Origin of the sequence: Anabaena sp. 90, assembly GCF_000312705.1 — a bacterium.
GTDB classification, from domain to species: Bacteria; Cyanobacteriota; Cyanobacteriia; order Cyanobacteriales; family Nostocaceae; genus Dolichospermum; species Dolichospermum lemmermannii.
Genome location: NC_019427.1, coordinates 3,797,371 through 3,912,713 on the forward strand (window position 1 = coordinate 3,797,371; position 115,343 = coordinate 3,912,713).

Below are 115,343 nucleotides of genomic sequence, written 5' to 3' on the forward strand. Positions count from 1 at the left end.
TTTTACAGACAGGGAAATGCAAAGAGCATGGCGTGAAAATTCTTCTGCCTCTCATAATCATAATGGAGTCCGAACTAATGCCCACCGCTTATTATTATTTTATGCTGTTGAATGTGGTTTAAAAGCAGTGTTGATGAAGAAAAAGGAAGTAAATCGTACTGATTTATGTCCAGAAATATTAGAAGAGGGGCATGATATAAATGGGTTGTTAGAATGTTTATACCCTGGTAATAATTCATTGCAAATGTGGAAACTACCAGAACAGTTATTTATTCAAGATATTCAGGATAATTCTCATGTTAAGATAAAACAAGAACGACAATTAACGCCTGGTAAAATTAACCAGATTTGGCGCTATGGAGGAAAGTTTATCTTAAAAAAAGATGAGGATGAGAATAAACGGGAAAAAATAACAGACGAAGACATAGAAAAAAAATTGTTAAACATTGTTGAATTGATTAAAAAAGAACTTCAAGGACTATGAAAGATTTTAAATTACTGACTTGGCTTGATATTAGAAGAATTTTTCGCCGCAAAACTAACTATGGGACTAATTTACCAGAGAACATAGTAAGTATTAGGTGTTTTTCTGATGCTGTAGAAATAAATATTTCCGATGAAAATTTTATAAATAAAGTCAAGGACGTATTAAAAGAAAAAGAATGGTTTGGAGATTGGTACGATGAAGAGGAATCTGTTATTCGATTTGATATTGGTGATGCTACATTACCCGTGGAATTTATCTCAGAAGAAGAACCTTATATAACAGATATTGAGATACGTCCTTTTTGGGAAGAAATTGCTTATTTAGAAAGTAATTCAGAAAATGATTCAGAAACAGAACCTGCTGTCAAAAAAATAGTTAAGCTTCCAGAAGCATATACGGAAAAACCTAGTTTAATAGCGTTTTATTCTTTTAAAGGTGGTGTAGGAAGAACATTAAATTTAACAGCCCATCTTTTTGCTTTGTTAGATAGAGCTAAAGAGTTAAATGAGTCTATAAATGTGTTAGTTATTGATGCTGATTTGGAAGCACCAGGTCTTACCTATTGGAATGCGTTAGCAAAACAACAACCATCCGTTTCTTTTATTAATTTTTTAGAAGTTTACCATTATTCACCAATTGATAGAGAAGAAGCACTTGCTTTATTTGCTAACGAAGTAAAAAAATCAGTGAAACATGAAGGAAATTCACAAGTTTATTTTTTACCTGCATTTCTAAAAGATAATGAATTATTAGATATACCCATTTTACCTGAACATTTAGTCAGAGGTATAGATGGAACATGGGAATATGGTAATGCTATTCATCATTTAGGTGAAATTTTAGGTGTAGATTATGTTTTTATTGATTTGAGAGCAGGTTTAAGTGAAATATCTAGTCCTATAATTTTTGATCCCAGAATCCAGCGTTTTCTTGTCACAACAATCAATGATCAATCTATTCAGGGTACAAGTTTAGTTTTAAAACAAATTGGCAAAGTTGCACCATTAGAAGCAGAAGTTAAAGATAAAGAATACTATGATCCATCAATAGTAATTAGTATGTTAAAAGAAGAATTTAAAAAATTACCAGCATTTAATAATGCCTTGTTTGAATTAATATCTGCTTATGTACAATCAGAAGAAGATAAGTTAGATGAGCCAAGATTGGAAATAAAAGAAGCTTATTTTGTAGAGGAATTACTTTATGTAAATGACTGGGAAGATGCACGCTCTAAATTAAATAGAACTTCAATTTCAGTCATGGGAATTGCTATAGACTGGGCAAAACAACAGTTACCAAATCCAAAAAATCAGGAATCAATCTCAGATGATACACCGGAAAACAATTTACAGCAATCCGTCCAAAGACTTAGAGATTTGTGCCGGAGATATGAGTACGCTGAACAAGGACAAGGAGAAGATTTACTAATAACAGAACCTTTGCGGAACTTAGCTACTAACTTTAGAGATAAATTACCTCATATAGTATCAATTGGAGCTAAAGGGGCTGGAAAAACTTTTAATTATATACAGTTATCACGTTTTAAATATTGGGAGAATTTCCTGAATTATATTGATCATAGAAATAATGAAACTGAGTCAAAAACCCATATATTTCCTGTACTTGAGTCCATTAATGTTCAGGATAATGCAAAAATTGTTATCAACCAAGCTAGAAATGAGGTTAGAGAAGCTTTAGGTAATAATATTCCTGAATTTGTGCATTCAGAGTATACAACTAGGGTTAAAAATGCAGTTAAATACCAAGATTGGAATGAACCTAAATGGACAGACTTCTGGGTTGGTGAAATTGCCAGATCTATAGGTATTAATCCAAATATAGATACTCCTAATACACTTGGTACAATAAATCAATATTTAAAAAATAAGGGATTAAAGATTATCTTTTTGTTTGATGGATTAGAAGATATATTTCAGGAAATCGGTTCTAGTAATCAAGAGAAGATTGCTTTAAGAGCTTTAATTGATGATTTACCAAAGAAATTATCAGAAATTAGGCAATCTCATCTTGGTGTAATAATTTTCTTACGTCGTGATTTTATCAGATATACAATTACTCAAAATTCAAGTCAGTTTGAAAGCCTTTACCGTGCTTATGATTTATATTGGAATCCAGATTCTTTCTTGAGATTAGTTTATTGGATTTGTAGTGAATCTAATGTGATAGGTGCAGAAAAAGATAGTATTTACAGTCTAACTCAAGAGAATATCATAGATGAATTAGAGCAACTATGGGGCAAAAGACTAGGGACAAGAGAAGCCTACACAGCTTCTTGGGTATTTGCAGCTTTAACAGATTTTAAGGGCAGGCTTCAAGCCAGAGATATTGTCCGTTTTTTGTATAATGCAGCTGATATTACAGTAAATAGTAAAGAATTACAATTTGCAAAATGGTCTACAAGCCGACTTTTACCTCCTCCAGCAATTCGTCGCGCTCTGAAACCATGTAGTGAAGAAAAAGTGACAGAAGCTAAAGAAGAATATCCAGCTTTCAAAACATGGGTAGAAGATACACTTCCTAAATATCCTGCGACTCAACGGATCATCCCTTTTGCTGTAGAAGAGTTTGACATGGATCAAAAAACAGTAACATTATTAGAAGAAATGGGAGTGATTTATGAAGATAAAGAAAAAGATGAAATAAAGCGATTTTATATGCCTGAGATTTTCCGAGAAGGTTTAGGTTTTTCAGGTAAAGGTGCGCGACCTAAAATAGTAGCTTTGAAGCGTCGGGTGCTAGGAAAAGGGATTTTGTAATTATCTTTTTTTGAATTTCGCCAATCTTCAGTGAATAGTCGAATAAATAACAACGGACAACTGACTAATGACTAATTTGCATTTTGCTTAAAATTCGTCGTGAGACATTAAAAAATATCAAACCTAAAATTATATCATGGTCAGCGTTACATCGCCGCCACCATGAATTGAGCGATAAACATGGTGATCCTCACTCACCAAATCTTCACGGTGGTAATTGGCGTGATCGGATTCGAGGCTTAATTCATTCCCATCTAACTTGGATGTATAAGCACGAATATCCCAGTGTTGTCCACTATGTACCCGATTTAATCAAAAACAAAAACATCGTTAGAGTAGATCGCTACTACTACCTGTGGGCTTCCCTGGGGTTCGTGTTGCCCACCCTCTTAGGCGGATTGTACCACTGGAGTCTAGCGGGAGCGTTAGCAGGATTTATTTGGGGAGGTGTGTTCAGAATTATTTGGGGAGGACATACCATTTGGTCAATTAACTCCTTCTTGCACTGCTTCGGGATGAGCCGCTTTGAGACCGAAGAACACAGTCATAATTTTGGGCCGATTGCCTTACTGACCTTCGGTGAATCATGGCACAACAATCACCATGCGTTTCCCGGCTCTGCTTCCTTTGGCTTGGAGTGGTATCGCCTAGCCCGGATTTCTCACAAAGAAAAGAAAAAAAGGGGTCAAAAACTGCGAAAATGTATATCTAAAAAGCATTTCAGCAATTATAAAATATGACCCCAATAAGAACAGATAGTACACCAAAACAGTTCACTTTTAAACAAGAAAAACTCCCTCCAGTAGTAGTGAATTTCCAGGGTGGTAAAGTAACATCGGATGCAGGTCTAAGTTTAATTGCGGAAATAGACCGAAAATTGCAAATAACATCACGTTTAGCTTTGGGTTTCCAAGACTACAGAAAGCCAAATAAGACGTTACATCCCATAGAAAGCTTATTAACACAACGGATATATGGCTTAATCATGGGATATGAAGACTTAAATGACCATGAAGAATTACGTCATGATCCCATGTTCGCACTGGCATTAGGAAAAAGCATTAGTCAAGAGAAGGAACAACAATTAGAATTATTTAGTGATAGAACCAGTACCCATACATTTGCAGGTAATCAATTACGTTTGTGGTTCTCTTCCATTGCTTATGTTTTGATGAATGCTTTGCGAAATAAATGTTTAGTTAAAACTGAATTACAGAATGCTCAAGTTGGGACTATCCGTACCAAGTTGTTGAAGTTAGGAGCTTTGATTACAATAACAACTAGACGAGTTTTAATTGCGATTAATAGTTCTTGTCCCTATCAGCATATTTATGCTACTGCTTACCGTTGTTTGCAGTTGTTACCCAATCCTGGTTAATTCTTTTGGGACGATTATTACGCTCATTTTTAGCTTTAATTTAGGGTGGGGATAAAAGTTTTTTCTTCACTCTGTTTTCAGATGCCTAATTTTACTATTAAATTATTTATATCAGTATATATTGCCTGAATAGCTCTTGATATTTAACTGAGTTTCTCAAATATATACTTAGAAGATTTCCTTTTTTCATCTTTGCTATTTATGTATCAAATAAACTTCCTTTTTTTCGCTTTTTATGAATATTTTTTTTCGCTTGTGAGAAATCCGGGCTATGTAGCTCAAATTCTAGAGCAGTCTTCAGTCACAGAAGTAACTGAAGTATTCCAAACCGCAGAAATAGATAATAGCCATCCTGAATATAAACCACTTTCTGGGATGAGGAAATGGATTAGATACGGGTGGTATCCGTCCATCGATATCATCAGTTTAATTGGTGGAATTGCCGCGATCGCTTCTTTGCGGAATCAAGGCATTAGTCTGGTTGACTTGGGAATTTTGCTTTTCATGTTTAACTTCGTTGGTTTGGGCGGAGAAGCAGGAATGCACAGACTGTTTGCCCATAAAAGCTATAAAGTAGCTAAACCCCTACGCATTCTGCTGGCACTAGCTGGCTCAATGGCAGGTGAAGCGCCCATCATTGAGTATGTAGCTTATCATCGTTGCCATCACATCTATGCCGATAATGAGGGCGATCTCCATTCCCCACATTACATTCAGGCTAACAAACCTTGGGCTAGGCTCAGAAATGTCTGGCACGCTTTTTTCTGGTTCTGCTCTGCTGAATATTGATTGGTGGCAAATTGATCCGAGTGGTTCATTTATTAGCTTACTTGAGAAGCTTGGCTGGGCTTGGAATATCAAGCGGCCAACTCCTGATCAAGTAAAAGCAAAAAGATTTAATCCCGGAATCGGTAGCTGAGTTGTTTCTAGAAAGTGATTGGAAGATATGAGGATTTTATTGATTTATGGATGTTACCAGCAAAATTGAAAAACTAAATAAACCTATTGCCAAAATCAGAACTCCCGCTGATCTGGTTTCTTTACAAGAAAAAATTCAGACATCTCCCTTTACGGTTTGGATGAACGTAGAAATCACTGCTTGTGAAGATGGCTTTGTGGAATTAATTGTCTCGATGCGAGAGGAATTAAAACAGCATAATGGTTTTACCCACGGAGCTGTAATTGGTTTTTTAATTGATAGTGCCTGTTGTTGGGCCGCAGCTTCTAAGGTAGGAGATGTAGTTACTGCCGAATACAAGCTGAACTTTATTGCCCCTGCCGTTGGCGAAAAATTAATTGCTCGAGGTTATGTCATTAAATCGACTTTTAGCCAAGTCATCACCCGGGCTGATGTGTTTTCTGTTAACGGGACTAAAGAAACCCTTGTTTCTACTGGTTTAGCCACTGTAACTCCCTATGGTTGAATCCCAGAAAACAATAATCTCCGGTTAAGTTGAGGCAAAATCCTTCAAATTTCCCACACTGATTTAATCTGGCAAATCATTAGTAGGACTTTCCGAAATATAATCTGCTTACAGAAAAAATGGTAGAACGTAAATTTTAACGCCTACCATTTGTCTACCATCTTTAATGGACAAAAGAGAATATGTCAAACTTAAATTCTTCTGAAATAGATTACGATTTATTCGCTCCAGAGTTTCTGTTCAATTCCTATCCATTATACAAACTAATCCGCTCGAAAGACCCTGTTTATTATTACAAAAAAGGGGGGTTTTGGTATTTAACTAGATATAAAGATGTAGAAGCTAGCTATCAAGATACCCGATTGAGTTCTGATCGAAGTTCTTTATTCGTCCAACAGTTAGAAGGTGTAGATTTGAACACTATTCAGAACTTTAGATTTCTGATGGGGAATATGATGGTAGAAAAAGATCCACCCCACCATACCCAATTACGTAAAATCTCTCTTCCGGGATTTCTACCACGAGCTTTAGAAAATTGGCGTTCGATAATTCAAGAAACAACTGATAATTTACTGGATATTCCCAATGGTATAAATGCGCTTCTAAATCACCCACATGAATTACGGCGACTCAAAGAAAATCCCGAACTAATTGATTCTGCCATAGAAGAAATGATTCGTTTTGATGCCGCTGCCACACATTCCTTGCGAGTTGCCAAAGAAAATCTGACTATTGGTGGCAAGGAAATCTCAGCAGGTAGTGTTGTTGCATTAGGAATTGCGGCGGCTAATCACGATCCAGAAAAATTTGAGAATCCAGAAGTTTTCAACATCACACGCTCACCCAATGAACATTTGGGTTTCGGTAAGGGTATTCACTTTTGTTTAGGGTCAGTTTTAGCTCGTATGGAATTAAAAATTTGCTTTTCTACATTGCTTAAAAGAATGCCAAATTTAATGTTTGACCCTAATTACACCCCTGTTGTCAAACGTAATAGTTTAGCGTTTAAGGGTTTTGAATCATTACGAGTAAAATTCTGAAAATCATATTTTTCCCAAGACTTTTAGTAAATTTAGCCTTTGTAAATTTGTCAATTTGAGTCCTCAAAAGTAATACTTTTTCATCAAGTAGAAGTGCTGTATATCTAATGCTGTGCAGTGGTTTTAACCTGGGATTCAGGTGAGATCCTTTGCTAAAACCTAAGTTTAATTCAGAGGTTATTATGCCCGCAAACAAAATTATCAAACAGACTGTTGCTGAGTTTTATGGAACATTTGATTCAGTTAATTTACCGCTTGGCGGTAGACAACTCACCACTGGGGTTATTTCCGTAATTCAGAACCCCGATGTACCAAGTGTAATCACGTTCAATACGAACACCAATCAAACTATTTTTGATCTCAACTTTTTACTTGATTTTCCACTCTTGAGTGTTTTGGGACTACAACCCATCCCAACTTCTATCTATGAAACAGGTTCATATCAAGTGAATGGACAAGATTTAATAGCTAATGTAACAGGTGTAGGTACATCCGCAGGTTCTTCTCCTTTTGCAGGAACAAAGACTTTCCCCGTAGTCCAATGGAAAGTCACTAGTCCATTAGATACCTCTGTTTTCCTTGGAGAGATTGAATCAGAAGTTGTAACAATTGTTCCCCCTTCTGGTGAGCAGGTTCAAACTAAAGGCACTGGTAAAGCCATAGTTACCATCAAGCTTTCAAAAATTGCGGATGATGTCTTTAAAATCTCGAATAGCAGTGGCAAATCAAAAATTAAGGTTACTCTAACAGAAAGAAGTTCTAATCTTGTCAATGAACTGGGAGTATTCACCGTTGATGATGCTCAAGGTAAAATTAATGGTATCGCTCCAGGAACAGCAGGTTACGCCCAAGCGGCTTTAGAGCGATTTAAGGTAATTTTCTCTACTATTGCTAATCTCCCCAATGGGTTTAATACCGATAATTTGACACATTTGTTGGAATTTAATTCCGGTGATAACTTGAGATTTTATTTGGTGAAAAATAGTACAACTGATGCTGTAAAGGCTGGAGTAACTCCATTTACAGACATACTATTTTCAGATTCTTTAACCCAAAAGATTACAGATTTGGGGAATGATGACTTTTCCCTAGCTTGGAAAGATGGTTCTGGAAATAATGCGACTGACTTTAATAATCTAGTAGTGAAATTTAGTCCCACAAATGATTCCTTACCTTTAGGTACAAATCTCCAAGGAAAACCCCAAGGAGAAGTGATTGATTTACGGGGTATTACAAGTCAGGTAAAAGCTGATTTTGTGGTCAACAGAGAAGCAGCTTTCAATAATTTTATCGGCTTCTATCAAGTAACTGATGAAAATGGTGGTATTGACTCCAATGGAGATGGTAAAGCCGATATTTTCGCTGGACAACCTGGTTATGTTGAAGCGGCAGTTCGTGGGCGTGTTGCAGGTATTGACTTAACAGTTAATAACCAAGGTACAGCGACTTACACAGGAACTTTCCAACCAGGTTCTATCTTTGTCCCATTTATTATTGTTAATGATAGACCTGATGCTTTACTTGATAGCAATCCCAATAATAATCCAGCAGTTTACTTCCCCTTCTTGGGAGCTAATGCTGATAAAGTAGATCACATTCGCTTGTTAGGGAATAACGTCTTTGGCTTTGAGGATTTACCAAACGGTGGTGACAAAGATTTCAATGACGTGATTCTTCGAGTCAATATGAATATTGTTTAGTGATGTAGAAAGCAGGTAGGGGTTTAGCAATGCTAAACCCCTACATTTATACTCAGAATTGGGATATTTTTTGAGTTGGAAGTCCCTTATTTACTGGCTGAGTACCGTGATGCACTCATAACAAATCCCATCTATTCTCTACCCGTAGGTAAACCTAACTTGTGATTGGTAGGAGTAGAAGAGGGTTCATTGTAGGCTATTTTTAACTTTGGTTTAGCACTACCGCCACTGCCACCGCTGCTACGTCTTTCATCGTTACCTCTACCTTCTTTTGACCAAGAGGAACGGCCACCGCGACCACCACCAGAACTACGTTCCCGTTCTCCACCATCACCACGTTTGTTAATTCTGGGTTTGGGAGTTGGGCTTTCGTCTACGGGCAGGTCTACTCCTGATATTAACCAAGCAGGACGGGTTTGATCGTAAGCGATTTGTAAAGCAGCCGCAGCGATCGCATGAGCATCATATTCCTCAATCATTTCGCTGATAATTGGCAAGAAGGAAGCTAACCGTTCCCCAGTTAAAGCTTCTGCCACTTGTCCTCTTAACTTCTGGATATGTTGGGCTTCAATCTGCGCCTTGGTAGGAATAGAGAGAATTTGCCAAGTTTGACGGTTATGGCGTTCAAATGCCTGTTGTTTGCGGCGTTCAAAAGATTGTACTAAAGAAATTGCCGTTCCTTCTTTTCCAGCCCGACCAGTCCGACCAATGCGGTGAACATAGGTTTCGACGCTATCAGGTAAATCAAAGTTGATTACATGAGAAAGTTGGTCAACGTCCAACCCACGCGCTGCAATATCAGTAGCGACAACCCAACGAACTTGACGGTTACGGAAACGGATTAATAGGCGTTCCCGTGCTTGTTGAGACAAGTCACCATGATATTCATCCACACTATGACCAGCAGATTGCAATTGACTGGTTAATTCTGCCGCTGTACGCCGGGTGCGAACAAAGATTAAAGCTGTTTCTGGATCTTCCATTTCCAGAATTGGTTGTAAAGCTTTAGCTTTTGTCCAATGACGGGGAATCATGTAAGCCACTTGATTGATTTTATTCGGTGCGGCTTTGGGTTGTTCAACGGTGACAGTCACCGGTGAGTTCAAAAATTTATTTACCAACATCCGAATTGATGGTGGCATTGTCGCGGAAAATAATGCTGTTTGGCGTTCATTAGGCGCTTGGGAAAGAATTCTTTCCACATCGTCAATGAAGCCCATGCTTAACATTTCATCAGCTTCATCTAAGACAAACCATTTGACTTGATCTAGCTTCAAGTTACCACGATCTAGTAAGTCTATGACCCGTCCTGGTGTCCCGACAACGATTTGCGCCCCACGTCTGAGTTGCATAATTTGACGGTCAATTGATTGACCACCATAAATAGCCGCTGCTTTCAAGTAACTGTTACCAATAAATTGGGAAACAGCCGCATGAACTTGAATTGCTAATTCACGAGTTGGGGTTAAAACTATTGCTTGTACAGCTTTGAGGTTCTCATCTAACCGCTCTAAAATTGGTAGAGAAAAAGCTGCGGTTTTACCTGTTCCTGTTTGCGATTGACCAACTACATCCCGACCATTTAATAGTTGAGGAATTGCTTGGGTTTGAATATTTGTAGGTTCAGTAAAACCCATGCCTTCTAACAATGTAGCCCGTTCTGGGGAAATGCCTAATTCTTGAAATGATAAATTCATTAACGCTCCTAGATTTGATTGTAAATTTGGGACTGGTAAACCGATACTTATTTGTAAATTAAGTCTTATACAACAGCAGATAGCAGATGGGAAGATAATCTATCACTATTGATAACTTGACCATAGAGGTCATAGGCATCGGCACTTTGAATTGCTACTTTGACGATGGTTCCTAGCCTAGCCTCTCCTTTAACATAGACTTGACCATCAACTTCGGGAGAAAATCTGCCGGAACGACCGATTAATTCTCCACCTTGGGGATTTTCCTGTTCAATCAGGACATCAACTATCTTGCCGACTTCCTGTTGATTTTTCTGGAAAGAAATTGGCTGTTGTAATTCCATTAGGCGATTACGGCGTTCCGTCATCACTGCCGCTGGAATTTGATTGGGTAGATTGTAGGCAGGAGTTCCTTCTTCTGGTGAGAAAGTAAAAACACCAACATGATCAAATTTATGTCGTTGGGTAAACTCTAATAAATGTTGAAAATGCTCTTGAGTTTCTCCAGGAAAACCAACTATAAATGTGGTTCTGAACACTGCTGATGGTAGGGCAATTTTCAGCCGTTCCATAATCCCATCATTGATCTGTCCTTGCCAGGGACGATTCATAGCCCGGAGAATTTCTGGATGGGAATGTTGCAGTGGCAAGTCCAAATATGGCAAAACGTTGGCAGTTTCTTGAATAGCTGCAATCACATCCGCTGTTAATCCGGTGGGATAGGCGTAGTGCATCCTAATCCAAGGTATATCTACTTTGCCTAATGCCCGCAGCAATTCGGCTAATTTGGGTTTGCCGTAAATATCTAAGCCGTAATTGGTGGTGATTTGGGAAATGAGAATTATTTCTTTGACACCTTGACTTGCCAGTTGTTGGGCTTCGGCAACTATTGATTCAATGGTACGCGATCGCTGATTTCCTCGCAAATGGGGAATAATGCAAAATGCACACCGATAATCACAGCCTTCTGCCACTCGCAGGTAAGCTACTCCTTCAGTGGTTGTCCGATAACGGGGTGTGGTTTCGTCGGCTATATAAGTGGGTTCAGCAGTAATTTCTTTAACTCGCTCTCCCTGTTCTACTCGCTCGATGACATCAACGATTTTGTGATAATCGCCTGTCCCTACTACCGCTACTGCTTCCGGCAATTCTTCCAATAATTGCTCTTGAAAGTGTTGCGCCATGCAGCCAGTAATCACGATTTTTTTCTTGGCTTCCGCTAGTTCTACTAGGGTTTTTACTGATTCTTGTCGAGCGGCTTCGATAAAACTACAGGTATTGACAATTACGTAATCTGCTAATTCTTCGTTACTATCTACACCATAGCCTGCATTCACTAGCAGCCCTAGCATATGTTCTGTATCAATCCGATTTTTCTCGCAGCCCAGGTGAGAAATGGCAATCGTTGGCTTTTCACCCATATTTTCAATAAGTCTTCCGTTTTTCCTTGTTAATTAACATTTAAGCATTGGGTCGGGAATAAATACAGCAGATCACAAGTAAACTAATCAATACGGGTTTAGCAGTGCTAAAGCTCTACCTAATAACTCACTCGGTGAATTTTGCTATAATTTCCACCCAACTACCCGCCACTAATTACCAGATTTAACCTATATAACTAGCAACTTTAACTAGTAAAAGCCAAATTACAGCCTTCATCTATCATGTTGATAGAGGCTAGTCCATGATACTTCTACTAATTTGTTTCCCAGGGTAATCTTAAGTGTCTTTGGGTAAGTTTGACACTCATAATATTTTTAACAATTCGCTTAAGTTGTTAATTTACCCGTTGGGAAGCCGACCAAGAGGTCTGTTGTGAGAAGCCGCTACCCAACTGGGGAAATCGCACTGGCGACTACGCCTATCAAGCAGTAATGCTACTCGGACATTTGGAATTAAATGCCGGGAAGCTGCCTTACATCTTGTGAGTGGCAAACTCCTCTTGTTATCAGATTCTATCTTAACATATCTTATGGAAGGTTGAAATTTAATTTCCATCTTGAGGAGGAGGCAACAACCTGACCATAAAAAAACTGGTGAGGATCTACGCTCCAAATTCGTGAAATTTTTACTGCCACCTGCTATATCTAGTTTAGACAAGGAAATAGATAATTGGTGAAATTACTATTTCTGATCTGTTTCGGTGTTCCCGAAAGCAATTTATATTAGTACAAGAAGACATCCGGCGGCAATGCCCAGGGAATCTACATTTTTTTGTTTGATTCTCACTGTCTATTTTTTATTGCTGCCATTTTGTTACCCCCTCGTCTGGAGAGTGGGGATAGGCAACGACTCCAGACTGTGACCGAAAAGACGGGACACAAGCCCCGTCCTTCCAGGACGGCTTTATGTTAAAATTTGGTCATAGTCGCCATAGGGCATTGGGAGACTTTAAACGGACATGGAGGGACGATAAGACCACTTGTGGCGGGTTCTGGCGAAGTGTCAAGAATCACCGCACCTTCAGGTCGGTGAGTATGTCAAAAATAAATTAAAGCCGTGGATTTACATCAGTTATTTAAAACCCGAACACCAATTATTGGCGTAGTACATCTGCTACCTCTTCCGACTTCAGCCCGTTGGGGAGGTAGTCTCAAAGCAGTGATTGACCGTGCCGAACAAGAAGCCACAGCCCTTGCTAGTGGAGGGGTAAATGGGATAATCGTTGAGAATTTTTTCGATGCCCCTTTTACCAAAAATCAAGTTGATCCAGCCGTTGTCAGTGCGATGACTGTGGTTGTTCAACGCATCCAAAATTTAGTCACTGTGCCTATAGGGTTAAATGTGTTACGTAATGATGGCAGGAGTGCGATCGCTATTGCTAGTTGCGTTAATGCCCAGTTTGTCAGAATTAATGTTCTCACGGGTGTGATGGCAACTGACCAAGGATTAATTGAGGGGGAAGCTCATCAATTACTGCGATATCGGCGAGAATTAGGATCTGATGTGAAAATTTTTGCTGATGTTTTGGTAAAACACGCTCGTCCTTTAAGTTCTCCTCATCTCACTGTTGCTGTTAAGGATACTATTGAACGAGGTTTGGCTGATGCGGTAATTTTATCTGGTTGGGCTACGGGTAGTCCTCCTGACCAAGAGGATTTGGAACTGGCTAGTAATGCTGCCGCTGGGACTCCTGTTTTTATTGGTAGTGGTGCAAGTTGGGAAAATGTGGGGACGCTACTACAAGCAGCAGACGGGGTGATTGTTTCTAGTTCTCTGAAACGTTATGGTCAAATTCAGCAACCGATAGATCCGATTCGCGTCAGTCAATTTGTCGAAGCTGCCCGCAGACCTCTATTGTCTAAACTATGATTCTTTTGATTTGCTTGATTAGAAATTGTCTAAACTATGATTCTTTTGATTTGCTTGATTAGAAATTGTCTAAACTATGATTCTTTTGATTTCAGTGATTAGAAATTGTCTAAACTATGATTCTTTTGATTTCAGTGATTAGAAATTGTCTAAACTATGATTCTTTTGATTTCAGTGATTAGAAATTGTCTAAACTATGATTCTTTTGATTTCAGTGATTTAGATGATTATGAGGATCTTTAGACTCTCTTCCCCAGTTCCCAGTTCCCAGTCCCCAATCACCAATATTATGATTCGTCGTCGTTCTACTCCTTGGATTCATAAATGGTCACGTCCGGCGATCGCAACCATCGCTGGATTTGGTATCCTGAATACAGGTTATCTCACTTTTGAAAAGCTGACCGGCAGCACTCCGGTTTGTACTACAGCAGAAAATGTTAAGGGTTGTGTGGATGTCCTTTCTAGTCCTTGGGCTACGGTTTTAGGTCAACCATTACCTTTATTTGGTTTGTTGGCATACATTGGGATGTTGATATTCGCTTTAGCTCCCTTAGCCTTGAACACAGGGGAAAATCACAAAGGTCAGAAACAACTGGAAAATTTGACTTGGTGGTTGCTGTTTGTAGGAGCGATCGCTATGTCAGTTTTTAGTGGATACTTAATGTATGTCCTAGCATTTCAACTCAAAGCTATTTGTCCTTACTGTATTGCCTCTGCCTTATTTGCATTAACTATGTTAGTGCTAACTGTTATAGGTAAGGATTGGGAAGATATTGGACAACTTTTATTTACGGCTTTGATTGTGGCAATGGTAACGCTAATTGGGACTTTAGGCGTTTATTCTCAAGTCAGCCCATCAGGTAATATTACTGAATCAACTGATGGTAAACCCACAGCAATTACCTTTACTCCTAAAGAACAACCAAATCCTCAATTTGGCTGGGAAATTACCACTAAATCTGGTGAAGCGGAGATCGCTTTAGCTCAACATCTTGTTAAAGTTGGTGCTAAGGAATATGTAGCTTATTGGTGTCCACACTGTCACGAACAGAAGCTACTTTTTGGCAAAGAAGCTTATACAATAATTAGTGAAAGTTCTACAGTAGAATGTGCTGGTGATAGTCCCAAAGGTAAACCAGAATTATGTAAAGCTGCAAAAATCGAAGGTTTCCCAAGTTGGGTTATTAATGGTAAAATCTATAGCGGAGTGCAGACTCTAGAGGAATTAGGAAAGATCACTGGTTATACAGGTCCGAAAAACTTTAAATATTTCCGCTAGAGATCAGACTACATCCAAAAAATCAATAATTAAGCATCGAGTGTGGGAGTTTAGCACAATGCTAAACCCCTACTAAGTATTTACGTAAAATTTAGATTAGATATTAATTATTGTATTTAAATAAATATACGGTTTTGGCTACTTATTCATGTTTGACATTAATTTTAAATTAAAGCCTGTCGCCCAGATGTAAGTCACAGTAAGTTTTATAGAACGGAATACAGCAACAGTTATCTGAGATTGGGCAATAATACTACATATTAAAGACGTGAAGACCGATCTAGCTATTAGCCCAGATATTTTTACAATGATCGTATTAGACAGTAGTTTGTTATTCTAAAAGTTTATGCAGCCGACCAACCCTGATCAATTTACAGAAAAAGCCTGGGAAGCGATCGCTCATACACCCGATGTCGCTAAACAGTATCAGCAACAGCAGCTAGAAAGTGAACATCTGATGAAAGGGTTGCTGGAACAGGAAGGACTGGCCAGCGCGATTTTCACTAAGGCTGGCACAAATTTGCAAAAAGTTCGAGATCGCACCGAGCAATTTATCCAACGTCAACCCAAAGTATCGGGGACTAGTGCTTCTGTTTATTTAGGACGCAGCTTAGATACATTATTAGATCGGGCAGAAAAATATCGTCAAGAATTTAAAGACGAATTTATTTCTATTGAACATTTGCTGTTAGCTTACGCCAAAGATGATCGGTTTGGCAAGAGTTTACTGCAAGAATTTGGTTTAGATGAAAGCAAACTCAAAAATATTATTAAAGAAATTCGGGGGAAACAAAAAGTGACTGACCAAAATCCAGAAGGTAAATATCAATCACTGGAGAAGTATGGACGTGATCTCACAGAAGCCGCCCGCAAAGGTCAATTAGACCCCGTAATCGGTCGTGATGATGAAATTAGACGGACAGTACAAATTCTCTCCCGCAGAACCAAAAATAACCCGGTTTTAATTGGTGAACCTGGTGTGGGGAAAACGGCAATTGCGGAAGGTTTGGCACAGCGCATTGTAGCGGGTGATGTTCCCCAATCTCTCAAAGATCGTAAACTCATCAGTTTAGATATGGGGGCTTTAATTGCGGGAGCAAAATTCCGAGGTGAATTTGAAGAACGTCTCAAAGCCGTATTAAAAGAAGTCACCGAATCTGGTGGGAATATTGTATTGTTTATTGATGAAATTCATACTGTTGTCGGTGCAGGTGCAAGTCAAGGAGCTATGGATGCGGGAAATTTATTAAAACCAATGTTAGCACGAGGTGAATTACGCTGTATTGGGGCGACAACTTTGGATGAATACCGCAAATATTTGGAAAAAGATGCCGCTTTAGAAAGACGCTTTCAACAAGTTTATGTAGATCAGCCCAACGTTCAAGATACAATTTCCATTTTACGCGGTTTGAAAGAACGTTATGAAGTCCATCATGGGGTGAGAATTTCTGATAGTTCCCTCGTCGCTGCGGCCACTCTCTCTAATCGTTATATTAGCGATCGCTTTCTCCCTGACAAAGCTATTGATTTAGTAGACGAAGCCGCTGCTAGACTCAAGATGGAGATTACCTCCAAACCCGAAGAACTAGACGAAATAGACAGAAAAATCCTCCAATTGGAAATGGAAAAACTTTCCTTACAAAAAGAAAGTGATCTCGCTTCCCGTGAACGGTTAGAAAGATTAGAAAAAGAACTCGCTGACCTCAAAGAAGATCAAAGAACCCTTAGCACACAATGGCAATCCGAAAAAGGGATTATCACCAAAATTCAATCAATTAAAGAAGAAATTGACCGAGTTAATTTAGAAATTCAACAAACCGAAAGAGACTACGATCTTAACCGGGCTGCGGAATTAAAATATGGCAAATTAACAGACTTACATCGGCAATTACAAGCCGTAGAAACTGAACTTTCCCAAACTCAAAAAACCGGAAAATCACTATTACGCGAAGAAGTTACAGAAGCCGATATTGCCGAAATCATTTCTAAATGGACAGGCATTCCCCTGAATAAATTAGTCGAATCAGAAAAAGAAAAACTCCTGCATTTAGAAGATGAATTACATCACCGGGTTGTCGGTCAACATGAAGCCGTTACTGCTGTCGCAGATGCCATTCAACGTTCTCGCGCTGGACTTTCTGACCCAAACCGTCCCATTGCGAGTTTTGTCTTTCTCGGTCCAACTGGTGTCGGTAAAACCGAACTAGCGAAAGCCCTAGCTGCTTATATGTTTGATACAGAGGAAGCTTTGGTGCGGATTGATATGTCCGAATATATGGACAAACATAATGTTTCCCGTTTAATTGGTGCGCCTCCCGGCTATGTCGGTTATGAAGAAGGAGGACAATTAACCGAAGCCATTCGTCGTCGTCCCTACGCGGTGATTTTATTTGACGAAATCGAAAAAGCCCACCCCGACGTATTTAATATTTTCCTGCAAATCCTTGATGATGGTAGGGTGACAGATGCCCAAGGTCGCACAGTAGACTTTAAAAATAGTATTATCATCATGACCAGTAACATCGGTTCTCAATATATCCTAGATATATCTGGAGATGATACTCGTTACGATGAAATGCGTAATCGTGTGATGGAAGCAATGCGAAGTAGTTTCCGTCCAGAGTTCTTAAACCGTCTGGATGAATTGATTATTTTCCACAGTTTACAAAAATCGGAATTGCGGAATATTGTTCAGTTACAAGTAGATAGATTAAAACAAAGATTAATTGACCGGAAAATATCTTTGAAATTATCCAGTTCTGCCCTTGACTTTTTAGCAGAAGTAGGGTATGATCCCGTTTTTGGGGCAAGACCATTAAAACGAGCAATTCAAAGAGAATTAGAAACCCAAATAGCCAAAGCCATTTTACGCGGTGATTTTAGCGACGGTGACACGATTTTTGTAGATGTCCAAAATGAGCGTCTTGCCTTTAATCGCTTACCCGCAGAGGTGTTTACGGGTTAGATTTGAGAGTCCCTTCAAGCCTTCAAGCCAGGGAATAAATTCCCTGTCTAAAAGCTAAAGTCGGTTAAAACCGACTACTTCTACTTTGGCATAAATAGTTAAACGGGCGGTTAGAAACCGCGTCTACACAAACGAAGTCCACCTACGTGGATTAATGAAAAATCAAGGCTTTTGAACCCACGCAGGCGGTCACTGAGGTTGCCGAAGTGTGGGTTTTGTCTGTGTAGCTGCGTATCCCTAACGGGAGCCGGAGGCATCTTTCTAATCGCTTTTCAAATAACCTCTGAGAAAACTAAACAACACTCAAGTTTACTTTGACAATAATATCATTGTAATCGTTATCTCCCCCACCTGCTAAATCTTCAAAACCAAAGACGTTATTTCCTAACAAACGAATGTGATCTACCTTATCACTATTAGCTCCTAAATAAGCAAAGTAAGCTTGGTCAACTTGTCCATTCAGAACTTGATCTACTGTCCGACCATTAGTAAGAATAAACGGCGCAAAAATACTCCCTCCTGTTAATGTCTTATCTGTAAAACTGGCAGTTCCTTGGTTATTAACTGTGAGGTCAATTCCCGCTACACGGCTCTTTATAGCCGCTTGAGCATAACCTGAGTCACCAGGACGGAAATCAACTGTACCATTGCCATCAACATCAATGCCACCATTTTCATCTGCTACTTTATAAAAGCCAACGAAGTTGTTAAAAGCAGCTTCTCTATTAACAGTAAAATCAGCCTTTACATCTTGGGTTATACCTCTTAAATCAAGAACTTCTCCTTGTTGCTTTCCTTGTAGATTTGTACCCAAGGGTAATGAGTCGTCGGTGGACTTAATATTAACTACCAAATCTTTGAAGTCAGTATTATTATTAGATCCATCTTTCCAAGCTAAGGAGAAACCATCAGTACCTAAGTCGGTAATTTTTTGGCGAGAGAGGTCAGAGAAAAGTATATCTGAAGTTGGGGTAATTCCATTTTGGACGCTATCAACTGTACCATTTTTCACTAATAAGAATCTCAGGTTATTGCCAGATTCAAATTCTATTAGGCTGGTAAGGTTGTTGATATCAAATCCATTGGGGACATTAGCAATGGTAGAGAAAATCACTTTTGATTTATTCAAAGCTGCTTGGGTATAACCTGTTTCCCCTGGAGCAATACCATTAATTTTGCCTTGGGCATCGTCAACTGTAAATACACCCAGTTCATTGACTAGATTAGAATTACGTCCCGCAGGAGTGACTTGAAGTTTTGGTTTGTTTCCAGAAATTGTAAAGATGTCATCAGTAATTTTTGTGAGTGTGGGTGTTGCTAAAGCTGCATTTAAGGTGACTGAGGCTTGATCATCTTCATTGGGATTATTGTTATTAGGTGTGGAATCAGGATCAGTTTCAGCCACTGCAATGATTTCTGCTGTGTTAGTAATGGAAACGTCCTTATTTGCCTTAGCAGTTAGTTTCAGTGTGCGGGTGAGATTGTCTCTCATGTTCCCTACATCCCAAAGACCAGTTTGACTGTCATAGGTTCCTTGTTCGGGAAGGGCAGAAACAAAGTCTAGGTCAGAGGATAGAATATCTTTGACTTTGATGCTACTAGCAATACCAACACCTTTATTTGTGAGTGTGAGGGTGAAATTAACTTCGTCGCCAATTTTGGGGTTGGGATTGTCTATAGTCTGGGTTAACTCTAGGTCAGCAGATGTGGGAGTGATTGCATTGACAGCCTGACTTTGAATTAAAAAATTATTAGTTGTATTGAAGTCATCTTCATTGCTAGTGATAAATGCTGTATTGATCAGAGTATCAGCAACAATAGAAGTAGCGGTAATAGTAACTGTTGCTTTTTCTCCCTTATTGAGTTTGCCTAATTGAGCGGTTACATTACCGTTAGAATCAATCGAAGCAGTTCCTTGACTAGAGGTAGTCAAAACATCTTTTACTCCTAATGAGCCAATGTTATCGGTTAGTTTGATACCTGTAGCTTGACCATCACCATTATTAGTAACTGTGAGGATATAGTTAATTTTATCTCCCAAATTTACTGGTGCATCACTAGCATTTGTAGTTAGTACCAAATCAGGAGAAAATGGTATTGCTGTTGTGACAGTAGTATCTAGAATTGTCGTATCGTTAGTCGCATCAGGATCGTAGGTTTTAGCTGTTACGGTGGTTGTATTAGTCAGAGTTCCAGTTACTAGAGGTGTAATAGTGACGTTAACTGTAGTGCTTTTGCCTTTCTCTAAATTACCTAAATCAAAAATGAGGCTACTATCTGATTGAGCAGTGGGAGAGATGCTGGCAGAAACAAAAGTTACTCCATCAGGTAAAGTATCTGTGAGAGTTATTCCTTTAGCATTATTGATTCCATTGTTAGTAACTGCGATTGTGTAAGTGAGGTTATCTCCCACATTGACTGAATCGGTATTAGCAGTTGTGGTAACAGATAAGTCTGCTGCTTCTGTTACTTTTACTCTTCCAGTTCCATAACTTAAAGCAATTGGATTATTCTCATCCATTGCCATGCCATAAATGTAATAGTCTCCAGTCGTGATACCTTCTGTATTCCAAATAAAACTACCAGCACCATCGGTTTCAGTAAGACTATCTTTAATTAAAATGCCATCGAAGCCTTGATTATCAGTATCGTAAAATAGGCTAACTTTGGCATTTGAATCGGAATCAAAGGCATTGTAACTAATGGTAACGTTCTGATCCGTAATGTCTGTAACTGGTGCAGTGATTTCAATAGTAGGAGCTTGAGAGTTTGTAACAGCATTGTATGTTATGCTCCCTAATCCTGTTTTATCAGGAACTTCAATATCCCAAATACCCTCAGTGGGATTAAAAATGATGACTGTTTTGGTTTTTAAATTAGTTAGTTCATCAACAAAGGCAATATTATTTGCACTAAATTCAGACTCGTTGAGAAGACGACCATCAGGAGTTTCAATTTGAACTGGTACGTTAGCTCCAATTTCATTTTCCCATGCAGCACTTAAAAGAATCCAAGGAGTATTGGCAGCTACAGCCCAACTACCGACAGGAGGTAAGTCTTTAGCTCCCATGTGTTCAAAATGTCCATCAAAGTAAAGTTTTGCTCCAACAGGCATATTTACTTCAAATCCAAATTTTTGAATGTTTAAAGTACCCCACGCTGCTGCAAAGTCATTAGATAAATTTCCATCATTACTGAAGTCAAGTAAATAGTTTCCTGATGCAAGCTGTGAACCACCAAATAAGGGAACAAAGTTGGGTATACCTACACTTGCACTCCCATTCATCTTAATATTAAGACTCGAATCAGTTCTAAAGCCACTGTTTGTCTTAATGAAGCCATCAAAAAGCGAGAAATTGCCTTTTTCTTCGTAAAATCTCTTATTCCAATTAAGAGTAACTGTTCCATCTTTTGATACTATTTTATCATTGATAAAAGTGGTGTTTCCATTGGCACTGAGTTGTTCTGAACTGATTTTTGCATCTACATCAAGACGAATTAAAGAATATTTATCGCCACTGATGGTAAATTGAGGTCCAAGTGTTGCACCAAGTCCACCACTCCATTCAACAGGATCTGGATCAGATTTAGCCCAATTGTCTACGCTCGCTGCTACTCTTTGAAAGTAAACAAAAGGAAAACTTGGGATTGGTATTCTAACATTTAGATTGTCTAATTTTATGGATACTTTATTAAGTTCAACAGGAGGCAATTTAAAACCAAGTCCTAGAGTTAAGTCCCCACTATTATTAGGTGGAAATTTTGCTCCAAAAGGGAACACTATCTTTGCACTACCACCAATATCTTTATTTTGGGTGTCTATATCCAGTTTAACTTCACTTAAACCCCATTTGCCTGGTTTAATCTGATCCTTAACGGCAAGAGAACCCTTTACATCTGCTTTTCCACCTTGAATTTGAATAAAGTTATCACCAGCAAAATCTGCCGTAATTGTTTTTTCATCTGGTTTAGCAAAAGGATCAATTACTAATTTTCCTTGAATCTTGATTTTGTCTTCTGGGGCAACATACTCGATGGAAAAATCAGAAAATTCGTTAACAGGCAAAAACTTAAAAAGCTGAAAATCTTTAAAATTTGGTAGAGATAACTTAACACTAGAACCAAATTTGACATCATTTTGACTAATTAAAAGTGCATCTGAACCACTAAAGAAATAGTCAGGTAAACCCAAATCATCAATTAATTTGAACTTTGCTCCCAGAGCTAATCCATTAGGATTGATACTCAAACTGCTAAAATCAACATCCATTCCACCCAATGTATACTGATTGGTAAAACTAGCATCTTCCGTTAATGAACCAGTAGCAGTTTTAACATCAATATCAAATTGACTTTTAAATAATGGCATTGTTTTTACAAGACCAGCGCCAATCAATGAAGAGACTATTCCATTAATACTAATTGTTGTAGCATCGTACTCGACAGTACCTTCAACTTTGAGGATTGGTGATGATCCTTCTCGTCCAATGTTGATAGTTCCTTTTAGGATACATTTACCATCTTTTTCTTCTTCTGTACCACTTACAAGTACGACCTCTAATGGTGATGGAACAGGACAGGTTGTAGTATCAATCTTATACTGCCACCGAGTGGTATTGATACTTGGATTAGCAGTTAGTACCACATCTAATTTATCTGAATTTCCTTTGGGAATATTAAATCTCGTAGTCTTACTGCCTGACGTGAACCCTGAATCGAAAATAACTTTGCCCTCATAACGAAGTTGAAGTCGATCAGGAACGCTATACATTTCATAGAAAATCTGTGCTGATCCAAGTCCTTTTCCATCCAATGTAATTGTTTCAGTTCTTCCTTCTTGACCACCTTCTCTGAGGGGAATACTGGCTTGCTCAACCTGCAATACTTGAGAATCTAAAGTAATAGTTGTATGATCATTCTCAACCTTTAACTGTTGTAACTGCTCAGGCTCAAATGTCTTTCCTTGAACAACGGCTGAAAAAATCGCTCCTTCATCTCCAGGAGTATCAAATATATTTATTTTAGCATCTACAGCATGACCAATCTCTTCCAATAAGACTGAAGTGATAGATTCAATATCGGCTGCATTTTGGTTGAGATAATCTTGAGATAAATAGATCGTATTAGTGGCTTGAGCATAAGCTCCAATTGCTCCACCAAGTTCAGATCCGGTACGAACTTCAATATTGGGAATTACACTGAAATCTTGATTTTTCCAAGCAATTTGAAAACTATTTGAATCAACTGCAACACCAAAAGCCAATTGCATTTTGGTTTGAAAATCTGGACTATTGGCAAAACTATATAGTTGATTTTTTGCTAATTCTAATGCTGATGTTATAATTGATTGATCTTTATCATCGTTTAATAACAAACCGTAATTTTCAGACATTGTTATGGCCTCACTGGTTTTAAATACATTTATTGGTGGTGAAAATACCACAAAAATAGGGTTATTTGTCAATTTTTGATACAAAAATACAAAAAATGGTAGCTAGAATAACTAGACTACAATCCAGTGTATTCAATAACACAAAACCCAAGTGATTTTAAAAGTTTATCAAAACCATGTCATCCATCTAAAGACGTAGATTAAAAGATTTTTAGTAAAATTAAGCACGATTTATAGAAAGCAGCGCACTAAAAAAGGGAGTTGTGGAAATAACCCCCTGACTTAATGCTTTGTGACTGGACAAATTAAAACGTTTACTGGCAGATATGTAAAGAAAAATTTCCTAGGAGGCTACTGTATGCTACGGAAACACATACTCACAGAGAATTAACAGTTTCAAACCCACATAGAGTGCGGGGGAAAATAACCCAATCCCCAACTTAAAATGAAGAACCAGGTTCTTCCAAAAATTCTTCTTCCTCTGGAGTAGAAATACGTCCTAAAATGGCGTTACGATGGGGAAAACGACCAAATCGGGCAATTATTTCCTTGTGTCGAAAAGCTGATTCAATCGCTTTTGCACTGTAGGGATCATGACTAAGTTGTTGAAATAGCTTAATGCACTTGCGTTGATCAATTGGGTCTTCACTGTGTTCAAAGGGTAAATATATGAACCAGCGTTGCACAGCCAATAATTTTCTATCATAGCCTTTGTTTGTGGCGTGTTGCGCTAATGACAGTGCTTCCCAGTCCGTTGCAAAGGCTTGTGGGGTATCACGAAACATATTTCGGGGAAATTGATCTAGTAACAGAATTAAAGCTAGACAGGTTTCTGGTGAATTCATCCAATCATGTAAATATCCGGCTACCGCTTGTTGGTAATCTTCCAGAAAAAGGTCGCGGACTTTAGCATCGAAATCCGGTTGTTTTTCAAACCAAAATGGTTGAATTTTCCCGTAGTTTGGGTCATTAGGATGACCAAACCAAAAATCCAAAATAGTTGTTACCTCTGACATTGCTATTATTGATGATTACAAAGCACCTGTCGCATTTTACATAGATTTGCTGGTAACTCCAAATTCATTGCCTGTTCAATAAAAATTGAGGGAATGGGAATATTGGGAGTGGCTTGTACCGTATAAGCTAAGAGAGTACCATTACCCATATCTTTAAGTTCTAACTTGGCGTGAAAATCTGTAAATGAGCCTTTTTCCATCTGAAAGTGGATTTGCTGTCCTAATACTTCCACCACAGTCAGATAAATTTCTACTTGGGCTGTAAAAAATAAAAAAGCTTTTTGTGCTGCTTGATACAGACGCTTAACATCACCTCTGGATATAACTTCGCTTTTAGTAACATCGGGAAAATATTGTACCCAACGGGGGTAATCTGTAATTTGTTGCCAGACATGGGATCTAACTAGTGGTACATACATACAAGCGGTAACAGCACCGCCCCAGTTAGTATGAGAGCGAATTTCTGTGAAGACTTCTCCCTGAATGAGTAATCTTTGCTGATCTTGATTCCAAAGGGTATCTAATAGAGGTAGCTTGGCGTAAGCGACATTTTTAAGATTTGAGGTTGACATAATATAATGCAGATATAGTGATTTTGGTAACTTTTTAAGTGATTAACCTTGATGATTTCATTGAGTTTAACTCACTTAATTCTAATTACAGTTCAATTTATGGAGTTTTCGCAGATAATTAGTCTCAAGTTCATTTTCAAGAGAGTAAATTGGAGTTAAGAGAAAAACACCGTGAGTCAATCTTCTTTAAATGGCAAATTCATCCAGGGTTTTGGGATTCTTTTGGGGATGAGTGTCTCCTTATTTGTACTGAGAGGTTTGGGTATTATCACCTTCCTTCCTGGTGGTTTAATTACTCTACTGTTCTTTGGGGCTATAGCTTTAGCAATCTTCAGTTATTGCTCAAGGAGATGGTGGCGTTTTTAGTTTCATAATCAATAATTATTACATCAAAAAAACTGACAAGTCATTGATCAGAGGTAAAAAAGATGCAAAACTATATATGTACCGTTTGTGATTATGTCTATGACCCAGAAATAGGTGATCCTGATGGTGGTATAGAACCAGGAACGGCTTTTGAGGATATTCCAGATAATTGGGTATGCCCAGTGTGCGGTGCTGAAAAAACTGAATTTGAGTTATATGAAGAGTAATATGGAGATAGGATAGATCCGATAGATACCCGACTTCTTGAAGAAGTCGGGGATCTGAAATCTGAAATATTAAAAAATTTTTGAAGTTGTTACCCTTGCAAATTGTAGTTATTGGTGGTGGGGCGGCGGGATTCTTTGGTGCGATCGCTTGTGCTGAAGCTAATCCTCAAGCCCAGGTTACTTTAATCGAAGCTAGTCGTCAACCTTTGGCGAAAGTTCTCATTTCCGGTGGAGGACGTTGTAACGTTACTCATGCTTGTTTTGAACCCAAAATTTTAGTTCAGAATTATCCTAGAGGTGGTAAAGCCCTGTTGGGTGCATTTACCCGGTTTCAACCTCTAGACACCATAGCTTGGTTTACGGAACATGGGGTGAATATAAAAACGGAAGCTGACGGCCGGATGTTCCCAATTACAGATCGTGCAGAAACCATTGCTGAATGTTTAATTAAGGCGACTTTTGATGCCAAAATAGAACTTTGTATTGGCACACCTGTTACCGCTGTCACTCGTAAAAATGCCGGGTTTGAAATTCTGCTCAAATCGGGAGAAACGAAAGAATGCGATTGCTTACTTTTGGCTACAGGTAGCAGTTTAGCAGGTTATAAAATCGCTAGAGAATTAGGTCATGACATCCAACCCCCTGTACCTTCTTTGTTCACCTTTAATATTGCAGATCCTCAACTGCGGGAATTAGCAGGAATTAGTGTTAATTCTGTAAATCTGCGCTTACCTGGGACTGGAAAAACCCCATTCCAACAAACAGGCCCATTGTTAATTACCCATTGGGGTGTGAGTGGTCCAGCAGTATTGAAACTTTCGGCTTGGGGGGCGAGAATTCTCCATGAAAACCGCTATCAACATAAATTATTGATTAATTGGTTGCCAGATTTATCCCAAGAGGAAGTGAGACAAAAACTTTTAACAGTCAAAGCTGAATGGGGACAAAAAGCGATCGCCCTCCATCGTGGTGTAGACTTACCTCATCGGCTTTGGCAATATATTATCAATCGTACCCATATTCCCACAGAAGAACGTTGGGCAACCATCTCCAACAAAACCCTAAATCAACTAGTCCTAGAAATCTCCCAAGGAGAACACCTAATTACAGGTAAAGGCGCATTTAAAGAAGAATTTGTCACCTGTGGAGGAGTCAACCTCAAAGAAGTCAACTTCAAAACAATGGAAAGTAAAATAGTCCCCGGCTTGCATTTTGCAGGTGAGATATTAGATATTGATGGTGTCACCGGTGGCTTTAACTTCCAAAGTGCTTGGACAACAGCCTACTTAGCCGGTCAATCCATGACAAAATCAACAGAAGATAACTAATTTCTTCCTTTGCGCCTTTGCTCCTTTGCGTCTGGGCGCGAAACAAAAATCTATAAATCGTGTTAGCAAATCAATATGAAATTTAGTGAAATTCTCAACCAGCTTAGTGATTATATTACCCAAAGTAGCCTTGAAACTGATGTAGAAATTACTGGAGTTGCAGCCATAGACGAAGCGACATCTGGAACTCTCAGCTATATAGAAGGCTCTAAATTTGCTTCATTGCTCAATTCTACCAATGCGAGCGCTGTAATTTTACCCCCAGATGAAAAATTGCAGAATCAAGCCACAGAAAAGGGGATTGCTTGGTTAACAACGAAAGAACCAAAACTGTTGTTTGCCAAAGCGATCGCTCTATTTTATCAACCCTACCATCCTACTCCCGAAATTCACCCCAGCGCGGTCATTCACCCCACCGCCAAAATTGGTGATGATGTTTATATTGGCGCTCATGTTGTCATTTCTGAAGCTGTGGAAATTGGCAATTATGCCATTATTCATCCCAATGTTGTCATTTATCCAGAAGTCAAAATAGGCGATCGCACTACCCTACACGCTAATTGTACCATCCACGAACGCAGCCAAATCGGTGCAGATTGCGTTATTCATAGCGGTGCTGTCATTGGTGCAGAGGGATTTGGCTTTGTGCCTACCCGCACCGGTTGGTTTAAAATGGAACAATCAGGCTATACAGTTTTAGAAGATAGGGTAGAAGTAGGTTGTCATACAGCCATAGACCGTCCCGCTGTGGGGGAAACCAGGGTGGGCAAAGATACTAAAATTGATAATTTAGTCCAGATAGGACATGGTAGTCAAATTGGGGCTGGTTGTGCCATAGCAGGTCAAGCAGGCATGGCTGGAGGGGTAAGACTAGGAAATCGGGTAATTTTAGCTGGACAAGTGGGAATTGCCAATCAAGCTAAAATCGGGGATGGGGCGATCGCCTCTGCTCAAACTGGTATTCACGGCAATGTCGCACCGGGGGAAATTGTCTCAGGTACTCCAGCAATGCCGCACAAAGTGTACATCAAGGCGGCAGTAATTTATAATCGCTTGCCAGAAATATATCAATTCTTTAAACAATTAAAACGCAAATCAGGTGATGAATAATTGTCATTAAAGAATGAGATTCCGTTCTATAAAACTTACCCAAAATTACCAAAGTCTAGACACATCTGGAAAGCGATAATCTTAGTGTTTATTTCCTGCTTCATCGCGGTCTTAGAATGACTTCCAATCTTGTTTGCCCGCTCCACAGACAATCTCGGTAGAACTTACCGTTTCTGACCGTAGTTCCTAAAAAGAACCCCACGCAGTTGCTACTCTGATCACTAACCTGTTAAGGTGCTTGTGTGGCAATTGCTAATCTTGCTCCTTTTACCTGCCGCACCCGATCCATCACTACCACGACTTGACCATGAGTGGCACTTTGATCAGCATTAATAATCACTACTACTTCCGTATTTTTGCCCATTGATTCCTGTACCTTTACTGGTAAAGTTTCCAAAGTTACTGGCTGGCGATTTAAACTCACATTCCCTGCTGAATCTACAGTAACGGTAATTGGTGCGGCTGATGATTGGGCTTTGGCTGTTGCTGCTTTAGGTAAATTAACTGGCAACCCTTCAGAACGATGTAAAAATAAAGTGGACATAATAAAAAATGTCAAAATAGCAAAGATGACATCAATCATCGGCACAATATTAATCTGGGCTGGAATATCCGGTTCATCTGGTAGACGCATTATGATTTATCCCCTCTTTCATACTGGTGACGATAAACTAATTCTAATTGCCCACCATATTCTTGAATCCAGGCAATTTGTCGTAAATACATTCCCCGAAAGCTATTCGCAAAAAACAAGGTAATAATAGCTACAACTAATCCCGATGCTGTGGATACTAAGGCTTCACTAATCCCAGAAGTGACACCAGCGGTTTTTGTACTACCGACATCACCAATATTTAATGATGCAAAAGAGCCAATTAAACCCAAAACGGTCCCTAATAATCCCAGCAAGGGAGCTAAACCAATAATTGTATCAAAAATATTTTGAAACCTTTTTAATAACGGGATTTCTGCCTGGGCCTCACTTTCTAAAGCCAAGCGGAATTCCTCTGGGTTGGGTTCTTCCAATTCTAAAGCCGCCAGAAAAATTCGCGCAATCGGTAAATCAGCATTTTTGTGTAGTATATCTAGAGAGGTAACTACATTACCTTGACGATAAAAACTTAACACCTGCTTGACTACGCGATTCTGACGGCCACTAATTCCTATCCAAAACGTAATCCGTTCCAGAATGAGAGTGATTCCTAAAACCGAAAAAAATAGCAGTGGCCACATAACTACGCCACCGGCTTTGAATAAGTTACTAATTTCCATTGACTCTTTTACTAATTCTTGATACAGCTAGATTAACAGATTTTCAAGAAGAGCAAGTCTAGGCGATTGCTATGGCAGAGTGTATTTGTGGTATGATTTTTTCAACTGAATATTGGTACTGATGTTCTCAATGTTCAAAAAAATAAAAAAAATTTCTTTTTTTGGGGTCAAAACCTATTGACTTTATTTTCTCGGCGTGATATTTTTATAATGGGAATGCGTGCCTAAATAAAAATTTTGCTTACATTCCATTGTAATAATATAACTATATTAGCACATTTAGCCCGCCCCACACCCTCAAAATAAAAAATTTTTTTGAAAAAACTTATTTAAAAATAGCAAATCAATAATTTAAACTTATGAATTAGCACAAGAAACTCAAATCATCTTCCTGCCCTGAATCACCTGTAAACTTCCACCAGCATATAAACTAGGTTTTCCCACATCAAAACCATAATCTCTTAACAAACCAGGTAAATCCGTTTTCAACAATTCCCAAGCCGTCTGGGTTTCAAACAACCAGAAAAATACCGCCAATCCCGGCCAAAATATCGGATTTGTGGGAGAGTGAAAATCTACCAAAGTGAAAACTCCTCCCGGTTTTAACACCCGATAAACCTCTTTAATGATTTTTTGCAGTTGTTCAGATTGCATTTCGTGTAAAGCCGCGCTAGTATGTACCACATCAAATAAACTATCAGCAAAAGGCATATTTTCAGCAAATGCTTTTATGTAAGTGGCATTTGGGACATTTTTCTGCGCTCGCTGGATAGATAATGGGGAAGCATCCAAGCCAGTGACATTTTCCGAAAAATTTACCAAAAATCTGGTTACTTGACCACTACCACAGCATAAATCTAAAATCTGAGTATCCGATTGCAGTTTTAAATTTTGTAAAGCCAGTTGACGAAACCGGGGTTCACCACCCACAGTCATAGCCGCTAACCGGGAGATGCCATCATATAGCCATTGGTATCTGTAACTTAAATCTCTAAAAATTGTGGCCATTGTTTTTTTTCCTGCCGATAAAGCTTTATATTTAATAAAGATATATTGTTAACATTAGTAAAAAATCTGTAAGGATTGGGGGAAAGTAACTGCTATGGGTCGTATAGGGGTATTATTACTTAATCTCGGCGGTCCCGACAAACCAGAAGATGTCGGACCGTTTTTGTATAATCTGTTTTCTGATCCAGAAATTATCCGCTTACCGTTTCGCTGGATGCAAAAACCTCTAGCTTGGTTTATTGCTACCCGTAGAGAAAAAACATCTCAAATAAATTATCAGCAAATCGGCGGCGGTTCTCCATTGCGACGGATTACAGAAGAGCAAGGAGCAGCCATTAAAGCTCAGTTAGGTGAATTAGGACAAGAAGTTAATATCTACGTGGGAATGCGTTATTGGCATCCTTACACAGAAGAAGCGATCGCCCAAATTACTCAAGATAACCTTGATAAATTGGTAATTCTCCCGCTTTACCCCCAATTTTCCATCAGCACCAGCGGTTCTAGTTTCCGGTTATTAGAACAACTATGGAAGGAAAACTCCAAACTCCAAAGTCTTGAGTATACCGTTATTGACTCTTGGTACAAAGAACCAGGTTATCTGCAAGCAATGGCAGAACTTATAGTTGGCGAACTGGAGAAATTTCCCCGTCCTCAGGACGTGCATATCTTCTTTAGCGCCCATGGTGTACCTAAAAGCTATGTAGAGGAAGCCGGCGACCCCTACCAGCAAGAAATTGAGGAATGCACCGACTTAATTATGCAAACCCTCAACCGTCCCAATCCCCACACCCTAGCTTATCAAAGTCGTGTTGGTCCTGTTGAATGGCTAAAACCTTATACAGAAGATGCACTGAACGAACTCGGTGTAAAAGGCGTGAAAGATTTAATAGTTGTCCCCATTAGTTTTGTTTCCGAACACATCGAAACCCTACAAGAAATTGACATTGAATATCGAGAAATAGCGGAAGAAGCAGGAATACACAACTTCGGACGTGTCCCTGCGCCCAACACCAATCCGGTATTTATTAAAGCCCTATCCGACTTGATCATTGATGCTCTCAAACAACCTGACCTGAAACTCTCTCAAGTCACCCAAATGAAAAAAAGGGTAAAAATGTATCCTCAAGAACGTTGGGCATGGGGAATAACCACCAGTGCCGAAGTCTGGAATGGTCGGATAGCCATGCTAGGATTTATCGGGCTAATTATTGAGTTAGTTACTGGTAAAGGGTTACTGCACGTGGTCGGGCTTTTACATTAATCTTCATAATTGTTCAGAGGGAACAGGGAACGGGCAACTTTCTAACAGGAAAAACTCATGTTTGAGTTAAACATGAGATTGAAATAATGACACTGTTTTTTTGGTGCTTACGCATCTTTTAAAAACATCTTTTTTTTGACAGAAGCTCTAAACTGGTGCAAATGAGTGTTTCTTATCTGTTCCCTGTTCCCTGTTCCCTTTTTTGGTAATTGTCAATTATCAATTTTTACCTTTAGACCAGTCATACCAGTATTTTCCACTAAGAACAGCCAGCCAGAGGAGGATTAAAGCAATTAATCCTCCTTGAAGAGGAGCATCCACAGCAAAAAATATAAGTGTAACACACAGGACATCTTGCGTAAACACTGCCCATATTGGCAATCCACGCAAGCGATAAAACCAACCTAATAAAACTAGCTGCAATACCAAAGCTAATAAACCACCAATCAAAGCAACTAACCAACTTGGCGTGGTTATCGCTGAAGCAACGGACAAGCCCATTAAAGCTCCTACCAAGGGAGACAAAAATAAATGAACTTGCTGGACTATTCTCTGGCCAATGAGTTTTTTGGAAGCGAATAGTTCAAATAAAGACCAACTGGTGAGTAGTCCGATTAAAACATGGGGAGAAATGCGTGATAGGACTGGCATCTGCGACCAGAGTTCCTCCCCTTGGAGGATACCAATAATTAGTAAAGGTACACCTATTCTCATCCCAGCAGCAGCACCAGCAGATAATATAGCGAGAATTTCAATCATGGGTATATCCCCGACTTTACCAAATTAGCAAAGGTGCTTTATAAAGAAAATGCCGAAAACCCTTGAAGATGTGGCTGACTCAGGAAGCCACATCTGTGCTTCAGACAAGGGATGAAGGCTAGTTGCAGGATTTATCCTGCATTGACACTGGATCTGGCAGACTGTCTATCCAATCTTCTATTAGTCTAGTTACAGAATATTCTTTTTGTTCGGCTAATAACTTTAGTTTATGGAATCTGCGCGGTGTCGTTCTAATTCTTATATATTCAGTCTTCATCTTGTCTCCTATTTGTTTCCTATCTATGTTACTATATTAATAGGTCGTAAACAAATAAAGCAATGATAGTTCTAGAGTATAAAGTCAAGGGTAAACAGCATCAATATAACGCGATAGATGATGCAATTCGGACTACTCAATTCGTTCGCAATAAAGCGATTAGGTATTGGATGGATGCACCACGTGAACTAAAAGTTGATAAGTTTGCCCTGAATAAATACTCTACTGAACAACGGATAGAATTTCCTTTTACTGCTGAGTTAAACTCAATGGCTGTGCAATCAGCCGCAGAAAGAGGATGGTTTGCTATATCAAGGTTTTACGACAACTGTAAATCTAAAAAGTCTGGTAAAAAGGGATTCCCCCGTTTTCAAAAAGATTGCCGTTCCGTTGAATATAAAACATCAGGGTGGAAGCTACATAAAACAAAGCGACGCATCACTTTTACCGACAAGAAAGAGATTGGTGAACTCAAATTATTAGGCAAATGGGATATTCAATCCTACGAACTTAAAGACATTAAACGAGTGCGCTTAATCCGTCGTGCAGATGGATATTATGCTCAGGTTTGTATCGGCATTGATGTTGTAGATATTCAACCGAAAACGGGTAATGAAATCGGATTAGATGTTGGTATTGAGTCGTTTTACACTGACTCTAACGGACATCATGAACCTAACCCTAAGTTTTTGAGAAAGGCTGAAAAATCAATCAAACATTCTCAAAGACGGATTTACAAAAAGCATAAAGGTTCTAGTTGCAGAAAAAAAGCTAGAAAACTTTATGCCAAAAAGCACTTAAAAGTAAGTAGGCAACGTATAGAACACGCTAAGAGAATAGCGCGTTGCGTAGTCAAATCTAACGATTTAGTCGCCTACGAAGATTTAAGGGTTTCAAATATGGTAAAAAATCATTGTTTAGCAAAATCAATTAGTGATGCTAGTTGGTATTTGTTCCGACAATGGATTGAATATTTTGCTGTTAAATTTGACAAGATTGCTATAGCTGTTACTCCACACTATACTTCTCAAAAGTGTTCTAGTTGTGGCGTAATTGTCAAAAAATCTCTATCAACTCGCACTCATAATTGTAGTTGTGGATCGTATCTTCACAGAGATACAAATGCAGCAATTAATATTTTAAATCTTGCAAAAGCTAGGGGAGGGCATCCCCAAAGTAACGCTACAGGAGTTGAAGCCACTACTCTACTTGGTGCAAGCCTGGAAAAGCCAAGTTTTGACGATGAATGTAGAATCCCCTCGGCTTTAGCCAGGGGAGTGTCAAATTTTGAGTATAGTAATCAGCCATATATTTATTCTTCACTTTGCGACACGGAAGGAGTCAGTGGTCAGAGGGAATTGACAATTGATACCAATTACCAATTGACAATTACCAATCCTAGTTCTAAATACCCAGTCGTTGATAAACTTGTTCTAAATGCTTGAGATGATGTTGTGGATCAAAACAGGCTTCTATCTCTGCGGGTGACAAGTTTTGAGTGACGCGAGGATCTTTGCTGATTAAATCACGGAAGTTGCCTTCTGGTTTATTCCAAGCAGTGTGGGCGCTTTCTTGGACTATGGAGTATGCTTCTTCGCGGTTAAGTCCTTTGTCTATTAAGGTTAGTAATACCCTTTGACTAAAGACTACTCCCCCATAACAGTTGAGATTTCGGGCCATGTTTTCAGGATAAACCAACAAGTTATTTACCAAGTTGGTGATTTCATGCAGCATGAAATGAGTCAGAATACAAGCATCTGGTAAAATTACTCGTTCTACAGAACTGTGGGAAATATCCCGTTCGTGCCACAAAGCGACGTTTTCTAATACTGCCCCTGCATGACTTCTCACCAGTCGCGCCATCCCTGTTAACCGTTCGGAACGGATGGGATTACGCTTGTGAGGCATAGCACTAGAGCCTTTTTGCCCTTTAGCAAAAAATTCTTCAACTTCTAAAACGTCTGTTTTTTGCAAGTTGCGAATTTCTACAGCAAAGCGTTCTATGGATGCAGCGAGTAATGCTAACTGTTGCACAAAGTCTGCATGAATATCGCGGGAAATTACCTGAGTGGAAGCAGTATCGGGTTTCAGTCCGAGTTTTGCACAGGCAATCGCTTCTACACGTGGTTCAATGTTAGCGTAAGTTCCTACCGCACCGGATATTTTGCCAACAGCGATGGTTTTCTTGAGAATTTGTAGCCGTTCTTGGTGTCGTAATACTTCCGCTAACCAACCAGCTAACTTAAAGCCAAAGGTAATCGGTTCAGCGTGAATACCATGCGATCGCCCAATCATTAACGTATGCCGATGTGTTGTGGCTTTCTTACGAATGGCATCAATTACATCTTCTAGGCGTTTTAACAACAAATCCAGACTAGCAACTAATTGTAGTGATAAAGCAGTATCCAAGACATCAGAACTAGTTAAACCTAAGTGAATATAGCGTCCTGCATCACCTACATATTCATTAACATTTGTCAAAAAAGCAATGACATCATGATGGACTTCTGCCTCAATTTCTAACACCCGCTGCGGGTCAAAATTCGCCTTAGCCTTAATTTCTTCTACTGCTGCTGCTGGAATATAACCCAGTTCTGCCTGTGCTTCGCAAACCGCGATCTCTACATCTAGCCAGGTTTTCAGCTTATAGGTTTCACTCCACAAATTGCCCATTTCGGGCAGGGTATAACGCTCAATCACATTCACAGCATCTAATACAACTGTCATATTTTACATTGAAAATTACCCACTCTTAATGCTTATCCCCACCAGATAACCGTCATATTGCAATTGAAAATTACCCCAATTCCCAATTAAACTGAGAAAATTAAGCCTAAAAAAAGTAACATTTGCCGGAGTCTTAGCAATAATGCCAGAGACACGAACCAATATTAACTTGAGGTTAAGGACAAAAAAATGCTGGCTATGCATAGTATTCAGAATGTGGATCAGCTAAATCTCAAATTAGAATCAACTTTACAGGAATTACCAGTTTGGACAATTCAAATTGAAACAAATCATCCAGGTAATGAATTAGCAATGCTTTTTGAAGAAGATCCTTTGCTGCCAGGGATTATCTTGACTAAAGAAAAAAAATATGTAGGCATGATTTCTCGACGGCTATTTTTTGAACAAATGAGTCGTCCCTATGGTTTAGGACTATTTGCCGGTCGCCCTGTCGAATATCTTTATAATTTTTTACAACCTAAAACATTTATCTATCCAGAGGATACCCCAATTGTCGAAGCAACTCAAATAGCTTTAGGGCGATCGCACAAACAGGTATATGAACCACTGGTGATTACAGATCAATCTTATCAATATGGATTGCTAGATTTTCATCAGTTACTTTTAGCCAATTCCCAAATTCATGTTTTAACATTAAATCGCCTGCAAAAAGAAACAGAAAAAGCCAGAATAGCTAAGGCTGACTTTCGTGATCTTCAGCATAACTATAGCCGATTATTACAAAACGACAAAATGATTGCCTTGGGACAATTAGTAGCTGGGATTGCCCATGAAATCAATAATCCCATGAATTTTATTTATGGCAACCTCAATTATGCTATCGAATATTTTCAAAATATACTCTACATCCTGGAAAATTATAAACAAGAATTATCCTATGCTGACGCAATATCTGAAGCTAAAGAGAAGGGAATTGAAATAGAATTTATTCTGGAAGACTTACCAAAATTACTATCTTCCATGAAAGTTGGTGCTACAAGAGTAAATGAAATTGTCTTATCTTTACGTAATTTTTCCCGATTAGATCAAGCAGAAATTAAATTTGTTGATATCCATGAAGGTATAGAGAATACATTAATAATTCTCAAACATAGTTTAAAAGCTAGACCTGAGCGGTTAGAAATTGAATTAATTAAAGAATATGACAAATTACCATTAATAAAGTGCTATGCAGGGCAACTGAATCAGGTATTTATGAATATTCTTGCCAATGCTATTGATGCTCTTTCTGAAAGTGATAATTTAATTCTAAAAACCCGTAAAAATTTGCAAATTCGGATTCGCACAGAAATAACTAATGATAATTATGTTATTGTTCGCATTGCCGATAATGGTTCAGGCATTTCAGAAGAAGTCCAAAAACGATTATTTGACCCATTTTTTACTACCAAAGCTGTAGGCAAAGGAACAGGATTAGGATTAGGATTATCAATTAGCTACCAAATCGTAGTTGAAAAACATGGTGGTGAACTTTATTGTATATCTACTCCCGGAGAAGGTTCTGAGTTTATTATCAAAATCCCAGTTGTCTCGAATCACTCAGACAAAATACAGCAAACTTCAAAGTTTATGGATGAATTTGACTCAAAATAAACCGCAACCGATCATAATCATCTTTGAGTAACATACTCAGATGTCTTCCAGCTTTAATCAACCATTCTCGGTCAGTTTTTCGTAACTGATATATTCCCCGAATAGCGGCTGCGGCCAAAGAATCTACAGGCGCACCACTAATAAAAAGTAATGTTCGTAAAAAATCTAGTTCTTCTGTAAACTGAATAATTTCTTCTGCTTGACAATGATTAACAGCTTGGTGAATTTGTGGCGGACGAGGTGGCAAATATTGATACATTTTGCTGTTATTACTATTTAGAGATTTTTCTTTAAATCCCACAATCGCTGCTCGAAATTCAGTTTTGAGCATGGAAAATATTTGGGGTTGTTCCTCACGCAAAGCTTCTAAAGATAATCCTAGTGCAACTGCCCGATGTACAGAATCAATAGGCATCGTTGTGGCATGATAAACTACGGCATAAACTTGATTACCTGATTCTTCATCTACAGCACAAACCCAACTTCCAAAAGGTGGCATTGGTGGAAAACTCAAGTCTTCTGGTTCTAAACATTGAGCCAAAAATTCTGTAGTTGTGGTTTCAATTATCTCTGCAAAGTGATGGGAATGGCGATTGTCAATAGCAAACTGTGGTAAAGGTAGACGCATAAGCAATTAAAAATTATCAATTAAAAATTAAAAATGAATAAACATATTTTCTGAAGGTGCGATTAGTCAATAGTCTTAGTGAAAAACTAATAACCACTGACTAATAACTAAATTACTATTTCCCTTTTTTCTGGATTGTAGTTTCCACGGGTTCTAATTCTGTAAGACGGAAAGTAATTATTTTATCCCAATTACCACCTTCAAACAGTACAGCTACTTTACCATCACTAACTCGTTGGACAAGTCCTTCTGACCGATAATATGTATCAGCAGGATTTTTGACGCGAACAGTTGCTCCAGGTAGGATCATCATATTTACCCTTATTGGTTTCTTATTTCTAGCTTAATTGGTAATTGGTAATTGGTGATTGGTAATTCTATTCTTTCTCCTGCTTCTTGAACTCCTGACTCGGTGACTCCTCTTTAATAATACTTTTGGCGTTGACGATAATTAGCTACAGATTCTACTATACCGATGGCAATAAAGTTAGTCAGCATTGCCGAACGTCCATAACTCATCCACGGTAAGGGAATTCCCGCCACAGGTGCTAAACCAACTGTCATACCAACATTCACAATTAGTTGAAACACAATCATAGACAAAACACCAATAGCCAAAAGTGAACCAAAGTTATCTTTGGCGGTTTGAGCTACATGAAGCAAGCGGAAGCAAATCAAGAAAAAGACGGATAATAAAAGTAAACAACCCACAAGACCAAATTCTTCAGCAACAGCCGAGAAAATAAAATCTGTGTGCTGTTCCGGAACAAAATTCAGTTGAGTCATGGGACCTTTAAACAAACCCCAGCCCCAAACTTCACCAGCGCCAATAGCAATGCGAGATTGAATCAGGTGATAACCAGCACCAAGAGGATCATGCTCAGGGTTGATAAATACACTAAGTCGGTTTTTTTGGTACTCCTTTAATACATGATTCCAGGCAAAAAGGCCTAATTCGCCACCGAGCATATTTAGACAGAATGAAGCAATAGCAGCAATACCAAACCGCTTCCAAGGCAGACTAAACCAACCAACTAGTGCCATCACTACTGCCCATACTAAACCTAATATGCTTAATGATATGTCTTTAGATAACATTATGGGCGTTGATAATGGCCAAGATATACTAAATAATATTGCTGCCATTACCGGGGAAACCATGAGTATTAACCAGCCGGGGTTGGCATTTGCCCAGTACAACATTCCTAAAAATATTGCCCCAAATACCAGCGATGTTGCCAAGTCTGGTTGTAAAAATACCAATGCCCAAGGTACAACCGTAATTGCCAAGACACGGAAAACACTCTCTAGAGTAGAAGCAGTTCGCCTATGTAACAAAGCTGCTAAGGTAATAATTAATCCTAATTTGGCAAATTCTGAGGGTTGAACATTAAAACCCGCAATACTAATCCAACGCTGTGCGCCTTTGGCACTAGTACCAGCGAGCATGACAGCGATTAAACTAAAGTTGGTCAGCCCATAGATAAACCAATGCCACTCCATGAGGGTTTCATAGCGGCAACGAGCTAAAAATAAGGCGATTATTGTCCCAATAGCGGCTGTCAACCAGTGCCACCACCAGTCAGTTACAGGTTGCTTCAGTTCTGTACTCAGAATCATTAGCCCCCCGAACATACTAACAGCAACGGGGAGAAAAAATAGTAGCCCATCTATTTGTTGCCAGGGCTGAAGCCAAGATTGCCAACGCATTTTAGGGAACGAAGGTTTTAATAACATTGTGTGAGGAGGATGTTGGGCAGAAGGCAGGGGGCAGAGGGAGTTAGGGGGAGTAGGGGGAGTAGAGGAAGTAGGGGGAGTAGAGGAAGTAGGGGGAGTAGGGGGAGTTAGGGGGAGTAGGGGAAGTAGGGGGAGTAGGGGGAGTAGGGGGAGTAGGGGAAGTAGAGGAAGTAGGGGAAAATTTTCTTCCTTCTTCCTTCTTCCTTCTTCCTTCTTCCTTCTTCCTTCTTCCTTCTTCTAAACTCCTGACTCCTGACTCCTGACTCGGTGACTCCTGACTCGGTGACTCCTGACTCCTGATCTTATGTCAAAGCATTAACTGATACTTTACCTGCTACAGTGAGAGCGATCGCTGTTAGGGCTTTGGCTGCGGCTGAGTTGGGTTCACCAATTACTATCGGCACACCAGTATCACCGCCAATCCGGGTAGAAATTTCTAATGGTACACATCCTAACAGAGGAACTCCCAATTCTGCGGCTGTTTTGGAACCACCACCAGAACCAAAAATGTCATATTGCTTATCTGGTTGATCTGGGGGAATAAAATAGCTCATATTTTCCACAATTCCCAAAACTGGGACATTTAACTGCTGGAACATCCGCAACCCCTTTCGGGAGTCCAACAAAGCTACAGTTTGTGGTGTGGTGACAATGACTACTCCTGCCATGGGGACAGCTTGGGTTAAAGTTAATTGAGCATCTCCAGTCCCAGGGGGCATATCCACAATTAAATAGTCCAGTTCTCCCCATTCGACTTGATAGAGGAACTGACGAATCACACCATTCAGCATGGGACCGCGCCAAATTACTGGCTGATCTCGATCAATCAAAAAGCCCATTGAAACCAGCTTGACACCATGATTAAAAGCCGGTTCGAGGATGTCTCCTGCTTCTGTAGAACGGACATTAATTTCGGAATCACTCAAACCCAACATTGTGGGATCATTTGGTCCATAAATATCTGCATCTAATAAACCGACCTTTGCCCCAGTTTGCGCTAAAGCCACGGCAATATTTACAGCCACTGTACTCTTACCAACGCCACCTTTACCGCTAGAAACAGCAATAATATTTTTCACCCCAGGTACGCCATTCCGGTCTGGTAAGCTTTTTTGCTGGGGTGTTTCTGCTGTTACTTCTATAATTACATCTGTGACATCAGGGAGTTTTTTAACAGCTTTTTTACAGTCTTCAACAATAAATTCCCGTAAAGGACAAGCGGGAGTGGTTAACACCAAAGTGAAACTAACCTTGCCACCGTCAATCTTGACGTTGCGAATCATATTCAGTTCTACCAGACTTTTGCGAAGTTCTGGATCTTCTACTGGTCGCAATACTTCCAGGACTGCGTGGGAATCTAGGACATCATACATAATGTGTTTACCGTTGCCGCTTACTATATAGCTTAAAAAATTTTCATTGACAGATACTAGAATCTTAACTTTATTGGGGCAGTTGTTGACACTCTGCGGTCTAAAGACACGCAGATTCTTTAAAACCTGCTTAAAAAGGATAGTCAATTATCCTCCTAGACGCTCAAGGCAACTACCAGTACAACAGGTATTGCAATTGCGCTTACTTTTGATTTTTTTGCTGCTTTTGTGAGTCCATCAGTTTTTAATGTTAAACGCTCCATGATTTACCATTGCTTGTTTACCCAGGCTACGGCTATGCCGAGACGAGATAAATCAGGGGTTTCTCCTTAATAAAACACTTCTTGGCGTTGATGGTTATTCCTACTTGCTAATTAATTCTATCATGTCACGGCGAATAAATTCGCCGTTGGCACTTCCTCCACGCATCTATTGCCAAGTGGCTTCCGTGCCTTTCGTTCTATTTGGTGATTAGTCATTGGTCATTGGTTTCCTAATTTTGCCTATTGCTAAAAGCTCGACAATCCTTAAAAATCAAAGCAGCTATCATGTAGAGATTTTTTATGGGATTGACTCGTTTGACAAAAATCTGGGGAGGAATTGGCTGCTACCAGCCATATCTAAAGTTTTTGGATTTTCCATAAATAGCTAGATAGCCAATTTGTCACAATATGAGCAACTATTGGTAATAACAAGTTGCCACTTAATAAGGCACTATAACTAAGGATTATACCAATAATAGTTGCCCAAATTACATAAGGCCATTGTTGGTGACCGCTAAGGTGCAAAACTCCAAAACAAAGACTTGATACGATCACAGCGGTATGATCTCCACCTAAAGCGGGTAGCATGACACCCCGAAATAATAATTCTTCACTTAAACCGGGAAGTAATCCTAACCAGATTAAATCTGGTAAAGCTAGAGGTTTAAGAACCATTTCTAGATAATAATCGGCGCTTTTGCGATAGGGAGGGGAAAGGCGATAAGCTAAACCACTTAATATGGTAATAATTACACCTAAACTAATTCCTAATAATAAATCTTGTTCGCGCCAGTACCATTTAAAAAGGATGATATCGCCCCAACGTAACCATAATTTAGCAACTATCCAGAGAATAATTGCGGTTACACCCATTGCTACTAAGACTTGGGTGCGTGTTAAGTAGGGGATTTCTGGTTCTTGATTTTTTTGTTCAATCACAGGATTTTAGAAAAATAATTGGTAATTGGTCATTGGTGGTTAGTAATTGTTAATTGTTAATTGTTAATGAGGAAGGATTGATACCTGCTTTATGAGCGACTAATACGCCTACTGCTTCCAAATATGAGTTTACCTGTAAGGTTTGAATTTTTAACATAGAAGCAGGAACTTGGATCAAAGTTTTATTTTCTGCGACTGTAATTATTTGACATTGTTTATGACTTACACTCAATAAAGCACTATTTCCACAAGCGGTGGCGGGAATAATTAAAGCATCAACTTGATTTGCCCAGATATCAGTGGACAAAGAATTGTAATTTTTTGTATTAATGATAAATTGCGGGGCGTTACTCAAACCAACTAAAACACAAGGTAAGAAAGTATAGCCTAGTTCTTCAGCCGCTGCACGAGGGGATAAATTGGGGGACGCAGGGGCGGGAGAAAGGGCGGGAGCATGGGCGCAAGGAATTTTAAAGGTACGAACTAATAAATGACTAATGACGGCTTCTGCACCGGCTAGAGGGTCTACTCCTTGACCTTGACGATAGTTTTGGACTGCGGTTTCGTCCATATCTTCCGGGAACCGGGCAACAACTGCGATCGCTTCGGCTTTTTCTGCTATAATTAATTTCTCGGCAGCCCGTAATAAACTATCAGGATTCCCAATTGTTCCCCAACTTGCACCTGATGAAGAAGTTCGTAATTCTACGTTGAGCGGTGCGTCAGTAATCACATGATTTGTAATATTTAATCCTAAGGTTGCTCTGGCTGCGTCGGCTACCTGCAAGTGTCGCAGCATTAATTCCGGTTCAATAGCCTGGTCTAAAAGTAACCCGACTCTGTTACTACGGACAGGACGTAAGCCCCATTCTCCAGCCGCAAATTTATCTAAACCATATCCTTCGACATAGAAAGCGTTGGGAATATTCCAGTATAAACTTGCACCGTTCATGACATTGGGGTGAGTAATCAAGCGATCGCATACCTGTGATATAACTCTAGCTACTGGTAAGGCATCACCAGCATAACCGCCAATCGCTGCCCCAATGCCGGTGGGTATAATTAAAATTACGGTGTATGGTTTTTGAATGGGTATCACAGGTTTTTGTTTCGCGCAAAGACGCTAAGGAGCAAAGACGCAAAGAAGAAATTTAAGCGGTAACTACGGCTTCTACTGTTGCGATTTGTTGTTCTTCGTTAACAGCGGTAATAGACCAACGCAGGGGTTCACCTTGTTTTTGTAATTCGGCTGTAATGGCTTTTTCCAATTCTGTGGGGGTTTCTTGTAATTCGATTTCGGCGGTAATAAAGTGAGTTGTCATGATTCTAAATCCTTTGTATTTGTGATTTTGAGAATACAGAAACTTTTTAGGGATTGGTAATTATCAATTATTTACCTAGTACACAACGGCGTAAGTCAACTAACCATTAAAAATTCATGAAAAGCTTATACAATCTGCTTTTTTAATTTTTAATTGTTAATTTTTAATTCCGCCCTGCGGTACTACCCTTTCCCAAATTGTGCTTGATAAACGATGTCTTCTTTTTCTGTTTCAATTTTTAAATCAGAAAGAGGTTTAGCAACACAAAGTAGTGCATAGCCTTGTTTTTGCAAATCTGGACTTACACCCATACCATCTGCTTGCTCTACAGTTCCTTCTGTAACCAAAGCCGCACAAGTTGTACAAACACCAGCGCCGCAAGAAGTTGGTAGGTCTAAACCAGTAGCTGAGGCGGCGTTGAGAATAGTTTCATCTTCAGGAACTTGCAGAGTATATGTTGTACCTTGGTGGTTAATTTCTACGGTGTAAGTTTTGGACATATATAGCAGCAATTTTTGACAACAGACAAACATCTTATTCTACTTGATCATATATAGCAATCTTGTCTGATCTGAGAAAGTTTATCTTTTTTAATGACAGATAACTGATAAACGCGAACTTTCAGAACAGGATATTTGTACAAAATATATTTTACCTGCTTTGGTGCGTTCAGGGTGGGATATCACCAAGCAAGTCCGAGAACAGGTATATTTTACTGATGGTTGGATTTATGTTCAAGGGAATCAAACACGCCGGGGAAAGGCGAAAAAAGCCGATTATATTCTTTTGGACTAGATAACGCCAGGATTCTGGTTTAAGTGGCCTCGTTGAACCAGGAATCCCAGTGTCTTTAGACCGGGGAGTGTCAATTCACTCTCTCAATAAAAAGAGTGAAAATGTCAGAATCAGGATTTTTGATTGTTGTTGGGTTGATAAAATTTGGGAATTTTTTCTATCATCCTGTAAATCCTTAAATCTTGTAAATCATGATTCTGACAGATTAATCCTATTGAAAACGATAATTGCGATAGCCACGTTCACCATTCGCATCTCTTATGGATAAACCCGTAGGAATAGCATTACCTTGAGGATCTACTTTTACCCTCACTAAAATTGGTTGTTGTCTACCATTTCTGTTTTCCTGAACTTGTGAAATATCTTCATTAATCTGTTGTCTTTGTTCTTCAGGAATGAAATAGTTTTCCAACCCATAATTAATTAAACCGTTTTGATAATTACCTTTTAAAGCTACCTGATTATTAGATAAATCAACAGGGCGATTACTACTTACTCGGATAGGTTTCCAAGATTGGAGTTCATTCCTATCAAAAGATTGTCGTTCTTGCAAAATTAGATATAAGGTACTTCCTTGGGAAATTTGTCTACCTCTGCGGGAATTTCTTCGCAACCAATTATTCCAACCTGGTAATCTTCTCAAAGTTTCGGGACGAGAAATATTATAATCCAAGTTCAATGAAGAACCTCGGACAACATCATTAGGATTTATAGCTACAGTTTGCAAAATTACCGTCTTACCAGTCATGTCTGTATACATGGCTTGAGAAGGTACAGCCAAAATTAAACCTACTTGAACCAATAAAGGGGCAATTAATCGCCAAATCGGTAAAGGTTTATTAGCTTTCTGTTCTGTAGCAATAAGATAATCCCGAAAAGTTAACTTTTCAGAAAATTGCATTTCTGGGGTTGAGGTTTTTTTTGATTCAGGGAAGTCATTTTTCATGGGATTAATTTAGTAATTGGTAATAGATAATCGGAAAAAATACTTTTCCCATTACTGCTAATTTTTAGATAGGAATTTATCCGCAGAGATTTATATAGGGCTTGCTGAAAAAGTCTTTTCGTGAGGGCTAGGAGTCAGGAGTCAGGAGTCAGGAGTCAGGAGTCAGGAGTCAGGAGTCAGGAGGAAGAATTAGAAGGAGAGAAGAATAGTCTCAAATTTCAGAAAATGATAGGTTTTTAATGGTTTCAATCCTTATTCCTTGCACCTAATTCACTTTTTTAACCGGGAAACTCTTAATCTATCTAGGTTTTCGGTTTATTCAGCAAGCCCTATATAGCAAGACTTCAGGAGTCACCGAGTCAGGAGAAAGAAAGTAAGAGTCAAAATCTAATTTTGTGCGAGTAATGTAGCAATATCCGGCAGAATATCCCCTATTAATTTGTTTTAACTGCTGAATTATTCTTGATGAATATGTCTTCATTCTGATTGAAAATTATCCCATTAATCACCTCTGTTATCACGTCTGTTGTCATCTCTATTATCTCCTCTACTACTTCTATAATCACTCCCACTATTGCTTCTTTTGTCACCTCTATTATCGCTATTGTCTCCTCTACTACTTCTATAATCACTCCAATCACTCCCACTATTGCTTCTTTTGTCACCTCTATTATCGTTATTGCCTCCACTACTACTTCTATAATCACTCCCACTATTGCTTCTTTTGTCACCTCTATTATCGTTATTGTCTCCACTACTACTTCTGTAATCACTCCCACTATTGCTTCTTTTATCACCTCTGTTATCGCTATTGTCTCCATTACTACTTTTATTCCCGCTATTTCCGCTATTCCCGCTATTCCCGCTACCACCGCTATTCCCACTACCACCGCTATTTCCGCTACCACCGCTATTTCCGCTACCACCGCTATTTCCGCTACCACCGCTATTTCCACTACCACCGCTATTTCCACTATTACCACTACCACCGCTACCACCACTATTACCACTATTACCGCTATTTCCGCTATTCCCGCTACCACCACTATTACTAGTTTTAGAAGTAGTAAAACGACTTTCAAACCAAAGTCCGGCTGCAATGAGAGAATAACCGCAAATACCAAATACTAAAGCCCGGAAAAGAACCTCAGTATTATATTCTAAAACCCGGCTGATAATTTGCAAGGTAAATAATAATATACCACACCAAAAGGCGGTTCTTTTCCGTAATTTTAACCCTTCTTGAACTAATCCCCAGGCTAATATTGCCAACAAAATGTTGAAGATAAAAATGCCTAGTTCAGTAATTCTGGTGATAGCTTGATGCCAAAAGGGAGTAATCAGAATGAAACCCAAAAAAGTAGTAATAATGCCAATTCTGAAAAATACTTCCCGACGAAGTGGACTGTTGCTTTGACGAATTAGAAATAACCATTGCAACACTGCCAAACCACTGAGAATTCCTAAATCAATAATGGGCAAAGATGGCAATACATTCGATAAATTACTAGTTTGATCGAAGGGATTTAAAAATAATAAACTGCTACTAGAGTCTACAGATTCCCATTGAGAACGAAAAGATAAAAGATAAAAAACTACCCCAAAACAAATCAAGCCTAAATTACGTGCCAGGGGTTGAAACAATCTATAATTAACTGTGGGAAAAAGTAAATCGTCATAACTCCAAAGTAAGGCAGGTGGTAAAGCCAACGCAAAGGAAGCTATCCAAGAAACTAGATCAGAAAATGTTAAGAGTGGTAAAGGTCTGAGGTTATATTGCAAAGATATAATAAATGCCAGAACTCCCATGCCAAAAATCCACCGGGATCTGCAAATATAAGCTAAGGGAACAAACAGTAACCATGATAGTAAGGGCATATGGCGCACAGCTAACCGCGCCCAAGTCAGTTCCCCAGATTCAGATCCTAAATTACCAATTCCTATCCAATAACCGATTTGAATGAGGACAATGGCCATAATTCCCAAGGAATTGAGGGAAAGACTATAAGCCATGACTAACACTCCAAACCCCCAAGCTAAAAATAACTCAGAAGCTGAACCGCTAATATTGAATATTTGCCCCATTAACATGAGGGTTGTCCCTAAAATAAAAGCACTGAGAATTAACAATGCTTCTCCGAGTACCCGTTTACCCTCTTGAGATTTTTTACCCTGATTTGTGGTAAGTGTAGGTTCTCGCCAAGTCAAAAACCCAGTAATGGCTGTGGAGAGAAATAAACTCATTAACAAGATAAACTTAACATCCCGTGACCAACCCTGCCAATTTGCGCCCACAAGGGTCATTAAACCTAAGCCTAATAGTAAACCGCCAATGACAATGGCAATGACACCAAAACTATCACGGGTAGATTCTTCTATCTTATTAAATTGATGCCGCTTGGCTATTTGGTCATACTGGGAAGAATTAATAATTCCTTCGTCTCGCCAACGTTGTGATTCTTGGCGGAGTTTTTGCTGAAAATTGTTAAATATCATGACCTCTCCGGTACATAAGTGGAATACCAAATCTAAGATCTTAATTTGGTATGAGTTTGACAAGCATTAAAACAAGGTTAGCTTCTAGCCAAAAGCCAGAAGCCATACCGGACGAACTTTGCAAACGCCATTTGAATATCGGTCAATGTCTTTTTAGTATGCAGCCAAATATATTGATTGCATTGTTCTCATGTAACAGTTTCTCTTCTGATTTAATTTGGTAGAAATTAATATGCAAAAACCTTCTAATTTATTGCTTAAAGTTACGCGACAGTTATTTGCAAATGTAGATGAACAAACAAAGTTTATTGATGCTTTAGTTCATCCTCAACCTTTTGCACCTTGTATTCTGTGGTGTCAAGATAAACCCGATATTTCGCCTTTTAATGTGCAAACACCAACACATTGGCAACCGCATTTTGTAGACCGGTTATCTTTAGGAGAAAAACCAGGTAAGCATTCTCTTCATGAACAAGGACATTTTTATTGTTTAGATTTTTCTTCGGTATTTTCTGCTTCGGTTTTGTTGGCAATTCCCGAATCAATATCTGTAGTTTTTGATATGTGTGCTGCCCCTGGTGGTAAAAGTGTGTTTGCTTGGAGGGCTTTAAAACCTGATTTATTAATTACTAATGAGGTGATTGGTAAGCGGTTAGGAATGCTAATTTCTAATTTAAAACGTTGTCAAATTAAACCTAGTGGGGTAGTAAATAGAGATTCGAGTATTTTTGCAGAATTGTTGCCGGCTTCGAGTAATTTGGTGATGGTTGATGCACCTTGTACTGGGCAATCTTTACTAGCTAAAAATGAGAAAGCACCGGGATGTTTTCACTCGACTTCAATTAATAAAAGTGCCAATCGCCAAAAACGCATTATTGCTAATTCTGCCCAAGTTGTCGCCCCTCAAGGTTATTTGGCTTATATGACTTGTACTTATTCTGCTGAAGAAAATGAGCAGGTTTGTGAATGGTTTTTAGAACGCTTTCCGCATTTTCAAGCGGTGGAAGTTGAGCATTTATCTACTTTTCAATCTCGTTTAACTAGTATTCCTTGTTATCGGATGTTTCCTCAATATCGGTTGGGTGCTGGTGCTTTTACGGCGTTGTTTAAAAATACGGCGGCAGGTGATATGAACGGGATTGATTTAGACACTATGTCTGCTATGTGGAGATATCAAAATATGTAATATTCTTGGATGCTATCCGAATAAAGCCCACCTGCGTGTGATTGACATTTTATTTCTCACGCAGAAGCACGAATAAGTATTAAGATTTACAAATTAAAATCAGTCGTCATCAGGTAAATCAAGGCTTTTACGTCATTTTTGCGTAATTATCGCACAATTTAGTATAATTTTTTTAGTAAAATAGTATTTTGTACCGTAGTCAAGTTAACATAAATCATTTTATATTTATGTAATGAAAGTGACAGTTTAGTCAAAATATCCTCCACAAAAGCAGTAGTTTATCCTAGATTCTCAGTGATACTAATATTTCACTCTTGAAGTACACCCAAGATGAGCATTGCCCACTAGAATCTGGATACAGTCTGCATTGCCCACCCTACGTAATCAAGATTTTCATAAATTATTTAGGAGCGCATTATGTTTGATGGTTCTGAAAAGTCTTTTGATTCCTCTTTATCAGGATTGGGCAATTCCTCAACTTACCTGGATAAAGATCCTTTAAGTTCTAGTCTAACAGAGTATAGTTCACAGCAACTTCCATCGTTAAATGCACCTCTTGATTATGCTGGAAATACCCGATCTAAAGCCCGTAATGTTGGTACATTAACAGGAAGTCAACTTTTTACTGATTGGGTAGGAAGTGCTGATACTAACGATTACTATAAATTCAATGTAGGCACACAAAGTAACTTTAGTCTGAACTTAACAGGCTTGAGTGCCGATGCGGATGTTAAGTTACTCAATAGTTCAGGTGGTGTAATTTCCACTTCTGAGAATGGTGGTACTACTTCTGAATCCATTAACAGTCAGTTGAGTGCAGGTACTTATTATGTACGGGTATACCGATACAGTGGTGACACTAACTACAGTTTGTCGTTAACTGCTACTGCTCTTCCTGTTGATAATGCGGGAAATACCCTAGCTACAGCCCGTGCTGTTGGGACATTAACAGCAACTCAAAGTTTTAGTGACTGGGTAGGAAGTGCTGATACTAACGATTACTATAGTTTCAATGTGGGAACACAAAGTAACTTTAGTCTGAACTTAACAGGCTTGAGTGCCGATGCGGATGTTCAATTACTCAATAGTTCTGGTGGGTATATTTCCAGTTCTGAGAATGGTGGTGCTACTTCTGAATCCATTACTAGTCAGTTGAGTGCAGGTACTTATTATGTGCAGGTATATCAATATAGTGGTGACACTAACTACAGTTTGTCGTTAACTGCTACTGCTCTTCCTGTTGATAATGCGGGAAATACCCTAGCTACAGCCCGTGATGTTGGTGCATTAACAGCAACTCAAAGTTTTAGTGATTGGGTAGGAAGTGTTGATATTGACGATTACTATAGTTTCAATGTCACAACACCCTCTAATGTGAATTTGAATTTAACAGGCTTGAGTGCTGATGTAGATCTTTACTTACTCGATGGTTCTGGTACTGTAATTTCCAGTTCTATATATGGTACTACTTCTGAATCCATTACTAGTCAGTTGAGTGCAGGTACTTATTATGCGCGGGTAAATCGCTATAGTGGTGATACTACTTACAGCTTGTCGTTAAATGCCACTGAGGTTACACCAACTCCAACTCCCACTCCAACTCCCACTCCAACTCCCACTCCAACTCCCACTCCGACAGATTGGTATACTCAAAATCTAGTAGATGCTCAAATTACCACTTTAACCCGTTCCTTAGCTGCTGATGGTAATTTGAGTCGCAATGACATGATTGCTATTTTCCGTGATGCTAAAGATGGTAGTGTAATTGATGCCAGTGAGTTAACTGACTTACGGACTCTTGTTAGTAACTCTACCCTCTTCACTATGGCTGATTCCGTGAAAGTCCTGTCTAATAAGATTGCCAATAGTGATGCAGCTAACACTCGTTCCGGTTTTGGTAACTTGTTTGCCGATAGTAGTGATACCCAAATGGAAAATCTGATTGGTAAGTGGTTCTTAGGTACTGATCGCCCCGATACAGGTTATATCTATAGTTATGCTAGTGGTTCTCTGTTCCAAAATGGTGCTAGTGCTGATGATATTTACCAAGGAGCGGTGGGAGATTGCTATTATGTAGCAACTTTGGCTTCTATTGCCCAGGAAAAACCTGAGTACATTCAGAATATGTTTACGGACAATGGTGATAATACATTCACTGTGCGTTTTTATAACAACGGTGTAGCTGATTATGTCACAGTAGATCGCTACTTACCAACCTATGGAAACTATGCCGCTTATGCTGGTTGGGGTGGAGGCTCTGTTACTTCCACTAGCAATGAACTTTGGGTAGCCTTAGCAGAAAAAGCCTATGCCCAATTAGCTGAATCTGGTTGGAGTCGTACTTACAGTGGTACTCAAAATAACTCCTATGCAGCTATAGAAGGTGGTTGGATGGATACAGTAATTCGCCAGGTAACGGGATTAAGTGCTACTTCCCAATCTGTCGGCAATATGACTCAAACTCAACTGATTAATTTGGTTAATTCTAATCAGGTGTTAACAGCGGGTTTTGTCTATGGCGCTGGTTATGGTGTTGTTGATGGTCATGCTTACACCATTACATCTTATAATGCCACTAATCAAACTTTCCACTTACGGAATCCTTGGGGTTCTACCCATGCTGATGTCACATGGAGTCAATTAGTCTCTTTGAGAGGTATTATTGAGTGGTCTAATACCTAGACATTATTGGCAGCAGTACGAATATTAATTATTTGTACTGCTGTTTATTGATGTAATCATGATTTCAATAATATCAGGTGATAGGGATGAAACCATTATTATTGTTGTTTAGTTTATTAAGTTTTGATAGTATGGTGGATTGTTGTCATTATTTACCTAGAGATTTTCACAGTCAACCATCGTCACACTTACAGTCAAAGGCTGTTAATAAGAAAGTTATGATTAAGGTTTCTTTACTGTCTCAGGAGAATAAATTACCACCTTTAGGTATTCCTCCCCAACCTAACCGCGATATTGGTTTTGCGACTGTATTTGTCAGCTTAGAAAATCATCAGATGAACAATCAAACGGTGATCATTAAAAATATTGAAGTTCGTAATGTTTCTGATCATAAATTACAATCTTTTAGTTTTCAGCCAAAACGGATTGAATTAAAACCTTTAGAAAATTCGGTAATTGATATTCATCTAACTAATAAAATCGGCTATGCTGGAAAAGATCAAGTAAAGGCAATAATTACCTATCAAATCGGAGAAGAGGTTAATAAAATTGAATCTGAAGCTGTTGATGTAGATAGACATTAGCTACTTAGGGCTTGCTTAATAAAGCTAAAACTTAGATATATCAAGAGTTTCAAGGTGAAAAAGGTGAATCAGGTGCAAGGAATAAGGGTTGAAATTAGCAAAAACCTATCACTTGACCAGATTCAAAACTATTCTTCTCTTCTTCTAATTGTTCCTCCTGACCCTTCGACAAGCTCAGGGCATCGCTCCTGACTCCTGACTCCTAGCCGTCACAGATAACTTTTTCAGCAAACCCTACTTAATAAGCTAATTGTAATTATCCCAAAGTCAAAATACCAACTTGAAAATTCACCACCAAAGGCAAAAATTCCAACCACCTTTTTACGAAGAAATTGCCAATATAGTCCTTCTAAATCTTGTTTATTAATTGCTAGAAAACCTGTAAAGCCAGTATCTAACATCGTCCTTTTATTATTAGCGGGCAAGACTTGTACTGAGCTTGTCGATAGCGCAGCGTGGCGTTAGCCATAGTATGCCCGCACTACAAGAAATTTTGGGATATTTTTTTAATTGAAAGTCTTTAAAGAAATTAGGGTTGAATTTGCTGCTGATTCCAACTTAGGTATTTCCTGGGGTATTTCCACCGGGTTGATTGTAGAAATATTGCTGAGGTTATAACCAAAAATCTGATCATAGTTAGAGGCAACAGCTAAAAATGCCCCCCCTAAAATATATATTGGTAATGGGACAGAAAAACCTTGTAACCACTTAAAAAACTCTGCGAATGCAAACAGAACAAAAAAGCATACAAACCAAACTCTCATGATTTCATCTGTTCCTGACTAAGTTATCTTTTCACTTATTTTAGTAGGCACGGGGTAGGCACGGGGGCGCTACCCCTACATTAAATCCAAATCTTTTATATAATTAATTTTGCCTGCCACCTATAACTATTTATTTTCATTTTTCAAAGCTTCTGTAGCTTGTTCAACTGACAGTGGACGATATAATAGGTATCCTTGGACTTCATCACAGTTAATCGAGCGTAAAAACTCTAATTCTGCGGGATGTTCTACACCTTCAGCGATTAATCTCAATCCTAAAGATTGTCCTAGGGTAACTATCGCTTGGATAATATGAGCAACTTTTGGATCTGTAGTTAGTTCTCTGATAAAAGATTGATCAATTTTTAAGTTATGGAATGGTAAGACTTTTAAGCGATTTAGGGAAGAATAGCCTGTACCAAAGTCATCAATGGACAAAAGTAACCCCATTTCTGCTAAATTTTGGAGTGCAGTTGTCGTGAAATTGATATCGGCTATCGCTGTAGTTTCCGTAATTTCTAATTCTAAAAATTCTGGTTTTAGTTGAGTTTCTGTTAAAATATCAGTTAATATTTCTACTAACTTAGGTTGGCGAAATTGCCCAGGAGAAAGATTAACGGCAATTGTAATTGGTTGATATCCTGCATCTTGCCAAGCTTTATTTTGTATACAAGCCTGACGTAATGCCCATTCACCAATAGAGATAATTAAACCGCTTTTTTCCGCTAGAGGAATAAAAACAGCGGGAGAAATTACACCCATTTCTGAGTGATTCCAACGCAATAAAGCCTCCATGCCTGTAATTTTACCCGTGGTAATATTAACACGAGGCTGATAGTAAACCATCAATTCTTCGCGTTTTATGGCATGGCGTAAATTTTTTTCTAACTTCAATAATTCGGGATTTTTTTGACTGAGAGATTCTTTATAAAATTGGTAATTATTTCTGCCTTGATTCTTAGCATAATATAACGCCGCGTCTGCGTGTTGAATGAGAGTTTCGGCATCAGGACTATCTTTACCCAATAGGGCTATGCCAATACTAGAACTAATATAAAGTTCATGTCCGTTAATATAAAAAGCATCTTCTAAAGTCTGGAGAATATTTTTAGCTATTTGGATAATGGGTGGAATTTCAGTTACTCGTGGTAAGAAAATAGTGAATTCATCACCACCCCAACGAGCCACAACATCTTCAATTCTAATTGTGTCTCTGATTCTTTGGGCGACAATTTTTAATAAATCATCTCCGACTGTATGCCCCAAAGTATCATTGATAATTTTAAAGCGATCCAGATCCAGGAACATCACGGCAATACTTTCCTCTGGCTGAATTATTTTTTGGATGCCTTGGTTGAGGATATCGTTGAATCGTAACCGATTGGGCAGTCCAGTCAGTAAGTCGTGCATGGCCTGATAGCGGATCTTTTCCTCTACTTGCTGACGTTGACGAGCGCCACTAATACTTGCGGCCATTGTGATCAGGCTAGATTCTTCATGTTTTGACCAATAACGCTCTGATTTGCATTCAACTAAACCCAAACAGCCCCAGAACTGTGTTTCTAATCTTAGCGGTACAAATAGAAGGGATTTAATATTATCTCCCATGAGCAGTTTTTGTTCCTCCGAGGAAAATATTTGGGTAAAGTCGCTAATAGTCTCACCTTGAAAAAGTTTGCTATACCACCGTTCTAATCCAGGGGTTTGATAAGACTGATTTTGCCAATGGGAGTGGGGAGTTTCTGCACCAGATTTAATCCATTCACACTGCATACTAATGGACATTTCTCCGCTCACTGGATGGGGATGATTTTGGAATAGATAAACTCGTTCTACATTGGTAGCTTCTCCTAATGCTGCCAGTGCTTTTTCGATAGCTAGATCATAGTTCATTTCTGCTAATAAATAATTTGCCGCTTCCGCTACTGCTTGTAATAGGCGATCGCGTTGTTTTAGTTCTAGTTCAGCTTGTTTTTGCTCAGTAATTTCTCTAATAATAAAAGTTCTAATTAAATTACTTTCAGGTAAGTAATGAACAGATTGTTCAAAAATTTGGTTACCAACTGTTACTTCCCGGACAAAGGAATTTTGCGCTTGATTCTTAACTGCTGTTAATAATTGGGTCAAAATTGGGTGTTCCTGAGCTATCTGCCTCAAGTTCGGAAATTGGGCCACTGCTGCCGGATTTAGATATGTTACTCTTCCTGCTAAATCCATTTCAATAATAGCATTAGGAATAAGTTCAGGAAAAGAAGCTAGGCGGGCTAAAGCTGTCTCACTAGCAGCTTCAAAATTAATATTTTCCATAATAGCTTTACTAACGTGAGAAAGAGAATTTACCTTGCCAGAAAGGAAATTAGACAAGTCACCAGTTCCACAAGACTCAGAAAATATTTGCTTTGAAAGATTAGTAATTACATAGTATTTAGCTTGAGTGTGACTATCAAATGCAATAACATCTCCATTTTGAAGATTATGATGAAGACATTTATGGCCATTTACAGATAAACCGTTAGTGCTTTTTTTCCCTTGGAAGTTACCATCAATAATCCTAAACCCATATTGATCAGTATTGGGGATTGTTACCCTTAATAAAATCGCGTGTTGTCTGGATACAGACGGAGAATAAAGAACAATAGCATTTCTTAAATCCCTTCCTAGAGAGTATGTTGCTTCTAGCAAGGGAAGAGTGCGCTGCCCTTTTGGATCTTGGACAACTAATAAATGGCGAATTTTTTCTGTCTCATTCCCTTCCATACCTTTTCCTTAAAGTCTTATGTATTTGAATAATCTACGTAAAAATTTTTCTATATTCTGAATTATTGCAAAAAAAGGGAACAGGGAACAGGGAGCAGAAGCTAAGATTATGTGGGTATTCTCATGATTGGTGATTGGGCAAATGATTGAAGTTGAGCATCTGAGTAAAATTTACGGTTCGACAACGGCAATTACGGATGTTACCTTTAGCGTAGAACCGGGGGAAATTTTGGGGTTTTTGGGTCCTAATGGGGCTGGTAAAACCACAACTATGCGAATTTTAGCCGGTTATTTACCTGCCACCAGTGGGACAGTGAAGATTGCGGGTTATGATGTCCATGATCATTCTCTGTTGGTGCGGCAGCGAATTGGTTATTTACCGGAAACGCCGCCATTATATCCAGAGATGACGGTGGAAGGGTTTTTACACTTTGTTGCTCGGATTAAGGGAGTTTCTTCAGGCGATCGCCCAACAAAAGTAACAGCAGCCATTAAGCGCTGTAACTTAGAAGACAAGCGCAAAGTCATTATTCGCAAACTCTCTAAAGGCTATCGGCAAAGAGTGGGGATTGCCCAAGCGATCGTTCATGATCCCCCAGCAATTATTCTTGATGAACCTACTGTTGGTCTTGATCCCCGGCAAATTATCGAAGTGCGGAACTTAATTAAAAGTTTAGCAGGAACACACACTATAATTTTGTCTACTCATATTCTCCCAGAAGTGAGTATGACCTGTAACCGAGTTGCCATTATTAATCGGGGGGAAATAGTTGCAACTAATACCCCAGAAAATTTAATGACACAGTTAACAGTTGGGGCAGGATATGAGTTAGAAATCGGTGGAGAAGCAGCTTTAGCTAAACAAATGCTGCAAAATATATCCGGTGTAAGTTTAGTAGAATTAATGCCTAACCATCAGCAATTATCAGAAAATCATACTTGCTTACGGGTCATATTACAGCCAGGAATAGAACCAGGAAAAGAAATTACGGCGGCTTTAATTCGGGCTGGATTTGATTTATATGAAATGCGGCGAATAAATGCCACACTAGAAGATGTTTTCTTAGAATTAACTACAGCAGAAAAGCATTTACCACCAGAGATAACTTCAGAAATTGAAGAAGGAGAAACTGCATAAATGGGTATAGTCATCGCCAATATTATTGCCATTTATCGTCGAGAACTACAGAGTTATTTTGTTTCCCCATTAGCCTATGGAATAGCTAGTGCATTTTGGTTTTTAGCTGGTTTATTTTTCGTGATGATTTTGTTAGGACCAGAAGGAATTTTAGTCACAGTTTCTAGCTATGATTTACAAGGGCAACAAATGGGAGTTCCCGTCCCAACAATAGATGTTCCCTATGAATTTGTGCGGGCATTTTTAGATAGAATGGGATGGTTAATGTTATTTGTATTGCCTATTCTCTCAATGGGACTCTATGCTGAAGAACGCAAACGAGGAACTTTGGAACTATTAGCCACATCACCAATTACCAATTGGGCTGTGGCTGTGGGTAAATTATTAGGGGTATTAACATTTTTCTTGACAATGATTTTACCCTTAATAGGATTGGAAGCGATCGCTTTATCTAGTTCCAATCCACCCATATCACCCATAATTCCCTTACTTGGTCATTTAGGATTACTCTCACTAGCAGCAGCGATTTTGTCTTTAGGAATGTTTATTTCCTCATTAACAGACAGTACAATTTTATCGGCTGTTCTTACCTTTGCCGTCGTGATTTTGCTGTTATTCATTGATTTAATTGCCAAAGCCATTCCTGGACCAATTGGTGAAGCCGTGAGTCATCTATCTCTGCTTAAACATTACAACACTCTGATTCAAGGAATTTTTGATACTAGCGGCTTGATTTTATTTGCCAGTTACATTATTTTAGGTATTTTTCTCACTGCCCAATCAATTGATGCACTTCGTTTTCAACGTCAGTAGTTAGTTGTTAGTTGTTAGTTGTCAGTTGTCATTGGGAAAATTCTTTCTCCCCTCTACTTCCCCTACTCCCCCTACTCCCCCTACTCCCCCTACTCCCCCTATTCCCCGTTCCCTAATGAATAAAAATAAACTTTGGAAACTTGTATTTTGGCTCGGACCATTCTTTTTAGCTGCTGGCTTAACCATTGGTTTAATATCAGAAAAATGGGGAATAATCCCTTTATTATTAACCATACTAGGTCTAGTAATTTGTAGCCTATGGATAATAATACAAAGTCAACAAAGTAAATGGTGGCAAAAACGTTCTACCCAATCTGGTACTAATGCTTTAGTCGCTACTTTATCAGTATTAGTTATCTTGGGATTAATTAACTTTTTAGGTATTCGCTATCATTTGCGGCTAGATTTAACAGATAGTCAATTATTTACTCTATCCCCTCAATCAAGGGAATTAGTGAGTAATTTACCCCAAACAATGAAAGTTTGGTTATTCAGTAAAGAACAAAATCTTCAAGATCGAGAATTATTAGATAACTATCATCGTCAAAGTAATAAATTTAAATTTGAGTATCTTGATCCTCAATTAAAGCCAGGAATAGCAGAAAAATTTGGTGTTAAAGATTATGGTGAAGTTTATCTTGAATTTCAAAACAAACGGCAATTAGTCCAGATAATTAATGAAAATGAACGGTTGTCAGAAATAAAATTAACTACTCGTTTACAACAAATTACCAGTTCTACAACTGCTAAAGTTTACTTTCTTCAAGGTCATGGTGAACATCCACTTACAGCTAGTAAAGGAGCAATTTCCCAAGCAATTCAAGGATTAACCGATAAAAACTTGACAACATCAGCTTTAAATTTAGCAGAACAGCCACAAGTTCCTGATGATGCTACTGTTATAGTTGTCGCTGGACCAAAGAAAGAATTATTGACAGGGGAAGTCATAGCTTTACAAAATTATCTTAATCGTGGTGGTAACTTATTATTGATGATTGATCCTAATACCGATCCGAAAATAGACACTATTTTAAAAGATTGGGGTGTGCGTTTAGATAATCGTTTGGCCATTGACACTTCTGGGGCAAATTTGCAACTAGGACCCGCTGCTATCTTAGTAACAGAATATGGACAACATCCTATTACTAAAGATTTTGGGAAAAATATTTCTGTATATCCCTTAACTCGTCCTTTGGAAATTGATCCTGTTCCTGGTATCGAGTCTATGGCTTTATTGAAAACCAAACCCTACCCTAGCAGTTGGGCAGAAAGTGATCAGAAAAGTGAAAAATTAGAATTTAATGAAGGTCAAGACTTAAAAGGACCTTTAACTTTAGGAGTAGCATTAACTAGAAAGTTATCAAATCCAATTCCCACAACTTTATCAAATCCAATTCCCACAACTTTACCAAATCCAATTCCCACAACTTTATCAAATCCAATTCCCACAAATTCACCAAGTCCAATTCCCACAAATTCACCAAGTCCAATTCCCACAAATTCACCAAGTCCAATTTCCACAAATTCTCAACCTACTGCGAAAGAGTCAAGATTAGTAGTATTTGGAAACTCAAATTTTGCCGCTGATGGTTTATTTGAACAACAATTAAATGGAGATGTATTCTTAAACTCAGTTAGTTGGCTAAGTCAACAAGATCAACAACTTCTTTCAATTCGTCCTAAAGAACCAAAAAATCGCCGGATTGTTATCTCAACTCTTCAGGCTAACTTATTAACAATAGCTGCCGTGTTTGTATTACCTTTAATTGGTTTAGGAACAGGTTTTGTGATTTGGTGGAAACGCCGATGAAAAATCAATTAGTAATTCATGATTGTTTCTCATTAAATCAATCAGATTTTTCACTTTTAGAAACAATATTATGGCAAGCTCATGATGGTTATTTTGTCTTAGATTATCATTTACAACGCTTGAAAAATTCAGCAATTTACTTTGATTTTAGTGTTGATATAAATAGCCTAAAAACTCAACTTAATAAATTAGCAGAATCATTTTTAAATCAAGCTTATAAAGTGCGATTACTGTTAAATTCTGATGGTGAGATTACATATCAAACTATGTCTTTATCTCCTATTAAAAATCAAGAACTAGTCAAATTAGGTATGTGTTGCACACCTGTTGACTGTACTAATATATTTTTGTATCATAAAACGACTAATCGCCAAGTTTATGAAATAGCAAAAGCCGCTTTTCCTGATTGTGATGATGTTTTATTGTGGAATGAAAGAGGTGAAATTACAGAAACCTCTATTGGTAATATTGTGGTGGAGTTAAATGGAGAATTGCTGACACCCCCGGTAAAATGTGGTTTGTTAGCCGGAACTTTTCGCGCTAATTTACTTGACCAAGGTAAAATTAGAGAAGAAATTATGACAATAGAAATGTTAAAATATAGCAATCGCATCTATATAATTAACTCAGTGAAAAAATGGCGAGAAGCAGTTTTAATTTCTCACTAATTAGGTAATTTATTAATTAACATTCAATATGAAATTGCCAAAAACAACTTTGATTTTAATACTTTTAGCCCTGGGTTTGGGTGGTTTTGTCTACTTTCATGAAATCAAAGGAAAAAATCAGCAAACAGAAATAAAAATCCAAAAACAGAAAATTTTCGCTTTTACCGCTGATGATGTCCAATCTTTAACAATTAAAATCAAGGAGACAACATTACAACTAGAAAGAAGAAATACATCTGAAAAACCCCAATGGGAAATCAAATCTCCCATATCAGCACTAGCAAATGATGCAATTGTTTCTTACTTAATGGATTTATTAGTTGACGGTAAAAGTGAAAGAACAGTATTAATTTCATCCGCTGAATTATCAGAATTTGGTTTAGATAAACCTGTAGCAACTATTGATATTAAACTAAAAAATCAACAAAGCCATCAATTGATTTTAGGTAAAGGTGATTTTAATAATCAATTTTTATATGCTCAAGCTGATAGTAACAAAAATATGAACTTATTGTTAGTGTCTAAAGATTTTGTAAATGCAGTCAATCGAGACATATCTGAATGGAAACAACCAGCAGAAAAGATTGATATACAACCATTACCTAATCTTCCTTCCCCAACTCCTACAAATAAATAATGTATAATCTCGTTCCCATACTCTGTATAAGGATGGATTCTAGAAGGCTCTGCCTTCATTATAGTCGGGGCAATTCTAGAAGGTTCTGCTCTCAATTATAGTCGAGGCAGAGCCTCTGTGATAGCATTCCCAGTCAGAGACTGGGAACGAGATTTCAAATAGCAAAAATTATTATTTCTTATTTTCAATGACAAAACAAACAGCAACTTTATTAATTTCTTGTCCAGATCAAAAGGGATTGGTAGCGAAATTTGCCAATTTCATCTATGATCATGGTGGCAATATTACTCATGCAGATCAGCATACAGATTTTGAAGCTGGATTATTTTTAACTCGCATAGAATGGCAATTAAAAGGATTTAATTTACCAAAAGATTTAATTGCTCCCGCTTTTAATGCTATTGCTCAATCTTTAAATGCAAAATGGGAATTACACTTTTCTGATACTCTTCCCCGCATTGCTATTTGGGTAAGTCGTCAAGATCATTGTTTATTTGATTTAATTTGGAGATATCACGCTAAAGAATTTCATGCAGAAATTCCGTTAATTATGAGTAATCATCCCCATTTACAACCAGTGGTTGAACAATTTGGTATTGATTACCATTATATACCCATTACTAAAGACAATAAACAAGAACAAGAAGCTAAACAACTAGAATTACTACATGAATACAAAATTGATTTAGTAGTTTTAGCCAAATATATGCAAATAGTTAGCGCGGATTTTATTGAAAAATTCCCGCAAATTATTAATATTCATCATTCATTTTTACCTGCATTTATTGGGGCTAATCCCTATCATCGCGCCTTTGAAAGAGGAGTAAAAATTATTGGTGCAACAGCCCATTATGCTACCCCTAACTTAGATGCAGGTCCAATTATTGAACAGGATGTAGTGCGGGTAAGTCATCGAGATGAGGTGAATGATTTAATTAGAAAAGGGAAAGATTTAGAAAGAATTGTGTTAGCAAGAGCGGTAAGATTGCATTTACAAAATCGTGTTTTAGTCTATGGAAATAGAACCGTAGTTTTTGAGTAAATTTATTTAATTTGAATTGATCATCTTATCTATCGTTTCCATCATCAAAAAAAGCCGATGAGAATAATCAGCAAAGCGAATGAATTGATAATGCTCATAAAAAGAACGGGCTTGATCATCTTTAGCATCAACAACTACCGCAATTGTCGCAATTTCACTTTGCAAACTACGATATAGGGCATCCATTAACAACATTTCCCCCAAACCTTTTTGACGATGATTTTGATCAACGGCTAATCTACCTAAAAGGGTAGCAGGAAGTTCAGGATATTTTGGTAGTTTTTTCGTGATTTCTATGGGCAATTCTCCTAGTTTAATACGTGTTGCTGATAATGTATAATAACCTGCAACTAAACCAGAATTTTTTTCTACTAAAACGAATGGGGCTGCTGTCCGTTTACGTGCATCTTGCCCAGCTTGTGCTTGGAAATATTTATCTAGTTTATCAACACCAGAACAAAAAGCCGCCCGGTTATGCTTTTTTCCTAGCGGCTCTATTAAATAATGATTAAAAGCATCAAAATTATCTGTTAACTGCACTTACTACACCCATATTCTTTTTATAGCGTTGAGCCGCAAGCCGTAACTTTTCGCTGGGTTCTGGTGGATTAAGCAGTGCTTCTACAAAAATTTCTTGGTCTTTTCTGCTTAAAACCATGATTTCATTTTCCTGAATAATCTGGTTTGCAACACTGACAAGACTGCTAACCACAAAATTTGATAGTGTTCTTCCCTGAATATCAGCCGCTCGTTGGAACAATTCCTTATTCTGTGCACTGACACGGGCTTCTAATCTTTCTAATTTAGAACACAACGATTTTTCTTGGCTGGTTTTAGCGACTGTATGAGTCATGATAGCCCCTACACAATAAATGTGATGTATAAATGTAAATGTACGGCAAATGTCCTAACAAATATAGTCTATCCACTAGTACAAAAAATGTCAACTATCCCCAATCTCCAGACTTTCCACCTGTTTTACTAACTAAATGAATCGCTTCAATTTGAATCGTTTTTTCTAACGCTTTAGCCATATCATATAAAGTTAAAGCAGCAATAGACACCGCTGTTAAAGCCTCCATTTCCACACCAGTTTCCGCTTTAGTTTTCACAGTGGCATCAATTTGATAACCGGGTAGTTGGGCATCGGGGATAATCTCCACAGTGATTTTCTGTAAGGGTAAGGGGTGACAAAGGGGAATTAAGTTTGCTGTCTGTTTAGCAGCCATGATTCCCGCTAACCTAGCAGTTGCTAAAACGTCCCCCTTGGGGGTGTTACCGGCTTGAATAGCGGCGAACGTCTCAGGTAACATTCGCACCCTACCAGTGGCTACAGCTTGGCGAATGGTGGCGACTTTGCCGGATACATCAACCATTTGGGCTTCTCCTTGGGCATCCAAATGGGTTAGTGGAAAAGAATTTGAAAAATTAGCTTGCGTCATTGGGAAAGTATGTGCTATTATTAAATTCGTGGGTCAAGGGTGTGTAGCTCAGTGGACTAGAGCACGTGGCTACGAACCACGGTGTCGGGGGTTCGAATCCCTCCTCGCCCATTTTATAATTAAAAATGCACAGGTTCCTTTTTTGGAGTTTGTGCATTTTTAATGGGTTGAATAAACGAACCACAGAGGCACAGAGAACACAGAGAAAGAAGAAATAGAGCAGGTTTTTGCGTCAGTTTTGGGATATTTTTTTATTTGGTAGTTTCTAACAGAGATTTGGTGACAAATATCGTAGAGACGTTCCATGAAACGTCTCTACAAGGGTTGTTGATAATCCATATCTAATTTTTGAAGATATTATTTCACAGCATAGATATCTTCTGTGCGACCAAAGGCAAAACGTAGAGATTGAGGGATATTACGACTAGACTGGGTAAGGAAGATGATCATGGCTATCACAGTTAAACCCGTAGTCAAACCAAACATATTCCGATAACCCAGGGTTTCGGCAAATGTCCCAAAAATTGGACCAGCTATAGCTAAACCGATATCAAATCCCATTAAGGAAGCACCAAATATTCTCCCGCGTTCATGGGGTAAAGCCCTATCTGTCATTAATACAGAAATCATGGGAATGAGTGTACCAGAAGCAGCACCTTCCATCAATGCTCCTAATAAGAACATGAAAGAGTTATTTGCTTGCCAAACGCAGATGATAGAGAGTGTATAAGCTATTAAACTCATGGTGACAAACAAACCCCGACCATATCTATCAGAAGCTTTACCACTAAATAATCTACAACTAAAACTGGAGACAGCGGCAGCAGAGAAAAAGAAACCTGGATTTAAATCAACGCCGGTTGATTTGATAAATAGGGAGATAAAAGTATGCAAACTACCTAAAGTCAAACCACTCAGCAATAAGACAATGGCCGGAATTCGCACGCGAGGACTAGTTAATATTTGCCAAAAGTTATCATTTTTGCTGTTATGTGGTTTGGTGATAATAGGTGGATTGACAATGGGGATTATACATAATAAACCCATGCCACCTAAAGCCGCAGATGATAAAAATAACGGAGTATAACCAGCACTTGCTTGCAAAAATCCCCCGATAGCGGGGCCAAGTGCTATTCCCAGGGGATTAACTAAACTCATATAACCGACGACTTCACCGCGACGGTGTTCTGGTGCTAAATCGCTCACTAGGGCAATGTAAGCTGTGGCAAAAGCGGCGATACTAATGCCATGAAAGGTACGAATTACCATAAGGGGGATAATTGATTTTACACATAAATATCCCAAAGGAGCGATCGCTGCTACGGACATTCCAATCAATAATACTATCTTACGACCCCGTATATCTGCTAAAGCCCCCATTGACGGGCGACATAGCAACATCCCAATGGCAAAGCTACCCATAACAATGCCAATTTCTTGTTTGCTTGCACCAATATGTTCAATATATAAGGGTAAGGTAGGCAATAACGAGGCCAAACCTGACCAGAAAAACAAACCCGCTGCAAATAACATGAGCAGGTTTTTTCGCAGTTCAGCGTCAAAAGTATCAAAGGCTTTCACGGCAGATGCAATAATGCAAAAAGTATTATTTCTCTATTGTTACGTTACTTAACATTTTTCGCCACAACTTCCCGCACCCGATAGATTGGTCGTCCTTGAGATTCATGATAAGTCCGCATCAGTAATTCTGCCAAAAGGCCGAAGCAAAATAGCTGTACTCCTGTTACTAACAGCAACACTGCCAAAATCAATAAAGGACGGCTACCAATATCTACATGAAAAGCCAATTTGATAACAGTCAAATATATACCTATTCCTCCCCCAGAAACCATAGAAATTAAGCCTAATAGCCCAAAAACGTGCATGGGACGGGTGAGAAACTTCTTCATAAACAGAATAGTTAATAAATCCATTAATACCCGGAACGTCCGCGATATGCCATACTTACTTTGTCCAAACCGCCGCGCATGATGACGGACAGGTACTTCTGTAATTCTCGCCCCTTCAATATATGCCAATGCAGGTAAAAAGCGGTGTAGTTCTCCATAAAGATTCATATCTGCAACCAATTCGGATCGATAAGCTTTCAAAGAACAACCATAATCATGAATATAGACGCTTGTAGCCCGACGAATTAACCAATTGGCGATTTTAGAAGGAAGCAACCGATTTAATGCCCCATCTTGACGATTTTGCCGCCAACCACTAACTAAATCATAACCTTCATCCAGCTTTGCTAATAACATGGGAATATCAGCGGGGTCATTTTGCAAATCAGCGTCTAAAGTCACAATTACTTTAGCTGTAGCATAATTAAAACCCGCAGACATAGCCGCAGTTTGTCCATAGTTACGTCGCAGAATGATCGCTTTTAAATCAGTGCGCGTTTGGGCTTGTTCCTTGAGAAATTCTGCTGTACCATCACTAGAACCATCATCTACACAAATAATTTCATAATTTAATTCACTAGCGGTGAGAGTCGTAGAAATGGCTTCTAGTAATAAGGGTAAACTTTCGACCTCATCTTTAATAGGAACAACTACGGATACATCTAAAATTGGTAATTGGTAATTGGTCATTGCTAATAACTGATTTGAAAGGGAAATAGATCCCCGACTTCTTAAAGAAGTCGGGGATCTGGGGAGTAACTTTTCATAACTCTACCAGCACCGCGTAATTGTTGATAATAAGCCTGACTAACTTTATTCCCTTGTTCTGAAAGTTGGTCAATACCAATACCGTTGCGTCCTTGATCTTTTCCTGAACTGTGAATATAGCAATTATTACCCAAATATAAGCCTACGTGGGTGGCTTTTTGAGGAGTGCCAAAAAAGATTAAATCCCCTGGTTGTAATTCTTTAATATCAATTGTTTGGGTAAAAGCTTCTTGTTGATAAGCGTCTCTTGGTAGCCAAACTCCTACAGATTTAAATGCTGCTTGCATTAAACCAGAACAGTCATAATTAGGTGCAACTGTGCCACCCCAAAGATAATAATTGTCTTGTGCTTTTGCTGCTTGGGTAAAAGCGATAACTGTGGGTATGTGTTGTTGAATTTCTGCGGTTGAGATGAATTGGGGTTGATATACTGTTTCTGCGGGTTGGAGAAACTGCAAATCTTCAAGTGATAACCATCCGGGATAATCATCTTCACATAAACAAACTTCAACTGCTGTATCTTGATGATTTGATGTTATTCGTAAATGTCGTCCTGTTGCGGCTTGGGTGGATAAACTTATACATTCAGGAGAATCATAGAGATTCAAGTTAGTTAAACATTGATATTGTGCTAATTTTAGATTACTCATTTTTTGGGGAAATAATTTAAAAGATGTTTTGAAAGTCTATGCAATGTGTAATTCGTCATTTTGTTGATCAAGAGTTTTATGAGGATTGCAAGTTTGATTAAGTTTTGTTAAATCAAATATCATATTAAATTACCTAAAATGAGTTTAATTAGATTTCATACCTCAGCAATTATACAGGTAATGATAGAATGAAGCTAGAAACTAGACTCTGAATACCATAAGGACATTATTCACAAATGGTTTTTTTTAATCAAGATCAACAACTAGAAAATATCGGTAATCAAATTGTAGAGGCAACTTGGGCAGAGTTTCCCACTTTAGCAGCAAATCAAATTGCTTTGACTTGGGTTGTCTATGATCCTCCCGCACCAGTTAATACAGGTGGTGCGCTGACTCCTAACGCTTTTTGGGAACATCCGGTGCGGGGTTTTAGCTATCGGGGAGGAGAACGGATTTATCCGGCCAGTGTGGTGAAGTTATTTTATCTGGTGGTGGTACAAGAATGGCTAGAAAAAGGTATGAGTCAACCTTCGGGAGAATTAAACCGGGCTTTGACGGATATGATCGTTGATTCTAGTAATGATGCTACCAGTTTAATTGTGGATATCATCAGTGGGACTACTTCTGGTCCGCTGTTAAGTCCTGGTCCTTTTGAAACTTGGAAATATCAACGCAATATTATTAATCGGTATTACCAGTCCTTGGGGTGGGAGGAAATGCAAGCAATTAATGTCTGTCAAAAAACTTGGGGTGATGGTCCCTATGGCCGGGAAAGGGCTTTTTATGGGGAGATGTTTGAAAATCGGAATATGGTGACGACGGATGCCACTGCGAGATTATTACATAGTATCGTGGGTGGGGTGACGGTTTCTAGTGAGCGATCGCAATCTATGATGAATTTAATCAAACGTAATATTAACCCTGATGACTTACCCCAAGATGTGGAAGAAGACCAGGTTACAGGCTTCTTAGGCGGTGGATTACCTCAAAATAGTCAAATCTGGTCAAAAGCAGGTTGGACAAGCACAGTCCGCCATGATGCGGCTTATATTGAATTACCAGATCAACGTCCTTATCTGTTGGTGGTGTTTACGGAAGGGAAAGCGCAAGCTAAGAGTCGGGAAATTTTACCTTTTGTGTCTGGAAGAATTGCAGAAGCGATCGCTAATTTATAAGAGCATCCGGTAAGCGTAAAACGAGCGCGGCTTGGCTCCCTGAGATATAAGCGACACGAGGGATTTTAATCCCTGTGGTATGTTAGAATTAAATTGTGAGTAAGAACAAAAAACATCTATGTGTTGAAGCATCCTAGTACGGAGCAATCCCGGCTCATAAGAAACAACGGTTAGGTTCAAGTCCTAACGGCAGTATGACTTAAAAGAGCGAGTAATGGCAGGGTGTGGAGCTTACCGAGTCTTGGCTTAGTGATGGATTCTGAAAACATTGAAAACAATAAAAGTAAGCGCAATTTCAACACCTTGATTGGCAGTTGTTTTGAGCGTCTAGGCGGCGTTTGGCGGTCGCAGCGAGATGGGATTGGGCTAAACCCTTAATCTAATTCTGTCAGTAGAATCTCAGTGGCTTGGCTCCCTGAGAGTGTCAAAGAATTGCAATTGCTGAGACTTAGCAACGGAAATAGGTAAAAATGGGGCGGATTTTTATTTCTGCGGCACATGGTGGCACAGAAGCGGGTAAAAATGACCCCGGTGCGATCGCTGGTGGCACAACGGAAGCAAAGGAAATGATTCTTTTGCGAGATTTAGTGGTGACAGAACTCCGCACCCGTAACGTAGAAGTTTTAGCTGTTCCTGATGATTTGAGTGCGGCTCAAACCATCGCTTGGATTAATGCTCGTGCTAATACCAAGGATGTAGCGCTAGAAATTCAAGCCAATGCTGCTAATAGTCCATCGGTGCGGGGAGCAAGTGCATTTTATATTGCCAAAAATGACCAACGCAAACAAAATGCCGAAATGGTATTAATGGCACTTTTGCGTCGTGTCCCCCAATTACCAAATCGCGGAGTGAAACCAGATACAGATAGTGGCTTGGGTAATTTACAATTTTGTCGTCAAACTGTGATTGGAGCTTTATTACTACAAGTCGGGTTTTTAAGCAGTCCTGAAGATCGGGCTTTATTACAAAGTCGTCGTCGTGATTTTGCCATCGGAATTGCCGAAGGACTGACTACTTGGAATCAAGCAAATGATCCTCAGCAACCAACGACCGAAAATTATTCTAGCATTAATATCAATATTAATGGACAAAATTACGCTGAACAAGGAGTATTAATTAATGGGAATGCTTACATCCCAATTGATTTAGTAGATCGGTTACGGATTGATATTTCCAAATTAGCTAATTTACGCCGAATTACCTATCGCCAAATAGTGTATATTAAAGCTGTAGAACTTCGAGACTCTCATATTTCTATTGATTGGGATAGTGCCACGCGCACAGTAAAATTACGCTCAATTTCAACAGTTTGTCCTGGACAAATTGAGCAACTTATCTCCAATGGTAATACATCAGAAGTACAGCTACAACTATTTCTAAAAACCAATAATGAAACCGCCATTACACAGTTTCCTGATCTTCCTAAACTATATCGAGAAGAAGCAACAATTGAAGGCATAAATCATGATATTGCTTTTTGTCAAATGTGTTTAGAAACTGGATTTTTACGGTTTGGTACTGACATTAAATCCCAGCAAAATAACTTTGCCGGTTTGGGTGCAGTTGGTGGTGGTGCGGAAGGAGCATCATTTCCCAGCGCCAGAATTGGTGTCAGAGCGCATATTCAACATTTAAAAGCCTATGCCAGTTTAGAACCTTTAGTCCAACAAGAAGTAGATCCTAGATTTCGCTTTGTGACTAGAGGAGTTGCGTCGTCAGTTCATCAATTGTCAGGGCGCTGGTCTGCTGATTTAGACTACGGAATTAAAATTACAGCTATTCTCAGAAGACTCTATGAATCAGCAAATCTTTTGTAATTAGGGAACGGGGAAACAGGAAACATAGGAATAATATTTGATTTTTGAAATATACCTAGGGTGGGCATTGCCTACCTACTTAAAATTTTTTAAATATCATTTATGATTCCCATAGGAGGAAAATTTTCTTCATTCTTCATTCTTCATTCTTCATTCTTCATTCTTGAACTCCTGATAGCGAAGCGTGGCGTTAGCCATACTCCTGATAGCGAAGCGTGGCGTTAGCCATACTTCTGAACTCCTGACTCCTGACTCCTGACTCCTGACTCCTGTTATAGTTCTATTAATGATGATTTGGAACAATATTTGTGTTTCCCCTCTACGATGACAACCCCACCCGAATTACTCCATATTTTACCTATGGGTTAATTGGCATGAATGTCCTAGTTTTTCTCCATGAAATAAGCTTGTCAAGTCTACAACTAGAACAATTTTTTCAATTGTATGCGGTAATACCGCAAGAATTAAGCATTAACTGGAGTCGAGAGTGGACAACCTTATTTACATCACAATTTTTGCATGGAGGTTGGTGGCACTTAATATCCAATATGGTCTATTTGTGGGTATTTGGTAACAATATTGAAGACCGCTTAGGACATTTTAAATATCTATTGTTTTATTTAACCTGTGGGGCTATAGCTGCTCTATGTCAATGGTTTATTGGTATGTACTCTGCTGTTCCTTCCTTGGGAGCAAGTGGGGCAATTTCTGGAGTTTTAGGTGCATATTTAATCTGGTTTCCTCAAGCAAGAATTACCACTTTAATCTTTTTAGGTTTTTTTATCACCACAATTAATGTTCCGGCATTAGTAATTATTGGTATTTTCTTTGTGCAAAATCTCATTTCTGGTTTTGCTAGTCTCCAAGCAGCAGCTAATATGAGTGTAGAAATGGGAGGAGTCGCTTATTGGGCGCATCTTGGAGGTTTTGTCGTCGGGAGTATTTTTGCACTGGTGAATAGGGAATAGGGAATTGGTGATTGGTGATTGGTGATTGGTGATTGGTGATTGGTGATTGGTGATTGGTGATTGGTGATTGGTGATTGGTGATTAAATCCTTATTTTCATCCTGTTAATCCTTAAATCCTGGACATCCTGATAGCGAAGCGTGGCGTTAGCCATTTCTGACAATATTCTGACAATTTTCATATTAAATATTCAAATCTCGTAAAGCTAAACGAATTTGCTCTAAGCGAGTGCGGTTGACACCAAAATCAGAATCTCCCACACGAGAAGAAGAACGAATATGAATAACTGAATCATTGCTAGGAAAATAAAATTCTACATCATCAACGAATTTGAAAATGCGACTTTTAGAAATCGCATGAATATAATTATCTGTTTGTTCTATAACTGTGGTGCGGGGAACAACCGTGAGAACTTTGAGTAAGGTTTTTCTAGCTTTATCTCGTGTTACATCATAAGTGATTGGTGCAATAGCGTGTTTAGCATCAGCATTTTGACTGACAACACAGTTAGGGGAAGTTGGACAAGGACGAAGAGAACCTGATTCAATTCCCAAGTCAGAAGCCGAAGCAGTTGCAGGAACTATGCAACTAATGATCAGAGTTAGAAATATCGAGAAAATAATATTCCGTAGTCGGGAGATAGTTGTTAAATTGGACATAATCAGTTGATTGCTATATTCTGTGATTTAAGATATATTATCAGCTTTTGATATATTATTGTCTGAATCGGGCGCATATAGTCGCTGGGGAAAGTACCAATGTACTTATACTGCATTCGGGTAAATGGGTAGCCTTTCGCTTACCATCATGAAATAATATGCTTGTAGTTTAATTCCAGATTCTATTTATTCTCAATTCTTATGGCTGTATGATAAGCTTGAGTTATAGAAAATCAATAATACTTTTGATATTTATAACTTTTAGCAATTTGTCTTTAGATTTCCTTAATAATTAATTGAGAATCTTTTCTATTTATCAACGAGGTTGCAATACTTTCCGCGATTTGCTATAATTTCAGAGAATTTCATAATTGGCCTACTATTGTCAATTTTGGATTTTTCAGAAGATGTTAGTCTCAAACCCTTTATTGACAGTAGTTTCAGAAATTAATTTCCCCGGCTAATACAAAACTTTACAAAAATTTTAGCCATAAATTTGCTCAGAAATGATCTAATTTGAGCGATAGTAAAAATTTACTATTGACAAATTGACAAATAAGTGATTAGTAACCTTTCAACGTTATTAATTTTAGTGATATGAAGTCAATATGAATCACTTTAACTTCGATATATGGTAGGGGTTTAGCACTACTCATTGGTGTCAACTTAGGTTACAGATGGCTTATTTGTTTCCCACATTCCGCAGGTGTTTTTTGAATTTTCGGAATTATCCATAACCCAATGATAACAAGGCTTTCAGACAATGACACGCAATTCTATATTAGAGCGATGCCTTCGGCGCGGCGTAGCCATCGCCGATATATTTAAAGCTCGAATCAAGTTTATTGAGAATAATGTCAATAAATTAGTTGGTTTGAGATTAAATTCATTGAATACCGACCTAGATAGCAAAAAGCATGAACTGGTTATTATGATTGGGTTTTAGCTGTTTTATGAAATTCTTTTTTTGACAAAATAACCTGCTGGGAAAAATATTTTGAGTATATTTACTCATGCTGAATGTGGGTTGTTTGGCTTCCACACCCGCCAGGGAATAAATTCCCTGTCTCATAGCTCAAGTCCGTTAAAACGGACTAATGAATTTTCCTAGTATTTAGTCATCTTTTAGATGACTTTCGCTATTAGCAAGGAACTTGAGTTCCTTGCGGGATGAAGATTTTGCGTTAAGTTGACACCATTAAGCTTTTGCTTTACCCTTACATATCACATCAACTCAACAGTTTTCCTAATATTACTTAACCAACGCAGAATACATTTTTTAATATCTGCGGGGTTAGTTTGTCAAAGTATGAGGGTATTTATTTTATTTTTTATATTTTTGCAAACCCATAAGACTTAACAGCGGTTTTCTTCCCTAACAACCAATCTAAATGCTGTGGTAATAATTTTGCTAAATCATAATTATTTACTATAGTCTTTCTTGCGGCTGCACGAATAGCTTTCATATCTTGGAAGTTATCTAACACTTTGTTGACTTTATCTGCAATTTGTTCAGGAGAAAAGAAATCTACTAAAAGTCCATTTTTACCATCTTTAATTACTTCTAAAACTGGTGGAGTATTAGCAGCTATTAACAAACATCCTGTTGACATTGCTTCCATCATTGACCAGGATAAAACAAAGGGACGGGTTAAATAAATATGGGCTGAAGATGCTTGTAAGACTTGGAGATATTCATGATAAGGTAATCTACCAGTAAAGTGTAATCTGGATAAATCTAAATCCAGTTTTGCTAACATTAATTGTTTATAGGTTTTACCATCAGGAAGCTGTTTACCATAGGCTACTCTATCTTCTCCCACAACTACAATATGGCAATTTGGTCGTTGTTGTTGAATTAATGCCACTGCTTCCATAAACTGAGGAAAACCCCGATAAGGTTCCATTCCTCTGCCTACATAGGTGACTAATTCTGAGACATGGGAAAGGTCAAGATTAATGCGGGGTAAAACTAATTTAGCATCTGGCTGAGGTTGAAAAAAATTAGTATCTATCCCATCGTGACAAACATTAATTTTACTATGATATTCTGGGGGAAATTGTTGATGTTGCCAATTAGTGGGAGTAAGACCTCTATCGCAATTATATAAATCAATTAAAATCGGGGCGTTTTTTACACGAATTCGACATAAATCATCTGCATTTAATGGTTCATTGGGATCAAAATCAGCATCAGAACCGCGAGGATGATAAAACCATTCAAAGAAACATAATAATTCTGCTTTGGGAAAAACTTCTTTCATAAATAATGTTGGACCCCAACCAGAATGACCATAAATTATATCTGGAATAAAACCCTGTGCTTTCAGGTTTTCTGCGATTCGATATACAGCTTGTCCGGTGAGAACGGCATTTTCTAAATTGCGGACATAATGATGAGTTTGGGGTGCAGTTTGACGGGAAGGTTCATAAATAACTTTATGTACACCTGGTATTGTTCCTTCTTGACGATTGGTAGTAAATACTATTTGATAATTATCATCTTTTGCTAAAGCTGTGGCGAGGTGGCGAAATTGGGCGGGAAAATTGGGATGTAAGAATAAAATGCGTTTGGGTTTTTTAGTCATAGTTGCTTGATTTGGGGTATAATTCCTGATGAAATTATTTTAGCATTATGTTAATGACAACTTATTGAGATTTTATATGTTCAGAAATTTGTCTGAAAATTGCTTCAATATCAACAGATAAATACGGAAAAACGGAATCTTCAGAACCATCATGTACATGATGGGGGTAAGTTGAAATTTTCGGATGATGGGGTGCGTTATCCCAACGTTTTATTAGTTCTCTATTTTCAGGTTGCCAATGGAAACTATATTTAATTATTTCTACTTGTCCTGATGCTATTTGCAAGAATTCAAACATTTCTAAAAAGCTACCATCTTTTAATGTCAGACGATAACGCCATAGTCCTTTATCAGTTTGTGATTCTTCTCGAATAATCGTTACATTTACGACTTCTGGACAAAGTGCAATTACAGATTTTATCCATGCCAAATAGTCATCGGCATTTCTAACATTTTTCATAAAGCTTGTTCTAATTTATGGATTTTTTTTAAAATATCTTTGCGTAGTTCCCATAAGCCGAACCACTCAAAAAAATCCATTTCATCTCCTAAATTTCCTGAGTTAAATTGTTCTAAAAATTTTTCAGAAGTTAGTTGATATTTTTTCTGAAATTTATCTATATCTAAGTTATACATAGCGAGTTTTTGACGATAACGGGTTAAAATTACATTTAAAAGTTGTCCAATAATTCTATCTAATTCTGTGTTGTCGCTACAGTTTTCACTCAACAGTTCTAATTTTTCTAATGTATTCATAATTATATATATGTTTTTAGTGAATTTTTTCTTGATTATACACTATTCCCGGTAATAAATATCATATATGGGTGCGGCTCTTTTAGGAAGACAAAATACTACATAAACGTCTAGGGATTGTACAATTTGCCCAAACCTGCTATACTTGTACAATAAACAGTACAGGTTCTCCGCCAATGAAAATTATCTCTTTTAGCGAGGCCAGAAATAGTCTGAAAACGGTTTTAGACCAGGTGACGGCAGATGCCGACTATACAATTATCACTAGACGGGATGCTGATGATACGGTGGTGATGTCCCTGGAGTTTTTTAATAGTCTCATGGAGACTGTGCATTTATTGAAGTCTCCGGCAAATGCAGCCCATTTAGAACGTTCCATTGCTCAATTTAAGCAGGGGAAGGTGGTGCAGCGAGATTTGTTAAATGAGTAGAATGTTGGCTTGGACTGATGAGGCTTGGGGTAATTATCTTTACTGGCAAGGGCAAGATCAAAAGACTCTCAAAAGAATCAATAAGTTGATTGAGGAAACGATGCGGATGCCTTTTGAGGGTATTGGTAAACCAGAGCCTCTCAAGGAAAATTTAGCCGGATTTTGGTCACGGCGAATTGATGATACAAATCGTTTGGTTTATGCTGTTGATGATGTCTATGTAACTATTATTTCTTGCCGATATCATTATTAATTTTGCACTAACAATACTGTAGCTATTAGCAATTAGTGAATTTTTTCTTGACTATACACTATTCGAGGCAATAAATACCATATAGCGGTTATCGGTCGGATGCAATAGAATCTATTTGATTATTCTAACATAAAAGTAGGATAGTAGGGGTAAAGCAAGAGATTCATAAGTGTCAACTTAACGTAAAACCTATTACCCGACGGGGAATTAATTCCCCGTCTCATAGCAAAAGTCATCTGAAGATGACTAGAAATAACCATCAATTTATAGTTTACTTTAGTAAACTTTGGCTATTAGCCATGAAATTCATTTCATGGCGGGTTTGTTAGCCAAATCAATAAGCCATTCTCCTTTGGTAGTGGTAGGTTGGGCTTAACGTGGGAAAACCCAACAAATGCGCCAAAATGTTGTAAATGGGGCAAAATGTTGGGTTTTGTTCCTCAACCCAACCTACTGGCTTTCATTGGGTTGACGGTGCTGCTTGACGGGAAAGTTGATAAATAGCCTTAAATACACCGCATTATGATCACGCCACAGTGTAAAACCAAGAACTATCAGTTTGACTAAGTAGTTGCAAACTGTAATTATGTTGTGAGTTGTACCCGGCAATATCCAGGAAAACTAAAGAATCCTCCCCACCAGCTTGATTCTGTTGTTTGATGTTTATTCCTTGATAATATACGTTATCTATGTTCGTTCCTAGATTACGATTCTCAGTCCAATTAAAACCTTTCGGTATAACCAATATATCTTTCTGTGGCTGGAAATCATCAATGATCACAACATCATTCCAACCTCCAATAGCTGGTTTAAGGTCTTGTAATATTGAAGATCCTAGACCGAATGCACCGCCCAAAGCACCTATCACAGCCCCAGTCAGAGGGTTGATAACACCAACTACAGTACCCACTATTGAGGTAATTTGTCCTGTATAAGACAAGACCTTACTAGCAGTATCTAAATCGTTGCTATCCCCTGAAACTCCCACAAAAAATGTATCTACACCTTCACCACCATTAAAAATATCTCTCTGACCATCAAATTGTACCGCAGCAAAAACGTCGTTTCCATCTCCACCGTATATTGTATTTGCTCCCTTACCACCATTTAGATAGTCATTGCCAGATTCACCAATTATGGTGTCATTTCCAGACCCACCATAAATGGAGTCGTTGTCTTCACCACCCCAAATATAGTCATTGCCAGATTCACCATAGATAGTATCTCTCGCAGAGCCATAGACTGTATACGAAGCATCACCATCTATAACATCATTACTGGCACCACCATATATAACATCATTGCCACTTTCGCCGTAAATAGTGTCATTGCCATTTCCTTTATCAATCCAATCGTTGCGATCGCCGTAAATAGTGTCATTACCACTTCCGCCATAAACTAAATCGTGGTCTTGACCAGCATCAATATTGTCATTACCGTCACCACCATAAAGAGTATCATTTCCTTGCCATGCCCAGATGGTATCATCACCACTTTCACCGTCTACAGTGTCATTTCCAGATCCGCTATCTATGAAGTCGTTGTCTTCACCACCCCAAATTTTGTCATTGCCAGATCCACCATAAATAGTATCTCTGGCAGACCCAGAAACCCAATACCATGAATCACCATCTATGACATCATCGCCGTCTCCACCATCAAGATAATCATTACCTTCCATACCATAAAGAGTATCATTACCCCAAAAACCAATCAGAGTATCATTGTCAGTTCCACCATTAAGATAGTCATTACCCTCCCCACCATCAAGGTAGTCATTTCCAGACTCTCCATAAAGAGTATCGTTACCATTTCCTCGATCAATCCAACTGTTGCGATCGCCGTAAATAGTGTCATTACCACTTCCGCCATAGACTAAATCGTGGTCTTGACCAGCATCAATATTGTCATTACCGTTACCACCATAAAGAGTATCATTTCCTTGCCATGCCCAGATGGTGTCATTGCCATCCCCACCATCTATCAAGTCGGCATTATATGCGCCTTTGAGAAAGTCGTTTCCTGCCAATCCGTATAGCTGGTTATCATAAGCCCAATTCCAAACTCCCCAAGGTGCCCACCATGGGTTAGTCCAGTATCCCTCAACAGATAAATCATCATTTCCATTGCTTCCATATCTAGCCATTTGAGATTCTCCTTGTTTAGTTCCAGAAAAAGATATTGTTTTCGTGATATTTCCATGGGGTGCTAATTAGTTGAATTAGCATATATTCAATCTACCCAACGCTGTACTGACTTCCGTACTGAGAAACACTGACTTCATCTGACTTCATCTGACTTGAGAGCTAATTTTGACATCAAAAAACAAAACAACCATGTCATCTATCTAAAGATAGATTTACATGACGCACTGATTATGAGAATATATCAATCAAAACATCTGAATTTAGTCAAATCTGCCTGAACAAGTGAATTATTACCGTCTTGACGTAAATTATTTAACATTATGTCAAAGTCACTTAAGGTAAGCAATGACCGTATTCAACAGGTTAATATGGCACTTGGAGTTAATGGCTACCCCAGCCAAAGGGCTTTAGCTTATGATACCGGATTGTCCTTAGCTACAATTAGTAATTTCCTGACTGGTAAACCTGTTAGTTATACAAGCTTTGAAGAACTATGTCGGCGATTAAATCTAGATTGGCGAGAAATTACTACCAGTGCTGAAGTAATATTTCCCCCCCCCCGCATACGCACAAATACGCAAAAAAAAACCAAATTTAAATCAATTCCCAGACTGGGGAACTGCAATTGATATTTCAGCATTTTACGGATATAGCCAAGAACTGACACAATTGCAGTCATGGATTTTACAAGATGGTTGTCGCTTACTAGGATTATTCGGTATAGGTGGAGTTGGGAAAACAACCTTAGCTACTCAACTAGCAAAACAAATTCAGAATCAATTTGATTACGTTTTTTGGCGTTCAGTACCGACAGTTCCATGTTTTGATAGTATGATGACTGACTTGCTATCTTTGTTCTCCCATCACAAAGAAAACAAACTGAATATTAATCAAATTATCTATTATTTGCGTACCCATCGTTGTCTGATTATTTTGGATCATGTAGATATTGATCATCTAAAATATATGCAATTCATCAAAATAATTGCTGAAACAAATCATCAAAGTTGTGTGATTTTCACCTGTCGAGAACAATATCCAGAATTCACTTTTTTAGAATATTGGCTATCATCAGTAAGGTGTTTAAAGTTGTCTAATTCCTCAGAAATAGCCTTGTCTCTGATAGAATCACAACCACTATGGGGAACTGATCAAGAAAAGGATGATTTCTGTAATTTCTGTAATAATAATCCTTTGAAAGTTAAACAAATGATTGTTTCTATAATTCATTTATATAATGGGGATATTGGTAAGTTTTTAGAACGGAATACATAATAGAGAGAACTTATATACTGGACAAATTTACGATTATATGTATTAGAGGTTGTTTGAAAACTTTTTCGTGTGGGATCTGACACCCGCAGATCCCCCTAAATCCCCCTTGAAAAGGGGGACTTTGAGGAATTTAGCCCCCCTTTGTAAGGGGGGTTGGGGGGATCTCGATTAATTCTGATACTTTTCAAACATCCTCTTAATGAAATTGCCTCTTTTCAGACTTTTGGTGATAAAGTTCATTCTCACTCCTATTCCTCTAACACTGTTTTGCATCTGCTGGATTCACAAAATCATGTAAATCAGCATCCCAAATACTAATATAGATAAAATCACAACTTTGTCGAACTATTTGACCTTTTACCCCACCCTTACTAAAAGTAAAATTATCTGTTTGTCGTTGTTGAACTTGTTGCAGTCCTTGTTTAATTTCTGCTGTAGCTTCTCCATTCAATAAACCATTGAGAGTTGTCTGCATAACTTCAGGTTCTACTGATGATGCAAAAGCTGCTTCTGTTTGTTTTAGCGTTCCAGTTTTCTTATCAAATAAGTAGCCTAAATCAATTTTCTTAGGAACAACTTTATAAGTAACAGCGCGGGTATTTCCCCATAATCCTCTTAAATCTTTCTTTGGTTTACCTAGCGTTTCTTCTACACTACTTCTTGATGTACCTGTAGGAAATGCTGGGACAGTTTCCCTAATATTAGTAGCTACTTGATCACGTTTTTCCTGTCTTTTTTTCTTTAATGTTTCTTTGATAGTTAAAGTCGGTTCTGTAGTAGGAACTACAGACGTTTGTTCCTGTTCATTTTTTATTTCTGGTTGTGGAGTTGATTCTATGGAAGGAGTAGGAGTATTTTCAGGAATTGTCTCTGTGGGTTCAGGTAATATTGAAGGAGTAGGAGATACAGTTGCTTCAGAAATGGGAGTATTTACAGTTGTTGGTATTGGTGTTGGTGTTAGGATTGATGTTGGTGTTGGGGTTGGGGTTGGTGTTTCTGTGATATTGGAATTAGTGACAATGGAATTTGTGGTTTGTGGTCGGTTTATGCTAGAAATAGCCATTGCACCAATTAAACTTCCCATCATAACGCTACCAATAATCACCGCTGGTTTTTGCCAAATTTGCTGATTATTCCCAGTTTTAACCACGGGATTTTGAGAGAGTGAAGATATAGGTTGATTTAGTGCGGCAGGAGTGAGATGAATTGTTGCTGCTGTTTGATTAATATGATAAACTTGTGAGGGAATAGAAGTGTCAGATTTTAAAGCATATAACATTTTATTCGCAGTAGTAAAGCGATCGCCTGGACGTGGTTCAATTGCTTGAGTTAGTAGCATTACTAATTGGGGAGAAATCCCCCCAGCGAATTGTTGCCAAATAACCTGTCCCGTGTGAGGATGAGTTTCTAATTCTTGAGGATATTTACCCGTAAGTAAATAAATAGCCGTTAAACCCAAACTATAAATATCAGTAGCATAAACCGGACGACCAATAGCTTGTTCACTAGGCATAAAACCAGGAGTCCCAATCACTAGAGACTGAGTAGGATGTCCAGCAGCATTAATAGTAGTCCGAATAGTTTCTTTAACCGCACCGAAATCAATTAAAACTGGTTTATTATCTATCTCCCGCAAAATAATATTATCTGGTTTAATATCTCGATGAATAATCCCTTTACTGTGAACATAATCCAACACAGACAGCAAACTTAACAGAATTTCTCTAACAGTATTTTCCTGTAATTGTCCTTGAGATTTAATCACATTAGTCAAAGTGTGACCATGCACCCATTCTTGCACCAGATAGAAGAGACCATTTTCCGAGAAATAAGCATAAAGTTGGGGAATTTGGTCATTAGCTTCCCCCAAATACTCCAACGTCGCAGCTTCCCTCTCAAACCGTTGTTGAATTACTTGATAAGTTTTGGGGTCATTGCTAATAGGTTTAAGTTGCTTAATCACACAACGACGACGGGAAGGCATATAGGTATCTTCAGCGAGAAAAGTTTCACCAAACCCTCCTGCACCTAAAACCTGAATAACCTGATAACGATTGTTTAGCAACTTCATAATTATGAAAAATTACCAATATATTTAATACCAAATTTTATGTGAAACTGCACAAAAAAATAATCATCCATATTTATCTGCGTTTATCTGCGTTCATCTGCGGTCAATAATTCTGGAAATATTAAGAACCAGGATAAACAGGATACAGAAAAATCCTGAAATCCCGTAAATCCTGATTCAGACAAAAAATCAACTAGACCAAAGCAGCAGCCTGTTTCTTAAAAAAAGCTTGTAAAACAGTTTCCGCAATTTGAGGACTACTCAAACCTAACTCCGCAAAAGATTGATCCGGTGTGGCATGATCTACCAAAATATCAGGAACACCAATCCGCTTCACAGGGACAACAATATCAGCATCAAGTAAAGCCTCAGCCACCGCAGAACCAAAACCACCCATTAAACAACCTTCTTCCAAAGTCACAACCCGACCAATGTGTTTAGCCAAAGGTAAAATCAACTCAGTATCCAAAGGCTTAACAAAACGGGCATTAATCACAGTTGCTTCAATCCCATGTTCGCTGAGAATTTCCGCTGCTTGCATTGCCGGGTAAACCATTGTACCATAGCCCACAATTAACACATCATCCCCTTGACGGAGAATTTCCCCCTTCCCGATTTCCAGAGATTCCCAACCTTCCTCCATTAAGGGGACACCGTGACCATTACCACGGGGGAAACGCATCGAAATCGGTCCATCAGTGTAATTAATCCCAGTCACAACCATCCGTTGTAATTCCGCCTCATCCTTGGGAGCCATTACCACCATATTCGGAATGAAACGCAGATAAGCGATATCATACATACCTTGGTGAGTCGGACCATCAGCACCAACAATCCCCGCCCGATCTAAACAGAAGAATACAGGTAGATTTTGAATGCAAACATCATGAATAATTTGGTCAAAGGCACGTTGTAAGAAAGTAGAGTAAATAGCAGCAACAGGACGCATACCTTCACAGGCTAAACCGGCAGCCAAGGTAATAGCGTGTTGTTCAGCAATACCCACATCAATATACTGGTTAGGCAATTTAGCTTGTAGTTTATCTAAACCTGTACCAGTCGCCATTGCGGCTGTGATGCCGACGATTTTAGGATTTTGTGCCGCCAGTGTCACTAAAGTATGAGAAAAGACCTTAGCGTAAGCGGGGGGTTTAGGTTTGTTGGAAGGAATCGCTTTCCCAGTGGTTAAATTAAAGGGAGTTTGGGCATGGTAGCCTACTTGATCTTTTTCCGCCAGTTCATAGCCCTTACCCTTAGTTGTCACTACGTGAACCAAAACAGGGCCAGTAATTTGATGTGCCTGTTGGAATGTGGCAATTAATTCTTCTAAATTATGGCCATCAACTGGCCCCATGTAGGTAAAGCCCAATTCTTCAAAAACAGCGCCGACTTTGGGAACTGCTAACCGCTTCATACCTTCTTTGATGCGTTCCAGTTCTGGGGAAAGCGATTCACCCACAAAAGGCAGATGTTTTAACTGTTCCTCAATTCCATCTGAGAGAAACTGCACCGGCGCACTCAGACGCATTTTATTCAGATAACGAGGAATCGCCCCCACATTGGGAGAAATGGACATCTCGTTATCATTGAGAACCACGAGGAGATTAGTTTTGGGTAAGTGTCCCGCGTGGTTAATCGCTTCTAGCGCCATGCCTCCAGTTAAAGCCCCATCACCAATCACAGCAACGGTTTTAAATTTTTCCCCTTTTAAGTCGCGGGCTAAAGCCATTCCCAGGGCGGCCGAAATACTTGTAGAAGCGTGTCCTGCCCCAAAATGATCAAATTTGTTCTCGCCGCGTTTAAGATAACCTGCAACGCCGTCTTTTTGGCGAAGAGTGTCGAAATTACTGTAGCGTCCGGTAATTAATTTGTGGGGATAAGCTTGATGTCCTACGTCCCATGTGACCTTATCCCGATCTAAATCTAAGGTTTGATAAAGCCCCAGTGTTAATTCGACAACGCCCAAACCCGGACCCAAATGCCCTCCAAAGGCTGCTACGGTTTGTAGGTGCTTCTCACGAATTTGCCGGGCAATTTGTTCTAACTGCCGAATTGACAAACCATGCAACTGGTTAGGATGGGTAATTTCACTCAAGTGCATATTATCGGCTTTTCCTCTGTTAAGTCTTCTCTTGGCATAATTTTATTTTCCCACTTTCGGTGGCTTCTAAAATATAACTGTCATTAATTATTGTTGTACAACTATAACCTTTGCGCGTTATTAATAGCTATGTATACCAATTTTAATGGGTACGACAGGACTCGAACCTGTGACCGTCCGCTTAGAAGGCGGATGCTCTATCCAACTGAGCTACGTACCCATGAAGCCTTCACAATCATAGCTAAAATTGTCTAAATAAGCAAGAGAAAATTAAAAATTTCCTAATTTCATTCAGAGGGAACAGGGAACGGGCAACACTTCGACAAGCTCAGTGCATCGCAGGGAACAGAAAAAACTCATGTTTTTAACCGTTTATTTGCCACAGAGATAACCGGGGTATTACAGAAAAATCAATTTCCCGATATATCTGCCGCAAATGCAGTAAAATCTTTCCTAACCGCGAATTTGTCACAGATGAGTAAAATGCCAGCTTGGCAAGAAACTCATGTAATTCTTTTTTTAGAAGAACTGCACAGATTAGGAAAAACATACTTTGGTGACACCAAGAACTATTTATCAGTTGGTTACAAAAATCTCCACTTCATCAGCTTTGGCGTTAAGGTGGATATTGATTTGTTAAAAAACAACTCTTAACTGGCACTTGCCTTTAACTGGCTATTGTCTATCACACAAGTACGTAAATGCCAATTATTTCATCAATTTTGTAAACAATATTACATTCAGAGCATTTACATAGTTAATCTCTATGAGTAAATCTTACGACAACTCATCTGATCTCAAGCCCACCTACTTAACTACTCAAAACCTTGTTCTTTGCTGTTTTAGCTGGGCTGTTTTAGCATTGTTATACTTTTTGTTGTTCAGTGCCAAAATCTCTGACCCAGAGCAAGCAGGAATAGAAGTTCGCGCCCAGTGGTATGTAATTGGTACAAATATTTTTGAAGCTGTGGCTTATTTGGGTGCAAGTCTCTTATGCTGGAGGAACTGGCGGAGTACCCAAATGGTTAGTAGTGGAAAAGTCTGGCTCTCAATCGGGTTAGGAATGTTTGCTTATTTTATAGGTGGACTCGTTTTCGGCTATATAGAAATCGTCCTAAAACAAGAGCCAGATGTATCTATTGCTGATATATTTTTTGTCCTCACATATTTATGTTTAGGGACTGGTATGGCTTTAGCCTTGCTTTCTCGCCGCATTCATCTAGACCCATGGCAATGGCTAATTGTAGCAGCAGTTGGCGGATTAGGCAGTTTTCTCCCTTGGTTGATTGCTCAAAAAGAGCAAACATCAACTGAACAGATAGCCTTTTTTCTCAACTTGTTTTACATAGTTAGCGATGTGGCATTATTAATTATTGCCACAACTATGCTGCTGGCTTTTTGGGGACGTAAAGTCTCCTTGTCTTGGCGAATGATTGCCGCAGCCGCATTTTCGCTCTACATTGCAGATATGCAGATATGTGGTTTAAATTCGCCCAATGACCTAATTATCAAAGTGGAGACATACTAGAAGTATTCTGGGTGTTTAGTGGAGTGTTATTCGGTCTGGGTGCTGTTCTAGAATATGACGCATCATTGAGTCTTAAAGGCCGAGACCGTGGACGCAAACGAACTTAACAAATTTTGGTGTCTACCGTGAGAAAATTAACAGATTCTGACAAACAAGAAATTCTCAAGCTATATCGAGAAACTGCGGAAACAACCTCGACTTTAGCAGAACGCTATGGTGTGAGTAACTCTACAATTAGCCGTCTGCTTAAAAGTACCTTACCAGAAGAAGAGTACGAATTTCTCGTCTCTTTAAAACGTGCTGCTAGAACCCCTGAAGGCAGAGCGCAGGTAAGTTATGAGCAGTTACCGCTGTTGACCCAACCACCATTGCTAGTAGAGGCTTCTAGCAGCGTCAGCAGTGGTGGGGAGTTATTGAACCCAAAAGTAGAAAAGCCCACAATAGAAGCAGAAGCATTACCAAAACCAGAACCAGAGAATGATTTTGATTTTGATCAACCGATTCCGGCTAATAGACGGGTGAAAACACGCTCCTCAGCAGTGGAAAAACCCAAGCTTCCTGTTATCAAGGAAACTCCTATTGTCAAAGAACTGGAAATTGTTAGACACAAGCCAACGGAAACGCCCATTGTCCCCAAACCAAAGATAGAGGTAGAAACTCGATATTCACAGCCGAGTCTGTTTGCGGAAATTCTCGATGAAGATTTGTTGGATGAACCTGATGATTTAGAAGATGACGATTTAGATGATGATTTGTATGAGGATGAGGAGGACTTTGAGGACGAAGACTATGAAGCTCCAAAACCCCTAGTTACTAGACGGGGAAATGGGGAAGTATCTGTACAAGTTTTACCATTGTCAGTCGCTAATTTACCGAAAACTTGCTATTTGGTAATTGATCGTTCTGCGGAGTTAATTACCCGGCCACTCAAGGATTTTGGTGATTTGGGTCTCATTCCTAGTTTGGAAAATCAACAGAAAACACTGCCAATTTTTGATAACCATCGTGTAGCTAAACGCTTTTCTACTAAGCGCGATCGCGTGATTAAAGTTCCCGATAGTCAAATGCTCCATAAAGCTAGTAGCCATTTACAAGCTAAAGGGATTACGCGACTGTTGATTGATGGTCAAGTCTACTCATTGTCTTTGGTCTAAGGCAATGCGAATATTTGCTGGTTGGAGTAGTTAGCTACTCTAACCGCCGCTTGATCAAGGTGGCCTCTGACCATGTTAAAATCAAAATAATATTCATAATTCCGACTGATTTTAAGTAGTTTATTTAGCCAAATAGGTGCTATTAATTGCTTAATTTTAATTTTGTCTACCGCTTTATTCAGAAACGTATCTACCGTAATGGTTAACACTGCTGCTTCTCCTACGACCAATCGTCAGCCTTCCAAAGTCGAAGGTATCAAAGAAAATAGTAATTTTTTACGTGAACCTGTAGCCACGGAAATCCTTGAGGACACTACCCACTTTAGTGAAGACGCAATTCAGATTCTCAAGTTTCACGGTTCTTATCAACAGGATAACCGTGATAACCGCATCAAGGGTCAGGAAAAAGATTACCAAATGATGCTGCGGACAAAAAATCCCGGTGGTTTAGTACCCCCTGAGCTTTATTTGGCTTTGGACAAACTGGCTGATGAATATGGTAATCATACCCTCAGAGCTACTACTCGCCAAGGCTTTCAGCTACATGGTATCTTAAAAAAGAACCTGAAAGCGGCGATCGCTACAATTGTCGAAAATCTCGGTTCAACTTTGGGCGCTTGTGGTGACATTAACCGCAACGTTATGGCTCCTCCAGCCCCCTTTAAAAATCGCTCAGAATATCAGTATGCTTGGGAATATGCCCAAAATATCGCTGATTTACTTTCTCCCCAAACCGGTGCTTATTATGAAATTTGGTTAGATGGGGAAAAAGCCATTAGCGCTCAAGAACATCCAGATGTCAAAGCAGCCCGACAAACCAACGGTAATGGTACTATTCTTCATGATTCCGTAGAACCCATCTATGGAACTCACTATATGCCCCGCAAATTTAAAATTTGCGTCACAGTTCCGGGAGATAATTCTGTTGATTTATATTCCCAAGATTTGACGTTGGTAGTGATTACCAATAAAAAAGGTGCATTAGCAGGATTTAATATTTTTGCTGGTGGTGGTCTGGGGAGAACCCATAATAAAGAAGAAACCTTTGCTAGAGCCGCTGACCCCATTGGCTATGTAGCCAAAGCTGATGTCTATAATCTTGTAAAGGCTATAGTAGCGACACAACGAGATTATGGCGATCGCACGGACAGACGACACGCGAGGTTAAAATACTTAATTAATGATTGGGGTGTAGATAAATTCCGCACTCAGGTAGAAGAATACCTTGGCAAAAAACTCGAACCTTTTAAACCTCTGATCCAGTTTAAATATAAGGACTTCTTGGGCTGGAATGAACAAGGCGATGGTAAACTATTTTTGGGTATTTCCATTGATAACGGGCGTGTGAAAGATGACGGAACATTCCAACTAAAAACCGCTTTGCGGACAATTGTTGAGCAATTTAATCTGCCTATTCGGCTCACAGGTAATCAAAACCTGCTATTTTACGATATTGCACCAGAAGATAAAGCAGCAATTCAAGAGATTCTGGATAAATGTGGCGTTGTTGCTGATCCTAGCCAAATAGCAGCATTAACCCGCTATGCTATGGCTTGTCCGGCTTTACCTACTTGCGGTTTAGCAATCACAGAATCGGAAAGAGCCATTCCTGGAATTTTAGAACGAATTCGGGCTTTATTAGATAAATTAGGTTTACAAAATCAGCATTTTGTGGTGAGGATGACCGGTTGCCCTAACGGTTGCGCTCGTCCTTATATGGCAGAATTGGGTTTGGTGGGTAGCGCTGTGGAGTCTTATCAAGTATGGTTGGGTGGTTCACCAAATCAAACTCGGTTAGCGCAACCTTTTGTGGAAAGACTGCACCACAATGATCTTGAAAGTTTTCTAGAACCGATTTTTGTCTTCTTTAAAAAGTCGCGGACACCGAAAGAAAGTTTTGGGGATTTTTGCGACAGATTGGGTTTTGATGCAATTAGGGAATTTGTGGCTGATTACACACCAGGAGATCCTACTAGCAGCGGTAAGTCCCGTCACCGCATCAGTCTGCGGGATGATTTTTACGCGCAACTCAAGGAAACGGCGGAAAAACAAGAACGACCGATGACTGATTTGGTACATGAGGCTTTGGAGGCTTATTTCCAAACTCTGTAGTCAGATATTCTCACGCATTGGTGTCAACTTAGGTTACAGATACTTCGACAAGCTCAGTACAAGTGGCTTATTTGTTTAGCTTCCACACCCGCCAGGGAATAAATTCCCTGTCTCATAGCTCAAGTCCGTTAAAACGGACTAATAAATTTTCCTAGTATTTAGTCATCTTTTAGATGACTTTCGCTATTAGCAAGGAACTTGAGTTTCTTGCGGGATGAAGATTTTGCGTTAAGTTGACACCAATGATTCTCACGCAAAGGCGCAAAGTTGTTTTTGGGGTTTTTTGCGTGAGATTGAATTACAGCTATTTTTGGGTGAATTAATTACATTTTTCTTTCTCACGCAGAGGCGCAGAGGCACGGAGAGAAATCAAGTTATTGTAGTTGAGAATCAAATATATATGATATATGAAAAAACTTTTAATTACAGGTGTTAGTGGATTTCTAGGTTGGCATCTTTGTCAATTAGCGCAGCTAGGATGGGAAGTTTATGGTACATATCATACCCATTTTCTAGAAATACCTGATATGAAAATGGTGAAAGTTAATTTAACAGACTTTCAGGAATTAAAAGGGATATTTAATGATATCAAACCGGATGCAGTAATTCACACTGCTGCCCAATCTCAACCAAATTATTGTCAACTTCATTCCCAGGAATCTTATAAAATCAATGTTACAGCCTCTTGTGATATTGCGGGACTTTGTGCTGATAATTCTTTACCTTTAGCTTTTACCTCTACCGATTTAGTTTTTGATGGTTTAAATGCACCTTATCAAGAAATAGATCAAGTATCACCTGTTAATATTTACGGTGAACAAAAAGTCGAAGCTGAAGCAGGTATATTAAAAGTATATCCCCAAGCGGCTATTTGTCGAATGCCGTTAATGTTTGGCAGGGAAACACCCACAGCTAAAAGCTTTATTCAGCAATTTATCCAAATATTGAAAGACGGAAAAGAACTAAGTTTATTTATAGATGAATTTCGCACTCCGGTTAGTGCAAATACAGCCGCGAAAGGGTTATTATTAGCTTTAGAAAAGGTTAATGGGATCATTCATTTAGGTGGAAAAGAGAGAATTTCCCGTTATGAATTTGGGAAAATATTAGTTGAAATCTTACAACTTCCAAATGATAAATTAAAATCCTGTTTTCAGGCAGATGTGAAAATGGCAGCAGCAAGGCCAAAAGATGTTTCTTTAGATAGTTCCCAGGCTTTTGCTTTGGGTTATCAATCATTATCTGTGAGAGAGGAGTTAGAAATATTAAAATCTACCTGTTAGGGTCTGTTAGCGAAGCATAACGCCCCATGCAAAGTCGTTTTTCAGGTTTTTTGCCTGAGATTACGGACGGGGAGTATAGCTGACACCATACTCCTGTATTTTTTTTAAACTGTCACTGGTTGACGAACTTCTACTGCTTCTCCAGTTAAACTAAAAGCCCGAACTTCGGTAATTTTGACTTTGACTATTTGTCCTTTAAGTTCATTAATATTACCAGTAAAGAACGTAAGCCGATTTCCGCCGGTTCTTCCCATGACTTGATTTGTGTCTTTGGTGTTTTGCGCTTCTACTAATACTTCTTCAATGCGGCCAAAGTAACGTTGCGATCGCTCGGCTGCCTTAATATTAACTAAATGATTCAATCTTTGCAAGCGATCGCTTTTTACCTCTTCACTGAGTTGATTATCCCACAAAGCCGCAGGTGTGCCAGGACGGGGTGAATAAGCCGCAGTATTCACTAAATCAAAACCGATATCTTCCACCAATTTCAAAGTATTTTCAAACTGTGTTTCTGTCTCACCGGGAAAACCCACAATCGCATCAGCACTAATTGACGCATCTGGCATATATCCTCTAATAGTATCAATAATCCGGCGATATTTTTCGTGTGTATAACCCCGTGACATAGCTTTTAAAAGCTCATTGTCACCAGACTGAAAGGGAATATGGAAATGTTCGCATACCTTGGGCAAATCTGCACAAGCTTTAATTAATCTTTCTGTAAAATAACGCGGATGACTCGTGGCAAATCTAATGCGTTCAATGCCCGGTACATCATGTACATAATAAAGTAAATCTGTCAATGTGTGCAGGTGACGACCTTCGGGAGTAGAACCGGGTAAATCTCGTCCATAAGCGTCAATATTTTGACCCAAGAGCGTAATCTCTTTGTACCCTTGTCTCGCTAACTGTTCAATTTCGGATCTAACCGCTTCTGGTGTGCGAGACTGTTCCACACCACGGACGTTAGGAACTACACAATAAGTACAACGTTCGTTACAGCCATAAATGATATTTACCCAAGCTGTGACTTGACTATCCCGACGCGGTTGGGTGATATCTTCAAAAATGTGAACTTCTTCAGTAGCGACAACTTGATTACCTGCAAAAACCGACTCTAGCAAATCTTTCAGACGATTAGCGTGTTGTGGTCCCATGACTAAATCTAATTCTGGCACCCGTCGCAGTAAAGCTGCCCCTTCTTGTTGGGCAACACAACCAGCAACAATCAAAGTTAAATCAGGTTCTTCCTGCTTGCGTTTGGCCTGTCTACCTAAATAAGAATATACCTTTTGTTCCGCATTATCCCGAATGGTGCAGGTGTTGTAAAGGATTAAATCTGCCTGATTTGGGTCTTCTGACCACTCAAAGCCCATGTCCTCTAAGATGCCAGCCATGCGCTCAGAGTCGGCCTTATTCATTTGGCAACCGAAGGTAATAATGTGGTAATGGCGGTTAGTGGTCATTGGGAATTACGCTTAGTTAGTAATGTATATCAAATCTGTTTATTATTCAGTTTACAACTTTTCTGGCAGAAACAGGCTCATTGAACAGAAGTTTCACACCTTTTATATCTATATGGATAATAACAGCTTTCATCACATTTTCCCTAATTTGGTTTGTTCACTACATATATATAGTAGTAATAATCGAAAGTTTATGGCTAACAAAATTATAACCAATCACCAATAAATAATGATCAAAAAATTAAATCTTTTGCAAATTATCTGCATTAATATAGATGATATAGCAAAGGTATATTCCTTATACAGCAAGATATACAGCTACAATTTATATCATTAATAATCGAAAAAATAAAAAAATATAAATTGCATTTTTACCCGAAAAAAAATGATAGGTTGTATACAGAATTGAATTTCGCTCGGATCTGGAGTAGTCGGATTAGTCTTACTCCAGTTTTTTACCCTTAAATTCTTGATAAACAAGAGTTTTCAGGATAATTTGCCGAAAAGTTGAGTACAGTCGAATATCAAGAAAACCCAATAAAAAGATAGCTGAAATCCTTACAGGTATTGACTTGGAGATGAGTACAAAGAAATCCTGAACCCCTCACTATAAATACTCGTACCCCTCACTATAAATACTCGTACCCCTACCCGAAAAAATCTTTTTTAATTTTTGTATCGTTGCAATGCAAGGATTTAAGGATTTGAGTACAAACATAATAAATCCAATAAGTTCTATCCCCTGTCAATGAAGGGGGGCAAAAAAAAGGGCTGCTATAAATCATTTATCGCCAATCACTTAACGCTCCTTAACAAAACCAAGTTAGCAGTCAAAAGTGAGTGGAGGGATGAGATTAGCACCATGTCTAAAATAATTTAGATATTGGCAGTAGTAAAAGCATCTCCCACAGTGGCTCTCAAGTCCACCTCCAACAGCGAAATTCAATGACACTACCTGCTACAGATATTCTCACCTCCGACTTTGAGAATGCCATTATCGCCCCTGCTACATCTGCTGCTTGCGGTTGCGACAGCACCACAACTCCAGAAATGGATGAAAAACTCATAGAACGCATTTCTAAACACCCCTGCTATAGTGAAGAGGCTCATCATCACTATGCACGGATGCACGTTGCCGTTGCTCCAGCTTGTAATATTCAATGTAACTATTGTAACCGCAAGTATGATTGCGCTAACGAAAGTCGTCCTGGAGTAGTGAGTGAATTACTCACACCGGAAGAAGCTGCCCATAAAGTGTTAGTAATTGCCGGAAAAATTCCTCAAATGACTGTGTTGGGAGTTGCTGGTCCTGGTGATCCTTTGGCTAATCCAGAAAAAACTTTTCGGACTTTTGAATTAATTGCCGATAAAGCACCAGATATTAAATTGTGCTTATCTACTAACGGTTTGATGCTGACAGAACATATTGATCGCATCAAGCAATTAAATATAGATCACGTTACTATCACCCTTAATACCATTGACCCCGAAATAGGTGCAGAAATCTATTCTTGGGTTCACTATAAACGCAAACGTTACAGAGGGATTGAAGGGGCAAAAATTCTTCTAGAAAAACAATTGGAAGGATTGCAAGCTCTCAAAGAAGCTGATATCTTATGCAAAGTTAATTCCGTAATGATTCCCGGAATTAATGACAAACATTTGGTAGAAGTTAATAAGGCTATTCGTGAAAGAGGAGCATTCTTACACAACATTATGCCGCTCATTTCTGCACCAGAACATGGTACACATTTCGGTTTAACTGGTCAACGTGGACCAACAGGAAAAGAACTGAAAGAAGTTCAAGATAGCTGTTCTGGTAACATGAAAATGATGCGCCACTGTCGCCAGTGTCGAGCCGATGCGGTAGGATTATTAGGAGAAGATCGTAGCCAAGAATTTACTAAAGATAAGTTCATGGAAATGGCTCCAGAATATAACTTTGAAACTCGTCAAGAAGTTCACGAAGGGATTGAGAAATTTAGAGAAGAAATTAAGGCTGCAAAAGATAAAGCATCAACTGGCAAAAAATCTGCTAATAGTCCTAAAATCTTGATTGCAGTAGCAACAAAAGGTGGTGGATTAGTTAACCAACATTTCGGACACGCCAAAGAATTTCAAGTTTATGAAGTTGATGGTAATGAAGTTCGTTTTGTTAGTCACCGCAAGATTGATCAATATTGTCAAGGTGGTTACAGCGAAGCAGCTACCGCAGACAATATAATGAAATCAATTGCAGATTGTAAAGCAGTCTTGGTATCGAAAATAGGCAATTGTCCCAAGGAAAAACTAGAAGCAGCAGGAATCCAAACTGTTGAAGCCTATGACGTAATTGAAAAGGTTGCTTTAGAATTTTACGAGCAATATGTTAAGGCTAATGGGTAATGGGTAATAGGTAATGGGTAATAGGAATGGGTAATATGTTCCAATCACCAATCACCAATTACCAATCACCTATTACCTCTTCACCAATTCCCACAAAGGTAAATAATCATGGCTTACGAAATTACTAGCCAGTGTATTTCCTGCAAGTTGTGTTTATCTGTTTGTCCTACCGGTGCAATTCAAGAAGTTGACGGTAATTACTGGATTGACTCGGAACTTTGCACAAATTGCGCTGGTAGTATTCACACCGTACCTCAATGTAAAGCCAGTTGTCCTACTGTTGATGGTTGCGTTAAACAACCTAGTGATTATTGGGAAAGTTGGTTTGCTACTTACAACCGTGTGAGAGCAAAGTTAACCAATAAGCAAGACTATTGGGAGAATTGGTATAAATCTTATTCCCAAAAGATTGCCCAACAATTGCAAAAGCATCAAGGACCAATAGTTATATAGGTGACAGGTAACAGTTAAGAGGAAATAGGAAATAGAGAATATTTATATTTATCTTCCTTCTGAATTTCTGACTCCTGTAAGGGCGAAGCATTGGGAAAATAGTCTTCGACAAAACCGATAATTTATCGCCCCTGTAAGGGCGAAGCATTCAGAAAATAGTCTTGGACAAAACCGATAATTTATCGCCCCTGTAAGGGCGAAGCATTGGGAAAATAGTCTTTGACAAAACCGATAATTTATCGCCCGAATGCTTCGCCCCTACTTTATACTTTTATATGGAAAATCATGCAAAATAATTGTATCTATCTTGATAATAATGCCACCACTAAAATAGATCCTCAAGTTGTTGAGGCAATGATGCCTTATTTGACGGACTATTATGCTAATCCTTCTAGTATGCACACTTTTGGTGGACAACTTGGGAAGGCTGTAAAAATAGCTAGAGAACAAGTTGCTGCTTTACTGGGAGCAGACGAATCAGAAATTGTTTTTACCAGTTGCGGAACTGAGGGCGATAATGCTGCTATTCATGCTGCTTTATTAGCTCAACCTGAAAAACGTCATATCATCACTTCCCAAGTAGAACATCCGGCAGTTTTAAATGTCTGCAAACAATTAGAATCTAAAGGTTATCAAGTTACCTATTTGTCGGTAGATTCTCATGGACAAATGGATTTGAGTGAGTTAGAAGCTGCTCTAACTGGTAATACTGCTTTGGTAACAATGATGTATGCCAACAATGAAACCGGCACGATATTTCCAATTGAAGAAATTGGTGCTATGGTTAAGGAATACGGCGCTCTCTTCCACGTTGATGCAGTGCAAGCGGTAGGCAAAATACCCTTGAATATGAAGACCAGCACCATAGATATGTTAACTATATCTGGTCACAAAATTCATGCTCCTAAAGGTATTGGTGCTTTGTATGTGAGACGTGGGGTTCGTTTCCGTCCTCTCTTAGTTGGTGGACATCAAGAACGAGGACGCAGAGGCGGTACAGAGAACGTTCCGGGAATTATTGCTCTTGGCAAAGCTGCGGAATTAGAACTGTTACATTTAGAAGAAGTATCTCAGAGATTAACAAAGTTGCGCGATTATTTAGAGAAATCTCTTCTATCCAAAATTCCTGACTGTGAAGTAAATGGTGATATCAAACATAGATTACCAAATACTACAAATATCGGGTTCAAATATATTGAAGGTGAGGCAATTTTGCTCTCTTTAAATAAGTACGGTATTTGTGCTTCTTCTGGTTCTGCTTGTACTTCTGGTTCTCTTGAACCTTCTCATGTTTTACGGGCAATGGGTTTACCCTACACTACTTTACATGGCTCAATTCGCTTCAGTCTTTCTCGCTACACAACCGAAGCTGAAATTGATCAAGTAATAGCAGTAATGCCGGAAATTGTTGACCGTCTCCGAGCTTTATCTCCCTTCAAAAATGATGAAGCAGGTTGGTTACAACAACAATCCGTAGGGGCGAAGCATTCGGGCGATCAATTATCGGTTTCTCCCAAAGGCTTTTCTCCGAATGCTTCGCCGGTACATTAGTCATTAGTCAGTGGTCAGTAGCAAGTAAAAACTGACTGCTGACTAATCAAAAATTACGAATCACCGATCTAAAATCCAAAATCTAAAATTAACTATGTGGGACTACACTGATAAAGTATTAGAGTTATTTTACGATCCCAAAAACCAGGGTGCTATTGAAGAAACTGGCGAAGCTGGTGTGAAACTGGCAACTGGTGAAGTGGGAAGTATTGCTTGTGGTGATGCTTTAAGATTACATTTGAAAGTTGAAGAAGCAACAGATAAAATTCTCGATGCTCGGTTTCAAACTTTTGGTTGTACCAGTGCGATCGCATCTTCAAGCGCTTTAACTGAAATGGTCAAAGGTTTGACTTTAGATGAAGCTTTGGGTGTGACAAATAAGGAAATTGCTGATTATTTAGGTGGTTTACCTGAAGCGAAAATGCACTGTTCTGTTATGGGTCAAGAGGCTCTAGAAGCTGCGATTTATAATTATCGTGGCATTCCTCTAGAGGCACATGACGATGAAGAAGGTGTCCTCATCTGTAGCTGTTTCGGAATAACTGATGCTAAGATAAAGAAAGCAGTTGCACAAAACAATCTCTTCAGTGCAGAGCAAGTAACAAATTATGTAAAAGCTGGTGGCGGATGCGGTTCTTGTTTAACGAAGATTGATGATATAATAAGAGAAGTAAAGCAGGAAGCCGCCAACAAAAATCTCTACAGCTACAAGGCGAAAGCTAAAACAGAAATTCCTAGTTCAGAGCCACAAAAACCATTAACTACAGTTCAAAAAATTGCTCTGATTCAAAAAGTATTAGATGAAGAAGTCCGACCCGTTTTAATCGCCGACGGGGGAGATGTGGAACTTTATGATGTTGAAGGCGATAAAATTAAGGTAATTCTTAAAGGTGCTTGCGGTTCATGTTCTAGCAGCACAGCCACTTTAAAGATTGCGATTGAAGCGAGATTACGCGATCGCATCAGTAAAGAAATTATTGTCGAAGCAGTTTAGAAATTAGTCATTAGTCAGTGGTCATTAACAAAAAATAACTGACAACAAACAAAAATCCTACAACCCAATAAACACCATGAACACCACCAAATTTTCTGTAGAGCGATCGCCTCCATAGATAGCGACGTTCTACAAACGCTCACCGCCGTAGAACTTGGCCGTGAGAACCAACAAAACCACCAATCAACTAATTCTAGGAAACACGAACAATGACTGAAGAAAAAATTAGACAGATAGCTTTCTACGGCAAGGGCGGTATCGGTAAATCTACCACTTCTCAAAATACTTTAGCCGCTATGGCTGAAATGGGTCAACGCATCATGATCGTAGGTTGCGATCCTAAAGCTGACTCTACTCGTTTTAACAATATGGACACCTCTCACAGCCACTGAGATTTACGCTTACCGCGAACTCTTGTAATCCTGTAATATAGATATCGTCGGTACTACTAGAGAAACGACAGCTATGAACCCTATTTTGCAACAAATTCAACACCATACCGCCGCTCTAGAACAAAAAGCACGAGAGAAAACGCCTATCACTTCAAACCAAGTAAGGCGCGAAGGTTTGGCGCAAGCATTGGCGCAGGCGGTGGCGTTAAATCCTTTTGCAGAAATTGCTGATCCAGTTGTTTGGCAGCGTGAACAACGCCAAGATCGCAATTTATTCGGGAGAGACGATGCTGATTGATAGCAATTTGATTATTTATGCTACTCAGCCGCCATATTTTATCAAGCCAACCTCTAGAGATCAACCACCATGTCAACATCAATTGCAGAAATATTACCCGCGATTGCCGCCCTATCCCATGCGGATAAATTTCAACTAGTACAGATAGTGTTAACACAACTAGCGCAGGAAGATAGTATTAAATTCGGACAAATACAGCAACCTACCCAGCCATTTAGTCCACGCTCGTTTTTTGGGGTTACTCACCAACCAAAGCAAGTCATTGATGACTACTTAACCAGTAATCGTGAAGGTTGGCTCTAATGGCTTACTTGATTGACACCAATATCATCATCTACTATTTTAACGGGTTGACAGATGACGAAGCCATCCACGCCATACTCGCCGATAGTTTCAAAATTTCTATTATCACCAAAATCGAATTTTTGGGCTGGGGGCAGTTTGCGGCTGACCTTGAATTGCATACTAAAGCGAGGGAATTTATCAGCCATGCCACAGTATTCGATCTGAAAGAAGCTATCACTGAACAGGCTATCTTGCTCAGACAGAAATTTAAGACCAAAACACCAGATGCCATCATCGGTGCGACAGCTTTGGTTAACGGTTTAACTGTTGTTACCAACAATACACTTGATTTCAGCCGTTTAGGTGTAAAAACCATTGGTGTAACTATTAAATAACTTCCATCATGAACCGACAAGATTATCGACAGCTACAAGTTCCGCAAGGAAGAGGAGCGTTATTCTCGTCGTGTCGCAATGGAAAAGATCATTGAGGAGCATGATTCTGATTCTAGAATAGTTTAATCTCAGCACTTTATAAGAATAAAATTTTAAAGATTGTACTTAAACTGAAAAATATCAGATATAATTGATAGAAAAAATATCAATTTATTGAGGAGTTAATATGGCAACAATATCGAAAGAAAAGCAGCTTTAAGATTTCAACAGAGGCAAGCGATGACCTCTTTAAAAGCAAAGCACAAGAACGATAGATAATATTTAAGGAAAACCAGAAAAGCTTCTTTAGCTAAACAAGTGGAGACTATGAAAACCAGTCAAAAAAAATCAGGTTGAAACTTTAAGAGCCAAACACAAAAATGATTTAGCGGGAATTAAATAATATGGAAAATCAAAATCAATTTAACCTAATCTTGCAAGGCATTCAAGACTTGCAACAAAAAACTTCAGGATTCTACAATATAGAACAGCGAGTTTACAGGCTAGAAGAATCTTTTTCTTTGCTAACGACTCAAATAAAGGTATTAGAAACTCATCAGGATTCTGATAAAGAAAACTGGAATAAACTCGATTTACATAAAGATAGAATTAGAAAAGCAGAGGAATTTATTGGTTTAATAGAAAAAATTCCCGGTGGACTCACATCTATTTTAGTGGGACTGATAATTTTTCAATTTATGATCGCGGTTACGAGTGATGTTTTAGTGCGATCGCTTGGATTTAAAGAAGTTATAGAAATAGTGAAGCCTAATTAATCTTTATAGTTATTTTTTTCCATAAGCTTAATGGTTGAGTAGTTCTGGGTGGGATAATTTGTTGTCTTTGCGGGTTTCTAGAGCATCTGTTTTGGTATGAAATTAATGTTCATTTTCTTGTTAAAAAAAGGCTATCTCTGTTATAGAGACAGCTATTAGTTTTCATATTTGATAATTATTTTTTTGAAGCAAATCTTCTAGTTCATCCAGTCTGGATCATCAATATTATAAGCCCAAAGTTCATCACAGTCTTGGCATTCCCAGAAACCATGATTATGGTCGTCAGTTGTATTCTTTGAGTTGCAACTTTTGCAGTTATTCAACCTTTGATTATCTTGATTAGACATTTGGAAACTCCCTAATTTGTAAATCTTCTGGAAATTCAGATAAAATTCCACCTTTTTTATCGCTGATTTTATAGGGTTGGTTATTCAATATCGGTTTAGCACCAAGTTGTTTGATAAATGGAGGAATGTTGGCTTTTTGGCATTGATTCAGGAGCGAACGTAAATGTTCAAGATGAGTAGTTCTAGCATTTGCCCCTGACTCTCCCCCTAATATGACCCAATGTAGTCTGGGGGCGCATTGATTACAAATTGCCGCACCACATACAGGATAAGCATCAACACCGTATAGTTGACTTTTTTCCTTTCCGCAACCATCACAGATACCCGCACCAATGAACTCGCTTAACCATTCTGATAAATCAATGTCTTCCAGAATCGGTTCACAACTGAGAAAACGAATTTTGGCAGGTGTTTTTAGCAGATAATAAACATCTTCAGCGTCTTTCTGTGTGCATACTGAATACCCCAACCACAGATGATCCAATGGTAACTTGAGTTCCGTTTCCTCTAAGAATCTGCAACTTTCCTCAACCAATTTGCGTACCCGTTTTGTTAATTTGGCTTCTAGTATTTCGGATTTAGCTTTCACCAATGCAGACTTAATCTTTTGAAGACGGTCAGGACTGGTGAAATACCGATACATGATTTCTGGGCGTTTGGTGAGAATTTGGTAAATGTTCCACCGGGCTATGATCATATATGCCACAGCTTCATCTATGAACTCAAAGGGAACTTTTTCATGAAATAAATCCCCCAAATTAGCGACAAATACGAGTTCGGGTTTTTCCCAGTTTCCCCATTCCAAAATCCATTTTAAGCGTTGGGGTTGTAGATTGATTTGCCCTGTCCATTGCAGTTTACCATTGGTTGATTTTCTGACTGTTCCTGCAAAAACATCGGATATTTTGGGGTTGGGATGATGTGCATGAATCCAACTTTCTAACACTGCATAACAATTCGCGCAGCCGTCCGAATCTGGATCACACCCCGTTACTATTGGCCATGTATTACCAGTCCATTCAATATTAGAATCTTTACTCATTTTTTTATCCTTATTAATTAACATCAAACATTAAAAAAAGCCGGGATAACCCCAGCTTAATTGTCATTTAATTACCATAGATATCACCTTCTGGTATATATTCATCGGCAACAGGGGAATTACCATTAACAGTGAAAGTCTCTACTGGTTTGGATTTATCAAGCAGTTTTCTGTATTCTTCTCTGACAGCTTCCCGACATTTATCTTGGAGAAGTTGAGTACACATATCCTCGTTTTCTCCTTCTGATATTGATGCCCAGAGTGAACAGCCTAATACGGCACTATTAAAGTCGCCTAAGTTAAACTTTCTTTCGTAGCTAACTGCGATGGTTTTGATGAACATTTTAACCTCTATTTTTATTGAAAATTAACCAAAATCATTAAGCGGTAGCATTAAAAAAAGCCGGGATTTTTCCCAGCCTATAATTCCAGTTAATTAGCTATTTTTAGGACTCCTTTTAGCAATCTCAGCAGAAATTTCCTGGTACATATCGTATGCACCAATGCAATCATCAGGTAGATTACTTGGATATTTATAGCCATATCTTAGTAAGGCATAAAGTAAATTGATTTCATCATCATCGAAGTTAGCAAACCGAGATTGATTAGTTTCGAGATTATTGCCAGTAGATTCAGACATATTTTTCTCCATTATGTAACATTAATGATTACCAATACCACTAAGCGGTAGCATTAATCATTTTCTAAACATGAGAACATTAATAGGCTGGGAAACCCCAACCCGGTTAATTACTGATAAACTTCTAGAAAGTAGTGTTGAAGTTTATTAGCCAATTCCTTAACTAATTCGTGGTTTTTCAAAGTTTCCAGACACCAATTTTCATCACTGTAGTTTTTGGCATACAGATTAATTGCAGACTTGGCAATCAGAAAAAATGCCATTTTTAACGAGTTTTCTGTATGAGATTCTAACAAATATTCTTTCTTGATTAGATTACCTAATCTACGGATTTCCTGTTCATTTATTGAAGCCAAGTAAATTGGTTCAACTGTTATGTTATACTGAAAATAATCACAGTTTTCGGCGATATCAACAAGTTCGGATTCATCTTCTATTTCAAATTCTGCAACTAATTCATGTTCACAATAAAACTCTAATTCTGGCTCACCTTCTCCCATACTAGGAGAATTATAATAATGTATATGGTGTTTGCAGTCTAAACAGCTAAATTCAGTCATTGGGGATTCCAAAATCAACACAATCATCAAGCGATAGCATTAAAAAAGACTCAGGTTTATTCCTGAGTCAAATAACTAGATAAAAGATGTTTTCTTATTAGCAAGTTCAATTAATTCATCTACAAATTTACATAAAGTTTCCATATCATCATTTGGAGCTTTACGAACTTGTATAAACGTTTCATCTAAATCTGGTTTATCACCATCTCCTATCAGTCCGGGGTCAAAAAAGATATGGACTAATGCGATTTTAGTGTTCTTAGCCCATCTGGTCACTTGAATTTCATAATGTCCATATAATCCATCATCATAGCGAGGGTCTTTACATACAAACATGGAACTCTCTAAAAACTCTATAAACTTTTTATCCGGTGAAATCCAGGTTCTTTTTTCCATTTTCTTAATATCAAACAGTTCTGCGTACATTTCTAATTTATCCATATAGTCAACAGCCCCAATAAGCGATAGCATTAAAAAAGTCAGCAATACCCTTATGTATTGCCAACTAATTGTTAGAAATTGTCTGGGTCATTCCAACCAGGAGGATTCAATACCAAGGTTGGTTCAAAAATAACATTTGCCCCATAATCTCTAACCAGGTCATCACAGTTTCTCAGAGATTTAATCAAACAACTGCTAAAATCTGGAGTACAAGCATTACCATCAAATATATAGAAATCAGGATGCGAGGAAAGACTAACTTCGGAAGCATATCGTTGGTCAATCCAGGTAGGGTGATTTTCATAAATTTCGATTTGGAATCCTTCGTAATGAACTATCATGTTATTCATGGGTGTCCTCGCAATTAATAAAAAACCACAACCTTGCAGCGGTAGCGTCCCCACAGAAAAAACTTTTCAACATTACAAAATCTCCCCAATCATCCAAGCCTGAAAACTAATACTTGTCCATTGCGGTTTTAATGTTTCCATTAGCAATTCAGCTTTTGATTTAATTTCTTGGTTTTCATTATTATTAATTAAATCAATTAATTCCAAACAAATAGAATCTAACTCACTGAAAGTATCTATACCATCTTGGATTTTAGATTCTAACTTAATTAATGATTCAAGCATTTTTCTTTCAAACAAACAACATCATCATTAGGCGGTAGCCCAATAAAAAAAGGCAACTATTTCAGTTTGTCCAAAAACTTAAATCCCTAGTTTTCTCTGTTTCGTGTTTTGCTATGCCAGAATCAAATTTTGTTACCGAGCCAGTAATAACTAACTCGGTTTTTATCTTTACTCTTTCCAGTTATTTGGATTTTCTGGCGATGCTAAACTTTGTTCATAGGTATGGTTCATAGTCATATCGCTAAATTGCCGTTTGGCAATCTTTAAGCCCAATCCTATAAAATCTTTATGATCTTCCTCATCCCATAACGGAGATAATGCAATCGCTTCAATCAATCTTGCATTATAATCAGTTAACACTCCATGTATTTCTAGAGTATCAACTAATTTCAACAATCTTTGTTTTGGTGATGGAGGACGGTAACATCTATTTGTTGTTAGCAAAGCTTTTGGCGTAAAACCTGTTAATAATTTCATAAATTTCCTCTAACTAAAAAAAGAGCCGGGATTTCTCCCAGCCCAAAACCTAAATCAAATCAATTATTTACCGCCTTTAATCTTCTTAACATTTGATGGTGGTAACTCTGGCTGTTCTTGGCCACCTTCAAGAAGTGCAGTTATTTCTTCGCTAGACAAACCATCCAAACACTGCATATCACGAGTACCTTCAAAATCAAATAAAGCTGGTTGAGTCTGTAACAATCCAGCTATTTGTTGCAATTGCTTGTTTTCGGGTTCACCTTGACGTTCTCTCCAGTCGAAAGCAACTGTATAGTATGGACCATCTTTACCAGATTCTTTGTTGAATTTGATAGTGAATATTCCCATACCCGGATCTTGTTCACTAATTACATCTTGAACTTTGCTAAACAAGTTGGAAATACTTTGTTTCTTGATATAGCAAACACAGACTGTATTTTGTGGCAATATTTTGGGATCTATGTTTGGTGCAGCAACAAAGAATAATTGAATCCATTGACCTGTATATTGTAGTCCCAGATTTCCATAATACTTAGAGACTTTGATGATAGAAATATCAATTTTATCATCTGGATTACTGCGTCTGTGCTGTGGTTCTTTTCCACCTACAAATATTCCTCCATCTTTGCAGTTTAATCTCACACTATAAGGTACATCAGGTAAAGAAATTGCATCAACTGGTTTTTTCCCAAATACTGAAAACATGATTTTTCCTCTTATTACAATTCAAACTATTTAAAAATCCAAAAACTTATGACATGACTAATCTGAAATGAAAAGCCAAAACCTAAAAGCGGTAGCACAGAAAAAATGTAGAAACTTAGTATTTATTACCAAAGTTCTACATTAATTCTAAACAATTTACAAGAACACTGAAAGGGTTGGTTTTAATGTCATTGTCTCTTGACGACGTAATTCATATTCCTTTTTCAGCCTAGAAAGATATGGAGTGAATATTACACGATTGCGTTCTAATTCTAATTCAGCGATCGCTTGTTGATGCTTCTCAATTTCCGATTCAATTCTAGCTAAATCGTTGGCTTTATTTTGAGATAATTTAGCCGTTGCTGTTCTGATATCTGATTCAAGTCTGTTTAACTTCAAATCAGTTTGAGGTGTTTCGTATTGTTTCTTGAATACCAAAACAATTTTGCTGTTATTGTTCTGGTAAACAGTTTTATTTTTGGTGTTTTCACAAGTACCCAAAACTTCTATTGCTTCACCAACTGCTTCTGGCATCAAGCCTTCAATTTCAAATTGCAACTTAGAAATATTGTTTCTAAGCTCAAGTAACTTTTCCAGATTTTTCATGATAAACTAACTTCAGTAATTAACTTATTAGAGGGGTTAGTTGCAATCCTAACCCTTCATTTTTCATGAGTTCAATTCAGATTTATTCTGGTCAGACGTGGACATTGCCAGAATTGATTCTAAAGTTTCATGGTCAAACTCAAGTAGTTTCTTGCAACCAGCTTGAAAAGATTGAAATTTCTCCCTGGCATAATCAGAATCTACAAATTTAGTTCTGAAGAGAAAATCATAATAATCCATATTCCAGTAGGCTTTTGCCAATTGATTCAAAAATTCAGTTGTCATTATTCATCCTCTTTGATATTAAATTCGTCAGCTATTTCTTGCCAATCAATTTCTTCAAAACTTGCTGTAAGTAAATAAGTTAATGGTTGAAATAATATTGAATCTTTATTTTCTAAGAAGTGATTTTTCAAGGATTCAAAATATTTCTCTAGTTCACTTGCAGATGATTCACAAGGTAATCCATTGTTGGTTATCCACATTGAAATTACATAAGTTTCGTAATTTCTCCAACCTTCCCATCTACCATCATTCATCACAGTCATCATCTTTTTCTGTATCGTCTTCGTCGCTATCAATCCCATTTAGTTCTGTTAATTGTTTCCAATTCACCACATTAAGCGACTCAGTAAGTAGGTCTTCTAACGCACTACAAAATCTGTTATATTGCGATTTTTCTTTGAATATTTCATTTTTGAGATTTAAGAAACTATCTTTCAATTCCTGTTCTGACAAATCACAATCTTCAATCCATAAACTAACTTGCCAAGTCTCGTCATTTGAGTATCCGTTACAAGTCATTATTCTTTCATCCAGATAATACAATCATGAACACAACCACTAAGCGGTAGCACTGAAAAAATAAAGCTATCAAAGTTCAGATACCACCATTGTTTTACCGTCAAAAATCTCAACTTTCACAACTTTTTCTAAATTTTCAATAGGGTAAATTCCTACAGCGAAATATTTTCCTAGAAAATACTCAATCGTTGATTCATAAGATGCCGTTGCACTGATTGAGGTTTTCCATGTATAGCCTGTAGTGGTTGTAAGTTTTGCTGATTTGAGCATTTATTTCTCCTGATGGATTTGCATAACAAAACCCCTAACTCTATTGTGAATAGAATTAGGAGTATTAAAATTAGAAATGGTTAAAACAAACTAAATTGAGTATGATTTGGTTTTGGTGGTTGATAAATCGAGACTTCTTTCGTTTTTGGATGCACTTTAATCACAGACATAAACTTCTTAACTGCCATGCAATAAGTTTTGAAAGCTCCACCTGTAAATCTTCCGTCATAGATTGCAATGCAGACATCAGAATGATCAATCATGTATCTATTTCTGATGTGCATACAATCTGCGGTATAGTTGGGTCTAAGGATTACTTGATTTTCTGCATATCTGAGAAGAAAATCGCTTTCTTTCCTATGCTGCAAACTCCACAATTCTGATTGATTAGCGCAAGGGATTACAGCCGTCCAAGGTAAGTTTCTACTCATTAAAACCTTTGCAGCCAATTGATCTGAACCTAAAGCCATACCAACAAAAAAATGATTTATCCCCATGTCTAAAGCTAAGTCAATTGCTATATTGATTTGTTTGGTGATATCAGGAATTTTTCTATGACCTGTAAAGCAAGCAATTTTCTGAGAATATAGTTCTGGATATTCTGGCTCATATCTGGTTTCTTCAACAGATACACCATGAGCTTCAATTGTTTGAGCAATATATTTCATCATGAAACTACTACTAAAGACCAAAACCAAAAGGCGGTAGCACAGAAAAAAATGAAATAGATCCTAACCTTCATGATGAAAGCTAGGATTCCAATTAATTAAAAATCTATTTCCTCGCGGATTTGCTTATACCGACGTAAATCGTTTTGATTTCTTGCTGTTATTTCATTTAATTTAGTAAGTGCTTCATCAAGGTTCTGAGTGTTATAAATACAATACTGTCTACCCTTTTCAAATACACTATAAAAGCCTGTTAAACCAATACTTTTCCCATATTTTGTCAAATCCGTACACCATTTGACATAAAGGTTATTGCCTACAGCAGCTAATTCATGCTTGATTAATTCATCTTGTCTGATTCTATTACCTCTAGCGATAGCTGAACTTAAAGCTTGCTCACGAGATTGAGAAGAAAAATCAAAATCTTCACTCAAAACTAGCTTATCATTGAGATATATGTCATAAGAAAACACATTCATTCCCGCTGATTCACGATAATACTGGCGAAGATTACGGATAGAACCTTTGATTTCTGGATGCTGGTAAAACATTAGTTTAAACCTTAGTAAAACATTAAAAACAAATTCTCTTCGCGGTAGCGTTACTATCGTAAAAATTATGAAAAAAATAACGATTACTTCTTTGAATAGGAGTAATCGCTATTTAAGCTATTCACAATTTAATAAACTTGTCTGATAGTCAAATTTAATCTTCCTCCAGATTTGAGAAGATTAGATGTACCATGAATTATGCCTTTAATGCCGTGATAAAACATCCTAAATTCGCCATGTAAAATCAAGATATCGCCACTTTTCAAGATAATCTCTTTGGTAGGATCTTTTCTACGTTTACCACCTATGAGAAAGATTCCATCATCACCTAAACTAATACTAATGATTGGTGATTTTTGATTAACTTCAGTGTTATCTTGATGAAGTCCTAATTTACTACTCTGAGTATAATAATTAATCAAACAAGTCTCAGGTTTATAGTTATAATCTCCAACTTCTGCTGCTAGAGATTTAGCTAAATTTCTGATAACTCCTGGAATTGGCTGCCAAGGTTTATTAGTTACAGGATGTTTATCATCATACCGATAACCATTTTGGTCAGAAATCCAGCCAACTTTACCACAATTGGTCATTTGATAATTAAAGGGAGAGCCATTTTTCATTGTCGGACTGAAAAGAGGCGATCGCTTACCAATTTCTCTACAATGTTGTAAAATTTCTTGTTGTTGAGATTCGGAAAGATATTGTTGTAGATGTAGCATAAAGATGTCCTAAAAAAATAAACTAAATTCTCTTAGCGGTAGCTGCAATATCGTAAAAAATTTAGTAATTCATTAAAAAAAAGCCCCAATTCCTATAGGAATCAGAGCTATTCAAAATCAGAATCTATATTGTTGCTAAAATCTGACCAATTTTGTCATATATTTCATTGTCAGAAATGCTTCTAAATTCTCTGTTTTTAACGTAATAATTACCATCAAAAATCATACATTTATCGTGATAATACAAAAATATGTATTTATCGGGATAACATGATACTAATTGTTCTAAATGTGGTTTAATTACTTCATTGAAATATTTAGTATTTTCCGCTAATTTTCTGAATGCTGCTTGAACTGGTGTTTCTCCAGGTTTTCTATCAATCGGCTGTTGTTTAAATTTTCTTACGAACTTGACCATTATTTTCCTCCAGTTGTAATTAAAAAAAAAGCTTCTAACCTCATATAGAGATTAGAAACTATTAAATCAATCAAGCAAAGATTTAGTATGGAGGATACCCATATTCATCATCTCCATCTCCATCTTCACTTTCTTTAAAGCCATTCGTTTGACTAGTCTCATAACCAAACTCTCTAGCTTTCTTAGCTGCTACTCGTTCTTGAATTAGTTTCTTCTCAGAATAATGTTCTGATCTGACACTTAACAACTCATCAACGGTAAAACCTAACTCTTGGATAAATTCAATCAATTCATCTAAAGATTTATCGTGAATTGGATCTATTTTCCATTCATCACCAAATTCTGTATTATAACCTTCTAAGCCACGTTTATAATTAGGATTATCAAGCTTATGCTGTTCCCAACTCATAACTCGAATAGCATCTAATAAAGTTAAACGTTGCTTTTCAATAACTTGAACTTCTTGTTGAGATTTTGTGACAAATTTAATAGCCATGATGAAACTCCTAAAAGAAAATAAAATGAAAGAAAAAAAAGAAAAGGAATCAATTGACTCCCAAAATCTCTTCGCGGTAGCGTCCATATTTAATAAAATGCTGAAATAAATATTCAATGAAACCTCCAAAAAATATTAGAGATTTCATTAAGGTTTATTTAACAGCAATAGTTTTACAACAACATCACTATTTGGCAATAGCTTTTTAAAAAGCCCCGATTCTACAAGAACCAGGACTTTGATATCAGCTACTTACTTTGGCAAATTCTCAATAGATACTAATTCTGGAATTTTAGAAATGTCAGTTACTTTTTGTAATCTTTTTCCAATAATGGAAAGTATTTTTAGCTTTTCAGAAGTACACTTATCCTTGAGATAGTATCCCTGAATTCCAAAGTCAATATTTAAGATCGTATGAATTTCTGCCTCCATACTTGAATTAATTGTTTTTAAGTCAGCGATAGCATTCAAAGCATCTAACTGATTTGTAACTCCTAATTTCTCGTAAATTTCTAACAGCATTGGTGCATTATTATCAGACATAATCAAATTCCACCTCAAAAACAACACCAATTAGCGGTAGCACTCACAATAATTTGCAAATGCTACCAAAATAAAATCACTTATAATACTCGCTATACGCTTGTTTAAACCAATCTTGCTGAATTATCCAATTCACACACCTAATAATTCCATCCCCATGACATTGCAAAGGACTACACCAACAAGTTAAGATTACATTTACACCTTCAAGAACTTTAAAGCATATATTCCTAAGAGCGATTGTTGTTTCATCAAGTATTCCCTCATTCATCCAAAGTTTAACTTTGTCGTACAAATATTTATCGAACATTTTACAACTTTCAACTCTTTCTTTCTCGCTGCTGACTTTAAATGGATTATGTAAAGAACTTTCTTGTAAACCATAAAACTTATTAAGTCTACCAATATAAATTTTATCTTGACCAATAAAACCGTCACGTTTACCATTGATTATTTTAATCATAATTTCCTTTATTTTATTAATTAATTCACTGCCAGAATTAACTAGCAGTGACGTTACATTATCTATTCATTTTTATCATTTAAATGATTAGAAATTACTCTCACAAGACTGTCAATATTCGATTGATTAAGCATTTTATTCTTGACTATCAAATCAAATACATAAATTGACTGCATGGGGTTTAATTGTTTAATTGTTTGAGCTTTTTAATAACATCACTCCAAACACCATTAATGATTTTGTTTGACAATTCTTCAGCAAAACACCAAGCGTCTGATGCTTCAAGATACATTTAATTCACCTCTTATCTAAACTAAATTATTCAGAATTTCGTTGTTTGGCAACCAATTACAAACTCATTGTTTCTCACTTCTAAGTAAATCACAAACTAAAAGCGGTAGCAAATAAAAATCATGTTTTTAGTTGGTGTTACTAAAAAATCAATAACACCAACTTGTTTTGTTATTACATCTGCACTAATTCAAAAACTGACTCAGCTATTAAACCTCTAACTTTTATCTCCAATGGAAAGCTAGGATGTTTAACACGCTTGGCTTCTCTTGGAGTTCCATCGTCACCTTCAAAATACCCATTATTCAATGCAACCCAATCAGCAAAATGTTGATATTCTGAATAAGATTTTAACCCGATATAGGTGATAAAACTCTTGAATCCAGAATCAGAATCAGGCGACTCTTCCCAGTGAAAGCGATTACTGAAAGTTCCGACAATTGTAATGCGATCGCTCAACTTAACTACTGTATAATTCCCATGAGGTGAAACACTTTTAACTTCACCTTCAATTCCTGCAAAATTGATTCTGTTCATGATAAAATATTCCTAGTTGTTACTTTCGGAAATAGTATGGATTGAATTATTTACTCGCAATTTATTTGGCTTGCTTTTTAGCGGTATATACAAAGCTTTCTAATTCCAACTGGATAGAAATTGCAAACTGTTCAAGAGAATTGCAGGGATATTTTGCGGATAAGTTTCTGATTTTCTCCAAGATTTCTGCGACATCATTTTCAAGCATCTTCAACCTATTACTGTCCATTGGTGATTCAACTGATTTAACTAATTTCATGGCTCTAAACAACAACAGCAAACTCTAAAGGCGGTAGCACAGAAATAATTTTGTTATGATTACCTGTATTGATTACTTTGCTGGAATTGGTGCGTGGGAATTGGCTGCTGAAATTGTTCAACAAATTTATGGTTATCAGATTTTCACAACTTACCAATTTGTAGAGATTCTGCCTGAAGCGCAAAAAGTATTGCGTTCACACTATCCACTAATTCCTATTCACTCTGATATTAAAACTTAAGTAAGTCGGCCCAATAAAATCGATATATGTTTAGTTTTGTAAAAACCGTGAAACACCCTATTTATAAGGTATTCGTTAATTTATATTTCGTTACATAGATTGATTCTTTAACGCCGACCTACTTACACACCGCCACAAAATATAGATGTCTACTTCGTTTCCCACCCATGCACAGGCACATCTAACGCAGGTAAAAGAACCGGACTTGCACACCCAGAGTCAAACTTATGGTTTGAAGCCTTCCGGTGTATCTGCATTGGCAAGCCCAAATTTGTCGTTATTGAGAACCCTGAAGGATTTATCCATAGAGGATTACGAGCGTGCCTTGGAGGACTCAGAATGGCAGGATACTCTACAGAAGTTGAAATTATCTCGGTATCGGAGTTTGGAGCGCCGCACCTTCGTAAAAGGATATTCGTTGTTGCCCACACTAACCACTTATCCTTGCAGCAACGGGAAGGGTGGAAATGCTGGAGCGAACAAATTGGAGAGGATATTGAAAGAACAAGGTCGTTTGGAAAGCGATAGCGAAGCGCTGCTGCAAGCAGTTCGCAAACTCTCAATATTAGCAAGCCTGTGGAAGATGGGGTTCCCAGATGGTTATCTGGATTGTCTTATTCAGGGTGGTGGAAAATAAATAACCCCCCATTAAATTGTGGAGTTCTCAGAAACACGCCAGGACGTAGGGAAGCAATTAATTTAATTGGTCGTTCAATCGTGCCGTTACAAGCAGCAATTCCTTTGATGAGAGTAAAGTTTTTAGCAAGTCTATGAATGGGCGATTACCTACGGTACATTTCGTGAACGCTTAATTATGACCATGAAAATTTTGAACCCATTATTTTGCTAGTGTTATGAAGTTTTCGCCATTTTATAAATCCCATTTTGCCGAACGCAGCATGAGTACATTGGTACTTCATCCAACGACTATGTGTGTCCTATGGCGATCGCATAATTTCCTCAATAATGGTAAGGTTAAAGTTTAAATTCACTAAATCTAACTATCAAGGTTGATATCTGTAGCCTTGGTTTCTGTCATTAGCCAATTCAGATAATCCTCATTTCCTGCCTCTATTGGTAAAGCCACCACACAAGGTACTTCATAAGAATGTAGTGATTTTACTTTATCCGTTAATTTTGCAAATAAATCACGGCGGGATTTCACAATTAAAATAGCTTCTTTTTCTACTTGTAATTCACCTTGCCACCAATAAATACTATCCATGCCGTCAATTATGTTGGCACAGGCCGCAAGACGGGCTTCTACTACGGCTTTACCTACATTAAGGGCTTCGGCACAGTCTTTAAAAGTGACGTAAACAAAAATAAATTCCATGTTTTGACTTTATTATATCTGTTTGGGGTAGTAATTGATAATTTTCCTGGAGGAAATTTTGGTAGGGGCAATGTCTACGAAGGGGGAAGTGATCGCCTAAAATTAACTTGTTTATTGCGGAGTAAGGTTTTCAGCTTATCTACCCTTCAAGGCTGTGATCGCAAATACAAATTGCATACCCCTTTTCAAAGGGTCATGCAAACGACCCTCTCTAGCAGTTATATTGTTGGTAACAATAAATTTGTTTCTATCTTTTCTCGAATCTCTTTATCTACATAACACTCACTATTCAGACAACTTGCTAATAACTTATTTGCTTCATAATAATCTTTCAATTGTTTGTCCTGTTGTTTATTAAATTGCCAATCAATTCCAGTATTAAGAAACGGTAGTATAATCATCTCAAGTCTATCTACAATAAATCGACCCTTAGTTTCCCACCATTGCACTAATTTTTTAGGAGAATATTCTTCCTTGATAGGTAGTTCTAGTTCATCTCTCAGTTCTTTCAACTCAAATTGCAGTTCACTATTAAAAGCAAGAGCAATATCGTTAGGAAGCAATAAGTTTACAGTAAGTTTGGGATCGAGAATAACAACAAGGTCTATATCAAGCGATAATAATATTTGTTGAGAGTTATCAAGCACATCACTGATAGTTCCATAGAGAGATTGTACAAAATCACGAACAATTGCGCTTTTTAGGTTATGAGTATAACTTAAAATTTTGTTACAAGCGAATTGAATATAATTAATTTGATTCTTATTAAAACTAACAGTGTATGCTATAGCAAAATAAAAGGCTCGTACAGCATTTAACTTGTAGGGAAGTTTAGTGGATTGTGATTCTTGGTTAATCCAGTTAAGAAAATCTTGAAGCTTCTGTTCTTTAAGCAGTAAAGTATCGATACTTTCCTTTATATCCGTTAAGAGATTTCCAGCATCATCTAACATTTCGACTGATAGTAAGAAAACCTCTCGCCAACGCTTATCAGTAATATGACTAACTAAATCATTCAAGGCTTGCTCTTTTCCAATTATTTTTTGAGCAGTAAAATACTCCTGAAATGTCAAATGGGAGAAAGAGTAAATACCCCTGGCTCTTTCTACTAATAATCCATGTTGTGCTTCGATAGATTTCAGCACAGCTTCACAATCTAATTGAAGCATCTCTGAATCTGTGCTTGCATCCAGTAAATTACTAATGTAATCCGTGATTTGCTGTTCCAAAAACTTTTGTTTGAAAAAGTATTCGCTGCGTGTAAAGGTGGAAAAAGCTATTTGACTCAATAAATCTTGTTTACGTTTAAGGGACAGTTTTTTATAAATATGATCTCTTTCTATATTGCGCTTTGCATCCCACTTTTTTAGTAGGACATCTAATCCTTCTTTGTAGAGTTCTGAGCGATTAGGAGGGAAGTCTCCTGAGTCTTCAAATACTAGACATAGCAACGTTAATAGTAAAGGATTAGTCGCTAATTCCCGAATAGGCTTGTTTTCTTGTAGCCTCTGAGTAAACTTGTCTGCTTTAACTATATCTTTTTTTATTTGAAACCATTTATCAACAAAATCTTTAATTTGTTGGTCATCGAAATCAGCGACTTCAACCTCAGTAAACTGCTCAAAAGTATACTCTCTAGCAGCAATACGGCAGGTCATTATAAATTGACATTCGCTAAATTTTAAAGAAATATGGCGAATCTCTCGAATTACTCTATCATGGTCATTTTCTCTAACCTCATCCAAACCATCTAGTAGTATTAGCCCTCGGCCCCGTTCAAGAAGTTTATTAGCTATTTGAAGATTTTCAACATTGCAGTCTTCTAACTTTTGATTGATATATTCCAATAAGGTTGGGCTATTCTTTGATTCCGCAAAATCCTTAAGAGTAATAAAAATAGGAACTTTATCAGGTTGAAAAACTCCTTCATTACATTGAATTGCTAGATATTTTAAAAATGTTGTTTTTCCTGCTCCTGGTTTACCTAAAACAATTAGTTTTTTGTAAAATTTTACTGCTTCTAATCCAGGTACACGTTTTTCTTTTATATCCGTTAAACCAAATCTTTCAAATTTTTGCAAATTACAATTTTGTAAAATTTCTGTAATTCCTAAGCGTCTACGCCCTAATATTTTTTGCAAAATGTTAACACTTGTATATATGGCAGACAGTCCTATTGGATGCTCCATATCTAGGACTCTCATTTTACTACAAATCTCCTGAATGTAAGAATATACATTTTTCCTTACTTCTGTAACTATTACCTCAATATCATCTACAATTGTTTGCCAATTTAAATTAACTCTTTCGCAAATCTGAATGAAAATATCTTTGTCAATTAACTGACACTCAAAGAATTCGAGAACTGTCGAAATATCTATTTTTATTTCTTCTGCCAGTTTAACTTCACTTAATGCCTTGTTTATCATTGCCATTTTTGCCTTTTTTCTCCCTTTGGGAGATGCTTTTAATACTTGAGATTCAAGTATTGCTGAAGGTAAAGAGGTTTGAGTAGAAGTTTGCTGCTCATCGAGCATAGACAAAACTAGTTCTCTGATTTTTTCAGTATTTATGTCTTGATAAATATTATTTCCTATCTGTATTCTTTTGCCTTCACCTATGTTGATGACCGACTCACCATATTGAAATGATATTCTTTGACTACCTTCATAGGTTTCCTGTAGAACTTTAATATCTTCATCTGTTGCTGTTTTTGCTACAAGTTTTTCAAAAATTACCTTGATATCATCTGAGTTACCCATTTTTCATCCTTCTTTGTAACTGCTCAATAAATCGGCTTGAGCTAACATATTTTGCATGATTCTATGACGCTTTGAGGCTTGTTAATAATGAATTAACCCGGATTATTGAGCGGTTAAATTTGTTCCACAATCAATACCTTCGCCAATTTTTCAAATACAGCACTGAAAGCCAATAAAATCGTTACGATATTAATAGGGTTTCAGGATTTTGGCAAAGGTATTGCGATTAAAATTATTTTTGTTGAATTACATCACCAAAATGAAAGTTATCAGCTTTCTCAATATTGAGAATATTTTTTGCTTGCTGATGACCTATTATTTGACCAATTTTGTAAATAGTCTGTGTTGCTTCAGGCTTTACTTCTTCCCATCCTTTATCGGGTAAACCTTTACCACCTCGAAGCTTGGCAATTACAAAATCTCCTCCTGTCATATCATTTTGAGGAACTTGTTCCACCTTATACAAATCACGCGCAGTTTCCGGTACTGCTTGTCCAAGATAATTCATGATATTAGAAACGCGCACTTCTTTATCACCTGGTTTGTTACCCGCACCTTGTAAAGCTTCAAGAAAGTGATAAGTGTATATGCTATTTGTTTGATCTTGTTTTATCCAAGATTTTTGCTCACCTTCGGAGGAAGTGAAAACTAATCTGCCTTTTCCTTGTTTCAACTCACGAATAAAGCCTTTAGATGGAGCAACTCGGATAAAATCTTCAAATTCTTCATCGAATTTTTTGTCTAGTATCAAGTCAGCATCTTTAGAAGTTGCCATTCCTGCTGCGTGACAACTATCAATAACAACTAACAAACGTTCAGATTGAATTTGGCGTAATGCTTCTGTAAAATCCTCTGCTGATAATGCTGAACCTGCAATTTTAGTAGGTTTAATGTCATGCTGCAATAAATAATATCGTTTTGTATTTTTGTCTACCCAGCCATGTCCTGAATAATAAACAAATATAGTAGCACTGGGATCTGATGTTGCTTTTTCTTTTAACCAACTTAATCCATCTAAAATACCTGTCTTTGTTGCATTTTCATTATTTAGTACCCGAATATGATCTTGATCATCAGGATAGGCACACAGTTCAGGGTCAATTAGTGCAGCGTAAATTGCCTGGGTATCTTTGACAGTTACAGGCAAAGATAATTCACTATAAGCAGACTCACCAACTCCAATTAGTAAAGCGTAACCGTGAATAAATTTCTCAGTCATTTTAATTTCTTCCTATTAAATAAAAAGCACCTGCAAGGTAAGTTGGTTATTCTTCATAACGACTAATGCGGAAGATGACGTAGTTATAAGGTAGTTTAGAACTGTCTGCCTTATGTACAATTGCACCTACTTCTGCTTTGTAAATCCATTTACTCCAGTCAATCAATGTTTCATCAGCAACTTGCACAGCAATATAGTTACCCTCAGCTAGACGACAACCCATAGCTGTGTTTTCAAAATCTAGTCCCAGATAGAATTTCTGTACAGCCACATTTTCATGGCGTTGAGCCAGTAATTTGACAACTCCCAAGGTGATTTCTGTGAAAGGTGCGATCGCTGGCTGGGTAGTAGTTAAAAGTTTGAGTCCACTTTGAAAAGGTGAAGATTCTAATGCTGCTAATATTGCTTTGTCTTGCTCATTTTTAACATTCACTGTGGAGCATTCAAAGGCTATTCCCTGTGAACCTACATTCAACCCAATAAAGATAGGGTAGCCAGAAATACCAGCAGATTGTCCTTCTTGTACCCGATAGGTTTGGCTAAAGCTGACGGATTCTTGAGCATCAGCTACTTGGTTTCTCACCGCAAAAGTAATCAGGACATTGTGTGTCCCTCCAC

The 115,343-nt window shown here is 38.1% G+C and carries 112 protein-coding genes, 2 tRNA genes and 6 pseudogenes (2 of these 120 only partly in view); 52 read left to right on the plus strand and 68 right to left on the minus strand.

Going from position 1 to position 115,343, the window contains the following annotated elements:
• The 9 genes and pseudogenes from ANA_RS16410 to ANA_RS16445 all read left to right on the plus strand — a co-directional run.
• A protein-coding gene (locus ANA_RS16410; RefSeq protein WP_015081156.1) for a hypothetical protein crosses the window boundary here: on the plus strand, window positions 1–484 show its 3' portion. The gene continues 17 nt to the left of window position 1, outside the view; 484 of the gene's 501 nt are visible here — the last part of the coding sequence; its start codon lies off the left edge, out of view; it ends in the stop codon at window positions 482–484.
• Window positions 481–3,264: a ParA family protein gene (locus ANA_RS16415; RefSeq protein ID WP_015081157.1), complete on the plus strand. Its 2,784-nt coding sequence runs from the start codon at window positions 481–483 to the stop codon at window positions 3,262–3,264. The genes ANA_RS16410 and ANA_RS16415 overlap by 4 nt, the downstream gene beginning before the upstream one ends.
• An 83-nt stretch (window positions 3,265–3,347) precedes the next feature.
• Window positions 3,348–4,004 (plus strand): fatty acid desaturase, encoded by a 657-nt coding sequence (locus ANA_RS16420; RefSeq protein WP_174783353.1) that lies wholly within the window; start codon window positions 3,348–3,350, stop codon window positions 4,002–4,004.
• Window positions 4,001–4,309: pseudogene (locus ANA_RS28580) on the plus strand (transposase); the annotation flags it as partial. The gene ANA_RS16420 and the pseudogene ANA_RS28580, both read left to right, overlap by 4 nt.
• A gap of 24 nt (window positions 4,310–4,333) precedes the next feature.
• Window positions 4,334–4,642 (plus strand): annotated as a pseudogene (locus tag ANA_RS28585) (transposase); the annotation flags it as partial.
• Between the two features lie 255 nt (window positions 4,643–4,897).
• Complete coding sequence (locus ANA_RS23670; protein ID WP_148279068.1) at window positions 4,898–5,431, plus strand: hypothetical protein; 534 nt, start codon at window positions 4,898–4,900, stop codon at window positions 5,429–5,431.
• Between the two features lie 176 nt (window positions 5,432–5,607).
• The gene (locus ANA_RS16435; RefSeq protein ID WP_015081158.1) at window positions 5,608–6,066 is read left to right on the plus strand and encodes a PaaI family thioesterase; all 459 of its coding nucleotides are present in this window, start codon (window positions 5,608–5,610) and stop codon (window positions 6,064–6,066) included.
• Between the two features lie 182 nt (window positions 6,067–6,248).
• Window positions 6,249–7,106: a cytochrome P450 gene (locus ANA_RS16440; RefSeq protein ID WP_041458111.1), complete on the plus strand. Its 858-nt coding sequence runs from the start codon at window positions 6,249–6,251 to the stop codon at window positions 7,104–7,106.
• A gap of 182 nt (window positions 7,107–7,288) precedes the next feature.
• The gene (locus ANA_RS16445) at window positions 7,289–8,806 is read left to right on the plus strand and encodes a DUF4114 domain-containing protein (protein WP_083881480.1); all 1,518 of its coding nucleotides are present in this window, start codon (window positions 7,289–7,291) and stop codon (window positions 8,804–8,806) included.
• A gap of 131 nt (window positions 8,807–8,937) precedes the next feature.
• Here the strand turns inward: ANA_RS16445 and ANA_RS16450 are convergent, their stop codons facing one another.
• Complete coding sequence (locus tag ANA_RS16450) at window positions 8,938–10,503, minus strand: DEAD/DEAH box helicase (RefSeq protein WP_015081159.1); 1,566 nt, start codon at window positions 10,501–10,503, stop codon at window positions 8,938–8,940.
• Between the two features lie 65 nt (window positions 10,504–10,568).
• The gene (gene rimO, locus ANA_RS16455; protein WP_015081160.1) at window positions 10,569–11,924 is read right to left on the minus strand and encodes a 30S ribosomal protein S12 methylthiotransferase RimO; all 1,356 of its coding nucleotides are present in this window, start codon (window positions 11,922–11,924) and stop codon (window positions 10,569–10,571) included.
• Between the two features lie 1,078 nt (window positions 11,925–13,002).
• Here rimO and btpA point away from each other — a divergent pair.
• From btpA to clpB, 3 genes are all read left to right on the plus strand, one after another.
• Entirely contained in the window at window positions 13,003–13,815 is an 813-nt protein-coding gene (gene btpA, locus ANA_RS16460; RefSeq protein ID WP_015081161.1) for a photosystem I biogenesis protein BtpA, read from the plus strand.
• A 289-nt stretch (window positions 13,816–14,104) separates the two neighbouring features.
• Entirely contained in the window at window positions 14,105–15,094 is a 990-nt protein-coding gene (locus ANA_RS16465; protein WP_015081162.1) for a vitamin K epoxide reductase family protein, read from the plus strand.
• A gap of 346 nt (window positions 15,095–15,440) precedes the next feature.
• Window positions 15,441–18,059 (plus strand): ATP-dependent chaperone ClpB, encoded by a 2,619-nt coding sequence (gene clpB / locus ANA_RS16470; protein ID WP_015081163.1) that lies wholly within the window; start codon window positions 15,441–15,443, stop codon window positions 18,057–18,059.
• A gap of 292 nt (window positions 18,060–18,351) precedes the next feature.
• Here the strand turns inward: clpB and ANA_RS23675 are convergent, their stop codons facing one another.
• The 3 genes from ANA_RS23675 to ANA_RS16485 form a co-directional block, all read right to left on the minus strand.
• Window positions 18,352–23,451 (minus strand): DUF4114 domain-containing protein, encoded by a 5,100-nt coding sequence (locus tag ANA_RS23675; protein ID WP_015081164.1) that lies wholly within the window; start codon window positions 23,449–23,451, stop codon window positions 18,352–18,354.
• Between the two features lie 440 nt (window positions 23,452–23,891).
• A complete protein-coding gene (locus tag ANA_RS16480) occupies window positions 23,892–24,467 on the minus strand; it encodes a DUF924 family protein (protein WP_015081165.1) in 576 nt (191 codons plus the stop codon).
• Window positions 24,468–24,472: 5 nt separating this feature from the next.
• Window positions 24,473–25,039, minus strand: a complete 567-nt coding sequence (locus ANA_RS16485) for an SRPBCC family protein (RefSeq protein WP_015081166.1) — start codon at window positions 25,037–25,039, stop codon at window positions 24,473–24,475.
• A 428-nt stretch (window positions 25,040–25,467) separates the two neighbouring features.
• Here ANA_RS16485 and rd point away from each other — a divergent pair, with 428 nt between their 5' ends.
• The 3 genes from rd to lpxD all read left to right on the plus strand — a co-directional run bounded on the left by rd (window position 25,468) and on the right by lpxD (window position 28,070).
• Complete coding sequence (gene rd, locus ANA_RS16490) at window positions 25,468–25,632, plus strand: rubredoxin (RefSeq protein ID WP_015081168.1); 165 nt, start codon at window positions 25,468–25,470, stop codon at window positions 25,630–25,632.
• Between the two features lie 86 nt (window positions 25,633–25,718).
• Complete coding sequence (locus ANA_RS16495; RefSeq protein WP_015081169.1) at window positions 25,719–26,960, plus strand: NAD(P)/FAD-dependent oxidoreductase; 1,242 nt, start codon at window positions 25,719–25,721, stop codon at window positions 26,958–26,960.
• 75 nt (window positions 26,961–27,035) lie between these two features.
• Window positions 27,036–28,070: a UDP-3-O-(3-hydroxymyristoyl)glucosamine N-acyltransferase gene (gene lpxD / locus ANA_RS16500; protein WP_015081170.1), complete on the plus strand. Its 1,035-nt coding sequence runs from the start codon at window positions 27,036–27,038 to the stop codon at window positions 28,068–28,070.
• Window positions 28,071–28,299: 229 nt separating this feature from the next.
• Here lpxD and ANA_RS16505 read toward each other — a convergent pair whose 3' ends face one another.
• The 3 genes from ANA_RS16505 to ANA_RS16515 all read right to left on the minus strand — a co-directional run bounded on the left by ANA_RS16505 (window position 28,300) and on the right by ANA_RS16515 (window position 30,350).
• Window positions 28,300–28,704 (minus strand): ExbD/TolR family protein, encoded by a 405-nt coding sequence (locus tag ANA_RS16505; protein ID WP_015081171.1) that lies wholly within the window; start codon window positions 28,702–28,704, stop codon window positions 28,300–28,302.
• On the minus strand, window positions 28,704–29,342 hold the full coding sequence (locus ANA_RS16510; protein ID WP_015081172.1) for a MotA/TolQ/ExbB proton channel family protein: 639 nt from the start codon (window positions 29,340–29,342) through the stop codon (window positions 28,704–28,706). Before ANA_RS16510 ends, ANA_RS16505 begins: the two co-directional genes overlap by 1 nt.
• A 378-nt stretch (window positions 29,343–29,720) precedes the next feature.
• Window positions 29,721–30,350 (minus strand): class I SAM-dependent methyltransferase, encoded by a 630-nt coding sequence (locus ANA_RS16515; protein ID WP_015081173.1) that lies wholly within the window; start codon window positions 30,348–30,350, stop codon window positions 29,721–29,723.
• A gap of 94 nt (window positions 30,351–30,444) precedes the next feature.
• On the opposite strand from ANA_RS16515, the gene hemH reads away from it, so the two are divergent.
• Entirely contained in the window at window positions 30,445–31,611 is a 1,167-nt protein-coding gene (hemH, locus tag ANA_RS16520; protein ID WP_015081174.1) for a ferrochelatase, read from the plus strand.
• A gap of 219 nt (window positions 31,612–31,830) precedes the next feature.
• On the opposite strand, the gene ANA_RS16525 is transcribed toward hemH, so the two are convergent.
• Window positions 31,831–32,370 (minus strand): DUF4126 domain-containing protein, encoded by a 540-nt coding sequence (locus tag ANA_RS16525; RefSeq protein ID WP_015081175.1) that lies wholly within the window; start codon window positions 32,368–32,370, stop codon window positions 31,831–31,833.
• A gap of 339 nt (window positions 32,371–32,709) precedes the next feature.
• Here ANA_RS16525 and ANA_RS16530 point away from each other — a divergent pair.
• Window positions 32,710–33,870: pseudogene (locus ANA_RS16530) on the plus strand (RNA-guided endonuclease InsQ/TnpB family protein); the annotation flags it as partial.
• A gap of 181 nt (window positions 33,871–34,051) precedes the next feature.
• On the opposite strand, the gene purB reads toward ANA_RS16530, so the two are convergent.
• Entirely contained in the window at window positions 34,052–35,347 is a 1,296-nt protein-coding gene (gene purB, locus ANA_RS16535) for an adenylosuccinate lyase (RefSeq protein WP_041458503.1), read from the minus strand.
• A 216-nt stretch (window positions 35,348–35,563) separates the two neighbouring features.
• Between purB and ANA_RS16545 the strand changes: the two genes are divergently transcribed.
• Window positions 35,564–36,988 (plus strand): sensor histidine kinase, encoded by a 1,425-nt coding sequence (locus ANA_RS16545; RefSeq protein ID WP_015081178.1) that lies wholly within the window; start codon window positions 35,564–35,566, stop codon window positions 36,986–36,988.
• Here the strand turns inward: ANA_RS16545 and ANA_RS16550 are convergent.
• From ANA_RS16550 to ANA_RS16580, 8 genes are all read right to left on the minus strand, one after another.
• Complete coding sequence (locus tag ANA_RS16550; RefSeq protein ID WP_015081179.1) at window positions 36,963–37,616, minus strand: hypothetical protein; 654 nt, start codon at window positions 37,614–37,616, stop codon at window positions 36,963–36,965. The genes ANA_RS16545 and ANA_RS16550 overlap by 26 nt on opposite strands.
• A 115-nt stretch (window positions 37,617–37,731) precedes the next feature.
• Complete coding sequence (locus ANA_RS16555) at window positions 37,732–37,926, minus strand: NAD(P)H dehydrogenase subunit NdhS (RefSeq protein ID WP_015081180.1); 195 nt, start codon at window positions 37,924–37,926, stop codon at window positions 37,732–37,734.
• 113 nt (window positions 37,927–38,039) lie between these two features.
• The gene (gene rodA, locus ANA_RS16560) at window positions 38,040–39,353 is read right to left on the minus strand and encodes a rod shape-determining protein RodA (protein WP_015081181.1); all 1,314 of its coding nucleotides are present in this window, start codon (window positions 39,351–39,353) and stop codon (window positions 38,040–38,042) included.
• A gap of 302 nt (window positions 39,354–39,655) precedes the next feature.
• On the minus strand, window positions 39,656–40,726 hold the full coding sequence (locus tag ANA_RS16565; RefSeq protein WP_015081182.1) for an Mrp/NBP35 family ATP-binding protein: 1,071 nt from the start codon (window positions 40,724–40,726) through the stop codon (window positions 39,656–39,658).
• A 620-nt stretch (window positions 40,727–41,346) separates the two neighbouring features.
• Complete coding sequence (locus ANA_RS16570; RefSeq protein ID WP_015081183.1) at window positions 41,347–41,928, minus strand: CPBP family intramembrane glutamic endopeptidase; 582 nt, start codon at window positions 41,926–41,928, stop codon at window positions 41,347–41,349.
• A gap of 49 nt (window positions 41,929–41,977) precedes the next feature.
• Window positions 41,978–43,018: a DUF3326 domain-containing protein gene (locus tag ANA_RS16575; RefSeq protein ID WP_041458505.1), complete on the minus strand. Its 1,041-nt coding sequence runs from the start codon at window positions 43,016–43,018 to the stop codon at window positions 41,978–41,980.
• A gap of 61 nt (window positions 43,019–43,079) precedes the next feature.
• Window positions 43,080–43,250 (minus strand): hypothetical protein, encoded by a 171-nt coding sequence (locus ANA_RS27150; protein WP_015081185.1) that lies wholly within the window; start codon window positions 43,248–43,250, stop codon window positions 43,080–43,082.
• Window positions 43,251–43,432: 182 nt separating this feature from the next.
• A complete protein-coding gene (locus tag ANA_RS16580; RefSeq protein ID WP_041458113.1) occupies window positions 43,433–43,750 on the minus strand; it encodes a 2Fe-2S iron-sulfur cluster-binding protein in 318 nt (105 codons plus the stop codon).
• A 100-nt stretch (window positions 43,751–43,850) separates the two neighbouring features.
• Between ANA_RS16580 and ANA_RS28590 the strand changes: the two are divergent.
• A pseudogene (locus ANA_RS28590) lies at window positions 43,851–44,036 on the plus strand (hypothetical protein); the annotation flags it as partial.
• Between the two features lie 220 nt (window positions 44,037–44,256).
• Here ANA_RS28590 and ANA_RS16585 read toward each other — a convergent pair.
• The gene (locus ANA_RS16585) at window positions 44,257–44,991 is read right to left on the minus strand and encodes a GDYXXLXY domain-containing protein (RefSeq protein WP_015081187.1); all 735 of its coding nucleotides are present in this window, start codon (window positions 44,989–44,991) and stop codon (window positions 44,257–44,259) included.
• Window positions 44,992–46,035: 1,044 nt separating this feature from the next.
• Window positions 46,036–47,487: pseudogene (locus ANA_RS16595) on the minus strand (DUF2157 domain-containing protein); the annotation flags it as partial.
• Window positions 47,488–47,719: 232 nt separating this feature from the next.
• Here ANA_RS16595 and ANA_RS16600 point away from each other — a divergent pair.
• The 3 genes from ANA_RS16600 (at window position 47,720) to ANA_RS16610 (ending at window position 51,939) form a co-directional block, all read left to right on the plus strand.
• Window positions 47,720–48,673 (plus strand): RsmB/NOP family class I SAM-dependent RNA methyltransferase, encoded by a 954-nt coding sequence (locus tag ANA_RS16600; RefSeq protein WP_015081189.1) that lies wholly within the window; start codon window positions 47,720–47,722, stop codon window positions 48,671–48,673.
• A 417-nt stretch (window positions 48,674–49,090) separates the two neighbouring features.
• Window positions 49,091–51,355 carry a pre-peptidase C-terminal domain-containing protein gene (locus tag ANA_RS16605; RefSeq protein ID WP_015081190.1) on the plus strand — a complete coding sequence of 755 codons (2,265 nt, stop codon included), beginning with the start codon at window positions 49,091–49,093 and terminating at the stop codon, window positions 51,353–51,355.
• Window positions 51,356–51,441: 86 nt separating this feature from the next.
• Complete coding sequence (locus ANA_RS16610; protein WP_015081191.1) at window positions 51,442–51,939, plus strand: hypothetical protein; 498 nt, start codon at window positions 51,442–51,444, stop codon at window positions 51,937–51,939.
• A 224-nt stretch (window positions 51,940–52,163) separates the two neighbouring features.
• Here the strand turns inward: ANA_RS16610 and ANA_RS26105 are convergent, their stop codons facing one another.
• The 3 genes from ANA_RS26105 to ANA_RS16620 all read right to left on the minus strand — a co-directional run bounded on the left by ANA_RS26105 (window position 52,164) and on the right by ANA_RS16620 (window position 55,460).
• Window positions 52,164–52,364 carry a hypothetical protein gene (locus ANA_RS26105; protein WP_371260356.1) on the minus strand — a complete coding sequence of 67 codons (201 nt, stop codon included), beginning with the start codon at window positions 52,362–52,364 and terminating at the stop codon, window positions 52,164–52,166.
• 81 nt (window positions 52,365–52,445) lie between these two features.
• Entirely contained in the window at window positions 52,446–52,703 is a 258-nt protein-coding gene (locus ANA_RS16615) for a hypothetical protein (RefSeq protein ID WP_015081193.1), read from the minus strand.
• Between the two features lie 126 nt (window positions 52,704–52,829).
• Window positions 52,830–55,460 (minus strand): EAL domain-containing protein, encoded by a 2,631-nt coding sequence (locus ANA_RS16620; RefSeq protein ID WP_015081194.1) that lies wholly within the window; start codon window positions 55,458–55,460, stop codon window positions 52,830–52,832.
• Window positions 55,461–55,602: 142 nt separating this feature from the next.
• Between ANA_RS16620 and ANA_RS16625 the strand changes: the two genes are divergently transcribed.
• The 6 genes from ANA_RS16625 to purU all read left to right on the plus strand — a co-directional run bounded on the left by ANA_RS16625 (window position 55,603) and on the right by purU (window position 61,568).
• Window positions 55,603–56,598, plus strand: a complete 996-nt coding sequence (locus ANA_RS16625) for an ABC transporter ATP-binding protein (protein WP_015081195.1) — start codon at window positions 55,603–55,605, stop codon at window positions 56,596–56,598.
• On the plus strand, window positions 56,599–57,411 hold the full coding sequence (locus ANA_RS16630) for an ABC transporter permease (RefSeq protein WP_015081196.1): 813 nt from the start codon (window positions 56,599–56,601) through the stop codon (window positions 57,409–57,411).
• Between the two features lie 115 nt (window positions 57,412–57,526).
• On the plus strand, window positions 57,527–59,221 hold the full coding sequence (locus ANA_RS16635; RefSeq protein WP_015081197.1) for a GldG family protein: 1,695 nt from the start codon (window positions 57,527–57,529) through the stop codon (window positions 59,219–59,221).
• Window positions 59,218–59,889, plus strand: a complete 672-nt coding sequence (locus ANA_RS16640; RefSeq protein WP_015081198.1) for an aminotransferase class IV — start codon at window positions 59,218–59,220, stop codon at window positions 59,887–59,889. The genes ANA_RS16635 and ANA_RS16640 overlap by 4 nt, the downstream gene beginning before the upstream one ends.
• Before the next feature lie 28 nt (window positions 59,890–59,917).
• Window positions 59,918–60,526: a DUF4340 domain-containing protein gene (locus ANA_RS16645; RefSeq protein WP_015081199.1), complete on the plus strand. Its 609-nt coding sequence runs from the start codon at window positions 59,918–59,920 to the stop codon at window positions 60,524–60,526.
• 187 nt (window positions 60,527–60,713) lie between these two features.
• Complete coding sequence (purU, locus tag ANA_RS16650; protein ID WP_015081200.1) at window positions 60,714–61,568, plus strand: formyltetrahydrofolate deformylase; 855 nt, start codon at window positions 60,714–60,716, stop codon at window positions 61,566–61,568.
• A 6-nt stretch (window positions 61,569–61,574) separates the two neighbouring features.
• Here purU and ANA_RS16655 read toward each other — a convergent pair whose 3' ends face one another.
• The 3 genes from ANA_RS16655 to moaC form a co-directional block, all read right to left on the minus strand.
• A complete protein-coding gene (locus ANA_RS16655) occupies window positions 61,575–62,108 on the minus strand; it encodes a GNAT family N-acetyltransferase (RefSeq protein ID WP_015081201.1) in 534 nt (177 codons plus the stop codon).
• Window positions 62,092–62,421, minus strand: a complete 330-nt coding sequence (locus ANA_RS16660; protein ID WP_015081202.1) for a type II toxin-antitoxin system TacA family antitoxin — start codon at window positions 62,419–62,421, stop codon at window positions 62,092–62,094. Before ANA_RS16660 ends, ANA_RS16655 begins: the two co-directional genes overlap by 17 nt.
• A gap of 94 nt (window positions 62,422–62,515) precedes the next feature.
• The gene (moaC, locus tag ANA_RS16665) at window positions 62,516–63,010 is read right to left on the minus strand and encodes a cyclic pyranopterin monophosphate synthase MoaC (RefSeq protein ID WP_015081203.1); all 495 of its coding nucleotides are present in this window, start codon (window positions 63,008–63,010) and stop codon (window positions 62,516–62,518) included.
• 37 nt (window positions 63,011–63,047) lie between these two features.
• Between moaC and ANA_RS16670 the strand changes: the two genes are divergently transcribed.
• Window positions 63,048–63,121, plus strand: a tRNA-Arg gene (locus tag ANA_RS16670).
• A gap of 246 nt (window positions 63,122–63,367) precedes the next feature.
• Here ANA_RS16670 and ANA_RS16675 read toward each other — a convergent pair.
• The 3 genes from ANA_RS16675 to ANA_RS16685 are packed head-to-tail and all read right to left on the minus strand — an operon-like array spanning window position 63,368 to window position 66,338.
• A complete protein-coding gene (locus ANA_RS16675; RefSeq protein ID WP_015081204.1) occupies window positions 63,368–64,591 on the minus strand; it encodes an MFS transporter in 1,224 nt (407 codons plus the stop codon).
• Window positions 64,592–64,635: 44 nt separating this feature from the next.
• Window positions 64,636–65,610 carry a glycosyltransferase family 2 protein gene (locus tag ANA_RS16680; protein ID WP_015081205.1) on the minus strand — a complete coding sequence of 325 codons (975 nt, stop codon included), beginning with the start codon at window positions 65,608–65,610 and terminating at the stop codon, window positions 64,636–64,638.
• A 41-nt stretch (window positions 65,611–65,651) separates the two neighbouring features.
• The gene (locus ANA_RS16685) at window positions 65,652–66,338 is read right to left on the minus strand and encodes a C40 family peptidase (RefSeq protein ID WP_015081206.1); all 687 of its coding nucleotides are present in this window, start codon (window positions 66,336–66,338) and stop codon (window positions 65,652–65,654) included.
• Window positions 66,339–66,574: 236 nt separating this feature from the next.
• Here ANA_RS16685 and ANA_RS16690 point away from each other — a divergent pair, with 236 nt between their 5' ends.
• The gene (locus ANA_RS16690) at window positions 66,575–67,513 is read left to right on the plus strand and encodes a serine hydrolase (RefSeq protein WP_015081207.1); all 939 of its coding nucleotides are present in this window, start codon (window positions 66,575–66,577) and stop codon (window positions 67,511–67,513) included.
• 470 nt (window positions 67,514–67,983) lie between these two features.
• Window positions 67,984–69,330, plus strand: coding sequence for a hormogonium tapered terminus morphoprotein TftA (locus ANA_RS16695; RefSeq protein ID WP_015081208.1), 1,347 nt, complete (start codon window positions 67,984–67,986; stop codon window positions 69,328–69,330).
• Between the two features lie 150 nt (window positions 69,331–69,480).
• Here ANA_RS16695 and ANA_RS26680 read toward each other — a convergent pair whose 3' ends face one another.
• Window positions 69,481–69,633 (minus strand): hypothetical protein, encoded by a 153-nt coding sequence (locus tag ANA_RS26680; protein ID WP_158310548.1) that lies wholly within the window; start codon window positions 69,631–69,633, stop codon window positions 69,481–69,483.
• Window positions 69,634–69,638: 5 nt separating this feature from the next.
• On the opposite strand from ANA_RS26680, the gene ANA_RS16700 reads away from it, so the two are divergent.
• A complete protein-coding gene (locus tag ANA_RS16700; RefSeq protein WP_015081209.1) occupies window positions 69,639–70,298 on the plus strand; it encodes a rhomboid family intramembrane serine protease in 660 nt (219 codons plus the stop codon).
• Between the two features lie 181 nt (window positions 70,299–70,479).
• Here the strand turns inward: ANA_RS16700 and ANA_RS16705 are convergent, their stop codons facing one another.
• From ANA_RS16705 to ANA_RS16720, 4 genes are all read right to left on the minus strand, one after another.
• Complete coding sequence (locus ANA_RS16705; RefSeq protein ID WP_015081210.1) at window positions 70,480–70,956, minus strand: DUF1499 domain-containing protein; 477 nt, start codon at window positions 70,954–70,956, stop codon at window positions 70,480–70,482.
• A 1,331-nt stretch (window positions 70,957–72,287) separates the two neighbouring features.
• Window positions 72,288–73,544 (minus strand): glycosyltransferase family 4 protein, encoded by a 1,257-nt coding sequence (locus ANA_RS16710; protein ID WP_015081211.1) that lies wholly within the window; start codon window positions 73,542–73,544, stop codon window positions 72,288–72,290.
• A 61-nt stretch (window positions 73,545–73,605) separates the two neighbouring features.
• Window positions 73,606–74,004 carry a toxin-antitoxin system TumE family protein gene (locus tag ANA_RS16715; RefSeq protein WP_015081212.1) on the minus strand — a complete coding sequence of 133 codons (399 nt, stop codon included), beginning with the start codon at window positions 74,002–74,004 and terminating at the stop codon, window positions 73,606–73,608.
• A complete protein-coding gene (locus ANA_RS16720; RefSeq protein ID WP_015081213.1) occupies window positions 74,001–74,300 on the minus strand; it encodes a hypothetical protein in 300 nt (99 codons plus the stop codon). The genes ANA_RS16715 and ANA_RS16720 overlap by 4 nt, the downstream gene beginning before the upstream one ends.
• 176 nt (window positions 74,301–74,476) lie before the next feature.
• On the opposite strand from ANA_RS16720, the gene ANA_RS16725 reads away from it, so the two are divergent.
• Together ANA_RS16725 and ANA_RS16730 are read left to right on the plus strand one after the other, a co-directional pair.
• Window positions 74,477–74,731 carry a type II toxin-antitoxin system Phd/YefM family antitoxin gene (locus ANA_RS16725; protein WP_015081214.1) on the plus strand — a complete coding sequence of 85 codons (255 nt, stop codon included), beginning with the start codon at window positions 74,477–74,479 and terminating at the stop codon, window positions 74,729–74,731.
• Window positions 74,724–74,984 (plus strand): Txe/YoeB family addiction module toxin, encoded by a 261-nt coding sequence (locus tag ANA_RS16730; protein ID WP_015081215.1) that lies wholly within the window; start codon window positions 74,724–74,726, stop codon window positions 74,982–74,984. Before ANA_RS16725 ends, ANA_RS16730 begins: the two co-directional genes overlap by 8 nt.
• Window positions 74,985–75,510: 526 nt before the next feature.
• Here ANA_RS16730 and ANA_RS23680 read toward each other — a convergent pair.
• Window positions 75,511–77,130 (minus strand): calcium-binding protein, encoded by a 1,620-nt coding sequence (locus ANA_RS23680; protein WP_015081216.1) that lies wholly within the window; start codon window positions 77,128–77,130, stop codon window positions 75,511–75,513.
• A 321-nt stretch (window positions 77,131–77,451) separates the two neighbouring features.
• Here ANA_RS23680 and ANA_RS23685 point away from each other — a divergent pair, with 321 nt between their 5' ends.
• Complete coding sequence (locus ANA_RS23685) at window positions 77,452–77,760, plus strand: helix-turn-helix domain-containing protein (RefSeq protein ID WP_148279069.1); 309 nt, start codon at window positions 77,452–77,454, stop codon at window positions 77,758–77,760.
• Between the two features lie 31 nt (window positions 77,761–77,791).
• Window positions 77,792–78,406, plus strand: coding sequence for an NB-ARC domain-containing protein (locus tag ANA_RS23690; RefSeq protein WP_371260413.1), 615 nt, complete (start codon window positions 77,792–77,794; stop codon window positions 78,404–78,406).
• A gap of 256 nt (window positions 78,407–78,662) precedes the next feature.
• Here ANA_RS23690 and ANA_RS16745 read toward each other — a convergent pair whose 3' ends face one another.
• The 3 genes from ANA_RS16745 to ANA_RS16755 form a co-directional block, all read right to left on the minus strand.
• Entirely contained in the window at window positions 78,663–80,477 is a 1,815-nt protein-coding gene (locus ANA_RS16745; protein WP_015081217.1) for a serine/threonine-protein kinase, read from the minus strand.
• Window positions 80,478–80,670: 193 nt separating this feature from the next.
• Window positions 80,671–82,578, minus strand: coding sequence for a 1-deoxy-D-xylulose-5-phosphate synthase (gene dxs / locus ANA_RS16750; RefSeq protein WP_015081218.1), 1,908 nt, complete (start codon window positions 82,576–82,578; stop codon window positions 80,671–80,673).
• Window positions 82,579–82,724: 146 nt separating this feature from the next.
• Window positions 82,725–82,798 (minus strand) — tRNA-Arg (locus ANA_RS16755).
• 254 nt (window positions 82,799–83,052) lie between these two features.
• Between ANA_RS16755 and ANA_RS26115 the strand changes: the two genes are divergently transcribed.
• The 3 genes and pseudogenes from ANA_RS26115 to ANA_RS26685 all read left to right on the plus strand — a co-directional run bounded on the left by ANA_RS26115 (window position 83,053) and on the right by ANA_RS26685 (window position 85,260).
• Window positions 83,053–83,232, plus strand: coding sequence for an Npun_F0813 family protein (locus ANA_RS26115; protein ID WP_148279071.1), 180 nt, complete (start codon window positions 83,053–83,055; stop codon window positions 83,230–83,232).
• 112 nt (window positions 83,233–83,344) lie between these two features.
• A pseudogene (locus ANA_RS16765) lies at window positions 83,345–84,213 on the plus strand (hypothetical protein).
• Between the two features lie 18 nt (window positions 84,214–84,231).
• A complete protein-coding gene (locus ANA_RS26685; RefSeq protein WP_041458114.1) occupies window positions 84,232–85,260 on the plus strand; it encodes a transposase in 1,029 nt (342 codons plus the stop codon).
• Here ANA_RS26685 and ANA_RS26690 read toward each other — a convergent pair.
• On the minus strand, window positions 85,257–85,469 hold the full coding sequence (locus ANA_RS26690; protein WP_041458115.1) for a hypothetical protein: 213 nt from the start codon (window positions 85,467–85,469) through the stop codon (window positions 85,257–85,259). The genes ANA_RS26685 and ANA_RS26690 overlap by 4 nt on opposite strands.
• On the opposite strand from ANA_RS26690, the gene sir reads away from it, so the two are divergent.
• Together sir and ANA_RS16785 are read left to right on the plus strand one after the other, a co-directional pair.
• Window positions 85,459–87,372, plus strand: coding sequence for a sulfite reductase, ferredoxin dependent (sir, locus tag ANA_RS16780; RefSeq protein WP_015081220.1), 1,914 nt, complete (start codon window positions 85,459–85,461; stop codon window positions 87,370–87,372). The two genes, ANA_RS26690 and sir, sit on opposite strands and share 11 nt — an antisense overlap.
• Window positions 87,373–87,779: 407 nt before the next feature.
• Window positions 87,780–88,655: an SDR family oxidoreductase gene (locus ANA_RS16785; protein WP_015081221.1), complete on the plus strand. Its 876-nt coding sequence runs from the start codon at window positions 87,780–87,782 to the stop codon at window positions 88,653–88,655.
• A gap of 104 nt (window positions 88,656–88,759) precedes the next feature.
• On the opposite strand, the gene miaB is transcribed toward ANA_RS16785, so the two are convergent.
• Window positions 88,760–90,121, minus strand: coding sequence for a tRNA (N6-isopentenyl adenosine(37)-C2)-methylthiotransferase MiaB (gene miaB, locus ANA_RS16790; protein WP_015081222.1), 1,362 nt, complete (start codon window positions 90,119–90,121; stop codon window positions 88,760–88,762).
• Window positions 90,122–91,066: 945 nt separating this feature from the next.
• Between miaB and nifB the strand changes: the two genes are divergently transcribed.
• From nifB to ANA_RS16835, 9 genes are all read left to right on the plus strand, one after another.
• Window positions 91,067–92,506 (plus strand): nitrogenase cofactor biosynthesis protein NifB, encoded by a 1,440-nt coding sequence (gene nifB / locus ANA_RS16795; RefSeq protein WP_015081223.1) that lies wholly within the window; start codon window positions 91,067–91,069, stop codon window positions 92,504–92,506.
• A 108-nt stretch (window positions 92,507–92,614) separates the two neighbouring features.
• Window positions 92,615–92,959 (plus strand): DUF362 domain-containing protein, encoded by a 345-nt coding sequence (locus tag ANA_RS16800; protein ID WP_015081224.1) that lies wholly within the window; start codon window positions 92,615–92,617, stop codon window positions 92,957–92,959.
• A 285-nt stretch (window positions 92,960–93,244) separates the two neighbouring features.
• Window positions 93,245–94,510 (plus strand): cysteine desulfurase NifS, encoded by a 1,266-nt coding sequence (gene nifS, locus ANA_RS16805; RefSeq protein ID WP_015081225.1) that lies wholly within the window; start codon window positions 93,245–93,247, stop codon window positions 94,508–94,510.
• 94 nt (window positions 94,511–94,604) lie between these two features.
• On the plus strand, window positions 94,605–95,504 hold the full coding sequence (gene nifU / locus ANA_RS16810; protein WP_015081226.1) for a Fe-S cluster assembly protein NifU: 900 nt from the start codon (window positions 94,605–94,607) through the stop codon (window positions 95,502–95,504).
• 209 nt (window positions 95,505–95,713) lie between these two features.
• Window positions 95,714–95,896, plus strand: coding sequence for an AAA family ATPase (locus tag ANA_RS16815; protein WP_041458116.1), 183 nt, complete (start codon window positions 95,714–95,716; stop codon window positions 95,894–95,896).
• Window positions 95,897–95,969: 73 nt separating this feature from the next.
• Window positions 95,970–96,194: a hypothetical protein gene (locus ANA_RS16820; protein ID WP_015081228.1), complete on the plus strand. Its 225-nt coding sequence runs from the start codon at window positions 95,970–95,972 to the stop codon at window positions 96,192–96,194.
• 69 nt (window positions 96,195–96,263) lie between these two features.
• Window positions 96,264–96,497 carry a hypothetical protein gene (locus ANA_RS16825; protein ID WP_015081229.1) on the plus strand — a complete coding sequence of 78 codons (234 nt, stop codon included), beginning with the start codon at window positions 96,264–96,266 and terminating at the stop codon, window positions 96,495–96,497.
• The gene (locus ANA_RS16830; RefSeq protein WP_015081230.1) at window positions 96,497–96,874 is read left to right on the plus strand and encodes a type II toxin-antitoxin system VapC family toxin; all 378 of its coding nucleotides are present in this window, start codon (window positions 96,497–96,499) and stop codon (window positions 96,872–96,874) included. Before ANA_RS16825 ends, ANA_RS16830 begins: the two co-directional genes overlap by 1 nt.
• Window positions 96,875–97,317: 443 nt before the next feature.
• Window positions 97,318–97,689, plus strand: coding sequence for a hypothetical protein (locus ANA_RS16835; protein WP_015081231.1), 372 nt, complete (start codon window positions 97,318–97,320; stop codon window positions 97,687–97,689).
• A gap of 197 nt (window positions 97,690–97,886) precedes the next feature.
• On the opposite strand, the gene ANA_RS26695 is transcribed toward ANA_RS16835, so the two are convergent.
• The 24 genes from ANA_RS26695 to ANA_RS16950 form a co-directional block, all read right to left on the minus strand.
• Window positions 97,887–98,036, minus strand: coding sequence for a hypothetical protein (locus ANA_RS26695; protein WP_158310550.1), 150 nt, complete (start codon window positions 98,034–98,036; stop codon window positions 97,887–97,889).
• Complete coding sequence (locus tag ANA_RS16840; RefSeq protein ID WP_015081232.1) at window positions 98,029–99,078, minus strand: DUF5131 family protein; 1,050 nt, start codon at window positions 99,076–99,078, stop codon at window positions 98,029–98,031. The genes ANA_RS26695 and ANA_RS16840 overlap by 8 nt, the downstream gene beginning before the upstream one ends.
• 67 nt (window positions 99,079–99,145) lie before the next feature.
• Window positions 99,146–99,421: a hypothetical protein gene (locus ANA_RS16845; RefSeq protein ID WP_015080876.1), complete on the minus strand. Its 276-nt coding sequence runs from the start codon at window positions 99,419–99,421 to the stop codon at window positions 99,146–99,148.
• A gap of 93 nt (window positions 99,422–99,514) precedes the next feature.
• Window positions 99,515–99,718: a hypothetical protein gene (locus tag ANA_RS16850; RefSeq protein WP_015081233.1), complete on the minus strand. Its 204-nt coding sequence runs from the start codon at window positions 99,716–99,718 to the stop codon at window positions 99,515–99,517.
• A 110-nt stretch (window positions 99,719–99,828) separates the two neighbouring features.
• Window positions 99,829–100,278: a hypothetical protein gene (locus ANA_RS16855; protein WP_148279073.1), complete on the minus strand. Its 450-nt coding sequence runs from the start codon at window positions 100,276–100,278 to the stop codon at window positions 99,829–99,831.
• A gap of 75 nt (window positions 100,279–100,353) precedes the next feature.
• Window positions 100,354–100,719 (minus strand): hypothetical protein, encoded by a 366-nt coding sequence (locus tag ANA_RS16860; RefSeq protein ID WP_148279074.1) that lies wholly within the window; start codon window positions 100,717–100,719, stop codon window positions 100,354–100,356.
• A gap of 71 nt (window positions 100,720–100,790) precedes the next feature.
• Window positions 100,791–101,069, minus strand: coding sequence for a hypothetical protein (locus ANA_RS16865; protein WP_041458119.1), 279 nt, complete (start codon window positions 101,067–101,069; stop codon window positions 100,791–100,793).
• A gap of 72 nt (window positions 101,070–101,141) precedes the next feature.
• Window positions 101,142–101,354, minus strand: coding sequence for a hypothetical protein (locus tag ANA_RS16870; protein ID WP_015081237.1), 213 nt, complete (start codon window positions 101,352–101,354; stop codon window positions 101,142–101,144).
• Between the two features lie 168 nt (window positions 101,355–101,522).
• Window positions 101,523–101,831, minus strand: a complete 309-nt coding sequence (locus ANA_RS16875; RefSeq protein ID WP_015080870.1) for a hypothetical protein — start codon at window positions 101,829–101,831, stop codon at window positions 101,523–101,525.
• A gap of 63 nt (window positions 101,832–101,894) precedes the next feature.
• Entirely contained in the window at window positions 101,895–102,539 is a 645-nt protein-coding gene (locus ANA_RS16880; protein ID WP_015080869.1) for a hypothetical protein, read from the minus strand.
• 156 nt (window positions 102,540–102,695) lie between these two features.
• Window positions 102,696–103,145, minus strand: coding sequence for a hypothetical protein (locus tag ANA_RS16885; RefSeq protein ID WP_015080868.1), 450 nt, complete (start codon window positions 103,143–103,145; stop codon window positions 102,696–102,698).
• A 63-nt stretch (window positions 103,146–103,208) separates the two neighbouring features.
• On the minus strand, window positions 103,209–103,430 hold the full coding sequence (locus ANA_RS16890) for a hypothetical protein (protein WP_015080867.1): 222 nt from the start codon (window positions 103,428–103,430) through the stop codon (window positions 103,209–103,211).
• Window positions 103,430–103,696, minus strand: a complete 267-nt coding sequence (locus ANA_RS16895) for a hypothetical protein (protein WP_148279062.1) — start codon at window positions 103,694–103,696, stop codon at window positions 103,430–103,432. Before ANA_RS16895 ends, ANA_RS16890 begins: the two co-directional genes overlap by 1 nt.
• The gene (locus ANA_RS16900) at window positions 103,677–103,949 is read right to left on the minus strand and encodes a DUF7249 family protein (protein ID WP_015081240.1); all 273 of its coding nucleotides are present in this window, start codon (window positions 103,947–103,949) and stop codon (window positions 103,677–103,679) included. Before ANA_RS16900 ends, ANA_RS16895 begins: the two co-directional genes overlap by 20 nt.
• Before the next feature lie 69 nt (window positions 103,950–104,018).
• The gene (locus tag ANA_RS16905) at window positions 104,019–104,219 is read right to left on the minus strand and encodes a hypothetical protein (RefSeq protein ID WP_015080864.1); all 201 of its coding nucleotides are present in this window, start codon (window positions 104,217–104,219) and stop codon (window positions 104,019–104,021) included.
• An 80-nt stretch (window positions 104,220–104,299) separates the two neighbouring features.
• Window positions 104,300–104,890, minus strand: coding sequence for an SLOG family protein (locus ANA_RS16910; protein WP_015081241.1), 591 nt, complete (start codon window positions 104,888–104,890; stop codon window positions 104,300–104,302).
• A gap of 95 nt (window positions 104,891–104,985) precedes the next feature.
• Complete coding sequence (locus ANA_RS16915; RefSeq protein ID WP_015080862.1) at window positions 104,986–105,438, minus strand: hypothetical protein; 453 nt, start codon at window positions 105,436–105,438, stop codon at window positions 104,986–104,988.
• Window positions 105,439–105,566: 128 nt separating this feature from the next.
• On the minus strand, window positions 105,567–106,160 hold the full coding sequence (locus tag ANA_RS16920; RefSeq protein ID WP_015080861.1) for an alpha-ketoglutarate-dependent dioxygenase AlkB: 594 nt from the start codon (window positions 106,158–106,160) through the stop codon (window positions 105,567–105,569).
• Window positions 106,161–106,284: 124 nt separating this feature from the next.
• Entirely contained in the window at window positions 106,285–106,578 is a 294-nt protein-coding gene (locus ANA_RS16925) for a hypothetical protein (protein ID WP_015080860.1), read from the minus strand.
• A gap of 82 nt (window positions 106,579–106,660) precedes the next feature.
• Complete coding sequence (locus ANA_RS16930) at window positions 106,661–107,074, minus strand: hypothetical protein (RefSeq protein ID WP_041458088.1); 414 nt, start codon at window positions 107,072–107,074, stop codon at window positions 106,661–106,663.
• A 252-nt stretch (window positions 107,075–107,326) separates the two neighbouring features.
• On the minus strand, window positions 107,327–107,617 hold the full coding sequence (locus ANA_RS16935) for a hypothetical protein (protein WP_015081243.1): 291 nt from the start codon (window positions 107,615–107,617) through the stop codon (window positions 107,327–107,329).
• 76 nt (window positions 107,618–107,693) lie between these two features.
• Window positions 107,694–108,080 (minus strand): DUF4326 domain-containing protein, encoded by a 387-nt coding sequence (locus ANA_RS16940; RefSeq protein ID WP_015081244.1) that lies wholly within the window; start codon window positions 108,078–108,080, stop codon window positions 107,694–107,696.
• 465 nt (window positions 108,081–108,545) lie between these two features.
• Window positions 108,546–108,908: a hypothetical protein gene (locus tag ANA_RS16945; RefSeq protein ID WP_015080855.1), complete on the minus strand. Its 363-nt coding sequence runs from the start codon at window positions 108,906–108,908 to the stop codon at window positions 108,546–108,548.
• 61 nt (window positions 108,909–108,969) lie between these two features.
• Window positions 108,970–109,116, minus strand: coding sequence for a hypothetical protein (locus ANA_RS16950; protein WP_235081857.1), 147 nt, complete (start codon window positions 109,114–109,116; stop codon window positions 108,970–108,972).
• A gap of 106 nt (window positions 109,117–109,222) precedes the next feature.
• Here ANA_RS16950 and ANA_RS16955 point away from each other — a divergent pair, with 106 nt between their 5' ends.
• Both ANA_RS16955 and ANA_RS23695 read left to right on the plus strand, forming a co-directional pair.
• Window positions 109,223–109,408, plus strand: a complete 186-nt coding sequence (locus tag ANA_RS16955) for a DNA cytosine methyltransferase (protein ID WP_041458086.1) — start codon at window positions 109,223–109,225, stop codon at window positions 109,406–109,408.
• A 141-nt stretch (window positions 109,409–109,549) separates the two neighbouring features.
• Window positions 109,550–109,936 carry a DNA cytosine methyltransferase gene (locus tag ANA_RS23695; protein WP_083881482.1) on the plus strand — a complete coding sequence of 129 codons (387 nt, stop codon included), beginning with the start codon at window positions 109,550–109,552 and terminating at the stop codon, window positions 109,934–109,936.
• 469 nt (window positions 109,937–110,405) lie between these two features.
• On the opposite strand, the gene cutA is transcribed toward ANA_RS23695, so the two are convergent.
• From cutA to ANA_RS16990, 4 genes are all read right to left on the minus strand, one after another.
• Window positions 110,406–110,744 (minus strand): divalent-cation tolerance protein CutA, encoded by a 339-nt coding sequence (gene cutA, locus ANA_RS16975; RefSeq protein WP_015081246.1) that lies wholly within the window; start codon window positions 110,742–110,744, stop codon window positions 110,406–110,408.
• Window positions 110,745–110,962: 218 nt separating this feature from the next.
• Window positions 110,963–113,506 (minus strand): NACHT C-terminal helical domain 2-containing protein, encoded by a 2,544-nt coding sequence (locus ANA_RS16980; protein ID WP_015081247.1) that lies wholly within the window; start codon window positions 113,504–113,506, stop codon window positions 110,963–110,965.
• 232 nt (window positions 113,507–113,738) lie between these two features.
• Complete coding sequence (locus ANA_RS16985) at window positions 113,739–114,725, minus strand: caspase family protein (RefSeq protein WP_015081248.1); 987 nt, start codon at window positions 114,723–114,725, stop codon at window positions 113,739–113,741.
• A 46-nt stretch (window positions 114,726–114,771) separates the two neighbouring features.
• Window positions 114,772–115,343, minus strand: the 3' portion of a protein-coding gene (locus ANA_RS16990; protein ID WP_015081249.1) for a hypothetical protein. 373 nt of this gene lie beyond the right edge of the window; only the last 572 of its 945 coding nucleotides appear in the window; the start codon falls outside the window, past its right edge; the stop codon is at window positions 114,772–114,774.

Bases quoted from the DNA above. Each gene is read 5' to 3' on its own strand.
- ANA_RS16415 (WP_015081157.1), top strand. From the start codon at position 481: ATGAAAGATTTTAAATTACTGACTTGGCTTGATATTAGAAGAATTTTT.
- ANA_RS16435 (WP_015081158.1), top strand. From the start codon at position 5,608: ATGGATGTTACCAGCAAAATTGAAAAACTAAATAAACCTATTGCCAAA.
- ANA_RS16440 (WP_041458111.1), top strand. From the start codon at position 6,249: ATGTCAAACTTAAATTCTTCTGAAATAGATTACGATTTATTCGCTCCA.
- ANA_RS16445 (WP_083881480.1), top strand. From the start codon at position 7,289: ATGCCCGCAAACAAAATTATCAAACAGACTGTTGCTGAGTTTTATGGA.
- ANA_RS16450 (WP_015081159.1), bottom strand. From the start codon at position 10,503: ATGAATTTATCATTTCAAGAATTAGGCATTTCCCCAGAACGGGCTACA.
- rimO (WP_015081160.1), bottom strand. From the start codon at position 11,924: ATGGGTGAAAAGCCAACGATTGCCATTTCTCACCTGGGCTGCGAGAAA.
- ANA_RS16465 (WP_015081162.1), top strand. From the start codon at position 14,105: ATGATTCGTCGTCGTTCTACTCCTTGGATTCATAAATGGTCACGTCCG.
- clpB (WP_015081163.1), top strand. From the start codon at position 15,441: ATGCAGCCGACCAACCCTGATCAATTTACAGAAAAAGCCTGGGAAGCG.
- ANA_RS23675 (WP_015081164.1), bottom strand. From the start codon at position 23,451: ATGTCTGAAAATTACGGTTTGTTATTAAACGATGATAAAGATCAATCA.
- ANA_RS16480 (WP_015081165.1), bottom strand. From the start codon at position 24,467: ATGTCAGAGGTAACAACTATTTTGGATTTTTGGTTTGGTCATCCTAAT.
- ANA_RS16485 (WP_015081166.1), bottom strand. From the start codon at position 25,039: ATGTCAACCTCAAATCTTAAAAATGTCGCTTACGCCAAGCTACCTCTA.
- rd (WP_015081168.1), top strand. From the start codon at position 25,468: ATGCAAAACTATATATGTACCGTTTGTGATTATGTCTATGACCCAGAA.
- lpxD (WP_015081170.1), top strand. From the start codon at position 27,036: ATGAAATTTAGTGAAATTCTCAACCAGCTTAGTGATTATATTACCCAA.
- ANA_RS16505 (WP_015081171.1), bottom strand. From the start codon at position 28,704: ATGCGTCTACCAGATGAACCGGATATTCCAGCCCAGATTAATATTGTG.
- ANA_RS16510 (WP_015081172.1), bottom strand. From the start codon at position 29,342: ATGGAAATTAGTAACTTATTCAAAGCCGGTGGCGTAGTTATGTGGCCA.
- ANA_RS16515 (WP_015081173.1), bottom strand. From the start codon at position 30,350: ATGGCCACAATTTTTAGAGATTTAAGTTACAGATACCAATGGCTATAT.
- hemH (WP_015081174.1), top strand. From the start codon at position 30,445: ATGGGTCGTATAGGGGTATTATTACTTAATCTCGGCGGTCCCGACAAA.
- ANA_RS16525 (WP_015081175.1), bottom strand. From the start codon at position 32,370: ATGATTGAAATTCTCGCTATATTATCTGCTGGTGCTGCTGCTGGGATG.
- ANA_RS16545 (WP_015081178.1), top strand. From the start codon at position 35,564: ATGCTGGCTATGCATAGTATTCAGAATGTGGATCAGCTAAATCTCAAA.
- ANA_RS16550 (WP_015081179.1), bottom strand. From the start codon at position 37,616: ATGCGTCTACCTTTACCACAGTTTGCTATTGACAATCGCCATTCCCAT.
- ANA_RS16555 (WP_015081180.1), bottom strand. From the start codon at position 37,926: ATGATCCTACCTGGAGCAACTGTTCGCGTCAAAAATCCTGCTGATACA.
- rodA (WP_015081181.1), bottom strand. From the start codon at position 39,353: ATGTTATTAAAACCTTCGTTCCCTAAAATGCGTTGGCAATCTTGGCTT.
- ANA_RS16565 (WP_015081182.1), bottom strand. From the start codon at position 40,726: ATGTATGATGTCCTAGATTCCCACGCAGTCCTGGAAGTATTGCGACCA.
- ANA_RS27150 (WP_015081185.1), bottom strand. From the start codon at position 43,250: ATGACAACTCACTTTATTACCGCCGAAATCGAATTACAAGAAACCCCC.
- ANA_RS16580 (WP_041458113.1), bottom strand. From the start codon at position 43,750: ATGTCCAAAACTTACACCGTAGAAATTAACCACCAAGGTACAACATAT.
- ANA_RS16585 (WP_015081187.1), bottom strand. From the start codon at position 44,991: ATGAAAAATGACTTCCCTGAATCAAAAAAAACCTCAACCCCAGAAATG.
- ANA_RS16600 (WP_015081189.1), top strand. From the start codon at position 47,720: ATGCAAAAACCTTCTAATTTATTGCTTAAAGTTACGCGACAGTTATTT.
- ANA_RS16605 (WP_015081190.1), top strand. From the start codon at position 49,091: ATGTTTGATGGTTCTGAAAAGTCTTTTGATTCCTCTTTATCAGGATTG.
- ANA_RS16610 (WP_015081191.1), top strand. From the start codon at position 51,442: ATGAAACCATTATTATTGTTGTTTAGTTTATTAAGTTTTGATAGTATG.
- ANA_RS16615 (WP_015081193.1), bottom strand. From the start codon at position 52,703: ATGAGAGTTTGGTTTGTATGCTTTTTTGTTCTGTTTGCATTCGCAGAG.
- ANA_RS16620 (WP_015081194.1), bottom strand. From the start codon at position 55,460: ATGGAAGGGAATGAGACAGAAAAAATTCGCCATTTATTAGTTGTCCAA.
- ANA_RS16625 (WP_015081195.1), top strand. From the start codon at position 55,603: ATGATTGAAGTTGAGCATCTGAGTAAAATTTACGGTTCGACAACGGCA.
- ANA_RS16630 (WP_015081196.1), top strand. From the start codon at position 56,599: ATGGGTATAGTCATCGCCAATATTATTGCCATTTATCGTCGAGAACTA.
- ANA_RS16635 (WP_015081197.1), top strand. From the start codon at position 57,527: ATGAATAAAAATAAACTTTGGAAACTTGTATTTTGGCTCGGACCATTC.
- ANA_RS16640 (WP_015081198.1), top strand. From the start codon at position 59,218: ATGAAAAATCAATTAGTAATTCATGATTGTTTCTCATTAAATCAATCA.
- ANA_RS16645 (WP_015081199.1), top strand. From the start codon at position 59,918: ATGAAATTGCCAAAAACAACTTTGATTTTAATACTTTTAGCCCTGGGT.
- purU (WP_015081200.1), top strand. From the start codon at position 60,714: ATGACAAAACAAACAGCAACTTTATTAATTTCTTGTCCAGATCAAAAG.
- ANA_RS16660 (WP_015081202.1), bottom strand. From the start codon at position 62,421: ATGACTCATACAGTCGCTAAAACCAGCCAAGAAAAATCGTTGTGTTCT.
- moaC (WP_015081203.1), bottom strand. From the start codon at position 63,010: ATGACGCAAGCTAATTTTTCAAATTCTTTTCCACTAACCCATTTGGAT.
- ANA_RS16680 (WP_015081205.1), bottom strand. From the start codon at position 65,610: ATGACCAATTACCAATTACCAATTTTAGATGTATCCGTAGTTGTTCCT.
- ANA_RS16685 (WP_015081206.1), bottom strand. From the start codon at position 66,338: ATGAGTAATCTAAAATTAGCACAATATCAATGTTTAACTAACTTGAAT.
- ANA_RS16690 (WP_015081207.1), top strand. From the start codon at position 66,575: ATGGTTTTTTTTAATCAAGATCAACAACTAGAAAATATCGGTAATCAA.
- ANA_RS16695 (WP_015081208.1), top strand. From the start codon at position 67,984: ATGGGGCGGATTTTTATTTCTGCGGCACATGGTGGCACAGAAGCGGGT.
- ANA_RS16705 (WP_015081210.1), bottom strand. From the start codon at position 70,956: ATGTCCAATTTAACAACTATCTCCCGACTACGGAATATTATTTTCTCG.
- ANA_RS16710 (WP_015081211.1), bottom strand. From the start codon at position 73,544: ATGACTAAAAAACCCAAACGCATTTTATTCTTACATCCCAATTTTCCC.
- ANA_RS16715 (WP_015081212.1), bottom strand. From the start codon at position 74,004: ATGAAAAATGTTAGAAATGCCGATGACTATTTGGCATGGATAAAATCT.
- ANA_RS16720 (WP_015081213.1), bottom strand. From the start codon at position 74,300: ATGAATACATTAGAAAAATTAGAACTGTTGAGTGAAAACTGTAGCGAC.
- ANA_RS16725 (WP_015081214.1), top strand. From the start codon at position 74,477: ATGAAAATTATCTCTTTTAGCGAGGCCAGAAATAGTCTGAAAACGGTT.
- ANA_RS16730 (WP_015081215.1), top strand. From the start codon at position 74,724: ATGAGTAGAATGTTGGCTTGGACTGATGAGGCTTGGGGTAATTATCTT.
- ANA_RS23680 (WP_015081216.1), bottom strand. From the start codon at position 77,130: ATGGCTAGATATGGAAGCAATGGAAATGATGATTTATCTGTTGAGGGA.
- ANA_RS23685 (WP_148279069.1), top strand. From the start codon at position 77,452: ATGTCAAAGTCACTTAAGGTAAGCAATGACCGTATTCAACAGGTTAAT.
- ANA_RS16745 (WP_015081217.1), bottom strand. From the start codon at position 80,477: ATGAAGTTGCTAAACAATCGTTATCAGGTTATTCAGGTTTTAGGTGCA.
- dxs (WP_015081218.1), bottom strand. From the start codon at position 82,578: ATGCACTTGAGTGAAATTACCCATCCTAACCAGTTGCATGGTTTGTCA.
- ANA_RS26115 (WP_148279071.1), top strand. From the start codon at position 83,053: ATGAGTAAAATGCCAGCTTGGCAAGAAACTCATGTAATTCTTTTTTTA.
- sir (WP_015081220.1), top strand. From the start codon at position 85,459: ATGGTTAACACTGCTGCTTCTCCTACGACCAATCGTCAGCCTTCCAAA.
- ANA_RS16785 (WP_015081221.1), top strand. From the start codon at position 87,780: ATGAAAAAACTTTTAATTACAGGTGTTAGTGGATTTCTAGGTTGGCAT.
- miaB (WP_015081222.1), bottom strand. From the start codon at position 90,121: ATGACCACTAACCGCCATTACCACATTATTACCTTCGGTTGCCAAATG.
- nifB (WP_015081223.1), top strand. From the start codon at position 91,067: ATGACACTACCTGCTACAGATATTCTCACCTCCGACTTTGAGAATGCC.
- ANA_RS16800 (WP_015081224.1), top strand. From the start codon at position 92,615: ATGGCTTACGAAATTACTAGCCAGTGTATTTCCTGCAAGTTGTGTTTA.
- nifS (WP_015081225.1), top strand. From the start codon at position 93,245: ATGCAAAATAATTGTATCTATCTTGATAATAATGCCACCACTAAAATA.
- nifU (WP_015081226.1), top strand. From the start codon at position 94,605: ATGTGGGACTACACTGATAAAGTATTAGAGTTATTTTACGATCCCAAA.
- ANA_RS16815 (WP_041458116.1), top strand. From the start codon at position 95,714: ATGACTGAAGAAAAAATTAGACAGATAGCTTTCTACGGCAAGGGCGGT.
- ANA_RS16820 (WP_015081228.1), top strand. From the start codon at position 95,970: ATGAACCCTATTTTGCAACAAATTCAACACCATACCGCCGCTCTAGAA.
- ANA_RS16825 (WP_015081229.1), top strand. From the start codon at position 96,264: ATGTCAACATCAATTGCAGAAATATTACCCGCGATTGCCGCCCTATCC.
- ANA_RS16830 (WP_015081230.1), top strand. From the start codon at position 96,497: ATGGCTTACTTGATTGACACCAATATCATCATCTACTATTTTAACGGG.
- ANA_RS16835 (WP_015081231.1), top strand. From the start codon at position 97,318: ATGGAAAATCAAAATCAATTTAACCTAATCTTGCAAGGCATTCAAGAC.
- ANA_RS26695 (WP_158310550.1), bottom strand. From the start codon at position 98,036: ATGTCTAATCAAGATAATCAAAGGTTGAATAACTGCAAAAGTTGCAAC.
- ANA_RS16840 (WP_015081232.1), bottom strand. From the start codon at position 99,078: ATGAGTAAAGATTCTAATATTGAATGGACTGGTAATACATGGCCAATA.
- ANA_RS16845 (WP_015080876.1), bottom strand. From the start codon at position 99,421: ATGTTCATCAAAACCATCGCAGTTAGCTACGAAAGAAAGTTTAACTTA.
- ANA_RS16850 (WP_015081233.1), bottom strand. From the start codon at position 99,718: ATGTCTGAATCTACTGGCAATAATCTCGAAACTAATCAATCTCGGTTT.
- ANA_RS16855 (WP_148279073.1), bottom strand. From the start codon at position 100,278: ATGACTGAATTTAGCTGTTTAGACTGCAAACACCATATACATTATTAT.
- ANA_RS16860 (WP_148279074.1), bottom strand. From the start codon at position 100,719: ATGGATAAATTAGAAATGTACGCAGAACTGTTTGATATTAAGAAAATG.
- ANA_RS16865 (WP_041458119.1), bottom strand. From the start codon at position 101,069: ATGAATAACATGATAGTTCATTACGAAGGATTCCAAATCGAAATTTAT.
- ANA_RS16870 (WP_015081237.1), bottom strand. From the start codon at position 101,354: ATGCTTGAATCATTAATTAAGTTAGAATCTAAAATCCAAGATGGTATA.
- ANA_RS16875 (WP_015080870.1), bottom strand. From the start codon at position 101,831: ATGAAATTATTAACAGGTTTTACGCCAAAAGCTTTGCTAACAACAAAT.
- ANA_RS16880 (WP_015080869.1), bottom strand. From the start codon at position 102,539: ATGTTTTCAGTATTTGGGAAAAAACCAGTTGATGCAATTTCTTTACCT.
- ANA_RS16885 (WP_015080868.1), bottom strand. From the start codon at position 103,145: ATGAAAAATCTGGAAAAGTTACTTGAGCTTAGAAACAATATTTCTAAG.
- ANA_RS16890 (WP_015080867.1), bottom strand. From the start codon at position 103,430: ATGACAACTGAATTTTTGAATCAATTGGCAAAAGCCTACTGGAATATG.
- ANA_RS16895 (WP_148279062.1), bottom strand. From the start codon at position 103,696: ATGATGACTGTGATGAATGATGGTAGATGGGAAGGTTGGAGAAATTAC.
- ANA_RS16900 (WP_015081240.1), bottom strand. From the start codon at position 103,949: ATGACTTGTAACGGATACTCAAATGACGAGACTTGGCAAGTTAGTTTA.
- ANA_RS16905 (WP_015080864.1), bottom strand. From the start codon at position 104,219: ATGCTCAAATCAGCAAAACTTACAACCACTACAGGCTATACATGGAAA.
- ANA_RS16910 (WP_015081241.1), bottom strand. From the start codon at position 104,890: ATGATGAAATATATTGCTCAAACAATTGAAGCTCATGGTGTATCTGTT.
- ANA_RS16915 (WP_015080862.1), bottom strand. From the start codon at position 105,438: ATGTTTTACCAGCATCCAGAAATCAAAGGTTCTATCCGTAATCTTCGC.
- ANA_RS16920 (WP_015080861.1), bottom strand. From the start codon at position 106,160: ATGCTACATCTACAACAATATCTTTCCGAATCTCAACAACAAGAAATT.
- ANA_RS16925 (WP_015080860.1), bottom strand. From the start codon at position 106,578: ATGGTCAAGTTCGTAAGAAAATTTAAACAACAGCCGATTGATAGAAAA.
- ANA_RS16930 (WP_041458088.1), bottom strand. From the start codon at position 107,074: ATGGCTATTAAATTTGTCACAAAATCTCAACAAGAAGTTCAAGTTATT.
- ANA_RS16935 (WP_015081243.1), bottom strand. From the start codon at position 107,617: ATGTCTGATAATAATGCACCAATGCTGTTAGAAATTTACGAGAAATTA.
- ANA_RS16940 (WP_015081244.1), bottom strand. From the start codon at position 108,080: ATGATTAAAATAATCAATGGTAAACGTGACGGTTTTATTGGTCAAGAT.
- ANA_RS16945 (WP_015080855.1), bottom strand. From the start codon at position 108,908: ATGAACAGAATCAATTTTGCAGGAATTGAAGGTGAAGTTAAAAGTGTT.
- ANA_RS16950 (WP_235081857.1), bottom strand. From the start codon at position 109,116: ATGCTTGAAAATGATGTCGCAGAAATCTTGGAGAAAATCAGAAACTTA.
- ANA_RS16955 (WP_041458086.1), top strand. From the start codon at position 109,223: ATGATTACCTGTATTGATTACTTTGCTGGAATTGGTGCGTGGGAATTG.
- cutA (WP_015081246.1), bottom strand. From the start codon at position 110,744: ATGGAATTTATTTTTGTTTACGTCACTTTTAAAGACTGTGCCGAAGCC.
- ANA_RS16980 (WP_015081247.1), bottom strand. From the start codon at position 113,506: ATGGGTAACTCAGATGATATCAAGGTAATTTTTGAAAAACTTGTAGCA.
- ANA_RS16985 (WP_015081248.1), bottom strand. From the start codon at position 114,725: ATGACTGAGAAATTTATTCACGGTTACGCTTTACTAATTGGAGTTGGT.